Source organism: Streptomyces sp. SID10853, assembly GCF_010548145.1.
Lineage (GTDB): Bacteria > Actinomycetota > Actinomycetes > Streptomycetales > Streptomycetaceae > Streptomyces.
Window position 1 is genome coordinate 1 of sequence record NZ_JAAGLN010000001.1, and the last position, 113277, is coordinate 113277.

Here is a 113277-nt window from a genome sequence, read left to right on the forward strand (position 1 = left end):
GCCTCCGTCTCGCCGTCCAGCGCCGCCGTCGGCTCATCGAGCAGCAGCAGCGGCCGGTCGGCGAGGAACGCCCGCGCCAGCGCGAGCCGTTGCCGCTGCCCGGCCGAGAGCCCGGCGCCGCCCTCACCGAGGACCGTCTCGGCCCCGTCGGGCAGCGCGGCGACGAACTCGTACGCCCCGGCGTCCCGCAGCGCGCTGTGCACCGCGGACCCATCGGCTCCGGGACGCGCCAGCCGTACGTTCTCCGCGATCGTCCCCGCAAAGAGATACGGCTGCTGCGGCACCCAGGCGATCTGCTCGCGCCACCGCTCGGGGGAGAGCGAGGCCAGTTCGACAGCGGCGCCCCGGCCCTCTCCGGCCTGCCCGGCCGGCCCCGGTCCCGCCGGACCGACGAGAACCCGCCCCTCGTCCGGGGTCGCGAAGCCCAGCAGGACATGGAGCAGCGTCGACTTCCCGACGCCGCTCGGCCCGGTGACCGCGACCGTCTCGCCGGCCTCGACCACCAGCGAAGCCGACTCCAGCGAAGGCTCCGTACGGCCGGGATGGCGCACCGTCACCCGGTCCAGCTCCAGCCGGAGCGAGTCCGGCACCTCAGCCGTCCCTGCCGTCGGCAGCGGTGTCTCCAGCACCGCGAAGATCTCCTCGGCGGCCGAGAGCCCCTCGGCCGCGGCGTGGTACTGGGCGCCCACCTGCCGCAGCGGCAGATACGCCTCGGGTGCCAGCACCAGGATCACCAGACCCGTGTACAGGTCCAGCTCCCCCTTGACGAGCCGCAGCCCGATACCGACAGCGACCAGCGCCACCGACAGGGTCGCCAGCAACTCCAGCGCGAACGACGACAGAAAGGCGATCCGCAGCGTCCGCAGTGTCGCCTTCCGGTACTCGTCGGTGATGGTCCTGATCGACTCGGCCTGCGCCTTGGCCCGCCCGAACACCTTCAGCGTCGGCAGACCGGCCACCACATCGAGGAAGTGCCCCGACAGCCGGGAGAGCAGCCGCCACTGACGGTCCATACGCGCCTGGGTGGCCCAGCCGATCAGCATCATGAAGACCGGGATCAGCGGCAGAGTGCCGACGATGATGGCCGCCGACACCCAGTCCTCGGTGACGACCCTGGCCAGCACCGCCACCGGCACCACCACCGCGAGCCCCAGCTGCGGGAGATAGCGCGAGAAGTAGTCGTCCAGCGCGTCGACGCCCCGGGTGGCCAGAGCGACCAGCGAACCGGTCCGCCGGCCGGTCAGCCACTGCGGCCCCAGCTCGGCGGACCGCTCCAGCAGCCGCCGTCGCAGCTCGGACTTGACCGCAGCGCTGGCCCGGTGTGCGGCCAGCTCGGTCAGCCAGGCCACCAGTCCCCGGCCGAGCGCCACCGCCACGAGCAGCAGCAGCTCGGTCCGCAGCCCTGATCCGTCCAGACCGCGCTGGAACGCCCCCACCACGACCTCGGCGATCAGCATGGCCTGGGCCACGACCAGACCCGCGCCGGCCAGTCCGAGGACCACCACGGCGCCCAGGAAGAGGCGCGTGGCACCGGCGTACCGGAGCAGACGCGGGTCGATCGGTTTCACGTGAAACACCCTCTCCTGGTGGGCATCAGCTAGTGGGCATCGGCGATGTGCTGAGTGCCCAGCCGCTTGCGGAACACCCAGTACGTCCAGCCCTGGTAGAGCAGGACCAGCGGCGTCATGATGCCCGCGACCCAGGTCATGACCTTGAGCGTGTAAGGGCCGGATGCCGCGTTGTCGATCGTGAGACTCCAGGCGGCGTTGAGCGAGGACGGCATCACATCCGGCGCCAGCGAGAGGAACAGCGCGGCGACCGTCGCCGCGATGGCCACCCCCGTGAAGGCGAAGGCCCAGCCCTCCCGGGTCCTGGCGTTCATCACGAACGCCGCGACCAGCGCCGCGAGCGCCACACAGAGCGCCGTCAGTGTGGAGCTGTCGCCGCGGTCCGCCTGCAGCCAGATCAGGAAGCCCGCAGTGAGAGCCGCCGTGACGACAGCGGCCCTGGCCGCGAAGGACCTGGCCCGCACCCGGATGTCGCCCACCGTCTTGAGCGCGGTGAAAACAGCTCCGTGCAGGGTGCACAGCGCGGTGAAAGCGAACCCGCCGAGGACCCCGTAGCCGTTCAGCAGGTCCCCGAACGAACCGGCGTAGTCCTGGTGGCTGTTGACCGGCACCCCGTGGACCATGTTGGCGAAGATCAGCCCCCACAGGAACGGCAGCAGCAGCGAGGTGATGAAGAGCACCCACTCCCAGTTGCGCTGCCAGCTCTCCTCGGACCGCTTGTGGCGGTACTCGAAGGACAGCACCCGCACGATCAGCAGGACCAGGATCAGTACGAGCAGCAGATAGAAGCCGCTGAAGAAGGTGGCGTACCAGACCGGGAAGGCAGCGAACATCGCACCTGCCGCAGTGATCAGCCACACCTCGTTCCCGTCCCAGACAGGGCCGATGATGTTGATCAGCACCCGGCGCTCGCGCCGGTCCCTGGCCAGCAGCCGGGTGAGGATCCCGACCCCGAAGTCGAAGCCCTCGAGGAAGAAGTAGCCGGTCCACAGCACGGCGATCAGCAGAAACCAGAAGTCGTTGAGGCCCATGACGTCTCTCCTCTCAGTACGCGAAGGTCAGGGGTTTGTCGGCGTCTTCGTCCCCGGCTCCGGACCCGCCGGGCCCACCGGAGGGGCCGCGCAGCCGCGGGTCCTTGGCGGGTGGCTGCTCGTCGGTGTCGGGGCCCATCACCGCGTACTTCTTCATCAGCCGGACGTTGATCCAGCCGAGAATCGCGTAGAGGGTGACCAGGACGATCAGCGAGATCAGCATCTCCGTCTGGGAGACACCGGGGGAGACGGAGTCAGCGGTCTTGAACAGGCCGAAGACGGCCCAGGGCTGCCGGCCCATCTCGGTGAAGACCCAGCCGATGGAGTTGGCGATCAGCGGGAAGACCAGGGAGGCCATCCCCACCCGCCAGCCCCACTTGGTGAAGAACGGGTTCAGCTCCCGGCCCGCCGTGAGCATCAGCTTGGGCGCCTCGTCGTCGCCGGTCCGGTGCTCCGGCAGCAGCCATTTCTTCTTCCGGGTCAGCCAGAGTCCGGCGGCCGCGGCCACCGAGGCGGTGAGCCCGATCCCGATCATGAGCCGGAATCCCCAGAAGGTGACGAAGATGTTCGGCACATAGTCGTCGGGGCTGCCGCCGTACTTGGCCGCTTCGGCCTTGGCGGTCTCATGGATGCCTGGCACCGCGGTGTGGAAGTCGTCGTGGGCGAGGAAGGACAGTATCCCCGGGATCGACAGCTCGACGGAGTTGTGGCCGGCCGCCACATTGCCCACCGCGAACACGGAGAACGGGGCGGGCGCCTGGGTGTCCCACAGCGCCTCGGCGGCAGCCATCTTCATGGGCTGCTGCTCGAACATCACCTTGCCCAGCTGGTCGCCGGAGAGCGCGGTGAGGATTCCGGCGGTCACCGTCATCACCAGGCCCATACGCAGTGACGTACGCATCATGCGGGTGCGCTTGGTATCCGTCTTGGTGCCCGCGGCCCTGGCCCGCCTGATCTTCCACAGGTGGTAGCTGGCGATACCGACGACGAAGGCACCGCCGGTGAGGAACGCCGAGGTCATGGTGTGGGTGAAGACCACCAGCGCGGTCTTCTGCGTGAGCACCCCCCAGATGTCGTTGAGGTGCGCGACACCGGTGGCCCGGTCGATGGTGTACCCGACCGGGTGCTGCATCCAGGAGTTGGCCGCCAGGATGAAGTACGCCGAGAAGGTCGTACCGACGGCCACCATCCAGATACAGGCGCAGTGGAGCTTCTTGGGCAGCTTGTCCCAGCCGAAGATCCACAGTCCGATGAAGGTCGACTCGAAGAAGAAGGCGATCAGCGCCTCCATCGCCAGCGGCGCCCCGAAGACATCACCAACGAACTTCGAGTAGTCCGACCAGTTCATCCCGAACTGGAACTCCTGGACGAGGCCGGTGGCGACCCCGATGGCCAGGTTGATCAGCAGGAGCTTCCCCCAGAACTTCGTGGCGTGGAAGTACTTCTCCGCGCCCTTCCGCACCCAGGCGGTCTCGAAGCCCGCGGTGATCGCGGCGAGGGAGATCGTGAGGGGGACGAACAGGTAGTGGTAGACGGTGGTCAGCCCGAACTGCCAGCGCGCCAGGGTATCCGGCGACAGAGCTAGTTCCACGTCGTCACTCTCCTTACGTGGCCGGGGTCACAGCGGTTTTCTGTCCCTTTGGTCCCACACAGCCCGGAAGAAAAAGGACGCGCTTGTGAAAGCGTTCACATTCACAAGCAATAGTACGAAAGCACTTCGGGCATGACGAAGGCGGGGTACCCCCCGGGCACCCCGCCTGTCCGAACCCCGTACGGAAAGACCTCTCAGAGCTCCTTGCGGAAGGCCGCCGCCGCCTGGAGGAAGAGGTCGTTGCCCTCGGTCTCGCCGATGGTGATCCGTGCACCCTCGCCCGCGAAGGGGCGCACCATCACTCCGGCCTTCTCACAGGCCGCCGCGAAGTCGGCGGTGCGCTCGCCCAGCCGGAGCCATACGAAGTTGGCCTGCGTCTCCGGCACGGTCCAGCCCTGGCCGACCAGCCCCTCGTACACCCGGTTCCGCTCCGCGACCAGCGACCCGACCCGGCCCCACAGCTCGTCCTCGGCCCGCAGGGACGCGACCGCGGCGTCCTGCCCCAGCTGGCTCACCCCGAACGGCACCGCCGTCTTGCGCAGCGCGGCCGCGACCGGCTCATGGGCGATGGCGAAGCCGACCCGCAACCCGGCGAGCCCGTAGGCCTTGGAGAACGTCCGCAGCACCGCCACATTGGGCCGGTCCCGGTACAGCTCGACACCGTCGGGCACATCGGTGTCCCGGTTGAACTCCCGGTACGCCTCGTCCAGGACCACCAGGACGTCGGACGGCACCTGGTCGAGGAAGCGTTCCAGCGCGGCCCTGCGGACCACGGTCCCGGTCGGGTTGTTCGGGTTGCAGACGAAGATCAGCCGGGTGCGCTCGGTGATCGCGGCCGCCATCGCGTCCAGATCGTGCACATCGCCGGAGTCCAGCGGCACCTGCACCGGGGTCGCCCCGCTGATGCGCGTGATGATCGGGTACGCCTCGAACGACCGCCAGGCGTACATCACCTCGTCGCCTGGGCCGGAGGTGATCTGGATCAGCGACTGGGCGACGCCGCTCGACCCGGTGCCGGTCGCCAGGTGCGAGACCGGCACCCCGAAGCGCTCGGCCAGCTCGTTCATCAGGGCGGTGCACGCCAAGTCCGGGTACCGGTTGAAGGTCCCGGCAGCGGCGAGCGCGCTCTCCATCACACCCGGCAGCGGCGGATAGGGGTTCTCGTTGGAGGACAGCTTGTAGGCGACCGGGCCGCCCGCGGCGGCCGGCCTGCCCGGAACGTACGCGGGAATGCCGTCCAGCGCGGCGCGCAGCTTGGGGCTCTTCTGGCTCACAGCGGGTCCTCCTCGACTCGGATGCACCCACCCTATGAGGAGCGGCGCCCGGGACGAATGCCGGGCGCCGATGGGGGGCGTACTGGCGGACATGGCGTGCGCCCATGGCTCGCGCCGTGGCGCGCGTCGCCCGAAGAGGTGAGTTGAGACCTCATCGCAACATCGGCCATGGGCCAGGTACATGCCCGCCGACACCCGAGACTCCTTTGACAAGGCCCCCAAATCCCCTGTATTCAAAGGCGATTGATGTTAAATGATCATGCAGAAACGTGCCTGTCAACGCATGCATATGCGCCCCGCCCAACCACCCTTCATCGCCCTACTATCGGCTCGCCATGACAGCAGCAGGGAAGCACCAGGTGAGCCGGGCGGAGACTCCCCGCAGGGCCAACCGGCAAGGACGAGCGGGCATCCGGGACGTGGCCGCCGCAGCCGGTGTGTCCATCACGACCGTCTCCGACGCGCTCAACGGCAAGGGCAGGCTCCCGGACGCCACCCGCCGCCATGTCCGCGAGGTCGCCGACCGGCTGGGCTACCGCCCTTCCGCCGCGGCCCGAACCCTCCGTACCGGAAAGTCCGGCCTCATCGGCCTGACCGTCACCACGTACGGGGATGAACCTTTCACCTTCACCGAATTCGCGTACTTCGCCGAGATGGCCAGAGCCGCCACCTCCGCCGCGCTCGCACGCGGCTATGCCCTCGTCATCCTCCCCGCGACCTCGCGCCACAGCGCGGTCGACGTCTGGTCGAACGTCGCCCTCGACGGCACCGTAGTCATCGACCCCTCCGACCACGACCCCGTCGTCACCGAACTCGTACGCCAAGGGCTCCCCGTCGTGTCCGACGGCCGCCCCGCGAGCACCCTGCCCGTCACGGCCTGGGTCGACAACGACCACGAGGCCGCGGTCCTCGATCTGCTCGACCATCTCGCCGCCGCCGGGGCCCGCCGCATCGGGCTGCTGACCGGCACCACGACCGACACCTACACCCGGCTCTCCACCACCGCGTATCTGCGCTGGTGCGAGCGGGTCGGGCAGGACCCGGTGTACGAGTCCTACCCCGCCCACGACCCGTGCGCGGGCGCCGTCGCCGCGGACCGCCTGCTCGCCCGCCCGGACCGTCCGGACGCCGTCTACGGGCTCTTCGACCCCAACGGCACCGATCTGCTGGCGGCGGCACGGCGGTACGGCCTTCGGGTGCCGGAGGATCTGCTGCTGGTCTGCTGCAGCGAATCCACCGTGTACGCCAGCACCGAGCCGCCCATCACGACCCTCTCGCTCAAGCCCCGCCGGATCGGCACGGCCGTGATCCAGTTACTCATCGACGCCATCGAAGGCATCAACGAGGACCACCCGGTCGAGCAGGTGATACCGACCGAACTCATCGTCCGGACTTCATCGCAGCGGCGCCCGCCGCGCACCACGGTCAGCGCACCCCGCTCACCGGCACCGGACTGAACACCGCAATAGGCATGAAACGGGCGGCCGGGCGGCAGGCCGTCCGGATTCAGCACCCCTGGTGCGTCACAGAGTGCCAGTCGCATTCCTATGATGGGCGCACGACACCGCGGACCCCCCGACCAGGCAGGTCCGACCGGTGCACGGCGCGCGACGGTGGTGGAGGGGTCGATGACTCAGGGGGCCGGTCTGGAACCCGCGATGCGGACGGCGACAGTGCGGGACTTCCGCGTACCGCCTCTGCCCGCGCCCGCGCACGTCCACGATGCCGAGCCGGCGTCGCCGTACCCCCCGGGCGATGAGCCGGACGGCTACACGCCGACCCAGCGGGACCTGCCCGTCATCAGCCGTGCCGGCGGCCCCGGTGACACGGTCGTCGTACGGACCGTGCCCGACCCCCTTCCCGCGGACGGCGAGGGGGGGCTCGGCCCGCTCTATGTCGTGGGCGACGTCCATGGATACCTCGACGAACTCCTGGCCGCCCTGTGCGCCCAGGGGCTCATCGACGCCGAGGGCAGGTGGGCCGCGGGCAACGCCCGCCTCTGGTTCCTCGGTGACTTCACCGACCGTGGCCCCGACGGCATCGGCGTCATCGACCTCGTGATGCGGCTGTCCGCCGAGGCCGCGGCCGCGGGGGGCTACTGCAAGGCCCTCATGGGCAACCACGAGCTGCTGCTCATCGGCGCCAAACGCTTCGGCGACACTCCGGTCAACTCCGGCGCCGGCACCGCGACCTTCCAGGCTGCCTGGCTGCTCAACGGCGGCCAGAAGGCCGACATGGACCGGCTGCAGGACGTCCACCTCCAGTGGATGTCGCGGCTCGACGCCATGGAGCTGGAGGACGACCACCTCCTGGTGCACTCCGACACCACCGCCTATCTCGACTACGGCGACTCCCTAGAAGCGGTCAACGACACCGTCCGCGAGACCCTGACCCGTAACGACGCCGACGAGTGCTGGGACCTGTTCCGCAAGTTCACCAAGCGGTTCGCCTTCCGCGACGAGTCGGGGCCACAGGCCGTGCAGGAACTCCTCGGGGTCTTCGGCGGCCACCGGATCGTCCATGGTCACAGCCCCATCCCCTATCTGCTGGGCGAGGTCGGGGGCGAGGACGGCGATGACGGTCCGCGTACCGTCATCGAAGGCCCGCATGTGTACGCGGACGGGCTCGCCGTCGCCATGGACGGCGGTGTGACCATGGCCGGAAAGCTGCTCGTGGTGCAGCTGCCACTGGCCGACTGATCCAGCGCACGCGAAGGCGATTTCCGGAAACCCTCTGTTACCCCGTGCCATAACAGCTCTACCATCGGGTTATCCGTAGCAGGCTCTCCTCCGTTTACGCCGACTACCCGTCAGAACGCAGGTGGTACGGCCCGACGGAGCATCGGGGGATGCACATGAACAGCGCTTCGCACCTGCTGACAGAGGACCGCCCGGAGTTCGAGCGGCTCCTCGACGACGCACTGCGCACCGCACCCGACCGGCCGGATCTGGCCGACCTGGGGCAGCGGCTCAACAGCGAGCAGCTCCGCACCATGGTGCTCGACGCCGACAGCCTGGTCACCGCGGCCGCGGCTGCCGAGTACGAGCACTTCGTGAAGGTGCGCACCGAACTGCGCACGCCCGCACCGGATTCGGTGGACGCCTCGGTCCTCGCTCCCGTCAGAGGCGGCCCGCGCACGGGCGCGGGGCTGGCCGCCGTGCTGGCCGTACTGGCTCCGGTGCTGGCAGGCACCGCCGCCGTGATTTTTCTGCTGGTGGGCTACATACTCAAGGCGCTCAATCCGGCGCCCGCCTTCGGCAACACCATGGTCACCGCGGGCTGGTTCTTCGCGGCCCTCACCGCCGCGGCCATCCTGGCGGCGGCGATCGGCCTTCTCCTGACGGCGCTGCGCAACGGCTCGACCGAGGTGCATCCCGACACCGAGGAAGGTGACGGCGAACTCTCCGAAGAGGTCGCCCGCGCCCGGGACGCCTGGCGCCACGCCCTGGTGGAACGGGGCATCGTCCCGTTCCTGAGCGCCGCACTGGCCGATCCGAGCGTGGACCCGGCGGCCCCCGCCCCCTACCGCTCGGCGGGCCGTATCCCGAACCTCGGCTACAGCCGCCCCGACTTCGCCAGTCCTGACGAGAACGAGACGGCGGACCACGAGCGCCCCAGCTTCACCAGCCCGGACTTCAGCAGCCCGGACTTCGGCGGCCCCGACCACCCGCCGGAGTAGCTCCGGGACACCGGTGGAGGAGCAGGCAGCCCGGCGCGCGGACCGGCCGGTACGGGACCGGTCCGCGCGCCGGGGCTGGTCCCGGCGGCCCGGAACCAGCTCGCACCCCGGGGCATGCGCACCCCAGGACAGGTGGCGTGCTCAGTCGGCGATCGGCAGATACACCCTGTTGCCGCTCGCCGCGAACTCCTTCGACTTCGCTGCCATCCCCGACTCGATCTCCTCCTGGCTTCCGCCGTGTTCACGGCGGATGTCCTGGGAGATCTTCATCGAGCAGAACTTCGGCCCGCACATGGAACAGAAATGCGCGGTCTTGGCCGGCTCGGCCGGCAGCGTCTCGTCATGGAACTCCCTTGCCGTGTCGGGGTCGAGAGCGAGATTGAACTGGTCCTCCCAGCGGAACTCGAAGCGTGCGTCCGAGAGCGCGTCGTCCCACTTCTGCGCGTCCTGGTGCCCCTTGGCGAGATCCGCCGCATGCGCAGCGATCTTGTACGTGATCACGCCGGTCTTCACGTCGTCCCGGTTGGGCAGGCCCAGATGTTCCTTGGGCGTGACGTAGCAGAGCATGGCCGTACCCCACCATGCGATCATCGCCGCCCCGATGCCCGAGGTGATGTGGTCATACGCCGGGGCCACGTCCGTGGTGAGCGGGCCGAGCGTATAGAAGGGGGCCTCCTCGCAGATCTCCTGCTGGAGGTCGATGTTCTCCTTGATCTTGTGCATCGGGACGTGACCGGGACCTTCGATCATCGTCTGTACACCATGACGTTTGGCGATCGTGTTGAGTTCCCCGAGGGTGCGCAGCTCCGCGAACTGTGCCTCGTCGTTGGCGTCCGCGATCGACCCCGGCCGCAGCCCGTCACCCAGTGAGTAGGTCACGTCGTAGGAGGCCAGGATGTCCGAGAGCTCCTCGAAGTTCTCGTACAGGAACGACTCCTTGTGGTGCGCCAGGCACCAGGCGGCCATGATCGAGCCGCCGCGCGAGACGATCCCGGTCTTGCGGCGCGCGGTGAGCGGGACATACCTCAGCAGCACCCCGGCGTGCACCGTCATGTAGTCGACGCCCTGTTCCGCCTGCTCGATGACGGTGTCCTTGTAGATCTCCCAGGTCAGCTCCTCGGCCTGGCCGTCGACCTTCTCCAGGGCCTGGTAGAGCGGGACCGTGCCGATCGGGACGGGGGAGTTGCGCAGCACCCACTCGCGGGTGGTGTGGATATTGCGCCCGGTGGACAGGTCCATGACCGTGTCCGCGCCCCATTTGGTGGCCCAGGTCATCTTGTCCACCTCCTCCTCGATGGAGGAAGTGACCGCGGAGTTCCCGATGTTGGCGTTGACCTTCACCAGGAACCGCTTCCCGATGATCATCGGCTCGATCTCCGGGTGGTTCACGTTGGCCGGCAGGACCGCCCGGCCCGCGGCGATCTCCTCCCGTACGACCTCGGGAGAGACGTTCTCCCGGATCGCGACGTACTCCATCTCCGGGGTGATCTCCCCGCGCACGGCGTACGCGAGCTGGCTCACCGCACGCCCCTCACGCCCCCTTCTGGGCTGGCGGGGGCGGCCGGGGAAGACCGCGTCGAGGTTACGGAGCCCTCCGCGCGGTGAGGTGTGCTTGATCCCGTCGTCCTCGGGGCGGGCCGGGCGGCCCGCGTACTCCTCGGTGTCGCCGCGGCCGATGATCCAGTGCTCCCGGAGCGGGGCGAGCCCGCGCCGTACATCGGTCTCGACGGTGGGGTCGGTGTACGGGCCTGACGTGTCGTACAGCGTCACGTCCTGCCCATTGGTGAGGTGCACCTGCCTGACGGGCACCCGGAGATCGGCGCGCGAGCCCTCGGGGCCCGCGACATATCCCTTGTGCCAGCCCGGCTTGCGCTCGTCCTGGTCGGTGGCAGGCGTGCGTGCATCCACTGTGGTCATGAGACCTACTCCCTACGCCGGCATTACCCGGTAACAGGTTCGGCGGTCGGCGCAGCTCTCAGCAGATTGCTGGTCAGCGCCCTCTCAGCCCGGTGCTCCGAGCTCCCGCGTGTGCAAAGGTGCCCCCACGCTAACGCCAAGGACCGCGCACTGAACAGAGGGCCTCCCCCGTTCTTGCGATGATCTGGCGGTGACACCACTCCCGGAACCGCCTCCCGGCGGGCACAGCCATACGCACGGTCACGGCCCCGCCGCGCCCGTGTCCCGCCATCTGCGCAAGGTCATCGCATCGGTGCTGATTCCCTTCGCGGCGGCGGTTGTTGTCGGCCTGGCGGTCTTCTGGCCGGGTGGCGCGCCGCATCATGCCCGCAGTGGTGTCGGGTTCGACCGGCAGACGCAGCAGGGCGAAGTAGTGGCGATGACGGCGGTCGACTGCAAGGACGTGCAGGCCGGCCAGTCGTCGACGACCGGCGGGGGCGCGGATGGAGGCGCGGGTTCGAGCGGCGGTTCGGGCACGGCGGGGCAGCAGGCCGGTGCCGGTACGGCGGCCGCGCAGAACACCGGGTGCAAGAAGGCGAAGATCGAGGTGACCAGCGGCAAGGACAAGGGCCGCACCTTCACCGAGATCGTCCAGCCGGACTCCCCGCGCCAACTGCACCAGGGGCAGGGCGTGATCGTGGCGTACGCCCCGGACGCACCCCGTGATCTGCAGTACTCGGTGTCCGACGTGGACCGGAAGTTCCCGATGGCGCTGCTCGCCGGGATCTTCGCGCTGGTGGTCGTCGCCGTGGGCCGGCTGCGCGGGCTGATGGCACTGGTCGCGCTTGCCGTCAGCTTCGCGGTGCTGACGCTCTTCATTCTGCCCGCGATCCTGCACGGGTCGAATCCGCTGGTCGTGGCCGTGATCGGGGCCAGCGCCATCATGCTCATCGCGCTCTACACCTGCCACGGCCTGACGGCGCGGACGTCGGTCGCCGTCATCGGCACGCTGGTCTCACTGATGCTGATCGGGCTGCTCGGGTCCCTCTTCATCGGCTGGGCGAGCCTGACCGGGAACACCGATGACAGCACCGGGCTGATCCATGGCCTCTATCCGCACATCGACATGAGCGGGCTGCTGCTGGCGAGCGTCATCATCGGATCGCTCGGGGTGCTGGACGATGTGACGGTCACCCAGACATCGGCCGTCTGGGAACTGCACCAGGCGGACCCCACGATGGGGGCGCGCGGGCTCTACCGGGCCGGTATCCGGATCGGCCGCGACCACATCGCGTCCGTCGTCAACACGCTCGTTCTGGCCTACGCGGGTGCGGCGCTGCCCCTGCTGCTGCTCTTCTCCATCGCGCAGAGCAGCGTGGGGACGGTGGCCAACTCCGAGCTGGTCGCGGAGGAGATCGTACGGACCCTGGTGGGGTCGATCGGCCTGGTCGCATCGGTGCCGGTGACCACAGCGCTCGCCGCGCTCGTGGTCTCGGCCGACCGTACGGACCACGGGGCCGGCCGCCCGGCCCGTGGGACGGGGTGGGCGCTCCCCGGAGGGGGCATCGCGCGGGGCGGCGGGGGCCGCCGCCGCAAGCACTGAGAGGTCCGCTCTCCGCGTCCGCGCGGCTCATGGGCTCCGCGTCCGCGCGGCGCGTGGCACTCGACTCGTGGCCCGCAGCTCGTGGCCCGTATCTCGTGGCCCGTATCTCGCTTCGCGGCCCGTACCTCGCTCGTGGAGCGTACCTCGCGGGCCCTGCCCGCAGCCCGTGCGCGTGGCACCGGTTCGGCTCGGAGTCCTCAGCCCGCGTTCTCCTCCGCGAGGATCCGGCCGAGTGCCGCTTCCAGATGTCCGTCGAAGTCGCCCAGGCTGCGCTCCTCGCCGAGCGGGACGATCTTGTCGGTGCGGTCCAGGAAAGCGATCAGCGGGGCGCTGCCCGCCCGGAACAGCGCGCGGTCCGCCCCGACCTGGAGACGCAGATGGACATCGGCGAGACCCGACGGATCGCTGGGCGAGATGTGCACATCGCCGTCCCCCGTCGGGGCGTTGATCCCGTCGAGGAGCAGCTCGCGGCCGAACGTCCACGTCACCGGCTCGTCCCCGGGAAGGTGGAAGGTCATCCGCACCGCATACGGATCACCCACCTCGTAGCAGAGCTCCACCGGAATACGGAAGGAGAGCTCCTCGGAGACGAGGAAGCTCATCATGACCTCTGCCTGGACCGATTCGCGCATGTCCCTACCCCGCAGTAGACGCCGTGTTGGTTCCCAAGATGGCCGGGAATGTATCTCCAGGCCCTCTTGACGTAATCGTGCTGTAAGCGCAAACAGATCACAAGGAGTGATATTTCAGATACTGATAGAGAACGCAAGCGAATCGAGCAAAGCCCCAACCTCGGACCGTAACGTTTCAGCTGCAGAGAGCAACCGTACTTGCTGGTGGATGGGGCCGGAAACAGCCATCGCCGCGACCCCTGAGCCGGCCGTGATCGGGATGGCCGCGCAGACGGTGCCGAGCGCGTACTCCTGCCGCTCGACCACCGGTTGCATCCGTTCCGCCGCGGCCAGCCTTCGCAGCAGGACGCACCGGTCACGTACCGAATAGCGGGTCAGCGGGCGCACCGGATGGCGGTCCAGATGGTCGCTGCGGGAGGCTTCGTCGAGCTGGCTCAGCAGACACTGGCCGAGGGCGTGTGCATGACCGGTTTCCCGGAAGTCCGCCCATTCCTCGACGGCGGGCGCGGCGGGAGTGTCGGCGACCGCGACGAGCTCGATCTCGCCCTCGTGGTACGCCGCAAAATAAATCGGTACCCCGAGCGCGTCCCGCCAGGAGTTCAGCGATTCGAGCAGGGTGGCGCGCCGGTTCCGCACGGCGCAGCGGTCGGCCAGCCGCTCGGCGGCTGCTCCGGGGACGAACACGCCGTTCTCCCGGCGCACATAGCCCTCATGGGCGAGGGTGCGCAGCAGGTGGTAGGCGGTGGGGAGGGGGAGTCCCGCCTCCCTGGCGAGCTGCTTCGCGGGGGCTCCACCACTGTGGGAGCTGACCGCCTCCAGCAGCCTGAGCGCGCGCTGCACGGAGCCGATCAGTGTCGGCGCAGCGGTGTCAGGTGCTGTGGCCAAAGGGTCACCCCCAGCGTGCCGACGGCGGATCACATGCCCGCGAGGGCTTCTCCCTCATGGGTCCCGCCGCGCACAATCCGCTGGTCAGCGCCTTTTCAGACAGGTTTCCCAAGGAGGCGGCGGGGATTTCTCACTGTAGCCACAGCCTCCGTCCGGCCGTGCGGTTTTACCGGCCCCGTCCCTCAGCCGGGCTAACGACCGCACGTTCAGTCGCTCTGTTCAGCTTGCGGGTCGCTCTGTTCAGCCGGTCTGCTCAGCCGGTCTACTCAGCCGGTCTGCTCAGCCGGTCTACTCAGCCGGTCTGCTCAGCCGGTCTACTCAGCCGGTCTGCTCAGTCGCTCTGTTCAGTCGGTCTGCTCAGCTGCTCGCCGGGCAGTCTGTTCAGTCGGTCTGCCGGCCGTTCTACCAGTCGTTCCGCGAGGACGACGAAGAGGTGAACTTACGGACGACGTAGATCAGTCCGGCGACGAGCGCCACCAGCACCAGGGCCTTGAAGAGCAGCCCGATCACAAAGCCGATGACGGTCGCGATGAGACCGCCGAACACGATCAGCACGAGGACGGGCACCGCTACCCACTTCACCCACCACGGCATTCCCGCGAAAATCTCTCGGACCGCCATCGTCCCTACCTCTTCCTGGATGTTCCTGGACCACGCCGGCCACTCCGGGTGCTCTGCTGTCGATGCTAAAGGCGCCCGGGGGCCCGGCGGAGGCCGCGCAGCCCTTGGAATCCCCTGATCCGCCCCCTACGGGACAGCAGGGTTCCGGACCCCACGGGTCAGCTCCGGTCAGCTCCGGCCGGCCCCGGTCAGCTCTCCGGCGGTGAGAAGACCACAAGAACCCGCAGATCCTCGGAGATGTGGTGGAACTTGTGCGCCACCCCGGCCGGCACATAGACGACCCCGCCCCGTGCGACCTCGGTCGTCTCCGTACCGACGGTGATCGAGGCCCGGCCGCTCACCACGAAGTACACCTCGTCCTGCCCGTGCGGCTGCTGGCGGTCGGTCGCTCCCGCGTCCAGCGCGTAGAGCCCCACCGACATGTTCCGTTCGCGCAGGAACTGCAGGTATGCGCCGTCGTTGGCAGCACGCTCCGCCTCCAGTTCATCCAGCCGGAATGCCTTCATCGCTCGTCAGCCCCTGCACTCGTACCGATCGTGTCTGCCACGATCAGACACATGAAGAATTTTGTAGTCAAGACGGTTGCCAACGCGGCAGCACTCTTCGTAGCCATCTGGCTCCTCCAGGACATCACGCTCGGTGGCGACTCCACCGGCCGCAAGACGGTCACCCTGATCATCGTCGCGGTGGTTTTCGGCCTGGTGAACTTTGTCGTCAAGCCGGTTGTGAAGCTGATCGCCTTCCCTCTGTTCATCCTCACACTGGGGCTCATCACCCTGGTGATCAACGCCCTGATGCTGCTGCTGACGTCCTGGCTGTCCGGAAAGCTCGATCTCTCCTTCCATGTCCAGGGCTTCTGGACCGCTGTGCTCGGTGGCCTGATCATCTCGGTCGTCTCGTGGGCGATGAACGTCGTCCTGCCCGACGAGGACTGAGGCCCGGATGAGCACCTCTGCCATGGACACCCCCGCGAACACACCCACCACGGGCCCCGGAGACGGGACGCGAGCGGTACGGGCCGGGCTGCCCGAGCCGGTGAAGTACGAACCGACCCTGCCGGGACCGGTGTTCGCCGCCCATTACCACCTGCCGGGCGAGCCCACCGGGCCCTACACCTACGGCCGCGACACCAACCCGACCTGGACGCATCTCGAAGCGGCCATCAGCGAGCTGGAGTCGCCGGACAAGCCGGCCGAGACGGTCACTTTCGCGTCCGGCATGGCAGCCGTATCGGCCGTCCTGCTCTCCCAGGCGCGCGCCGGTGACACGGTGGTGCTCCCCGACGACGGATACCAGGCGCTGCCTCTCGTACGGGAACAGCTGGAGGCGTACGGCATCGAGGTGCGGACCGCGCCGACCGGGGGAGACGCCCAGCTGAACGCTCTGGCCGGCGCCCGGCTGCTGTGGATCGAGACCCCGTCCAATCCGGGGCTTGACGTCTGCGACGTACGGCGGCTCACCGCGGCCGCGCACGCGGGCGGCACACTGGTCGCCGTCGACAACACCCTGGCCACCCCGCTCGGGCAGCGGCCCCTCGATCTCGGCGCGGACTTCTCCGTGGCGAGCGGCACCAAGGGGCTGACCGGGCACGGCGACATCCTGCTCGGCTATGTCACCTGCCGGGACGCGGAACTCGCGGGGCGGGTACGGAAGTGGCGCAAGGTCGTCGGAGCCATCCCCGGGCCGATGGAGTCCTGGCTCGCGCACCGCTCGCTCGCCACGATCCAGCTGCGCGCCGACCGGCAGTCGGCGAACGCCCTGGCGCTCGCCGAGGCGCTCGCCGGGCGGGCGGAGGTCGAGGGTCTGCGCCATCCCGGGCTGCCGTCGGACCCCTCGCACACCACGGCGACGGGCCAGATGCGGCGCTTCGGCTGCGTGGTCTCCTTCGTGCTGCCCGGCCGCGATCACGCGGAGCGCTTCCTCGGCGCACTGCGGCTGGCCGACGACGCGACCAGTTTCGGCAGTGTCCGCTCCACCGCCGAACGGCGTGGCCGCTGGGGCGGTGACGCCGTGCCTGAGGGGTTCATCCGGTTCTCGGCCGGTGTCGAGGACACCCGGGACCTGGTGGCGGACGTCCTGAGGGCCCTGGACGAGGCGGCGCGGCCGTAGCAGCGCAGCAGTAGGGGCGCCGGAGCAACAGCCGCGGCGGTACCGCTGGTACCGCCGCGCACTGCGGACGGTCCGAGCCTCCCCCCTCATGGCTCGGACCGTCACCGGTTCCCCGTTCAACGCGCGAAGAACCGCCTCAACAAGGCTAGTTGACTCTGCGTCAGTGTCCAATCACAGTAGCGGCAGAGACCTATCGACTTATTTATAGTTCTGCCCGGGGGCCGGGACACCTTCGCCACAGTCAGAACGGGACGGTACGGACATGGATCTGGCCCTGCTCCGCACCTTCGTCACCGTGCACCGGGCCGGGTCCTTCACCCGCGCCGCCGCACTCCTCGGGCTCTCCCAGCCCGCGGTCACCAGCCAGATACGCACCCTGGAGCGGCAGCTGGGGCGTCCACTGTTCCTGCGCCGGGCCCGGGGCGTCACCCCGACCACCATCGGGGACGAGCTGGCGCACCGCGCGGCACCGCATCTGGACGCGCTCGTCGAGATCGCCGAGACCGGTCTCGACGAGGAGGCCGGGACGCGCACGCTGCATCTGGCGGGACCGCCCGAGTTCACCGCCGTTCGCGCGCTGCCCGCGCTCACCTCGCTGATACCGCAGGGCGTCGCGCTGCGCGCCTCGTTCGGCAACACCGAGGAAGCCCTGGACGGGCTCGGCGCCGGACACCACGACCTCGCCATCACGACGGCACGCCCGCGCGGTGAACTCCTGACCGCGACCGCGCTCTGCGACGAGGAACACGTCCTGGTCGCCTCGCCCCGCTGGGCTGCCCGGATCGGCCCGGGCACACTGCGGCGCCGGGGGCCGTCCGTACTGAAGGACCTGCCCGTGGTGGAGGTCCATGAGTCGCTGCCGTTCGTGTCCCGCTACTGGAGCGCCGTCTTCGACGCACGCCCCGCAGGCCCCGCCGGCACCGCATCGGTCATCGCGCCCGATCTGCGGGCCGTCCAGCAGGCGGTGGTGTCGGGCGCCGGGCTCGCCGTGCTGCCGCGCTATCTGTGCGAGGACGCCCTGGAGCGCGGCGAGGTGGTGGCGCTGCTGGATCCGCCGGTGCCACCGCTGCGCACCTACTTCCTCGCCGTACGCACCGGAACGCTGGCCCTCCCGCACATCGCACGGGCCCAGGAGTGGCTGCTGCGGGCGGCGGCCGACTGGTCCTGAGTGAGGGGCCCGGGGCAGCTGATGCGTTTCGGAACCCGTTTCCCGGGCCAATCTCCTTCCATGACCGAACGTCCAGTGGTCAAGCGCACCGCCCGCGCCGTGCTCCTCGACGGCGACCACCTGATCCTCATCAAGCGGACCAAGCCCGGCGTGGAACCGTACTGGGTCACCCCCGGCGGCGGAGTGGAGGCCGAGGACTCCACTGTGGTCGAAGCCCTGCACCGTGAGATCGACGAGGAACTCGGCGCCAAGATCACCGATGTGGTGCCCTGCTTCGTCGACACCGTCGAGCACATCCCCGAAGGCGGCGGGGTGGCGGGCGTGAAGGTGCAGCACTTCTTCGTCTGCCGGCTGGCGTCCATGGACCCTGCCCTGCGGCACGGGCCGGAGATCGAAGAGCCCTGCGGCGAGTACGAGATCGTCCGGGTGCCCTTCAGCCGGGTCGGGATCGCGGCCGTCCATCTGGTGCCGCTCTCGCTGCGGCACTATCTCGACGGGAACATCGAAGGAGTCAGGGCGCTCCAGGCCGCAGACCTGGGATGAGGCCCGAGCCGGTTCGTCGACCGGCTCCCGTCGGTCAGCCCACCCGGCCGGCTCCCGTCGGTCAGCCCGTCCGGTCGGCTCCCGTCGGTCAGCACGTCGGCCGGCTCCCCGTCGGTCAGTTCGTGTCGGTCGCGGCGACGAGTGCGTAGACCTCACGCAGATCGCCGCCCGCGTAGGTGTGTGTGGCCAGCCCGGCCAGATGGTTGTCCGCGTTCACGGCAACCGACCGCGTCACCGCGCCGAACAGTTCCACGTCCGACACCGAGTCGCCGTACGCGACACAGTCGGCCCGCCCGACACCGAACTCCGTGCAGAGCTGGTCCGCGATCCGGACCTTCGCAGCCGCACTGAGAATGCCCGCCGGGTCCACCGGCCGGTCGAACGGCACATCGGGGAAGCGCGAGCCGTGTGCCGCATGCGCGCCCCAGCCGAGGAGCCGCTCCACGAAGAACGACGGCGAGAGCGAGATGACCGCGCAGTAGTCGCCGCGCTCCCGGATGTCCCGCCAGACCTCCTTGATCCCGGCGAGCCACGGCGCCCCGGCGAAAGCGGCCGCCACATGGTCCGCGGTGAGTCCCGACCAGAGAGCGTGTACTTCCACCGCGTACTCGGGGGGACCGATCTGCCCCGAGACCAGAGCGCGCTCCAGCACACCGATCTCGTCCAGCAGGCCCAGCTGGCGGGATATCTCCACTGGCGCGGCCGAACCACGGATGAGGGTTCCGTCAAGGTCGAAGAGATGCAGGCGTGCCATGTACGCCGAGGTTAGTACAGCCACTTACTCCCCCTGTCAGACGCCCTGAGCCCGGATGCCCGGCACTGTGTTTCACGTGAAACCTCTGAGCCGCTCCGTACGCCGGGCTGTCCTCGTGGTCCATGTCGCCGTCTCGGTGGGCTGGCTGGGCCTGACCGTCGGGCTGCTCGCGCTGGGGATCACGGCGTACACCTGTGCCGACGCGTCCGTGACGGAGGCCGCGTACCGATCGATGAAGGTCTTCGGTGACTGGCTGGTCATCCCGATCGGCCTGCTCACTCTGATCAGCGGCGTGGTGCTCTCCCTCGGGACGCACTGGGGTCTGGCCCGCCACCGCTGGGTGTGGGTCAAGTTCTGGCTGACGCTCGTCACCCTCGCCGCGTCCGCCCTGGCGCTGCGGCCGCAGATCAACGGGGCTGCCGCATCCGGGCATCCCGATCTGAGCCTGGTCTCCGGCCCCACCGTCGCCTCCTCCGCGTACTTCTTCATGACAGCCATCTCGGTGCTGAAACCGTGGGGCCTGACGACACGCGGCCGGGAGTACCTGGACCAGCGGCGGACGGTGGACGGAGCACACACCCATCAGCGAGCCTGACCCTCATGCCCTCACCCCTCGACGAGCTGCCCATCCGCCGCCTGACCCACGGTGACCTCACCTCCTGTGCCGACCTTTCGGAGAACCGCGGCTGGCCGCGCGACGATCACAAGTGGGGGCTGCTGCTCGCCGCAGGGACGGGTTACGGAATCGACGACCCCGGGGGCAAGGGGCTGGCGACGGCCTGTGTGGTCACCGCGTACGGCTCGGGGCCGGCCGCCGTCGGCATGCTCCTGGTCGCCGACGCATACGCACGGCAAGGAGCCGGGCAGCGGATGATGCGCCATGTGATCGCCGAGTTCGACGGTGTCCCGCTCACCCTGTACGCGACCCCGCTCGGCCGGCCGCTCTACGAGAGGCTCGGCTTCCGGGACGTGGGCCGGGCCGAGATGGTCCGCGGCCACTTCGCTCCGCCGAGCCCGGCACCGGCTGTGGCCACCCGTCCGGCCACGGCCGGCGATCTGCCGGGGATCCTCCGTCTCGACCACGAGGTCTTCGGTGCGGACCGCACCCACCTGATCACGCGGCTGCCCGCCTTCGCCGACCAGCTGCGAGTAGCCGAGGACGTCGACGGCGTCACCGGCTACACGGCGGCCTGGCCCAGCACGGACAGCCAGGTGGTCGGCCCGCTGATCGCCCGCGACACCGCGACCGCGCAAGCGCTGATCGCCTCACTCACGGCTGGCACCGACCGTCCGTTGCGCGCCGACATCGACGTACGCCACACGGAACTCCTCGACTGGGTCAAGGCCGGCGGGATGGAGCCGGTCGCCTTCAACACCGTGATGGTGCGGGGCGTCCCGGATCTGCCGGGCGACTGGACCCGCCGCTTCACGCCCCTGACCGTCGCAGCGGGCTGACAGCTGGGCCGTGGGCGTCGCCAACGTTCAGCGATTCGCGGGTACTTCAGGGCCTGCCCCGAGTGACGGCGTCGATGCGGCTCCAGCTCCAGCTCCAGCCACGATCCGGCCTGCGGGTCCTGCCTGGCCCGCGGACCCGCTCCGCCGCTCCAGCGTGCTGGAGACAAGGGCGAGGACCAGCGCGGACGCGGCAAGCACGGCGCCCACCCAGTTGGGGGCGGTGTAGCCGAGACCCGCTGCGATGACGATCCCGCCGAGCCAGGCGGACAGCGCGTTACCCAGGTTGAAGGCGCCGATGTTGACGGCCGAAGCCAGCGTCGGCGCCCCCGACGCGTGGTCGAGCACCCGCTTCTGCAGAGGCGGAACGGTCGCGAACCCCAGTCCGCCGATCAGGAAGATCGTGACCGCCGAAGCGACCCGGTCGTGCGCGGTGAGGGTGAACAGCGCCAGGACCAGGGCCAGCCCGCCCAGCGACACGTACAGCATCGGCATCAGCGCACGGTCGGCGAAGCGGCCGCCGATCAGATTGCCGCTCACCATGCCGAGACCGAAGAGCACCAGCAGCCAGGTGACTCCGGCCTCGGAGAATCCGGCGACGGACGTCATCATCGGTGAGATGTAGGTGATCGCGGCAAAGACGCCGCCGAAGCCGAGAACCGTCATCGCCATCGCGAGCAGCACCTGCACATTGCGGAAGGCGGCGATCTCGTGCCGCAGCCGGACGCCCTCCGGCCTGGGCTGCTCCGGTACGAGCCGGGCGACGCCGAGGAGACCGAGGACGCCGAGCCCGGCGACGAGCAGGAACGTCAGCCGCCAGCCGATGTCCTGGCCGATGAGGGTGCCCAGGGGCACACCGATGACATTGGCCAGCGTCAGCCCGGTGAACATCATCGCGATGGCACCGGCCTTCTTCTGCGGTGCGACCAGACCCGCGGCCACGACCGACCCGATACCGAAGAACGCGCCGTGCGCGAACGAGGCGACGATGCGCCCGGCGAGCATCACGCCGAACACCGGGGCAGTCGCGGAGACCACGTTGCCGATGATGAACAGCCCCATCAGCAGCATCAGCATCGTCTTGCGGGGGACGCGGGTGCCGATGACGGTCATCAGCGGGGCCCCGGCGACCACCCCCAGCGCGTAACCCGTCACCAGATATCCGGCGGTGGGAATCGAGACCTGGAAGGAGTCCGCGACCTGCGGCAACAGCCCCATGATCACGAACTCGGTGGTGCCGATACCGAACGCCCCGATGGCTAGGGCGAGGAGCGCGAGTGGCATGGGGTTGCACCTTCCGGAACGGAGTACGAGGTTTGCTTGCACGAGCGCCTTACATGCACGGACAATACTTGCGTACGCCGATTAATTGCAAGCGCGGACTATTTCGGACCGTGCCCTACCCTGTTGCCAGGCGGCGGTGCAGGACGACGGAGGAGACCAGCCATGGCAGTGACAGCGACCGACCCGGCACTCACCGCGCTCTCCCAGGGCTGGTGCGCGCTGTCCCTGCTGCACGCCCGCATCGAGGCCCACCTCGAAAAAGCCCTGCAGCGCGGCCACGGGCTGAGCGTGCGTGAGTACTCACTGCTCGACATCCTCAGCCGTCAGCACGACGGCCCGGGCGGGCATCTCCAGATGAAGCAGGTCGCCGACGCCGTGGTCCTCAGCCAGAGCGCCACCACCCGCCTCGTCACGCGCCAGGAAGACCGGGGGCTGCTCACCCGCTACCTCTGTGTCACCGACCGCCGGGGCATCTACACCGATGTCACCGAAGCCGGCCGCTCGCTGCTCGACGAGGCCCGCCCCACCAACACCCGTGCGCTGCGCGAAGCTCTCGACGAAGCCGCGGCCCACCCGGAACTGGCCCCGCTGGTGCGCGCGGTCGAGGAGCTCAACCAGCCTTCCTGACCCGGCCGGTGGCCTGCCGCCACCCGTGTCCACGTACTCTGCGCACCATGAGCGACCTGGAGATCCGCCCCGCACAGGAGAACGACATCCCCGCGATCGTGGCGATGCTGGCCGACGACCCGCTCGGCGCCCAGCGCGAGTCCCCCGACGACCTCGCCCCGTACACCGCGGCGCACCGGCGGATCGCCGCCGACCCACAGCAGCACCTGGTCGTCGCGGTGCGCGAGGGCCGCGTCGTCGGCACCCTCCAGCTCACCGTGATCCCCGGGCTCTCCCGGCGCGGCGCCACCCGCTCCATCATCGAGGGCGTACGCATCCACGGCGACGAGCGCGGCAGCGGTCTCGGCACCCAGCTCATCGAGTGGGCCGTCGACACCTCACGCGACCAGGGCTGCCAGTTGGTCCAGCTGACATCGGACGCCACCCGGACCGACGCCCACCGCTTCTACGAGAGGCTCGGCTTCACCGCGAGCCACCTCGGCTTCAAGCTCCAGCTCTGACACCTCGGCCGCGCGCAACAGACCGCAGCCCACGACCCGAACGGGAAGGCACCGCCCATGCACCGCATCAGCGACGAGCAGCGCCGTATCCGGCTGGGCCGGCGCCACCGCCTCGCACCCTCCGCGCGGGCGGCCACCCCCGTCGAGGCGTCCGACGCCGTCGTCGCCCTGCACGCCACCGACGCGTCGACCGTCTATCTCTCCGTCTGCGCCCGGCTGGCCGAAGCGAGCACGGCCGCCGTCGAACACGCCCTGTACGAGGACGTCTCCCTGGTACGGCTGCTCTGCCTGCGCAACACGCTCTTCGCGATGTCCCGGGACGTGGCCCCCTGCGTCGACGCCTCCACGGCCCGCGCCATCGCGGCGAAGGAGCGCAGGACGTTCCTCAAACACCTCGATGAGGACGGCGGCGGCCTGGACGAACGCTGGCTGGCCGAGGCCGAATCGGCGACGCTGGCCGCGCTCGCCGACCGCGGCGCGGCCACCGGCAGCGAACTCTCCGCCGCGGTTCCCGCACTCCGCACGAAGATCACGGTGTTCCCCGGCAAGAAGTGGGAGGCCGTACAGGGCGTCGCCACCCGGGTCATCCGGCTGCTGGCCGCCGACGGCCGCATCCGCCGCGACCGGCCGCGCGGCTCGTGGACGTCGAGCCAGTTCCGCTGGACGGCCGGAACGTCCTGGCCGGCTCTCCCGGTCCCCGAGGCCAAGGCCGCGCTGGCCCGCCGCTGGCTGCTCTCCTACGGGCCCGCCACCGAGGCCGACCTCAAGTGGTGGACGGGGTGGACCCTGACGGACGCCCGCAGGGCGCTCATGGCGATCGGCGCGGAGGAGGTCGAACTGGACGACGGGGCGCGCGGATTCGTCGCACCGGGCGACACCGCCCCCGAGCCGCCCACCGAGCCGTGGGCGGCGCTGTTGCCCGGCCTCGACCCCAGCGCCATGGGCTGGGCCGACCGCACCTTCCACCTCGATGCCGGACACCGCCCGGCCCTCTTCGACCGCGCGGGCAACATCGGCCCGACCGTGTGGTGGAACGGCAGGATCATCGGCGGCTGGGCGCAGCGCGCGGACGGCGAAGTGGTGTGGCGGCTGCTGGCCGACGCCGGGCAGGCAGCCGCCGACGCGGTCGAGGCGGAGGCCGCCCGGCTCGCGGACTGGGTGGGGGACGCCCGGATCACACCGCGGTTCCGGACGCCCCTGGAGCGGGAACTGTCGAACTGACGCGGACGGCCGAGCTGACGCCGACTGCCGGGCCGGCACGAACCGCCGAGCGGATGCCAACTGCCGAGCGGACACGGACGGCCGAGCTGACGCCGGCTACCAGGCCGACGCGGACAGCCGACTGACACCGGCTACCGGGCCGACGCCGGCTGCCGGGGCCGGCGCGAAATATCGGGTCGGCCGAACCGCCGCGGCGGGAGGGCCGCCGCCGCAGTGGGAGGGCCGGTCAGTGGACTCGCGCAGGTGGGTCCGTACCGCTCCGCCCGCCCCCTGGGGCAGCCCCGCTACGGCAGCCCCCGCCAGCCGTCCTCGTCCACTCCGCCCGGAACCGGTGCCGCCGGGTCGTACGGCTGCCGGGTGAAGACAAACGAACCCAGATTCAGGTGGTTCACTTCGCCGTCACGCCGGACGGGCCGCAGCGTCTCGCCCGCGAAGTAGCCGTCCAGCCCGGTCCAGCTGCCGTCCGGCTCCGCGCGGAACCGGGAACTCCGCCCGCCGCCGGCCAGCGGGCCGAACTCCATCCCGCCGTCCGCCGTCAGCCGCAGGGCACTCACCGATGTACCCCAGTACCAGGGGCCGGCCAGTTCGAGCAGGCCGGGAGCGACCTCCGGCAGCGGGCGCCACGGCTTCGGAATGGCTGGTTCCGAGTCCGCCACGATCCGGATCAGATCGGCGGCGACCTGCGGCCCGACCCCCGACGTGCTGTTCGAGAGCGCCACAGCGGCCACTCCGTCCGCCGCGCTCACCCACAGCCCGGCCACGAACCCCGGCAGCGAACCGGTGTGCCCGGCCAGCGTCCGGCCGTCACGCTGGGCGAGCTGTACGCCGAGCCCGTACCCGCCGTCCCACTGGCCCGCCTCCGGCGGGGCCGCGGGCGCGCGCATCTCCCGAACGGTCTCCGCACCCAGCACCCGGTCATCGCCCTCCGCCAGGAAGGCGGCGAAACGGCAGAGGTCGGCGGCCGTCGACCACAGTTGCCCCGCGGGCGCCATCAGCCCCAGGTCCTCGGCCGGTTCCGGAAGCAGCGCGTCAGCCCACGGGTGCACCGCCCACGCCCCGGCATGGGGCTCCTGCGGCTGGGCGCTCGTACGGTCCATGCCCAGCGGTACGCAGATCTCGCGCCGCACCACCTCCGCCCATGGCGCGTCGCGCAGCGCCTCCACCACCGCGCCGAGCAGGGCGTATCCCGGGTTCGAGTAGTGGTGGCGCCGGCCGGCCGGATGCACCTGCGGCCGTTCACCGAGCAGATCCGCGAGCGTGGGACGCAGCGCTGCCGACGACCGCTCCCACCACTCGCCCGGCGTCTCCGCGGCCAGACCCGCTGTGTGGCTGAGCAGTTGAGCGATCGTCACTGCGCCGACCCCGGTGCCCGGAAGGTGCTTCTCCAGCGGGTCCGCCAGGTCGAGCAGGCCCTCGTCACGCAGGCGCATCACGGCGACCGCGGTGAAGGGCTTGGTGATCGAACCGATCCGGTACTGCGTGTCCGCGTCCGGAGCGTGACCGTCCACGCAGCTGCGCGCCCCGGACCACACCATCTGCCCGTCCCGCATCACCGCCGCCACCAGGGACGGCACTCGCCCCTCGGACTGTGCGACAGCGATGCGGTGCAGTAGCGCCCGCCGGGTGGTGGGGAGGAGTTCAGCGGAGGGGTCCGGTTGCACGGAGTCTGAAGAGGTCATGGCCCGAGACCTACCAGACGGGCTGCGGCCCGTCGACGGCCCGCAGCCGGCGCCTGGAACGGCAGGAGCAGTGGGGACGACAGGAACGGCGGGAGTCGATGGCATACGGCGGGCCGCCGCCCGGCCCGGAAAGCCTGTTACAGGACGGTGACACACCGCCAACAACGCATGCGGGCCACACATCGTCTTTTCATGTGAGACCCACACCAACAGTATTTGTCTCACCTTTGCGTGAAATCAGAGCTCCTCACCGAAAGGGACACTCATGATCGTCACCAAGCGGCACTCTCTGCGCATCGCTGCCGTCGGCGCGCTCGCCGCCGCAACCGTCGCTCTGGCCGGAACCGCCGCCATGGCCGACACCGCCGCGCCCGCACCCAGCGCGCCCGTCGCACAGACCGTCGCCGCCAAGGCCGCCATCACGGCGAAGCCGTCGGTGAACTCCGTGAAGGCGTGGCAGCTCTTCCGGGTCACCGGCACCACGACCGGCCTCAAGGCGGGTGCCAAGGTGACCCTCCAGCAGAAGCAGGGCAGCAAGTGGGTCACGCTGCCCGCATCCTCGCCCATCACCCACAGCGGCTCGTACTCGCTGGGCGTCAAGCTCGGCATCAAGGGCAAGAACCAGTTGCGCATCGTCAGCGGGAGCACGGCGTCCCCGGTCTTCAACGTCACCGTGCGCTGATCACCGGACCTCCCCGTCCGACAGTGCCCCGGCGCCCACGGCTCCGGGGCACTGCCATGCGCACGGGGCGCACCGGACTCACAGGACCCATGGGCTCCAGATGTCAGGGGCGCACTTCCGCAGCCGGGGGCACCGCCACAGTCCCCTCATGCCGGATCACCGGGGCGCCGGATCACCGGTTCTCGCCGGATAACCGAGCAGCCACAGCCCACAAGAAAAGCCCCTCCGCCTGGCGTTTGCACAGGTCAGAGGGGCTTCTGGTGTGGAGCCTAGGGGAGTCGAACCCGAAATTGTTACCTTTCTGACCTGCGGAAACGCCGGAGAATCGGACATTAGGCCCTGTTTCCGTCCTCCTGCGTCCCGCTCTATCCGCCTCGATCAGGTCCCCGTGCTGACACGTCAGCACGGAAAAGTGACATTGCCCGCGCAAATCGAAACGACCGGATCACTCCACTTCACCCAGCGGTGACGCCGTAGCACAAAGAACCTCGAGCCAGCCGTTGCAGTGCTCCTGTCGGTCCGCAGGATTACTTCCTTGCCTGGCTCACCCAAGGCGAATGACGTTGACAGCGATTCATTTCTGCGAAGAGCTGTCCTCCACGCCTCTGGCATCCTTATACGGGTCGTTCAGGAAGAGGCTGTCGAGTTGGTCGAGAATCCGTACGCCACAGGGGAGCGTGATGCCGCCGATCGTCCCCGGGTGGACAAGCATCTCTGTGGCGCCGATCACGGCAAGGAGGGCCTCCTTCGCACCGATGACCGGAGCGAGCCGCTTGTGAAGGCGATGAAGTTGGCCAGCTCCACGGGCCAGGTCTTGCCCTCGTGATGCCACTCAGGGGATTCCTCCCGCCTCTGCGAGGACCCTGAGACCTGCCGCGACGAGGTGGATCCCAAACTTCGGGGTGAGCACTCAGCCAATCGATCGTGGCAGTCAGCTCATCTCCGTAGTCAACGGAAGCGGGATCTTCGACTCGCGACTCGGCGACGGGCTTGGGCAGCGCCTCCCTCGCCTGCGGGAGACTCACCTCCATCGGGTTGCCGTCGAGGATGTTGTAGAACAGCGCCCGGGTCATGGCCGCGGGCCCCTGGCCCTGGATCGCGGTGAACGGCTTGAGTGTCCAGGCAGTGTCGGCGGCTGCCCGCTGAGCATCCGTTTCGAACCGGTTGAGGTCAAGTACCGAGATGCTCGACGAAGAGGCCGATCAGAATCCGACCGCCCTGTTCCGGGATAGGCAGGGAGAAGTGCACACGATCATGACTCCACAGCCGCTTACCATGCCACTCGCAGCGGTACGGCACATCCTTGTACGTGACCAGCCGCTGCGCCCAGGCTTTGCCATTTTTCTTCGTAGATGGGCTTTCGGGCGAGACGTTCAGACCTAGGGCGGAGAACCGCGCTATGACCTGGTTTTGATCGCCTGCATGCTCTGACAAGGCATCGGCGAAATGGTCGTTGATGGCACCAAGTAGCTGCACGAGCCAGGGCATGACCTCGGCGTAGGAACCCTTGAATCGGTGGAAACCCAAAGAACGCTCAAAGATCAGTTCAGGGAAGGCCGAGCCCGACAGTGTGAAGAACTGACCCTCAAGAATGTTTTCACGGGTGTACACCTCTCGCCAGAACCCTGTCGCATCCGCCGGGTCGCTCATGATGTGGATCTCTACCTGGTCCGTATCACGGTCGACTGTGGTCCATCCCGAGGGGCCCGGGACAACCGGCACAACGAGACACGACATCGCCCGACCGACAGCCGCGCGGGCCAAAGCATGGGACATGCCCCATGACACCTCCGTATGAGCGCCACCGCTCACCCGTACAGCCTGGGGAAGGTCTTCCTCCTGCGGCTCAAGAACACGGCACTTGTCCAGTAGCTTTGCCAGCCGAACGCGTTCGTCGCGGGGAACCGCAGGATGAGGCGTGCAGGCGAGTGCGAAGAGAGTGAGCTGTGACCAGCACTCGGTCTCATAGGCGACGTCCATGAACGCCGCCTGCCTGCCATCAGCCACCCCCTCCAGCAGTTCCAAGAAGGTGCCAAGAATGTCTCGTAGACCGGCATCTGTCAGATGACTCCAGCCGAGGCTGCCTTCATCCAGGACGACGCGGTAGTCGTCATCGGGCTCGCCGGGCACGGGCCAGCCTCCCGAGGTCACTCTCGATCTGATCGAAGAACCCAGCGGGCCAATGGTCCAGCTCGCCCTTGTCATTGACCTGGATCGGTAGGGCCTGGTCGTGGTCGAAGTAGTGCACGACCATGTCAGTTGCAGGCAGAGAGCGGTCCTGGGCGACAGCCAGCCGGGCACCGTTGAGTACGTGATCGCTGTGGGTCTCCACCACGACTTGGACCCCACTGCCCGCCACTTGGGCCAGGAACCGCCCGAGTTTGGACTGCCCTGCCGGGTGCAAGTGGGCCTCGGGGTTCTCCACGAGCAGCAAATCTCCAGGCTCAGTCAGCAGCCCCGCGACGATGATCGGCAAGGCGTAGGAGACACCAAAGCCGGTGTTCGTCGGTCTGACCTGCTCTCCACCTTGCTCGGCCTCTTCGAACCGAATCGTGCTTGCCATGATCCCCACGGCCAGCTGAGCAGTAATGCGGATGGGACGAATGATGTCCGATGCCCATGCCTGAGCCTGAAATCGGGGCTGTGGGCTGCTGGCCCTCGGGTGGTGGAGTGCCTCACGGACCACTCTGCGGGAGCTCACTGCCCGCGTTTCACGCAAAGCCAGCACCTGGGCCGTGTATTCACCTTGCACCCCCACTCCAATCTCGTCCGGTTCCTGTGCGGAGACCGACAGAGTGTCGCGAGGGCCAAGACGTTCGGCGCAGAGATACGTAAAGCCGGCGCCTGAGTTATCGATACCTGGCACCGAGCCGGACGGAGCCTGCTTCACTCCCAGGTGCAGTGCGTGCTCCTCTTCAGGCAGGCTGAACTGGTACTCCCATACCTGGCCTTCCGGACCGCTGAGCCGCAAACCGATCTCTCGTTCCGGTGCGGCCCAATGCAGCACGTCGCGGGCCTCACCGAGGGCTAGCCCCAGCGGCCCATTCAACCGAACCGCACGTCCTTGTGTAACGGCTGCCAACCGAGCCAGCAACAGGGACTGGAGCATGGTGCTCTTTCCACCACCGTTCACTCCGGTCAGAACAGTGAGTGGACGCATCGCGAACGACGCTGACTTGAAGCACTTGAAATGCGTGACTTCCAGGGACCGAATCACAGTCCGGCCCTCGCGTCATGGGCAGCTGCATCAAACCGATAGGCGACCCGCCGTCGGTCAGCTGTGGAGGAAGTGATGGCGTTGAGGTACTCAACATCAGTGGTCATCCGCGTACGTGCGGCCTCCACGATGCTCGCGCGACGCCGTTTGAGGTCATCTGCGTCGTAATCCGCCACCGCGATCGACCACGTCTCGAACAGCGCCCGGTTGATGGGACTCCGTCCACTGGCATCGATGGGCCACTTACGGAAGGTGTGCTCACCGAAGAGCAGGTACGCATTGGCCATCGCCCCTTCAAAGGACCGTTCCAGCTCGCGCACCCGTACGTCCGGCACCCCCTCCGGGTCGTCCAGCAGCCGAGTGGCCTCCATCAGGAAGGTCTCCATGACCGGATGCTCAAGGTAGGCGTCCATGCCAAGCAGCCAGAACGCCGCGAAGCGCAACGCCATCTCACGATCATTCATCCTGATGTGACCGGTCAGCCCGTTCGTTGCCTCGCTGAACGCCCCCGTGTGCGTCATGCGCTTGAGGATGTCGCGGCTCCGCGGCCGACTCATGCAGTGCCGGATCTCCTGCGCATTGAGCGGTGTGCCACCCGTATTGATCCGCTTGAAGATGTCGTACATGACACCTGCCGGCGTCGTCGGATCGATCACGTTGACCACCAGCTGCGTGTTGTTGATCCGACGCTGCAGCTGCACAGGCAGGTCCTGGAAGCGGGCCCCTTCTGCGTCTTCGAGGTACTCCACGCCCTTGAGGGGGAACCCGGTATCCGTCCCCCTCACGAAGGCATGCAAAGTGGAGAGCCGCTGAAGCCCGTCGACGACGTGGAACGCGCCATCACTGTCCTCGGCGAAGTAGAACGCCGGGAGCGGGATCTGCAAAAGCACGGACTCGATGAGCAGAGACTTCTGCTCCGTGCGCCAGACCCGGCCACGCTGGAAGTCCGGCGCGAGCTCGAGGGAGCCTTCGTCGATCTGGTCGAGGATGTTGCGCAAAGAGAACGCGCTCGTCGTCACACGGATCTGCTCGGGATTCCACGGCCTTTGGATCACCCCCGCGACGCTGCCGGAGTCCTCCACTTCGACGCCGGTGGCCTGGCCGTCGAATACATCCTCCACCACATCCGGTGCCGTCTGCGTTGCCTCCGTAGTCATGCAGTCATCCTATTTGGCTGGTACCCACTGCCACCGATCAGCGAGTACCAGAGTCACCGAGCCGCAGGAGACTCGAAGTGCCCCAGCGCCCCGGGCGTGCACGGCCTCGGTCTACCGAAACTTGATGACCATGACTGGACCTCAGCCGATTCGGCCTTCTGAGTTCGGCTCGATCCTGGGCGTGTGCTGACATGTCAGCACACGCCTCAGTTGCACGCGGAATACAAGCAGGTCAGGCGGGCGAGGCAGCTAGTCCAGGTCGAGTGTGTAGGTCCGCCCGGTGGCCAGCTCGATGAGAAACCTGTCGGAAGTGCACCTCTTACCCGGTGTCGCTCAGCATTCGAGCTGAGGGCGGGCAGCAGGCAGCTCCGCGGAACAGCGACGGCAGCTCCTCCCGTCAGCCCTCCTCCTACCTCCAAGGACAATGCCCAGCTGAGACAGGAAAGGCTGCCCCCGCGCGGACTGTCTCAAGACTCATTCGGCCAGGCACGAGGTGACGACCAGGGTCGTCCCCTCCAGCGGGCTCCCCACAGTCGTCTGAGCCCACTCCGTGAGTACTCCTGGCTCCGCAGAGACCCTGGACAACAACTGGGCGACATCTTCGGCACTCGGAGTCGCGGGCAGCACACACCGGAGTAGGTGTTCACCGGTGGCGCTGCTGTACTCCTCCTCCCCCTTCTCCTCAGGGTCATCGGGCTCCCACCGGCACACATCGACGTGCCAGGCGTCCACGCCCTCACCACCAGGATCCGGGACGGAGACCGTCAGGAAGTGGTGATCCGCGTCGTACGGCTCGGCAAAGATCTCGGGGTACTCAAGCGAGAACATCCCGTCGTCCGCCTGCGCGGCCGACCACTGGTCGAAGGCGGTGACCAGCAGTCGCAAGTCCGAAACTGCCGCCTCCCGCTTCTCGCGGGTGATGCCTTCCTCAAGACGGTCCAATTCCTTCCGCGCTTCACGCGTCAGGAGGTGCATACCGCCCTTGTACGGAACGAACGGGAACCCGGAATCCCAGGAACGCTGGTTCCCCTCAGGCACAGGGACTGCCTCCGAGTACTCGGCGAGCGCATCGCGCAGCTCACGTTCCTCTGTCTCCAGCTCCGCCTCGATCGCGATCCGGATCGGAGCGGGTGCGGCCGCGACCGCCTCGTCCAGGTCCACCAGCGCCTGGTGAAGATCCCAGCAGACCCACTCGTACCAGAGGCTGTGCGCTCCGCTAAGGAGCCCAGCACGCGCAGCCCGGTCGGTGAGCGCTGCCAGATGCTCAGTGGGATAACGTTCCACCCGCCTACCCCGCTCGTCAAAGAGGCCCAGGGGTACTGTGGCAAGGGCGGAGATCCGATTGAGTGCCTCAACGATCGGTGCCGCAAGCTCTGCAGAACCGAGGCTCGTCACGGTGGACGACACGGCATCGTCCTCACGCCGGTAGACCGCCAGAATCTGCGTCTTCCCACGGTTCGCGTGTTGACAGTAGATAGTCATGCAGACGCCTTTCGGCCGCCGGAGCGCTGACATCCCGGCGGCAACGGAAGAGAACACGGGAAGAGGCGGTAGCGAAGGCGCGTTCCGACGCTCCATGCCTCGAAGAGATCAGCGGTGGTTCAGGTCCTGTCCCGAACTCCTTACTCCCGGGCAGGCTATCCACGCCACCCCGCCCCCGACAACCCCCGATGCAGCAGAAACCCACGTCCTGAAGAGCGCCGCGGAGTCTCAAAGATCCGCAAGAGCGCCGGACGACTAGCCATCGTCCACGATCCATGACAAGCCGGCCTGTGCCCGGACTGCCATCGATCACCAGGTCCAGAGTCGCCAGCAGGAGACGCAAAGCGTCCTACTCACCTAGGAGCGCACCGCCTCGGTCGGCTGAGCATGATGACCACGATCAGGGCCGGACCCCAGTCCACCCATCGGTTCTAGGAGATCAGCAGGAGGGCACGGACACTGCCCACGCCCAAGGCAGCAGCCTGCCGAAGCCAAACGTCAGCACAGCCGTGCTGACACGTCAGCACGGGAAAACGGGACAAAAAGACCCCCCTTTCTGCATTCATGCAGGTCAGGGGGTCTGTCGATGTGGAGCCTAGGGGAGTCGAACCCAAAATTGTTACCGTCCTGACCTGCGGAAACGCCGAAGAATCAGACATTAGAGCCCGTTTCCACCCTCCTGCGCCCTGCTCGCCCCTCCTCGATCCAGCCCCCGTGCTGACACGTCAACACGGCGTCAAGGTGCGTTGCTGAAGAAAATTCAGAGGTCCAGTCGGCTTCTACTTACCCTGCCAGACCGCAGATAAGACGTCTCCGCACCGTACTCGCATGAGCAAAGGCATCGAAGACTCCGCAGACGAGGGTCGACTGCCGCGCCAGCCCGGTCCCCACCACGCGTGACCTGGAGGCTCGATCGGCGAAACAGCGTACCCAGTCCAGTCGGCTCCGTACGCCAAGCCATGTCGGCCTACCGGACCTGACTCGCCCGACTCGGGCCCCGCACCTGTACCGCCTACCCCTGACCGGACGCTTGAGTCGGCCATGAAGGGCCCAGGGCTGTGCCGATGCCTGCGATCCAGAGAGACGGATCTTCCTCAGTGTGGGGCGCGGGGTGGGGCAACAACTGGGTAAGGTGAGGCGTGAGTTGAGGGTTTTAAAAAAACCCTCGCGCAAGTTGATATTACTCCGTATCGCACCAGTTACTGTCCGTTAGGCACTCTGCCCACAGTCAGTAGTCGAGGGTCACCCACTCAACTTGGGGTCGGCACGAGACGTACGGCCGGCCCCTGAACCCAAAGGGCCTCGGTGAACCTGCATATCGCCCCCGAGAACGGGCTGATCTTCGTAATCGGCTGCCTCGTCGGCCTCCTCGTATATCGCCAAACCCGGCGCGCCTCTGGGAACACCCAGATGGGCGGAGACCTAGCCATGGCCATCACCGTCGTGGCAGCAGTCGTCGCAACGCTGGCGCTGGTTCTTGGCATTGGCGGAGACCATGACCCGCGTGGAGACAAGTCGCCGACCTCCCCGACATCGACCCCGTGAACTATGCCGCAGGGACTTGGGCCTCTCAGGGCCCGAGCCCCCGCGCGCACGATGCGGCTACGCCAAAGCACTTGAGGTCACGGGACGCGCCGAGAGCCTGGCCCATCGCTCGCTCCACCCGGATCAGAGTGACGACACAGATGGCCCAGGTAGGCCCGTATCGCTCTCCGCAGGGGGCAACTTCCCAATCTCGAAGTCAAGTCCTGAAGGCTGGTCCAGAGTCTCCGATTCGGCCTGAGAGGGCCCCTGCTGCGGTTGCGGGCCTTGAAGGGTTGCCACAGGGTGAATTCGAACCGGCTCCGCACCAGCGGGGTCACCGTTGTGGAATCAGGTGAATCTCATGGCGAACGAGGAATCGGCCAGGGCCCGAACCCAAGGCGTCAAGAATCCGGGCAACTTCGCGAATGACCGGGAAAGGGCAACTGGAGCAGGACGCAAGGGAGCGCAGTCAAGCACGGGAGCGCAGTCAAGCACGGGAGAGGCCGCGAGCGGCCGGAAGAGGGCGTCCGCATCTGACCAGCAGAAGGAACAGGCCGACGAGACGCAGGAAGGCTGATTCCTCTCGGTCGACCGCTGCATCAAGGGGCTGGGCTGGTCTGGAAGGGCATGTGGTCGCGGATCATCGCCCAGAGCACGTTGACAGGCGCCGCGTGAGGGCGATGACGGCTTGCTTGTGCCCCTTGCCTTCCTTCCGCTTCCGCGTAGTACGCCTTCGAGATCGGACACCAGAACACACTGACCTGGAAGGCGGACAGACGCGTTACAGGCCGCGGTGATACCGCCGCGGCCTGTGCAGGTTCCCGCTGACCTTCCCTGAGCCCCACAGGGCCGGGGCCAGGCCGGCGAACCCGGCGAGGCGGTCGGGGCCGGCGAAGGCGGCGAGGTCGCCGCCGGCCGTGAACTCGGCACCATCGACTTGAAACGCCGCAGTTCGGGGCCGCGAGAACGTTAGCGACATTCACGCTGGTTTGCTCGTGGCAACTTATGCCATTTCCTATATGGCATCGGCAGCCACACACACAAGCCGACCGTCACGACGCAGCATGCCAATACTCACTAACAGTGTCTGCATAATAGCTAAAAGTAGTCAACTATGGGCTCAATGTTCCGCTCGGCGTGACCCAAAAGCGTAGCTGCGAAGTTTGTCTGAAATGCCTTAGATAGCCATGATGACCCTTGCTGCAAGTAGGCAGCGTTGCCCCTTTTCTAATCCTTGTCGCCTCACAATCGAAGCCCAAAGTCACGAATTCATAACAGAGTCACCATTGGTAATTGCAATTTGAAGCGTTCACGACATGCGGCAAACTTGCAGCTCAGAGCATGATCAGGCGCCCAGTTAGGCGATTTGGTGCCTTTTTAGACGTTGCGGGGAGCGCTGGGCGAGACGGGACGATCATGGTTTTTAGGCCATGTCTTGTCCGAGGCGTCACGTACTGTCCAAGAAGGTTCCCGGAGGCTCTACTGACGCAGCTTGCGGGTGATTCACCGCGACTTCGCGTTAGCGAAATCAGCGTGCGAAAGCCATCAGGAGGCCCGGCATCAAAGTCTCCTGATGGGGACCTCGCAGGTCCCAGAGCTCTCCCGCCTGCCGTCGTGGAACGTCGTCGACACAGGGCGGTGTCGAGCAGCCGGGAGCCGTCACCGCCGGTTGAAGGAGTTACCCAATGTGGCCAGGAAAGAGCGGTCGCACCGTGGCTGAGTCAAGGGCTCCCGCCCTAGGCGCCGCGAACCGCGGGCGCCTCGGGCGCTGGCGCATAGCCACGAACCGAACGGTGGAGCGTGACTTGCATCGCCTGATCCGCCGCGAGCTGCGAGATCTCGGGATCAACCCACCGCTCGATGTCGACGTACTCTGCCGGGCTCTGAGCAGCAGGCGTGGACGGCCGTTGTACCTGCGGCCGGCGCCCCTGAAGAAGCCGGGCCACTCCGGGGCCTGGTGCGAGTACGAGAATTTTGACGTCATCCTGTACCAGCAGGAAACGACCCGCCTCCACCAGGAGCACATCATCCTTCATGAGGTGGGTCACATCCTCCTGGCCGACAGGGAAGAGGCCGCAGCAGAACCAGCGGCCGTGGGCGCTGAGGTCGCCTTTGATCCGGAACGGCAGGCTGCGGAGATCGCCGACTGGGCCAGCGTGCTTCCGCTGTTCGCCCCAGAGATGATCAAGCGCATGGCGCGGCGCTGTTCTTACGACGACGGCGAGGAGTGTGCAGCCGAACTGGCGGCGACCATCATTCTCGAATGGTCATCAGTGCTGGATACTGCGGCTCCGATGTCGGAGGATCCGTCGCTCCGACGCGTGCAGTCTGCTCTCGGTGACCGGCGGGGATGGCTGTAGGTCATGGCCCTGCTACTCCTGGGACTTTCGGCTGCGGCTGTCTGGAAGCTCATCCAGCTGAAGCGATCCCCACATGACGCCCCCTTGCGTTCCGTCGCCTTGTGTCTCCTCTGCGCGGCGGTGTCCAACCTCTTGGCGATGCCGGGGGGCGAGGCCGGTGTTGAGTCAGTCGCCGGAAGCGGGACCGCAAGGCTCATTCAGAATCTTCTTCTGCTCCTCACGGTCTACTTCCTGATGTGCTTCTACCTGTATTCGGCCGACGGGCAGGCAGGACGCCGCAGGGCCAGGATCGAGGCCGTCGTCGTGGCGGTTGTCGGCGTCGCGATCACCGTTTGCGCTGAAACGGTCCCGGCGCGGGAACTCGCAGGAACCTTCACGTCGGGGGACATGACGGTTTCGCAGGTCGCCCTCTTCTTCAACGTGGCAGGCCTCTACCTCATGTACGCCCTGGGCATGGCCGCGTACTGGACCCGCCGCTATGCCCGTATGTCGCGGCGCCCACACTCGACAGGTCTGTGGATGGCCGCCGCGGGCCTGAGCTTGATGGCCCTGGAGTGCGCGATACGCGCCGTCATTGTCACCGTCCGATGGGCGGGCGCAACGGTCCCGGAGCCGATCATCATCGCGGTGGCGTTCATGCTGATGGCCTCGATCTTGGTCTTCGTCGCGGGTATCACCTACTCAGGCGCGCGTGCCAGGATCGCTTCGCTACAGCTCTGGCTCCGGCACCGGCGGGACCACCGTCGGCTTTACCCGTTGTGGGCCTTGTTGTCGCAGGCGTATCCGCAGCATGTCCTGCCGCCGGCCTCTCAGGCAGCTCTCGACCGGTGGCGGGCCCGGAGCGTGCACAGGCGGTATCACCGCAGGATCGTGGAATGCCGCGACGGCCTGGTGGATATCAGCCCTTACCTGATCAACGAGGAAGACGACGCCACCGCAGTTCTCGACCTCGACTCCGTCCAGCTGGCGGCTCGGCTCCGCCGGGCCTCCACACTGGTGGGGCAAGGCACCTCCGCTCCCCGCACGGTTGTACCTCTCGCTATGGCGGCCGGGGGCGATCACCGGTCGGATGTGAGACAACTGATCGCGGTGTCAGACGCGTTGCGCGCGGAGCGCGGCCTGCAGTGAGCAAGGAGACGAGATGCTGATCAGTGGGCGGGTGCTGGTTGGATCCGGCGTATACCTGGAGGACGGCGCGGTTCTCATTACGGGCGACTCGATCACCGCCGTTGGGCCCCGGGCGCAGATCATCGAGCAGGCTGGCGCTGACACACCCCACGTCGAATTCTCGGGAGCCATCCTGCCGGGGCTGATCGACGCGCACGTGCACTTGGTCTTCGACGGCGGGGCCGAGCCTGTCTCCGGGCTTCAGGCGTCCACCGACGAAACCTTGCTCCGCGACATGCGCGATCGTGCCGAGCAGCTGCTGCTCAGCGGCGTCACCACGGCCCGGGATCTAGGTGACCGCGATGGCCTGGTGCTTCGCCTGGCCTCGGAGATCGCGGGAGGGCGTACTCCGGGACCACATATCGTGTCCGCGGGTACTCCCCTGACCACCGTGGGGGGTCATACCCACTTCCTCGGTGGCGAGGTCTCCGGGGAAGCCGAGATTCGCGAATTGGTCCGGCGTAACGTCTCGGCAGGCGCTGGAGTGATCAAGGCCATGGTCACCGGTGGCGGACTGACGAAGGGCGGCCCGAAGAGCTACGAGAGTCAGTTCTCTCCCGCCGAACTCGCGGCGATCGTGGACGAGGCTCACAAGGCGGGCGTGCCGGTAGCCGCCCACGCGCACGGAACCGACGGCATCGCCGCATCCGTCGAAGCAGGCGTCGATACGATCGAGCACTGCACGTGGATGACCAGCACCGGCCTGGATCTTCGGCAGGACGTGCTCATGCGGATCGTGGAGCAAGGAATCACGGTCTGTCCGGCAGTAAGCCCTCACTGGCGGATGCTTCCCCAATTTTTCGGTGAGGAACGAGCTGCGGCGATGTTCGGCCTCGTTCAGCAGATGGCCGAAGCCGGCGTTCATCTCGTCGCCGGCACCGACGCGGGAGTCCAGCGCGCTGGCTTCGACGGCTTGGTTCCGGCCTTGTCGTTCTACTCCCACCTGGGCCTGCCGACCAGCACGATCATCGACATGGCAACGACCCAAGCGGCAGCTGCACTTGGTCTCTCGGGTACGACGGGCCGGATCGCTCCCGGCTACCGAGCCGACCTCCTCCTGGTCGAGGGCGATCCGCTCAACGACCTCGGGACACTGGGCGCTATCAGGGCGGTCTACGCCGCGGGTGTACGCCACAACCCGGGCACTGTGAACGGTGAGGTTGTCCAATAGAGCCTGATCCCGGGCCACTTCGCAGCAGGCACACTATTCCCCGGTGTCGGGATCAGCTTCTTCGAGTTCAATAGCCAGGTCGTTCAACAGCGCCAAGACATCGGGCGACAGCCCTTCTGGGCCACTGCCCCGACCTCTGACCCGGCGCACCTGCCCCGTCCGCGCAGCCGACATGAGGCGAAGCCCCTCATAGACCTGGCGCGCCACGGCATCGTTCGGCTCGAAGTACAGAGCGGAGACGCCGAAGGTCTCAGCAAGACCTTGCAGGACAACCGGGGCGGGATCTTCCTCCATGCCGGTCCGAATGCGCTCAATGTCCTCCGCAGTGGCGACCTGTGCCCCCGCGTAGGCATTCACTGCGTCCGCGATCTCCCCATCCCCTGGTGCGGTCCCCTCGGGGTACGACCGCTCCAGGATCAGAGTGATCTTCTGGGAGAGCGTTTGAGGCGGTTCTCCGGTGGCCGCGTTGTCGGCAGCCTCCGCCATGGTTCCTTCGCCCTGGGCCTTCGCGAAAGAGCGCTCCTGCGCCTGCTTCAGCTCGTCTTCGGTGACGCTGTAGGCGCCGGCCAGGGAGCGGATGTACTTCTCCTTGAGCCGGCGTATCCCTTGTTCCGCACCGGCTACTGGGCCGTCGCTCTTGGTTCCGATGACCTTCGCGACCTCGTATCGGTAGAGGCCGGCGTCGCAGCGTAGATCGGTGAGATCGGGCAGGCCCCGTCGAGGGAAGAGCTTGTCCAGGTCCTGCTTGAGGACCCGCGCGAGGGCGGGCAGCTTTTCCTGGTCCGGCACCGAGGAGCCGAGTTCCCAACCTGCCACTGTCGAATCCGCGGCGGCGACGCCTGAAGCCACGTCGGCCTGCGGGATGTCGGCAGCTCGCCGCACAGAGCGCATACGGGCTCTATCGAAGCGTCGGGCTGGCATCAGACCTCGTTTTTTGTGCGAACCGAAGAAACATCGGACTGTTGACTTTTCGTACGAGCCAAGATAGCTTCAGTTTAGCGAAAAAAGAGGGAGTTCGCACCCCCTCAGCCTTCGCTCACGCGCCGAGCCCTCCCAGGCTCAGCCGCTGGTGGACAGGAGAAGCCGCGCACTGAGCGTGCGCATCACTTGCCCCCTCAAAATGCCATCGGCGTCCGAGAGTTCGCACCTCCCGGACGCCAGACAGCTCGTGATCAGCGGACCCCGACAGGGGGCACAAAGATCACTCACAAGCCGCCCCGTGTCCTGCACGGCACTACCGGAGCGGCGTACCACATAGAGGAGTGTCGCATGTCCCCCATTGCGGACTGCAACCCGAAGCAAGACATCGCTTCGGGGCCGGCTGAGCGGCTGGCCGCGCAGCTCACGTCCATGCTGCCCGGGGCCGCTGTAGTCCAGGTTCGCCTACAAGGCCCGCGGACCCTTTGGCCCCACCTGGGTCTCACGGCCCTCAATGAGCGTGGCCGTAAGCTTCGCGTCCCTCGGGCCAAGGCCCTGACCATCGCGCGGTGGATCATCCGTTCATTCCCTCACGCCGGGTGGGCAGCCACAGACGTTCATGCCTTCGACCTGCGAACCGCGGAGTTGCATACGGCACATGGGCTGGAAGCGTGATGTCCGCCGTGACGCCAGCGAGCCCGACCGCCCCCGGCCTCACAGAACTGCAAGGTCTCGCCGCCGTGATGAGCGCGCTCGCGCGGGTCAGCGACATCGATGCGCTCCTGAGCACCCGCCCGTCAGAACCGCGCAGTACACGTCTACACGTCGGATACGACGAAGCGGCCGAGCGCCTCAACATTCCGGAAAAATGGCTGCGCGAGCGAATCTCTAAGCTCCCTCACCGGAAATTCGGAAAGTTCGTGCAATTCGCGGAGGAAGATCTTCGCGCGATTTCCGACATGCACTTCGTGAATCCTGGTGTGGCGAACGACAAGGAGCACGAGTCGGCAGTCATGCCACTCCAGCCATCCAAACACGCACGCAAGCGTTTCTGACTCTCCTCTTGCGCTCAGGCGCGCAACCGCGCTCAGCGCCGTGAACATCGTGAGACGAAATGAGCACTGGTATAACCAGCCTTACCGAGGCTGCCTATCAAGGGGATTGGGCTCCTCTCCTCGCGGAGTCGAGGAAAGCCCCAGGGAAGCACTGGGCAGAAGAGGCCAGGTGCACCAACCAAGACATAAACATCTTCGTACCACTTTGCGATGGTCCGCACGAAGATCCCGAGATCGTGAAACAAAAGCTGGGCGCCTCCCTAAACCGGCCAAGGAATCTCTGTGCATCATGTCCTTTGGCTGTGGCGGCCCGGTGCCTGGTCGAATCGCTCAGGGACGACGACAAGTGGGGGATACGGGCTGGCCTCCTCGCCTCGGAGCGGTCCGCGTTGCGTACCGCCTGGCAAAAGCGTGTGAGTGAAGAAGTCGTCCAAGCGGCCTTGCGTGGCGCTACAGGGGCGCTCGGCAAGGACGAGCGAGACGCGGTGATCGCTCGATTCGCGGCAGACCCATCGCTGGATCCTGGCGCCGTAGCGCGGGGACTCGGTGTTACACACGAATACGTCTTGAAGCTCGCTAGGCGACACCGGCAGAAGTATCGGCCGACGTCGGCTCCCCAACCGTCTACTCACAGTGCTGACGCTGCCTGACGCACCTCAAAGAGGAAACGATTCTTCCGCAAGCCAGTACTTGCGTTTCAGGAGTTTCCCCAATGATTTCAAACGACCCCGCCGCTTCACGACGCATGAATATCAGTGACGCGATTCGGGAAATGGCCCCGACGGCAATTTTGGTCCGCGTCTACCCAAAGCGTCAAGGCGTTACCCTCCTCTTCGAATCGGACTTCTATCAAATGCTCATTGATCACCAGGTCGAGGAAAGAGTGGCGTGCCTGATCCGGCAGGAGTTCGGTGCCGCCGCTGACTGGCGCCGTGCGCATGATTTCTATCTGCCTTCAGGAGCGCTGTACCTGACGCCAGAGCCCTATCAGAACGGGTACGTGCCGGAGGACGATCGCTCCTTTGGTATTGCCCTCGCGCGACGTATAGCGATATCCGACGGGACAGAATGATGAGTGACATAGCCACCGAACTGGTCTGGTCAGATTCCAAGTCGTGTAGGGGCTCACGTCTCGTCATGCTCGCACTCGCCCGTGAGGCCGATGAGATGGGGAAAGCCACGCTGACTCTGGAAGAGATTTCCCGCCTGACGCGGCTTACTGCCCGCTCGATAACGAAGTGCTTGAGTGAGCTGGCGATGCTCGGTGAACTCACCCATGAGCGCGGTGGGGGTGCTTCCAACCCCAACAGCTACTCGATACTCCTCTTCAAGGGGACCACCAAAACTTCCGCTGATTCGCGGGCAGAACTTCCTACTTCACCTGAGGAAGTCCCGGAAGAGGGAATAAGTTTCCAGGAAGTCTCTTCTCGGAAGACTCCTTCGGCAGTCACAAGCGGGAACTTTCTACATAACGAGTCGGAAGTTTCTTCCTCGCATACGCGTGGTGGTAATACTCCCTTCGGGAGTATTACCACCATCAATAAGCAAGCTAGCTTGCTTGGGTCGAGCCCACAGAGCAATCCGGCCAGCCAGGATTCAGTCAAGGTTCCGAATGGTGCTAGAGAGCTGGTAACAGCGATAACCGATGCTGGGATGCTCGTCGGCTGGCGGCTTACGGAATCGGAGTGGGATCGGGTAACAGTTCTTGCGGCTCGCTGGGGACATGAACGACTGGTCGAGATGGTCGCGCGTCGGTGGAATGCCGACCGACCGCCCCAGTCGGCCCGTTACCTGCTCCGCATCTGGGCAGACCTCCCATCGCACACCCCGGCAGCAGCAGGCAACGTCGTTCCTCTGCGGCCTCATTCCGGGGGTTGGGTTCCATTTCAAGTCAGGGCCGAGCCCAGTGCTTACCAGAACGGATTTTGATCATGGCACAGCCGGAACGCGCGGGCGGCGCCGGATCGATGGGCGCCCTGGAACGGATACTCGCTGCGAAAAGGATTCAGGTCATGCCCGAAAACCTAGATGCCGAGTCGACGGGCGATAATCCCGGTGACCAGGAGTGGCACCGCCGCGCACGGGCCGAGTACGCCCTAAACCGCTGGAAGACGGCCACCCCGCCGAGGTTCCGTGACGCCGAGGCAACGATTCCTGAGGTGGCGGCTTGGGCCGACCATGCCCTGTCGGATAACGCGTCCGCTGGGGCTCTACTCCTCACCGGCCATACGGGGACGGGAAAGACCCATCAGGGATACGGAGCGCTGCGGAGGATCGCGGCCGGCGGTCCAGACCGATTCGAGTTGATCGCCGTGAACTCGGCGGACATGTACGGAAGCCTGCGACCTTCCCAGGTCATGGGTGCTGGGGAGCGTGAGTTGCGACGGCTCAGTGAGGTGCAGTACCTGCTGCTCGATGATCTCGGTACGGCGAAGGCGTCGGAGTGGACCGAGGAGGTGACGTATCGGCTGATCAATTACAGGTACAACCACTGCCTGCCGATGATCATCACGTCCAATCTTCCCGCCCGCAATGAGAACGGGCCGGATCTGAGCGGCTTCGTAGGCGCTCGGGTGGCCAGTCGGCTTGCCGAGATGGTGACCGGCCTCGTACCGATGGTCGGTGCTGACCGGCGGCGCAGCGGGAGGGCGGCCTGATGCCCGTCCGTCTTCGAGGAGCGCCCCAGGACGCCGCGGCCTTGTCCACAGCCTGTGTATATGTGGGGCCCCGCAGCCGGTACACGAATCTGTTCAGGGTAGGAGACCGCGGTCCGACCCCGCTCGGCACACCGATGGACGCGGCCGAGGCAGTAGACCTTTTCGTCGCCACGCTCCGGGGCCCGGTGGGCAGCTGCTACTCCGACCAGTTCGCCCGCGCGCTACGCGGCTTCGACCTGATGTGCACATGCCCTCTCGACGTGCCGTGCCACGCGGACGCTCTTCTTCACCTCGCCAACGAGTCGGGCGACGACACCCCGACCTGCACCCAATACTTCCCGAAAGGCCCCCGATGAGTCACCCGATCATGGTCGCTGCGGCCAAGCACCTCATGGTGGCTGAGGAGCGGCGCGCTGCCGCTCGGGAGACCGCCTTCCGAACCTGGGGGCCGAGGTCCATCACCGCAGCATCAAAGTACGCGCGCCACCTCCTGGGCGCCGACGCGGCCACGCTCGATTGGGAGATCTTGGGGCTGCTCTCCTTCGAGGAACATCTCCAGGCGTACGCATCGCTCGGTACCCGCGGGGGCCAGCACTTGGAGCTGTACTACACAGATCAAGGCGGGACTGAACGCCTCCTGCTGCGGGTGTCGTGCGTGACCTGCCCCAGTCAGCACGTGCACGAGGTGACGTCTATGGACCAGCTCGGCCAGATGCTTGCCCGAACACCGGCATGGCAGTCCATCGACCCGCACGCCGGAGGAATTCTCTGATGTCTCGTGCCGACATAGGCCCGGCGTCGACGGAAGCGCAGAGTGCATTCGGGCTTCGCGGAATGACTGCCTGGGACCGCACAGCGATCATCCTGCTCGGTGCGGCCGGCTTTGCATTCTCCTATGACGCACTGCGTCAGATCGCCACCGCGATCCACGCGCGGGAGTCACTCTCCTACCTCTTTCCGGTGTTCGTTGACGGGTTCATTGCGTACGGCGTGCGAGCGATCGTGCTCCTTCGTCACAGGCCCTTCGGCGCTCGGCTGTACGCCTGGTTTCTCTTCCTCTCAGCCACAACCGCGAGCCTCGGGGCGAACGCCCTGCACGCCATCACGCTGAACGACGATCCGCAGGCCGGACGGTCCGCGCTGCACCTGACCGACGGAGTCGTCGGGGCCCTGTCAACGCTCGCACCGCTGGCTCTGGCGGGCTCCGTGCACCTGTACATCCTGATGGCGCGGAGTGCCGAGCTTTCGGTCCGGGACCGTGAGGACATCCGTCCCGGACCGGTCCGCCGACCCATTCCAGGGCATAGCGGAAACGTACCTGTCGCGCCGATGTGCAGTTCGCACAGCTCCGCGACAGAGGCCGGAGAGCAAGTGATCGCGGCCGGTCCGTCCGCTGAGAATGACCCTATCGGCGGCTTTGTTGACCTGCGGAAACCCGGAACCTTCAAGGCCAGTCGGACTCAATCGGCTGCGCCGGACGGACCGATGGCCGGTCCGTCCGCACAATCGGAACCGCCGGACGGACCGGTCCCCGACCCCTCGGACTGCCGCGAAGGAACAGGGACCCACACGGCCGCCGGATGGAGGGATCCGGGGACGGTCCCCGACCCCACGGACGGGAAGAAATCGTCCGTCCTGGACGACGTTGACTCCCCGCAGGACCGGGAGGCCGATGAAGAGTGGCTGGACGAGCTGCTGCCGATCGCGCGCGCAGCCTCCGAACGAGCCGGACGGATCAGCCGTGAGGCGGTGAAGAATGCCGTTCGCGCCCGCCAGCCCATCGGCAACGACCGTCTGGGGGTCCTGCTCGTCCGACTCAAAGAGGAAGAGGAGGCGGCGGCCCAAAAGGCTCCCGCCGGCCCCTCCAGCTGCCTCTGGTGATCTCATCTTTTAAGTACCTCTGGGCTGCTTCCTGCACTCCGGCGAAGCGGCCCAGAGGCAGACGCTCGTCAGGAAGGAATGACCATGTGGCAAGGGCGACAGACCCGGACGGCAATTGCCGCCCAGCACGGTGCAGAGCAGGCAGCTTCCGCGCTCGTGCTCCACCTCCAGGGCGGCGGAGACCTTGCGCCGGTCCCGGTGACGGACCTCCCCCTGGCCGATGAGGAGAGCGCCTACGCCGATGTGCTGTGCTCAACTGCCCGGTTTTACGGAAGCGAGACTGTCTTGCCTCCGTCCCGCGCCGGGTATTACGAGAACCACCCGACGTTCGGGCGGCGCTGGGTGCCTAATCGCCGTCTCGACGCACGACGGCGCGAAGAGGCAGCGGCTGCCGCTGCGGAGCGCTGGCGCGACCAGACTCCTGCTCGTGTCGTTTTGACCTCAACTGGGCTGAGGCTCATGCCAGCAGGGTCGCCGAAGACCTGGTTGCCGTTCGACCACACGCTGCTTACTGGGGTGACCACAGGCAGCCTCGAAGTCGTGCTCACGTACAGCGTGTGCGCCCCGTTGCTTCTCGCCGGACCAGCTGCCCCGTGGCTCGGGGTGGCAATCGACTACCTGCACCGGATCGCTCTCTAGAAGGATCGGAAGGGTCCGGAACCGGTCGATCGCGTGGACGTAAGGCGGGCCCCCAGCAGACTGCCGAGGGCTTGCGGCTCACGCTCACCCAAACAGGGCAAACAGGGCCTTCATGCACATAGTGCGCCGAGTTAATATCGAATACATGAGCGAATTTTCGGCGGCCTCGGAGGTCGAGCTGCTTGAGTTCCATCGCCGAGTTCAGATGCAGGATCTGGCTCGGACGGACCAATGGCTAGCCGAGGCGCGGCAGCGACAGGCGGAGGAAGAGCTGCGCCGCGAGCGTGCGGCACAGCCCCCGCCAGAATGGGTCGCCGCTCGCGACCGGGCTCAAGGCGCGGTCACCGTTCACACGACGCTCGGAGACCGCGCGGACATCTGCTGGGGGATTAAGGTCGACCACCTGCGCACCAAGGCCATCAACCGTGCGCAGGCCCTTCAGGCGCTGACAACCGATGGCGCGACGCCTTGCGATAAGTGCCGGCCGGACACCGTCCTCGGGGTGCTGGAATGACAGAGTCAGAGCACGCTGGAGGCATGGCACCGCAGGTCACCGTGTATCCGCCGGACCCGTGTGGCGGCCGCCGTGTACGTGTCGGCGCCGAGGACCTCGGGGTTGCCCACAATCGGAAGGACGTCTCCGAGTTCTTGCGCCGGGCGGGCCTGGAGGACGTAGACGAAGATCTCGTTGCGACGAGCCCACTGATCAGATGGCATGGTGGCGGTCCGGATGCCTGGCCAGCGCCCCAGTGACCCGCACCCGGGCAGGATCGCTCCGATGCTCGCGAGTGCCAGCCCGGTTCCCGTCGATCTCAGCGGCTGGGCGGCGGAGGTGAAGTGGGACGGAATGCGTGCGCTCACATACCTCGACGCGCACGGCGGGGTGACCGCGTACAGCCGCTCCGGAAGAGACGCCACGGCCCGGTATCCGGAGCTGGGGGCGGCGGCCGACCTTGTATCTGACGCGCCCCTGATCCTGGATGGCGAAGTCGTAGCACTGGACGACCGCGGCCTGCCGTCCTTCGGCCTTCTCCAACAGCGGATGATGCTCGCCCGGCAGGGCAGCATCCGGGCCGCACGCGTGCAGACCCCGGTGGTCCTCATGGCCTTCGACGTCTTGGAGCACCGCGGCATCCCGGTGGCTGGCCGCCCGTACATGGAGAGGCGCCAGCTGCTGGAACAGCTACGGCTCCCCGACGACGCACCGATCACGGTACCGCCCGCGTGGATCGAAGACGCGTCTGCCGGAATCCAGTGGACCCGTGACCGGCAGATGGAGGGAGCCATCCTCAAGCGCCTGACGTCCCGCTACCAACCCGACCGCCGATCCCCGGACTGGATAAAGATCAAGTTCCGCCCCTCGGCCGACGTCGTGATCGGCGGCTGGTCTGCCGACGCCCGCGGTGAGCCCCGGTCCCTGCTCGTCGGCATCCCCGACGCCAACGGGCTCCGCTACGTCGGCGCTGTCGGCTCCGGCCTGTCTGGCGTCCAACGGCGCGTGCTGCGTCCTCTCCTCAACGCCGCCGCCGCTGAAACGCCCCCCTTCACAGGGCAGGTGCCCCGGACTCCGGCGGCGCATTGGGTGCTGCCGCTGCTGCAGGGCGAAGTGGAATATGCCGAGCTGACCCGCGACGGGATCCTCCGGCAGCCGTCCTGGAAGGGGCTGCGAGGGCTCGCCGGGGAATAGCGAGGGGGGAATACCGCCAACTCGGGCGGGGCCTTAAGGGAGATGTCAGCTGGTGCCGTTCACTTCTGACCTGCCCTCGGCCGCAGAGCCCTCAGCGGGGCAAAGGCGCCTCACGCCGGGGCGCGTTCGGATTTCGGTGTGCGAGACATCAGCTGAGTAGCGGCCTCAGCGACGCTGATCCGGCCTCGGACAACCTCGACCACGACCTCGGTAATGGGCATGTCCACTCCGTGCCGGCGGGCAAGCTCCAGGATGGATTCGGACGATTTGACGCCTTCGGCGGTCTGGCGGGTGGCGGCGGTGGCCTGTTCGAGGGTCAGGCCCCGGCCGAGGTGTTCGCCGAAGGTGCGGTTGCGGGACTGCGGTGAGGAGCAGGTGGCCGCGAGGTCGCCCAGACCAGCGAGGCCGGCCAGAGTCTGTGGATCGGCGCCCAGCGCCTGACCGAGGCGGATTGTCTCGGCGAGGCCACGGGTCATCAGCAGCGCGCTGGCGTTGTCGCCCAGTTCCATGCCGGAGGCGAGACCGATGGACAGGGCGATGACGTTCTTGACCGCGCCGCCGAGTTCGCACCCCACGATGTCGGTGTTGGTGTAGGGGCGGAAGGACGGCGTCATGCACGCGGCCTGGAAGGCAGCAGCGGTGTTTTCATCGCGGCTAGCGATGACGGAGGCAGCGGGCTGGCGGGCGGCTACTTCCTTGGCCAGGTTCGGGCCGGACACCACCACGATCCGCTCGGAGGGGACGCCGGTGACTTCGGTCATCACCTCGCTCATGCGCTGGCCGCTGCCGACTTCGATTCCCTTCATCAGGCTGACGACCACGGTCTGGGGTCCGATCAGCGGGGCCCATTGGGTGAGATTGGCGCGGAGCGACTGCGCGGGAATCGAGATGACCGCGTAGTCGGCACCCGCCATCGCGTCTTCCGCAGCAGTGGTCGCCGTCACCGAATCAGCCAGCCGGACGCCGGGCAAGTAGTCCGGATTCTCGTGGCACACGTTGATCGCGTCGGCGACTTCAGCCCTGCGAGCATGCAGAACGACCTCGTTGCCTGCATCGGCAAGGACCGTGGCGAAGGCTGTGCCCCACGAGCCGGCAGAGAGCACAGCCACCCGGTGCACAGGCTCAGACCCACGGTGGTGGTTCGTGGGGTGGTGGTGTTCGGCCATCATCGTCCCGCATCTCCCAAGCCCCCGTCCGGAGCGACGAGGCGCCCCGGCAGCCTACCGAGCATCCAGACACCGTCCGGGACAGTCCGTTGGGCGTCTCAAGGTGAGGGCGACGGCCCGACGGCCGGCCAGTGTGGGGAGCTTCCTGCGGGCCTCGGCCAGCATCCGGTCCGCAGCCTGATCGCCCAGCTCGCGCCGCAGGTCGGTTTCACGGGTGATCCAAAGACGGTACAGGCGGCCCCACATGAGGGGCTCGGTAGGGCGTTCATCGACGGCCTCGACCAGGAGGCCCGCCTGCTCGGCCTGCTCGGTCCACGGAGCGCGGGCGCCGTGGCGCAGGGCCTGGGTGAGGACAGCGCGTGCTCCGGGGCGCAGGATGCGCTGCATCTCGCGCAGCGTGGCAGCGCGATCGGGCGCACACCCGGCGGCGTCCACGCAGATGATCCCGTCAACGCTCTGATCCGCCAGGCCGGTGTTCGCCAGCGTGCCGACACGGAAGTCCGCCTGGCCGCGGGGAATGAAGCGAGTTCGGCGTGCGGTGGCCAGCTTCACTGCTGCCGGGGAGATGTCCACGCCGACGAGGTGGACCGCGAGTGCGCGAGCGACCCACAGTCCGACTCCGCCGCTGCCGCAGCCGAGGTCGGCCAGCGCGTGGCCGGGCGTCATGCGCAGCCGGGCGGACAGGATGGCGAGCAGCGGCCAGTCGCAGGAGCTGGATGCCCCGACTTCCACGGGGTGGTCGTCGCCCATGGCCTGTCCGTACAGCTGGGTGACGAGGCTGGTGCGGGAGCGTGCGGTGTGGAAGGCGTCGAAGCCGCTCTGAAGCTGTTGCTCGGTGGGTGACAGATGGTCTGTGTCGGTGGGGGTGTTCATCGCAGGATGGACCTCCGGACGCGGGAGCGGGTGCCGGGGCAGATCATCTTCACTGCCGCGTACGGCATGTCGGGTTTCGAGAGGTCTACGCAGATCGGCTGGTAGCCGGTGACGTGCTCGATGCGTGCCGCGACGGCCTGAGTCTGGTCGGCGAATGTGCCCTGCCACGGGGCATACGGAGCGACCTCGGTACTCCAGGGCCGCGCACCGGGAGTGTTTGTGGGCCGGGCTGGGGTGGTGTCGAAGACCTGCTCGTGTGAGGGGAGGTCGTCCCGGGTGCCCGCGATACGAGTCAGCCGGGACTGCGCCGCCTCCGTCAGAGCGCGCGAGAGAGCGATGTGAGGATCGGTGTGGCATCCGGCCCCGGCGAAGGTCACGGGGTAGTCCTCGGACCAGATGTACGCCACGCACGTGGGTAGCCGGTAGGCGTTGGCGACGATCGCCAGATCCAGATACATGCCGGCCGAGAGCAGCATGTCCACGAGCGTGCGGCAGTACGGGTCATCGACGGTTCCCGGATCGATGCGGGTACGCCGCTGCCCCACCATGTCCTCGTCGGTTGCCAGAGCATCGCGCTCTACGATCTCGTACATGCCGTGGAGCATCGCTTCGTCGCGGGTGTTGCCACAGGCCAGCCCGTTACTGGACGCGCGCAGGATGTCCGGCTGCCACGCAGGTCGTGCGCTCCGGCGGACCAGATCCAGCGGCACGGGCACCTCACGACCGCCGAGAGTCCGCCCCACACACCACTCCAAGGCCACCGAGGCGAACGCTTCCGCGTGCTGGGGGGTTTTGAGCGGGAGCGCGGAGAGCGGGTACGGGGTCTCGATCTGCGCTGCGGGCCCGTACTGGACGGCGTACATCGGCTGCTCGGTGTGCCACAGCTCGATGCCCTCCATGACCGCGGACAGGCGGGCGAGGAGGTCGGTGGCGCCCTTGCCCTGCGAGGCCGAGAGCGTGCGTGCGGCCGGCCGGATCGCGGTGAAGACCGGCAGGCCCAGGTAGTCCAGATCGGTCAGCCGGGCGACCCGTGTGATACCGAAGTGCGGCAGCAGCGGGACAAGAGCGGCCCAGGTGGTCTCCGGGCTGCGGGTGCGGACGGTCCCGTCGAGGATCACGTGGTCAGTGGGCATGGGCTCCCAGCTCCTCGGCGTTGGCGGACGGCTCGGTGAGGAACCCGACCATGAACGTCTTCATCTGCTCGACCGCTGCCTCCGCACCATTCAGCCCACGCGACCAGGCGGCATCATCCAGGCCGGCGGCCGGACAGCCCCAGATGGTGCGCAGGGTGTGACGGGTGTACTCGTCGCTGACCGCCGCCGGGGTGAAGCCCGGCTGGGCCTGGGCCATGATCTTGTTCTCGGCCGTGTAGCGCAGGACTGCGGCCCGATCAGCTGCGCTCTCGCGTCCGAGCAGCTGTCGGACGGTGGCCGCATCGCGCAGGTCCGGCACGGGATGGAACAGGGCGTACGCGGGCACCTCGCACCGTCCGGCCGTGAGCGCGGTGATCCGCTCGTCCAGCGGGGCCGGCCCCGATCGATGCTGGAGGTAGGCGAGCCACACGGCGGGGAAGTCGGGGTCGAAGAGCTGCTGGTAGGCCAGGCGTACCGCTGGCTGTTCCGGTTCACCGACGAAGGAGTTCGCCCACTTGAGAAGGTAACCGGAGGTGCTGCGTGCCCCGCTGGCGGTTCTGGCCGGTTCCGCAGGACGGCCGAGGGCGATGCGGAGAGCGTCCTGGGCATCACGCCGCTTGAGGTCTCCGAAGTGAGGATCCCGTTCGCGCTTGGCCTTCAGCCATTCCCAGAGCGCGCTGGCGTCGTGCTCGCGGCATACGGCCCGGACGGCGACCGCCGAGCGTTGCGAGTAGTGGACCGCGCTGAGCGCATAGAGCAGTGAGTCTCCCTGGCCGGTTTCCACCACGCTCTCGTTCTGGGCGAGTTCGATGATGTGCCGCAGGTTCACCATCGGCCAGGACAACGCCCGCAAGTCGCCGGTGGGCGCTTGAGCAACGGCCACTTCGCCGTCACCATCGAGGTCGCCGTTCGCGTACGCGCTGTAGATGCTGCCGACTCCGAGCATCCCGAAGACGCTGAGTTCGGCCGCACGCAGGGCTCCAATGCTCGCGGCGCCGATGACGCGCACGCCCCGGTCCAGGGCGTGCAGGATCTCCTTGTGCCGCAGCGCCGGAGCCTGGTGATAGACACCGTCGATGATGAGCAGCGTGTCCCGCTCACCGATCGCGGTGTCGAAGAGGGCGCCGTGGCGCACCGGCGGCAGCACCCGGATCTTCGGGTGCTGGAGCTGCGGGTCGTCGCGGTTCAGGGTCGGTCCGACGAAGACGTGGATCACTGCACACCTGCCTGCCGTGAGTGTCGGAGCGGAGAGTGCCCGCACCCAGGTCAGGTGCGGGCACTTCCGGTCAGGGTCCTGGGGAGGTCAGGACCGTCAGACGTCGCCCTCGTTCTCGACGTCCTCGATGTGGACCACGGTCGACGGGTCGATCAGGGCGGCGGGGTCAGCCGCATCGACGCGCTGTGCGGCGATCTGGGACTTGGCCTTCTGCTCCATGGGAGTTCACCAATCTCTCTCGTGACTCGACAAGGTGTGCCGCTCTGCGCGGCCACCGCCTGCACCCACATCACAGTGCGTACGAGGGGGAGCCCGGAAGAGGCCAGGCGTTGCCTCCGGTTGCCTCAGGTTGCCTCGGTTGCCTTCCGCGCTGTTCTCGCTCCGGGCCGGGCGCGGTGAGGACAGACTGAGGTGGGCCCCGGCGGGAGGACACGACATGGGCAGCAGCACCCTTCTTCAAGAACGCCACCCCCTCGGGCAGGTGCTGATGCTGTACGGCTGGACGTCGCCGGACTTCCTGCGGCGGGTCGCAGCCAAGCACCGCGCGCTGGGCTTCGGGTCGCTCGCCGCACGCAAGGAGCAGGTCAGCCGCTGGACCCGCCCGGTGAAGCCGCCGGTCCCGGACGAACACACCCAGCTGGCCATCGCCGCGGTACTGGGCATCCCCGCACGCATGGTCATCGCTCTGGGCTGGCCGCACTGGCTCCTTCTCGCCCTGCGAGACGACAGCGTCGTCTGGGAGTCGCCCTGGACCGCACAGGGCACCATCTATGCACTCGACGATGTCGGAGGACCTGTGGTCGATCGCCGCGGTTTCCTGGCCGCTACGACCAGCACGGTCGCCGCGGTACTCGCCCAGTGGGCCGCCGCCCACCCCGCCCCCGCCGCAACCACCGGACGCCGCATCGACATGGGCGTCCCCGACCGGCTCGACTCCCGCCTCCACGACCTGCGTCACCTGGACGACGAGCTGGGCGCCGACCACGTCTACGACGCGGCCCGTGCGGAGCTGCAACTCATCACCCGTCTCCTGCGCGAGAGGTCATACAGCGAGGAGACCGGCCGACGGCTGTTCGCCAGTGCCTCCGAGGCCGCGCGACTGGCCGGCTGGTGCTCGTACGACAGCGGCGACCTGGCCGCATCGGAGAAGTACTTCGCCACCTCCATGCGGGCGGCAGCCAGCTCCGGGACCAAGACCGCCGGCGTCATCGCGGCCGCATTCTGGGCCAACGCCCGATACGGCTCCCCGGCCTCGCCGGATCCCCGCGGGGCCCTGGACCTCCTCGACGTTGCACTGGCCCAACGAGCCGAGATTCCCTCTCCACGCGTGCTGACCATGCTGTACATCAGAACAGCCCGTGCCCACTCCATCGCCGGAGAACCAGCTGCGGCCTACCGAGCGATCGACACCGCGCTCGACGCTTACGGCAGCGGCGTCCCGGCGGGCGAGGACCTGCCGCAGATGTACTGGATCAACACGGGTGAAATCCTCCAGGCCGCAGGATCATCTGCACTCAGCCTCGGCGACCCGGCCCGGGCCTTGCGGTATTTCACCGAGGCCGCCACCCACAACGACCCGTACGACTCGACAAAGGAACCGCGGGGAACGGCCATCTACCTCGCGCGGAAGGCGGCAGCCTACCGGGAGTTGGGCGACCTCGACGGTGCCGTGCACACGGCCGAGGAGGCAGTGGCCCTGATGGGCGGTGTCAGTTCAGCGAGGGGCAACAGCACCCTGGGCGACCTCCGAGACGGTCTCGACCGGCACCGCACCGTCCCCGCAGTGGCAGCCTTCCTGGAAGCCACGGGCTGACCGAAACTGCGATAGAGGCCAAAGTCGGAACCTAATTCCAGGAATTAGGTTCCGATTTCTCTGTTGATTCGAGTTGTCCGCGAACCCCTGCGAAGGTTTAGGCACGGCCAACGCCACAAGGCATCCCTTGGTCGCGCGGATTCCGTTGGCTTGGATTCCGCCCTGTCCTGGAGGGGGTTGATCGACCTTGATATGAAGCAACGCATCCGTCGCGAGCATCCAGTTCAAGCGCGCAATGCCATGAACTGGAGAGGAGTACGGAAAGACAACCGCCATACGTCGCTGTGGAAGTTCGCCGAGTGACTCCCACTCAAGCATTAATCCGGCGAACGGGCCAAGCGACTAGGACTCCCTTCCTCGAATTATCCGGTAGTCGCCGGTAACAGCCCGCAGGAGAATCCCCCACTCCTGCGAAGGGGTGTTGCGGTCCCCGCCCCGCGGGACCGCAACACCCGCTCTCTCACAAGCTCTCCTGTGCCAAGGTTGTGGTTCCTGCATGCCTCGCTCCAGCCGCTTTCCACCCATATCTTCAGCAATATGCATTGCTGGCTCGCTTGCAGCGCTGACGGCCGGTTGTTCAAGCTCCGCCAGCAGTCCGTCAGACGCGGCGTCCACACGGCGGCCCCACTCCGTCTCATCCGGTATCACCGAGACGGCTGTGCCGAGCGCCGACGTTTCTTCCGCTGGGCCAAACACCCTGCCCCCAAAGAACGTTGACCGTATTGCGCGCCGCTTCACGACCGCATACGCACAACACGATGCCCGCGACGGCGCAGACAGGTCGTACGCGGATGCCGGCGCCCGAGCGGCCAAGCTGGCGTCGGGTGAGCTGGTGGGCATCCTCGCCCAGAAGCGGCCGAGCCAGGATGCGCCGTGGGCGACCCTTCGCGCCGAGGGGGCCCGGCAGACGGCGAAGATCACATCTGCCGTACTCCCCGACGGCGCTCCACCCGTAAGCAGGTCCTCCGCGCTGGTCCGGGTCGGCTACGTCCTCACGACAACACCGACGTCCGGTCAGCAGCGCCACAGCGACGAGCAGCTTGTCTTGCGTATGGAGCACACCGCCCAAGGCTGGCGTGTCACTGCCCTCCCCTGGGCGTGAGGTCGACGTGAACAGAGGTACACAGCTCGGCTTGGGGTTGTTCGCGGCCGTGGTCATTGCAGGTGTCGGCCTGCTGGTGACGTTCGGCGGTGCTGACAGCGCCTCTGCCCAAGAGGCCGGTCCTGGCGGCGGCATCACCACAGATGCACCTGTCCCCGGGTGGGTCCGCGGGCTCATCAACAAGCACGCAGGGGAGTGCCCGCAGGTCACAGCTTCACTTCTCGCCGCACAGCTCTACACGGAGTCGAACTTCAACCCCAAGGCGAAGTCCCCTGCGGGCGCCCTCGGCATCGCGCAGTTCATGCCGGCGACCTGGGCGGAGCGGGGTGTGGACGGCGACGGTGACGGGATCAAGGACATCCGCAACCCGGCGGATGCCATCGCCGCTCAGGCCAAGTACGACTGCACATTGGCCGAGGAGGTCAAGGCCGTTCCCGGGGATTCCACCGACAACATGCTCGCGGCGTACAACGCGGGCGGCGGTGTGGTGATCAAGTTCGGCGGCATTCCGCCCTACCCCGAAACCCGGAACTACGTGCGGAACATCCGCCAGTTGGCGTCGACGTGGGCCGATGCGGTCAATCCCGACGCCCCCGCTGGCAAGGGCCCCGCTCGCGCGATCTCCGCCGCGAAGACAGCTCTGGGCACCTGGTACCGGTGGGGCGGCGACTGCGTCTCGCCCTACAAAGGCCAGGGCGGGTGCGATTGCTCGTCCCTCACCAAGATGGCCTGGGCCGCCGCAGGCGTGAATTTGCCCCGGGTCACCTACGACCAGGTCCATGCGGGAACGGCGGTCAAAAGCGTCTCCCAACTGAGGCCGGGCGATCTCCTGTTCGCCATCCCCGGTAGCGCCGGCCCTGAACACGTCGGGATGTACATCGGTGACGACCAAGTCATCGAGGCTCCGCACACAGGCGCCCAAGTGCGGATCAAGCCACTCAGCTTCTGGACACCGCAGATCATCGCGATGCGACACGTCGGCTAATCCTGACAAAAAACCCATTCTACGCATTAAGCACTAAAGGACTTTCGATGTACGACCTCCTCTCTGCCGCGGCCGATCCATCCCTCCACACCACTCTCGCCTCAGGGGCTGACGTCGTGACCGGCGTCAAGCCGGACTGGGGCCCCTTCGGGAAGCTGGGAGGGACGGCGAAAGTACTCCTCGGGGTTCTGGCAGCCGTCGTGCTCGCCATCGGACTCGGCGCCTTCATCGCGGGGATCGGCAAATCCAAAGGGTGGTTCGGGGAGGGGCGATCCACGATGGAAAGCTCACACGGCAAGGGCCTGATGGTCGGCGGACTGGTGGTCATCTTCCTCGTGGCATCCCTCGGGACGATCACCACCATCACCTACGGCATGGGCGTGTGACCTGTGCGTACTGGAAAACGTTGCTCTGCAAGAGACGCCAGGTCGAGCAGATCGTCGGCGAGGCTCTGGGGCGTCGCGGCCGGCGCGGTGGCTGTCGTCACCGCTGCCGGGGTGATCGTCAGTCTCTCCACCGGTAGTACGTCTGCTCCCTCCCCCACCACTACTTCGCCCTCGCACGCGGCATCGGTACCGAGCAAGATGCGCGTACGCGTCCTGCACGGCGTGCCTGTGGGCTACCCGCACACCCAGGCCGGCGCGAAGGCGGCAGCCTCGAACTACACCACCGTCAGTGGCAGTGCCAAGTTCCTCACTGACAAGGGGGCGCGCCACCGCGCCGTGTCGGTGATGGCTGCTGACGGCACCACGGGCACGGCCATCGAGAAGGCCGACCACACTGCTGGTCAGGAAGTCGGCACGCTCCGCGGCGACAACACCAAAGTCCTTCCGAAGCAGGCCATCTCCCGTACCGGTGTGCTCTCTGCCCACGTACTGGGCTTCGACGCACATGACGCCATGGTCCGGCTGTGGACAACGACAGTCCGGGGCAGCACAGCCGGACACAAGACACCGAGAGACACCTTTCAGTCGGTAACAGTCACGCTCACCTGGCAGTCCAATGACTGGAAACTGAAAGACAGCTCGATCACGAGTGGGCTGGTCGCGCCGATCGACGAGCGACAGGCTTCGAACGTCACCGGCGACTTCTCCGACTACACACCTGCGGCTGCAGCAGATCCGGTCCTCAGTGGCACGGCAGGGAAGGACGGGTTCCCTGCCGCCTACGCACGGAGCAAGAGCGGCGCCTTCGCCGCCGCGACCAGCGCCACGATGCTTTACGGCGACCCGCGATTCTTCACGGATAGCAACTGGCGGCACCGGATGCTGGCCGCTACCGCCGCCCCGGGGATCCTCGACACCGCCTCGTCCGATGCGGATTCGACGGCGCATCTGGTCACGGAGAACCGCGGGGTCGGAGCCGATGGCAAGACCGCAGACGGCAGCGAGCTGATCACGCGGACGACAGCACTTGGGGTGCGGTCTGTGTCCTATTCGGACCAAGCCGCCAGCGTGGAGCTGTGGACCGCGTCCGTAGGCGGAATTGCCGGTAAGGACGAGACGCAGCGCCCACAGATCGCCTTCCTCCGTATGACCGTTGACCTCACCTGGGCCGACGGCACCTGGAAGACCACCGCAGTAGCGCCTTCCGAACCGCTCGTGCCCTCGCCGCCGAACGCGGAGGAGGCAGCCTCGGCTGGCAGCTTCGCGGAAGTGGGAGGTGTCAGCAATGCGCCTTCGTTTGCGTGAAGATGCCCCGGGGCTCCTGGTTGTCGAGCGGGGTACGCCAGGCCGCTGGGGGCGGCGTATCCAGGCCGTGGCGTGGGTCAACGTGATCATCGGCTTCATCCTCGTGCCGTCCGCGGTGGCCAACCCGTTCTGCTACATCCCGATGGTCTGTAAGGCGAAAGCGGCGATCGACTTCGTCAACGACCCCTTGGGCTTCCTGCTCCAGAAGCTCACCGAGGCCAACATCTGGTTTCTCCGCAAGATGCTGGACCTCATCCAGAACACGAGCAAGATCGACCTGACGAGCACTGGCTTCCTCAAGCAATACGCGATCATCTTCGCGGCCTCCAGCCTGCTCACGGTGGCCTTGTGGCTCATCGCTGTGGCTAAGCGCGCGGTCCGCGGCGTCGCGCTGACGACTGCCGTCTCCGAGGCTGTCGGGTTCCTGGTCCTCCAGTTCGTCGTCAACGCCTTGACCCCCGGAGCAATTGCTCTTCTCATGAGGGCAATTGACGAAGTCACGGCCATATTCGAGCCGTATGCGATCCGGAACTTCAAGCCCTTCCTGGAGAACCTCCTCAAGATCATGGCGGGGGACCCCACGCAGGGCGTGGGGCAGCTGCTGGTCGTCAACCTGATCATGCTGTTCGGTGCTCTGCTGATGTGGATCGAGCTTCTGATCCGCAGTGCCGCCATCTACGTGGCCGTTGCGCTCGGCCCCCTCGTGAACGGGGGCCTCGTGGATAGGGACTTGTGGGGCAAGAGCAAGAAGTGGGCCGGAGCGATCTTCGCGATCGGCTTGAGCAAACCAGTACTCTTCGCACTGCTCGGCCTGGGCGGGGCGGTTCTCAGCGACTCGTCGGGGAAGATGTCCGACTCGGTCTCCAAGACGCTGGTGGGCGCGCTGATCCTGCTCCTGGCGGTGTTCGCGTCCGGCACCCTCTACCGGTGGGTGCCAGCTTTCGGCGACGAAATGGCCCGGCTCCACCACGACCGCAAGAACGCACAGTCCTCGGGTCCTGCCTCGGTTATTGACGGCCCCGGCCAGCACGCGAACCGGGCGATCAACTCCCGTGTACAGGACTCGTTGGTCGGCGGCACCTCGAAGGCGACAGCGTCGAAGATGGGCGGCGGCACAGCCGCGGCCGGTCCGATCGGTGTGGCAGCGGCTGTGACGAAGGCCGGCGTCGACATGGCGAAGAACAAGGCCATGAACTCCCCCGGCATGCAGGGCGCTGACTCCGCCCAGGGCGGCTCCGGGCAGAGCCAGGACCAGCAAGGCGGCGACGATGCAGGGTCCTCCGGTGCGCCGGCAGCTGCCCGCCCAGAAGGGGCGACCTCCGACCCGGTCGCCAGCTCGCCTCCGGACTGGTCCTCAGCGGGCAGCCACGCAGCTTCAGGACGTTCCCCGGCCACCAACGGGACACCGAGTACGGCACAGCCGCTCTCGCCGCAGGCTCCCACCCCGGCGACGCCGCCTCCGGCACCAGCCCCTCCTGCCTCCACATCAGGAACCACTTCGGGCTCCGGGCCCTCGATCACGCCCACGCCGCCGCCGCGGCCGTCGGGCGGCCAGGCTCCCGACAAGCAGACCCCCAGCAAGGATCAGTGACGCATGTCGACTCGTACGTATCAGTTCGGAAAGCACCGCCCGACGGGCCTGGTAGGACACCGCGACCTCGGCGAGCAGGTGGTACTGGGCGGCGGAGCGGCCACCGGCATCCTGCTCGGCTACCTCTTCAGCGGCGCTACCGCGGTTGCCGCGATCGGACTGGTGCTCCCGATCCTGATTGCCCTCGTCATCGTCTACGCCCCGTATCGGCCGACGGGCACCTCTCAGCGGCGCACGCTCTACCGCTGGTGGAGGATCAACCGTTATCACCGTAAGGCGATCCGCCGAACGGGCGGTGTGTGGACGTCGCCGGCCTTCGAGGCCGGTGTGGGTCGCGACGGCACTCCTCCAGATGCTGCTCTGGCCGAGCCGGAAGGCGTTGCGGGCATGACGTGGGTGCCGGTCACGGTCCGTGGCCAGAAGGCAGTCGTTGTTCTCCAACCGGAGGCCGGCTGTGTGACGGCCACACTGGAGGTTGCCTCCCCTGGCCTGGGTGGCAAGGAGGTCGCGGAACAGGTCGTCGCCTTGGAGCGCTGGGGTGAACTCCTCGACGCCTTCGGCAACGTGGAGGAGCACCCGGTCAAGAGGATTCAGGTCCTCGCCCGGCAGATGAAGTCGGACCCCTACGCCCACCAGCGGTTCATCGCACAGCGCGACGAGTCGGCGGCGACGGCCGACGCTCCGCAGTGGCTGAAGGACTCGTACGACGTGCTGGCCAATGCCGTATCCACCTCGGCGGAGGAACATCGGTATTACATCACCATCCACGCGCGGTTCACCCGCGATCTGGCAGCCGAAGGAGCCGCCCGCGGATCCGGTGACGAGGGGGTCGCTGCTGCGCTGGCCTCGTACTTGGAAGAACTGTGGTCTCGCGCGGAGGACGCCGACCTCTCGGTGATCGCGCCTCTGGACGAAGGCCGGATGACCGCGTTCATCCGCAATTCCTACGACCCGGACCACGCCATTTGGGACACGGACCTCCCGCAGGCACACGCCTTCCCCCGCAATGTCGACGTCCGTAACGGCGCGCACGTCGCCACCCGCGCCGCAGGGTCCACCGACACCTGGGTCCACGCCACAGCGGCTGTCGTCGGATGGCCCACTACCCCAGTCGGCCCGGACTTCCTGTCGCCCCTGCTGATTGGGATGCCCGACGTGATCCGCACCATCTCGATCACTCAGCAGCTGGAGCCGAACGACAAGGCCGTGGAACGCATGCTCGCGGAAGACACGAACAACCAGGCGGAGATGCACCGCGACCGCCAGCGAGGCAAGAACATCGACCCCCGCGACCAGATCGCAGCGAACGCCACAGGTTCGCGGGGCATGTCCCTGGCCTCGTCGGGCGCGGCCGGGTCCGCCACCGTCGGGTACATCACCATCTCCGCGCGTAGCGCCGAAGAGCTAGAGCGCACGAAGCGCACGACCCGCTCCCGTGCCCGCAACGCCCACCTCCAGATCGAGTGGCTCGACCTCGAACACGCTCGCGCCTTCGCGACCACACTCCCCCTCGCGGGAGGCATCAAGTGACTGCCCTGCTCGACCTCGCCCCGCTGTCCCCGATGCACGAGACGGTGCGCCGCCCGCTCTACACGGAGACGACCACCAGCCAAGCCCTGTACCTTCCGATCGCCCCGCCGACCCTCGGGACCTCGGGAGCGATCATCGGCCGGGAGCTGTACTCGGGCAAGGCATTCATCTACTGCCCCTTCTCGGCGTTCGGTGACGGCTTGCCCGGCGGGAACATGATGATTATGGGCGAATCCGGCCGGGGGAAATCGACGCTCGCCAAGACCTACACCGCCCGCCAGATCCGCCTCGGCCGCCAGGTGGTCGTACTCGACACCAAGGAACAGAAGGAGCGTGAGGAAGGCGAGTGGGCGGCGCTCGGCCGCTCGCTGACCGGCAAGGCCCCGGTGAAGTTCGCTCCGGGCGGCGGCTCCGGCGCCTCCTGCATCAACCCGATGGACCCCGCCATCGCGGGCAAACGGCAGATCGAGCTGGTCCGCACGATCGTCGAACTCGGCCTGGGAAAGCCGCTGGACGAGTTCGCCGGCTCCGCACTGCGTATCGCGATCCGCCGGGCCCACCAGCGGACAGGCAGCCTCGGGCGCACGCCGGTCCTGACTGACGTCGCCGCCGCGCTCCGGTCCCCGGAGGAAGCCGACGCCACGGCCAAGCAACGGAGCTGGGACGAACTCCTGGGTGACGGCCTGGAAGTGTCCTATGTGCTGGACCGGCTCTGCGGGAGCGAACAGGACGCGACCGGCGACCTCACCGGCATGCTCGACGGCCCGACCAGCCTTGGCGTGGACCTCGACGCCAACATGATCGTCTTCGACCTGACGAAGGTCCCCAGCGGCGGCGTGGCCATGACGATCCTCGTCGCCGTGATCTCGGTCTTCCTCGAAGAGGTCTGGCTGCGTCCGCTGTGCGAGTGCGGAACGGAGCCGAATCAGCACGAGCGCGTCGTGGTCGACGCTAACTCGGGTGCCTGGGAACTCGGCTCGAACACGGAATCAGGCTGCCGCCGCTACACCCAGCGCAAGCGCATCCTTGTCTGCGAAGAAGCGTGGCACATCCTCGGAACGCCTCAACTGGCCTCGCTCTTGGAAAAGTTCCTCAAATTCGCGAGGGGCTACGGACTTTCCTGCATCTTCATCGTCCACCACCTCTCTGACATTGACGACAGCCCGGAGACCCAAGCCGCTCTGAAAATGGCGGACACCGTCGTCATCTACTCGCAGAAGAAATCCGAGGCCGAGGCGACGATGTCCCGGCTGGGCCTGCCGTCCTGGACGGCGGAGCACATCATGCGCCTGCGCCGCGGTATCGCGCTGTGGAAGGTCGGAGAGGTCATCTACCCCGGCGTCCAACACCTCTTGGTCGAAGCCGAACAGCACCTGTGCTTCTCCTCAGGCGCGATGACCGACCTCACCAGCACCTCCCCGGACGCCGAATGAACAGGTACCACTACCTCCCCGCCACTGACCCTTTCCACACTGATTCGGAGCGCGCACCCTCCATGACTATCGCCGCCACCGAGACCACGTTTCCGGCTGACGAGCACGCGGTACGCCAGGACATCGACCAGCTGCACGCCGATGCCCTCCAACTCGCTCGCCGCACGAAGGCACTGGCCACGGCACTCGACCACGGCGACTACTCCGCCGCCGGTGGCCGCGTCCGTACGGCCGTCGCCCACTTCTGGCGAGCGGCGGAAGATCTCCACAGCGCCTTCCACACCGCTCCACCGCGCTGTGCTGGCCCTGAAGCTTCGCTGTCCCGGCTCTGCGGCCGACGGATGCGCTACCTCGCCACCCGGGCCGCTAGGAGGACCGAGTAGTGGGGTTCATACCGAGCGCGATTCCCCTGGCCCTCTACGCCATGACCGCCGTATGCGCGGTGGCTCTGGTGACGCTCTGGCTCCTGACGAACCGCCGTCGACGCAACGCCGGATTCGCGGACAGGGGGCGGCTCAAACGTCAGATGTCGGCGAAGGCGATCTTGAAAGCCACGGAGATCCGCCCCTCCCTTACGCGCGGCCATGCCGCCCCAACATCCGCTGTGAGCCTCGCGAAGAGCCCATCCGCCGGTTCTTGACCCATCCCCTTCAGCACCCCTCGCTCCGGAGCACGTTATGCGCCACACCCTCGATCCTCACGACTTCGGCTACTCGCTCGGCACCTCGCAGCGCCCGAAGGGCGTCGATCTCTGGTCCCGCGCCGACAAGGCATGCCGGGTCATCGGCCCGATGGGCAGCGGAAAGACGCTGAGGTTCTTCGCCCCGCTGATCCGCAAGTGGGCCGGGCCGGTCCTGGCCACCTCGACCAAGCCCGATCTGGTCGAACTGACCCTCGACGCCCGGCGGCAGGGCGGCCGCCCCGTCGCGGTCTTCGACCCGCAGAACATCGCTCCGAGCCTCCCGCGCTTCCGGTGGACGCCTATTAATGGGGCAGCCGACACGGAGGTGGCGATGATGCGCGGGAAGTCGTTCGTCGCGGGCTCGCGCACCCCCAACAGCGCAGCACAATCCAGCGAGGGCAGCACCTTCTACAAAGGGCAGGCTGCCAAGATCCTGGCTGCCTTCCTCCACGCCGCAGCCCTCGACGGCGCCTCCCTCGAATGGGTACTGCGGTGGGCCCGCAAGCTCACCGACCCGGCGCCCCTCGGCATCCTCGACGCTCACCCCGGCGCCGGCCCCGGATGGGCGGACATGCTTCGCACGGCCACTACCGGTGACAGCCGCACCGTCGGCAACACCGCCACGTCCCTCGATGCGGCTCTCGAACCCTTCATGCACCAGTCGGTGATCGACTCCCTCCAGGGAGACGGCGAGGACCCCACGGACTTCGACGCCTTCCTCGACGCCGGAGGCACTCTCTACCTTCTAGGCAAGGACTCGGAGGTGAACAGCGTCGCACCGCTGACCACCGCGATAGCCGAAGATCTTCTGGACCTCGCGGAGGAACACGCCCTCGTCTCCCCGGCCGGGCGGCTGGACCCCCCTCTCCTCGCAGCCCTGGACGAGGCACCAAACATCGCGCCCATCCCCAGCCTCCGTCAGCGCGTGGCCGACGGCCGGGGCCGTGGCATCACGGTCATCTACGGCCTCCAGGCATGGGCGTCTGCTCGTGCCCGCTTCGGTGAGGACACCGCCAAGGAGCTGGCAGCCTTCACCAACAACGTCATCGTCCTGCCCGGGGACAAGGATCCTGACTTCCTCAAGGACATGTCCGACCTGTGCGGTCAGGTCGAACGAGAGCGCACGACGAAGACAACGTCCGGCGGGGACAGGGGCGGTCACTCGACAGCCACGCATATGGCGCTCGAACCCGTCCTTCGAGGAGACGAGATCAGGGGCCTGCCCGAGGGAAACGCCCTTGTCCTCGCGGACAACCTCCCGTCGATCGTCACCCGGCTTGACGGCATGTGGACCTGGGATTCCTGGTCCGAGATCGAGGGTCACGTCCGAGACCTGCGAGCTGCCAACGAAGCCGAGCGGACCCGGCGGGCCACGGAGAAGATGAACCAGGCCAATGCCCACGCGACAGCGTGGGCCAGCCGTCAAGGAGCGGCTGCCGCATGACCGAGACCTTGACCCAGTTCGAGCCCTTCCCTGAGCTTCCTGCACTGATCTTGGACTACATCGCCGAGCGGAGCACAGAGGACTCCGTGGTGGAGGGCCCCGCTCCCTGGGACCTCGGAGCCCTGCCAGCGGAATTGCTTGATCAGATGCCCACATGGCTCGACTCCGTGTGCCGCTGGCTGAACGGGCGGTACGCCTGGCAACCCCAGGACGTCATCCCGCCTTGCTGGACGGAGCATGAGGGCCTTGGGTATGAGATCGCGGCCCTGGCCTTCGCCAGAACCGAGGCGTACGCGGTCGCTGGATCGTCGGTTGTCTGGCACGAGCAGTACGACCGATTCCTCACCAGGATGAACAAGGCCCTCGGACAGGCCGGAGACGAATGCAGAGTCGGGCGACACGTAGACAGGCCGGCGCGCTTTCAGCTCGCGGCCTGGCCTCCACGAGCCGGTAATGAGTCCGAGGAGTCGCAGGTCCCCGAGCGCCGTGGGGAGACCGGTCGATGATGACGGACCCCGCCGTGGTCTTCTCGACAGAGCATGATCACGCCCTGGTCGCACAAAGCGGTTGGGAGCAGGAGGAAGCCCGATCCGTTCTCCGCGATCTCGGCTGGGAGTGGGCAGAAGAACTGCATGCTCTCGTTCCCCCGGACGACGTGTCGGACGTTGACGCTGGTGTTCAAGCGGTGGAGGAACTACACCTGCACGGGCATCGCATCGGATACACCGTGGGGCCGTACGGCGCGACGCGCCTGACCCCGGGAAGTGCGGAGCAGGTCATCACGAAGTTGCTGGCAGGGCCCAGGTCCCAGCCACCGAAAGGCGAGGGCGACGGTGCTCACGCAACTCCGATCCAACGGCCCGCAGCCTACGGTGAAATCACCACGGCAGAAGGCCCCTTCTCTACAGAGCCCTTCGACGGCCCTGCGATTTAGCGGCCGTTCGCATGCTCTGTGCCGGGGGCGCCGGCGGCTGCTGCTGCTGAAAACTGGCTCCGGACGCCTGAAACAGCTCGATGAGGGAGCTGCTCGATGAGCAGTCCCAAGTGACCTACTCACGTGAGTAGGTGGCCTGGACGGCGCGTTGGGACGCCCCCGTATACGTGGCTAAGTTGAGGCAGCGACAGGTTTCTACGGCTATGCTCGAAGTTGCCAAGAGGCCAGCGACAAGATCGCAGGCAGTGCGAGATACGGGCACCGACCGCCGAAGATGGCCATCCCAACGGCCGGCGCCCTGTCGGCTACTGGCTGCCGAAGCGGTCGCTCATCCAGATCACAATCTGGATGAGTAACCAGATTCGGCGGCCGGTCAGCCGCTTGGTCCGCGGCTTTCCGTGTGCTCCCATCTCACCCTCCCCTCACCGTCGTAGGACGCGCCCGAACAAATGAACGGGCAGGCGAGGTGGGTGCCGGTAGCCGTGGCATTCTCACTCTATGTGCCGAAGAACCCTGCCATGACGGGTTCAGGCAACCAGCGAGGCATATCGGTCGTGATCCACCCCGTTGGTTGCCTCAGGCGCATTCGACAATGCCCAATCGGCTCGTGATTTGGCACTGCGCGGAAGAAGTATCGTCGCGCACCACGGATTTAGTGATCAGTGGCGTCAAGAGATTCAAAACCGGAGACGGTCTCGGAGCTCTGCCAGCAGCGGCCGCAGCCCGGATTCTCCCGCGTGGCCGACGCGGTACGTGCTGGCGTCGGGATTGTCTGGATCGGGCTCGGGATACTCAAGGGACAGGGCGCGCCAGCGGACCATGACCGGGTCGTCTGGGTCGTCCATCCGATGCCCGAGCGCTTCGAGTCGGCGAGTCCACCGGTCCTGCATCCGGGGCTGGCTGAAGTCCGTCCAGTTCCCAGCCAGTTCCTCCACGTCATCGCGCGTCAGGGCTGCGACGGGGGCTTTGCGCTCACACGCCAGGAGGTAAAAAGCGATGGCCAGCGCACTGCTGCCGTCCACGTCCGAGGCCCCATTGTGGGGGATCTCCTGGGACCCAAGACCTGGCGTGACGATGGCACAGACCCTTTCCCACGCGGCTTGCCACCGCTCGTCGCCCTCTCTGCTGGCTTGGGCTGCCAACTCGGCGAGTCGTTCGCCGACCGTGAGCTTCGGCGTGCCACACAGCGTGAGCGCCGCAAGGTGATTCCAGGTGTAGTAACCGCGGTCGACATCCTGACGCATGTACACGGCGTGTAGGCGATCGATCGTAATCTCGAAGCGGTCGGGGCGACTGTCACGAACTTGCCGGTTAAACGCGGCATCGTGTACGTCCTCGGAGCGGTAATACGCCACGGTGGAGTGCGGCCAGGCCCGCGGTCCAGCTGGCCGGAGCCTGATGCCTTCCACTGCCGATACCGCCGTGCGGACCCTCGCGGTGAGCGCGGCCAGCTTGTTCTCCGGGTACATAGCTACCGTCAGCGCGCTCGGCCCCGGCCATACTGGGCCCATCTGCACGGTCGCAGAAGTGCCGTTCCAGGCCAGGTCCTTTCGGACGCTCTCGACTACCCGTTCCACTTGGTCCCGGGTAAGGCCGTGGTGGACCCCCTGCACGGTCCAATGCAGCCACTTGGGCGGGACCGTACCGACCCGCTCTCCGTACGTCGACAACAGCCCCTCGTACGCCTTCGCGAACTCCACGTACTTCGGATCATCCAGTTGCGCGATGAAGTGTAGATATGAGCCGCCGCCCGACCATGTCCTCTTCGAGGAGAAGAACCTCTCCACGCCCCCGCCCTTCAGCTGCCGGGCCACCTCATGTGACCGTCTCCGCCCTCCACCGTAAGGGCTAGGTCGGACATAGTAAGCGCCCCTCAGGGGCGTGCAGTTGCTCCGGCATGGAACCCGCCCCCGGCATGTACCAGGGGCGGTTCGCGGCGGGTGCGCCCCGTGGGTCAGTCCGTGGCGTCCAGCATTGCTGCTGCGATGTGGTCGGCTGCATTTCGGTGGCCGCGGACGTTGGGGTGCACGAGGGCCGGTTGGTCGGGGAAGCGGGTGAAGATGCCATCCACCCACCTGCCGGCGTCGCAGACGCTGTGGCTGTGAGAGGAGCCGTAGAGGTCGACGAAGCGGGCCGCGTCATGAGTGCCAGCCGATTTCCCGATGGCCTTGTTGAGGGGTTCCAGCACGTCGGTGCGCAGCCAGTCCAGGTCGCCCTGGGTGATGGAGCCGAACTGTTCCAGGTCGTTGTAGCGGCACTTGGAGGTGTCCTGGGGGATGACCGTGGGGTAGCCGACGGCCAGGACCTTCGCGTGCGGGGCACGCTCATGGAGCACGGTGAGCATCTCGTTGTACTGGCGGCTCACCTTGTTCAGCCGGGCGGCGATGCCTCCGGCCAGATCATCCTTGCACGGGGTGCCCACACCGCCGCTGCCCGAGCCCAGCTCCTGGCACTTGAGGAGGATGTCGGCAAAACCGAGGGTGTTGCCGCCCACGCCGACGGTGACCACGTCGGTGCCGGGACCCACGGCCTCGGACTGGGGCGGCACCGCGGGGAAGGGGTAGTCCGGGTCCGAGGAGATGGGCGGCAGATGACGGCCGACCGGCTCCTGGGGCTGGGACGTGACGTTCTCGATGGTGGCGGCCCCGCAGCTGACATTGGTCAGGTCGAAGAGTGAGCCGAGTTCACGTTCGATGACCTGGGGGTATGACTGGTCGGTGCGGTCGCAGCCGTCGCGGGGGTATTCGAAGGTGTCCCCGGCGGCTTGGATGACCCCGGCGGTGTAGGAGTCACCCAGGGCGACCCACTGATATCCCGCCGCAGCGGCGGGTTGCGCCCCGGCAAGTTGAACGGGCGCCAAGGCGGCTGCGGTGAAAGCCGCAGCCGAGCAGAGCAGGGCCAGACGAGCGCGGAAAAGTGCCACGAAATCTCCAAGGAGCGGGAGTTGATCTCCCGTCGACCATAGAAGATTGATCACAAAGGGCACTGCATTGCATACGTACAGTAACTTGTGGCGCTCGGTCATACACCTGTTGGGGGACGCGATATCGGCGCACTCGCAGGTCGGACTGATTCCCGAACGCCTCGGCGCCACATCTGGTCATTGCGGGATACATCTTTGACTGGCCGAGCGGCCCAAAGGCGGAGCGCGGGTCCGGGCTGGTTGTCTTGTTCTCGATCTTCACCTATAGGCCAGCGCACTGCCACGGCAACCCAGTTGCTGCATGCGGTGCTGGAGCAGTGGCGGCTCAGGCACGCGGTGCGGGTCGCAGAACCAACTCACCCTATGAGAAAGCACGCCTAGGGGGAGTTCCAGCCACATAACCGAAAGCAGTACCCCAGTGCCGTGACCGGTCGATACCGTTCCCCAGGAAGCCGTTCGAGTTGGAGGCTGGGCGACCAGCCCTGGCGGAGCGGGACTCCCCTGCACTGGTAGGCCGCAGTGGATTGGAGCGACCCCGGCACCAGCCACTCGCGGCCGTCAACAGTCCTGTTAGGAGACCCAAAGTGACCACGATCAGAGTCGTCACATTCAACACGCTGTTCGGCGGTCACGATGACTTCGGACTCGGCGCCGACGACCGATGGCACGGACAGGTCGAGTACCTCAGAGGGCTTGAGGCGGACATCCTCGCGTTGCAGGAGTGCAATTTCTGGGACCTTCTCGGCAAGCGGCGCATGTACCAAACCCTCAACGCCCTCGGCATGGGCAGCGCCCATCTCGCGTATGCCAACGAGACCACCAGCGGTCACCGGTTCCACACCGTGATCATGCTGAGCCGCCGCGTGCAGGTCGCCGCGCAGGACGCTGACCGGAATCGGTATCACCACGTCATGGGCTGGGCGAACCTGATCCTGCCGGGCTTGGAAGGTCTGCTGGAGTTGCGAAACCTGCATCTGGACCCCTTCGACCCGCGTAACAGGGCGCGCGAGGTGTCGCCCCTCGGGGTCCTTGCCGCTCCCGGCCGCCGATCGTTGATCGTCGGTGACGTCAACTGCATCGGCCTCGAATTTCCGGAGCCTGACTGGGGCCAGCTACCAGCGCATGCCGTTAACGGACAGCTGCGCCTGCCCCGCGAGGAGGAGGTCTCCGATCGGGACGCGACCGAACTCCTCGCCCGCGCCGGCTTCAAGGACGCCAGCCATCCCTTCAAACAGGAAATGGCCGCGACGGCAGCGTTCGGCGACGGCGACGTCCCCCGGCGCCAGGACCTCATCCTCATGAGTCCCGACCTGGCCCCGGCTCTTGACGACTACCGGGTGGACCTGGAGCCAGTGGACAAGGAGCTGTCAGATCACGGCGCCGTGAGCGCTGACTTCGACCTGAGCCGCCTCCCCTGAGCCGCAGCCGGTCAGCGGGGGCGGGCGGAGAAGCCCCTGACCCGCCTCGTGATCCGCTCGACAATCCCGGTTCGCATGCCGACGCTCGTCCGGTTCACCGCTGCCCGCAGGAACACATTGGTCTCCGCCGGGTCGAGGTGCCGGGGCAGGTCCGGCGTCGCAATCAGCAGCTCTCCAAGTTGGTGCGTCCCCGGGGCAGAGGGGCGGGAGCCCGTAGCCCGGGCGACAGCCATCCGTACGTGTGCAGCGTCCAGCCGCGCCCGGAGTGGATGGACGTGCCCCTTGCTGCATTCCAGGGTGGCCACCGGACCGTCGACGTGCACCTCAAGCACATCGTCACCGTATATACAGCGCAGTGGAACGATGCTGTCGGTGCTCACAAGCTTGAACTGGTGGGCCTTGATGACGAGAGGGCTAGAAGCGACCCGTGGTGCGACGGCCCGCTCACGGTCCTCCGCGTACTCAGCGAAGAGCTGGCCCAGGCGATCGGTAGCGCCCCTCATAGGGGAAGGGCCCGGGCTGGGAGGTTCGATGTCGTCAGCCAGTCCACTCGCGTTGAGGCGGCCAGCGTACTGATCACGGGCCGAATTGAACAAGCTCCACAGAGCAGTATCCGGATCTGTAATGGTGGTTCTCTGCCCAGTCTCGGCCAGAGCCTGAGTCATCTCGTCGATGATCTTTGGCTCACAGTCCGCCGGCCCGGCCAGGGCCTCGCGCAGCTCGGCGACTGGGACATCGTGGGGCACGCGGTCGCCGGAGTACGTGCGGGCGAACAGAAGTAGGCTCAACGTGAGCAGATCGGTGGGCGACGAATCACCCCGCTCCCAGGGCTGGCCAGCGAGCAGACGAGCCGCCTCATGGACTGCAGGGCTCCAAGAAGCCGGTGCCGAGGAGGGAAGCAGCAGGCTCATCTCCAGGCCGAGAACTCGCGCGCTCGGGTCGACGGCCTCCGTAGCAGGAGTGACAGACATGCGGCCATCCTTCCGGACCAACGCCCAGGACGAGGGCGAATGCTCAATTTCGACTGCGGTACGGCAGGCAGAGCAGGAACCCCGTCGGCAGCCGGTAGGTGGTGAGGTGACTTGATAGCGAGGACAGCCGGGAGTCGTCGCCAAGGTCGTGCTGTCGCTCCGCCGGGCCGTCGCGGATCGCGTCTTCGAGGAGCGACGCCACGCCCACGTCAGCCCGGTGAGGGGCGAGCGCCGTCATGATGTCTTCCGCCAGCGCGCGCTGCAGGGCATCGACCAGGGGCCGCGTTCAGGAACCGTGCGATGCTCGGCAGAGGGAAGGCGACCCCGAACTTAGGGGCGCCGAACTGCCATGTCCTCACCTTCCAAAACTCCTCGAAGGCTGCCCTCATCCCTCTTTCGCAGCCCAGGGTGTCGCCTTCCCACTGTCGATCACGCAGGGGTACGCTCCACTGACCCATGGGTACGGCTGTACGACAGCGGCCCGTTTCCCCCCGCATCTGCCGTGGGGGGAAACGGACCGCTCTTGCAGCAATCAGATGTCGAAGCGCCCAGCGGCTGCGCCGTCCACGAAACCGACGAACGCCGAGGGGTCGAAGGTGAGGACCGGTCCGTTAGGGTCCTTAGAGTCCCGGACAGCGACCCGGTTTCGGGTATGCCGGAGGTCAGCGACCTCAAGGCAAGCGCCTCCCTGGTCGTTGCTGTACGAGGACTTGAACCAGGCTGCTTCGGTCAGGGCAGGGGCCGTGCTCTTGATATTGATGGCTACTTCCACTCTCTTGCTAGTCGGTGCAGGAACCCGGCAGTCTCTGCCGGAGCCAGGGCGCTTTCACGCATAGCGTCAAAGCGGCGGATGTAGTTCTGAACAGTATTCGCCGAGTCGGTGACACTGATCGTGTCGGGCATGTCCACCTGCGCGATCGGATCCAGAGCATCAGGGAAGTCAAGAAGGATGAAGTTGCTCTGCGCTCGGTAGCTGACCACTGAGTTTTGAAGGATCTGGATGATCACGTTGTCGAGTTGATTCAGCTCCGCGATCAAGTCGTACTGTGCCCGCATCACATCTGGCCCGGCCACCATGCGCCGTACGGAAGCCTCATCCATGATGACGCGCAGCTGCAGCGGGTTGTCATCGCGAGTGATCAGCTCCCGGCGTTCCATCCGGAGCCGAACGTTCGTCTCGACGAACTCGGTCCTCGTCTCGTCCACAGGCTTCGCCAGCAAGAACAGGGCTCGTGCGTAGGCTTCGGTCTGCAGAAGGCCGAAGACAACCGCCGGCTCGAAGGCGCGCATCGCCTTCGCATCCTGCTCCAGCCCGCGGTAGGTCGGCATCTTGGACGGCATGACGTGGCGGTAGGGAGTCCAGGGTTCCTTGCTCAACGACTCTCGGTGAAGCTGCAGAAGCGTCTCCCTGTCGTCCTTGCTGTCCAGCTCGTACAGGACCATGAGGGCTTCCAGGTCCGCTACCCGGGGCAGATCGTTCTCTCCGAGCTCGACACGTGCGAGCTTCGTGTGGGAGAACTTCAAGCTCTTACCCACGTCCTGGAGCGTGAGGTCCTTCTTCTCGCGGAGCTTCCGTAGCTCCTTTCCCAGTTCCCTGCGTCGGAACGTCGCTCCCCGTTTCGCTGCCATTGCGTAGCCCTCCCCAGCCCTGTCGGTGCCCAACGTGCCCTATGAATGCTGCCGTTGCGGGTCGTGCCCACGAGTCTGCCACCCCCTGTGCCCCCTTGAACAACCCCTTGCCTGTGCTTGGGCATTTGCCAATTTCTGAATCACCGCGAATGCCCTTGCACAGTAAATCGCACATGCAGCACGGTAGTTGTGCGGCTGATCGTGAACCTCGTTCGCTCCAGCCCATGGTGGCGTGCGCCCCCGAAGCCCGCGCGGCCCAGCTCCTGCGAGGCCCGCCAGGGAACTTCGGGGGCCGGGCTGCGCGACCAAGTCCTTCACCCCGACGAGCCGAGGCCAGCAATGCGCCAGAGCACCGCCCGCACAAACCAGTCCTGGATGGAACAGGAGCGCGCGTTCGATGCGCTCTGCCACCCCGAGACGGTCCGCGTTGAGCCCGACTCGTACGCGCAGCTTGCGGCGGCACGGCGCGGCCACCTCGGGCGTATAGTCGCGCAGCTCCACGCCAGGAGTCGGGTGCCGCGGGTATGCCTGTACTCGCTGTCCGTTGGCGGGCACGAGCCGCGGCACTCCTTGGACGCGACCGGGGCCTTCGCCGCCCGTCAGTCCTGGAAGGTCGGGGCCGGGCAGTCCTACACCGATCACCACGGTGCGACGGACCCGGAGGGGCGGCCGGGGTGGTGCCGTGTGCGCCGGCAGATCCGGGGCGGGTACGCGGACGGGGTCGTGGTGGTCACGCACTCCGTCATCAGCCCGCGCCCTGATGAGTACAGGCGGCAACTCGACTGGTTCCAGGAGCACTCGGCGTTCGTCGCCGTGGTCGTGCCAGAAGTCCAAGAGGTGCAGAGGTGAGCACCCGGGCTACCGAGTCCAGGTGTGCCGGCACCGGGTCAGGGTGGGCTGACGCAGCGGAATCCGGTGTCGTTGTCCAGCATGCCGACGCTCGCCGCATTTTCCATGGACGGCGCTGCGCGCTGGAAGGGGCTGCTGAATGCACTGCCCTTCAACTGGAACCGGTTCGTTCCGTCCGTTCCGGGTGTGGAGCACCACTCCCACACGTTGCCGCACAGGTCCTGGACGCCGTACGGGCTGACGCCGGACTGGTAGCGGGTGACGGGTGTGGTGGAGCCGATCCCGGACTCGGCTGTGTTGCACTTCGCGGCCGTGGGCGAGCTGCCCCACGGGTACGCGTGCCCCTTTGGGCCTCGGGCGGCCTTCTCCCACTGACGGGCGGTGGGCAGCTGCTTGCCGCACCACCGGGCGTAGGCGGTGGCGTCGCTCCAGGTCACCCACACCACGGGGTGGTCGTAGAGGGAGTTCGGGCAACTGCCGCCGAGCCAGTGTTGTGGTGCCCGGTGTCCGGTGGAGCGCACGAACCGGTCGTAGTCGACATTGGTCGTGGGGTACACGTCGATACGGAACGCATCGAGCCACACGGCCGCGTCTTTGGGGCCGGAGAGGTAGATGCCCTCCTCGACGAGGGTCATGATCTTGCCGTCGACGGGGTGGCGGAGGGTGTGGGGGTCGCGGCGCAGCAGTTCCTCGGCGCGCTCGTCGGATCCTGCGGCGGCCCGCTCGGTGAGGAGCTGTGCGAAGCGCTGCTGGACGGGCTCGGGGGATCTGGAGAGCAGGGTGTCCAGCGCGGCCTGGTTGCCGGGGTGAGGCTTGATCGATTCACCCCGGCCCTCCCAGTTGACGAGCTGGCGGTGGCTGATGCCGACTGTCGCGGCGAAGTCCTTGCCGTTCATGCGCATCGCCTCGCGGAGCAGGGCGACTTCTCGGCCGGTCCACCGTGTGACCCCCGTTGTCACGTGCTTCGCCTGCCGTTACAGGGTCTCGCCGGGGATGGACAGGTACGCCTCGCGCAGCTCGGTCAGCACCGGGTGGTCGGTGGGCAGGTCGGTCTCATCGATGGCTGCCAGCGCCCTTACGCCGATGGAGGTGTTCGTGGCGAATGCGGCCACCATGGTCTTGGCCTGGTCGAGGGTGACGGTGGCCGTGCGGTGTGCGGTGCCGGCGTGCTGCTGGACCAGGGCCATGGTCACGCCGGGCAGCACCGGGGCCTTCGGCCATACCACGGTCCCGGTGCTTTCGATGAAGCCGACGTTCCAGGTGCCGCCCTCGCTCACGAAGCCGTCGCGGCCGACGAACAGCGCGTCGTCAAATCCGTTCAGCTGCGCCGTACGCCGGGCATGCAAAGCACCGAACAGGCCCGAATGCTTCACCTGCGGAAGGTCCCGTTCGTACTCAACGCTCTGCGCGCGGAGCGGTGGCGGGGGCATGGCCCCGCTCGGGCGGACGGTGACCAGGACTCCGGGCTGGTTCGCGTCGGCCGGGTGTGCCATCTCCACGGTGGGGTCGTAGACGGTGACGCGGACGACGCACGGGCCGTCGCGGCCCTCCAGCGCGGCGCGTACGTGGTCGCGGACACGTCCGGTGTCCAGCTGGGCTCCCCAGACGATCTTGCAGTCCCGCACCAGGCGCTCCATGTGCAGGGAGAGGCCGCGAATCGTGCGGTCGGCGTCCACACGCATGGACGTGAAATGCCCCAGGCCGGTCAGCGCCAGGGGGAGCAAGTCATCGCTGGTTACGGGTTTTTCATCGAGTGTGGCCATGCCGCTCAGCATGGCAGGACGGCCTGTCTCCCCGACACCCCGACCAGTGTTACTGACGGGTCAACTTCGTTGATACTTCCTTCCCTCTTCCTCACCTTCACGTGTTCGCTAGTTACCGTCCGGACACGTCTGGTGATCACCGAGACGAGGTGTGCCCGGAGATGCCGCGCCACACCCCGACGTCTTTCGTGCACCGTCCACCTGGGAGGCTCCCGATGACCCCCGCCGCAGCCGTCACCCCGCTCACAGCGCGGGCGTCGGCACCGGCCGCCCGATCGTTCTCGGTGGCCTTCGTCCCGGAGCATTCCAGCGTGGCCCGCATGCGTCGGGTCACCAGAGCTTGCATGCGCCACTGGCGGGTGGACGAGTGCCTGGCGGGAGACGTGGTGCTCGCCGTCTCGGAACTGGTCACCAATTCTGTCCAGCACGGTCACGGTGACGTCGGACTGCGAGTGCGGTACGACGGTGACGAACTATGCGTTGAGGTCACTGACGGGAACCCGGCTCCGGCCGAACTTCGCTCTGCTGGCGACGATGACGTGTCAGGCCGCGGTCTCTTCCTCGTGGCCGTTCTCGCGAAGGACTGGGGCGTCAGCAACGACGGCAAAACCACCTGGTGCACGTTCCGCGTCCCCACGGGGAGGTCCTGATGGTCGCCGTCGACCACGCCACCGCCACAGGACTGCTGCGCCGGCCGTTCTCCTCCGACCACAAGGCGATGCGCATGCTCGCCGCAGCCCTGTCCCGCTCGCTCGCCACCGAAGGGATCCCTGGCGATCTGATCGACGCCCTGGAGGACGCGCTTCGCGTCGACCCCGACCCCAGGCCAGCGCCTGCTCGCAAACTCGACGGTCTGTTACACCGCCTCGGCCTCCCGCTTCCCCGGCCGCGTCGGCCCCCGAGGCCCGCCCTTCCGTTGACCCAGGAGGAGACAGCTCGGATCACCGCCAGATTCCACAGGGCAACAGGCCAGCTCATTCACGTCGTTCAGTGGCGCACCGAGGTCTATCCGACCGAGGAGCTACGTCTCCTGCGGCTCCTGCGCAATGAACAACCGGCCCAGGAGGAATCCCGCGCGTACCTGCGCCGGTACGCCCTCGCCATCCTCGCCATCCTTGACCTGATGGGAGACGACGCGTGACGCGCACTCTCACCCCCGACGTCGGGCCTGCTTTCTGGAATGTGACGCCACAGCAGCAGTCCCGACCCGCCCGGCGCCGAGAAAACGAGACCTCACACACTCTGGGAGGCCGCCGCGCCTCGGCGCCGGGCACCTACCTCTACATGGTGGTCCCCGCACTTCTCACCGCGCTGGCCCTCGCCCACATACGCAGGACGCGCTGCCGCAGGCCAACACCCGTTATGCACCGCCTCGTAGATGAAGAGGCGCGACGTTTCGCCGATTTGTGCAGCCTGTTGATCAACACTTCCGCAGAGGGTCCTCCATGATCTGCCGGGCGCTCTTCGAGTTCGGCGTCCTGCCAGCATTCCTTTGCGCCCTCGCACGGCACGTCCTCGCGAGGCACCGAGCTCTCAGCGGCGCCGCTCCGCCGAAGCCACAGCGCGAACCCAGCTTCACGCGGGCGTACTTGCTCGGATGCGCCGCCTTTCCACTGGCCTGCCTTGCCCTGCTTTCTCTGGCCATACTGCCCGGCCGTATTCCCTAGGCCCCCATACACGCCCACTCACTAACAACGGAGAACTCGTGCTTTTGCTACTCGCACTGACCCTGTGTACAGCCCCGAAGCCCATCCCCACCCCCGGCTCCGCGCTGCTGCCATTTGATCCCACCCGACAGACAACTCGCCGCCCGGCCGGGCACGTCGTTCCCGCCACCATGTCCGACGTAGGTGGGTCCCCGAACGAAACGGATAACTCCGGTCGCTTGTGGTAATCAACTCCGCCCGCTCATCGCATTTCTGCGTCCCGTTTCCGTTGGGAGGTTTTGTGTCCCTGCCCCTGGCTCTGACACTGTGCACCGCCCCGAAGCCCTTTCCTGTCCGGGAATCGAGACCGGAGTTCGACCCGGTCCGTCAGATCACTTCCCGCACGGCCGAAGCCCGGCCGGTCACGATGATTCCGGGCGAGAAGGACGACGGGTCCAGCGGCCTGTGGTGATGGCCAGCCAGCTTCTGTTGATCTCGTTGATGTACGGAGACCTTTCATGTCTTTATCACCAGAGGGACCCAGACCCACCTGCGTCATCGTCACCACCCAGGAAGACGTCACGGCAGACCTCGTCATCCCTGAGATCGAGCGCCTCGGCACACGGGTGGTCCGTCTGGACCTCGCTGACTTCCCACACGACGTCCGGCTGAGCGCTGTCGGCCCGTCCGACTGGACCGGCATGCTCAGCGTGCGCGATCACCATGTCCGGCTGAATGAGATCCGAACGGTGTGGTGGTGGCACCCGCAGCCTGCTCGCTTCGCTAAGGGCGACGGCATGACAGAGGAGGAGGTCCAGTGGGCCGGCCGTGAGGCGACCGCAGGAGTGGCCGGTGTCCTGGCCGCTCTGCCGGACTGCCTGCACGTGAACCACCCCACGGCCACGCACGCCGCGCAGTCGAAGGCCGACGTCCTGGTGCAGGGGCCTCGCCACGGCCTCGCGGTCCCGCCCACCTGGATCGGTAACCATCTGGATGGCGCCCTCCGGTTCTCGCGCCAGCAGGACGGGTTGATGTGCAAATCGATCTCCAGGCCCGCCATTCAGTATGCGAATTCGATGGCTGTCTTCTACACAACCCCGTTGGACTCAGATGACCTTGACGAGAGCATCGCGGGATGCGCTCACCAGCTCCAGCGGAGGGTGCCCAAAGCGTTTGAGGTGAGGGTGACCTCGGTCGAAGGCAGGCTTTTCGCTGCACGGATCGACGCCCATTCCGCAGCGGCGAAGGCTGATTTCCGCGCTGATTATGGGGCCCTGACCTATACCCCGATCGCGGTTCCCTGCGCGGTGCGTTCTGGTGTATCGCGTTTGCTGACCCACTACCGCCTTCACTATGCAGCCCTCGATTTCCTGGTCGATGCGGAAGGCTGTTGGTGGTTCGTGGATCTCAACCCGGCCGGTCAGTACGGCTGGATTGAGCGGGCGCTGCCCGAATTGAAGATCACCGCGGAACTCGCCGGGCTTCTCGCCTCGTCGGGGGAGGCCGCGTGAACACCACCACCAGGGCCCTCAACCAGGCAGAGATCCTGGTGCTTATCGACGCAGTGCTTGGCTGGGACCTGAACGGACCGGGCCTGCCGGAACCCGAGATCGCGTTGGGCATGGTCGAGGACCTGACCGCCTACGGACGGATCGCGGCCGGCACGCTGTGCACCCTGTGTCTCAGTATCCCTGCCCACTCCGCCGCCGGACACGGAGCGCAGGCCACGCTCAGCGAGGCCAGCCGGCGCCTGTACCTGCCACCCCCGCACGTCACCCGGCGGGCAGTCGCGCACCGCGCCCAGAACCTTGCCCGCCTCTGCCGAGCCCTGTTCCGGGCGACCGCGCAGGTCGAGGAGCAGGCGCGCATCGCGCGCCACACATCACAGCACGTAGCTCAGGAAGGCACCCCAGGATGAAGACATCGCACGCCGTACTCGCCGCCACCGGGGCCGCAGCTGTCGGGCTCGTGATGTGCGAGAGACACCACCGGCAGCGCCTGGCTCTGCACGCTGCTGAGATCCACCAGACATGGATCACCGAGCTGATTACGAACGCCGAGCTGCGAGCCGTCTGGACACCGTCAGGGGGAGGGGTGACGGATGAGGAGCACCTGCACGCCATCGTGGTCAACCGGATGATCAGCATGCTCTCCGTGCGATACCGCGTGGGGCTGCTCACCAAGCGGGCGTTGCGCATTCAGGCAGAGCGGCTGATGGACGCCGAAGTCGGCCGTCAGTACTGGAAACGGTACGGCAGTACGCGCGAGGCGGAGGCACCCGACCGGATCGACCGACAGGTCCTCGATGTGCTTGCCGACGCGTACGAGGACACCTTGGACATGGCAGTGTCCGTCGGCTGACCCACCCCGGGCTGGGGCCTCCTTCCAGCTTGAGCGGCGTGGGAGGAGGAGGCGCCTCGCGCCCGGTCACGCTCTCCGTACGGCGGAGTCAACGGCCGGCCCCCTGCTCGTCCGCCGCCCGGTGCGAGAGTCCCGTCCGGCGGACGAGTGCATGACCCGGTGCAGGGCCTGCAACAGGGCTCCGCAGCGGAAGAGCCGTGTGGGGAAGAGACCCCTCCCACCCCCGGAACCTCTTCCCCACACACGCTACCGCTCAGAGCAAAGCGGCTCTGTAATCCGCCGAGGCCGCCCCTTCCACAATGACATGAGAGAGGACGATCGAAATGTGTGGGCACGAATCCCCCTGCCCCGCGGCAATGTCCCCCGACCGGGAACGCGCCGAGGTTCTTGGCCGGGACAGCCTCTTGGGCTGGGCGCTGCTCTGCAACGGTGTGATCGTTTTCGATGACACAGGCTGCCTCCTGGCCACCGGCCAGATCATCGCGCCGCACCGGCCCGCGCTTGCGGGAGCACCGTCATGACCACGGCCGCGGTGGCACCTGAGCAGTTCTACCAGGCAGGTCTCCACGTCCCGTTCATTGCCCCTTGGAGCAACGAGACGCCGCTCCCGGGCGAGATCGTCAAGATCACGGGGCGAGGTGGCTCGGGCATCGGGTACGCCGACGAGCTCAGCCAGGCTGACCGCCGGCGTGGCACCCTCTGGGTCCGGCAGGCGGTCCAGCGCGGCAGGGGAACCTCCAACCTGGCCGCCGTGCACCCTTTGCGTCAGCGGCAGGCCATGTCGCACATGTTGTGCCAGGTCTGCGGCAGGACCACGTATGACGACTCATTCGCGCGCTGGGGCGAACGCCACCTGGTGATCACCCGTGCGGTGGGCGGTCGGCCGATCAGCGACGGAGAGAAGACCACCTCACCCCCGGTATGCGAGCCGTGCGCCGTCGAGTCCATTGGCGCCTGCCCGCACCTGCGGAAGGGGTATGCGGCTGCCCTGGTGGAGTGGACACAGTTCTGGGGAGTCGCGGGCATCGTCTACGACCCGACGACCCTCCAGCCGATCGACCCCGGTGGGACTGGCGCTGAGGCCGAGGACGGTCTTGCCATGGTGCCATACGAGAGCCCCCTGATCCGGTGGACGCTCGCGGCCCGCGATGTCTCAACCCTGCACGGCTGCACCCCTATTGACCTGGCCGACCTCGCAACCTACAGCGTCGCGAACCAGAACCCCCGTCCGGCAGGTGCTCCTGGCCATGGATGCCGGCGCCCTGTGAGAGGAGAAGAACATGTCTCACGCTGACACCAGCCCCCTCGCCCCGCCGCCCATCCGCATCGGCGGCCTCGGACTCATCCAGGACCCCGTGGGGCGGATCCTGATGGTCCGGCCCACCTACACGAATCCGAAGGGCCTCTTCCAGCTTCCTGGTGGTGGGGCAGGCGAAGGCGAGCCGGACTGGGAGGCCGCGGTTCGGGAGGTCCGTGAGGAGACCGGCTTGCTGGTCACCCCGCGGCGCCTCCTGGTCAAGGACTGGATGCCGCCACGGCTCCATCGTGCTGCCGGGCTGAACTTCGTCTACGACTGCGGCACGGCGCCAGCCGGCACCCCGATCACCCTGCCGCCCGGGGAACCGCCCGAGCTGGACAAATACCGGTGGATCGCACCCGCCGATCTCGACCTGCACTGCGCCGGCTACCAGGCCCTGCGTGTCCGCGCCGCACTCCATGCCCGAGAGACCGGGACCCTGGCCGAGCTGAAACGCGGCCTCCCCATCTACACCGCGGCCTAGAACCACAGGACTCCATCGCCCTGAGCAGGACCCGGAACAAAGCTCGATGCCAGACGAACGACGGTGGAGTCGGCCCGGCCGCCCTTCTCGCCCGCGCTACCGCTCAGCCCCGCAGCACAGCGCATTGCCCACCAGCCGCGCTCGCGGCGTGCACCGACTTGGAGGAGCCATGCTCACTGCCCCGACCTATCGCAGTGTTGAAGGCGCATACCTTGCGTTGCTTCAACTGGTCTCGAACAACGCAGAGCAGCACATCGACGCCCGTGGAAACGAAGCCCGCGAAGTGATCGGCGTTGGCTTCCGACTGCCCGACCCCCGCCAGAGGCTCCCTTACCTGGCGACGCGGAAGGCCAACCCGATCTTCCAGTTCGCCGAAGCGCTCTGGTACCTGGGCGGCCGCCGAGATCTGGAGATGATCGGCTACTACGCGCCGTCCATGCGCTCCAGCTCCGCCGACGGAATCAACCTCGGCGGATCCGCCTACGGCTACACCCTCTTCAACCCGGCCGATGGCGACACGGTCTCACCGTTCGACCGGGTTCTGGAGCTGCTGCGCACGGAGTCCGACAGCAAGCGCGGGTACCTTCCGGTCTTCTCCGCAGCCGAGCTGGCCGTCGACGACAACGTCGACATGGCTTGTCTGGCCGGGCTGCACCTGCTCGTGCGTGGAGGACGGTTACACATGGTGTGCCAGATGCGGGCCAACGACCTGGACTGTGGCCTGCTCAGCGACGTCTTCAGCTTCACGATGATCCAGGAGTACGCGGCTGTGCAGCTCGGTCTGGAGCTGGGGACGTACACGCACGTCATCGGCTCGGCACACGTGAACGACTGCAACACGGACCGGGTAAGGAAGGTGCTGGCCGAAGCGGATGTACGGCGCAGCCCGCAGCACTTCCCGTTCCCGGCCATGTCACCGGAGACCGCCCCGGCCACCATCATGCGGGTCCTCGGCCATGAGGAGCTGCTGCGGACGAACAAGGTGCAGTACAGCGCGGACGATGTCGTGGGCCTCGACGTGGATGCGTACTGGCAGCAGGCCATCCTGCTGTTCGAGATCTACCGGCAGCTCGTGCACGACCCGAGCGACACCGTGAGCCGCGATGTACTGGACGCCCTCCACCCGGGTCTGCGCTGGCTCGTCGGACACAAATGGGTCGCCTGCGCGACCGCCGGCGGCCAGCTGTGAGCCGGAAGCCGCCGAGCGGCACCGTCGTGGAGGGGATCGACTTCGACCGGTGGGCGGTGGTCTTGTGCAAGCCGGACGCCGTGGCGAGGGGCCTGGTGGACACGGTGCTGCAGCGGATCGCTGCCACGGGAGTTGTCATCACCGGCCGCCGCGACGTCACCGCACAGGCATGGCAGGCCCACGTCGCCTATCACGATCTCCTCACCGACCCCCGCAGGGTTTCCCACCCGCTGCTGCCCGAGCGGATCGACGCCACGTACGTGGGCCGGCCCGTCGTCGTTGCCCTCGCGCACGGTGAACCTGGCGTGCACGCTCGCCTGCGGCAGCTGATCGGCCGTACCGATCCCGCGCACGCAGTACCCGGGACGATCCGCCGGGATCTTGGCGACGACAGCATCACCGCTGCGAACGCGGAGAAGCGCCTCGTCCGCAACCTCGTGCACACCAGCGACGATCCGGGCGCCGCACGAAGGGAGTTCGGTACGTGGTTCGGCTCCTGCCACGCACCCGGCACCCCTGACTTCGAGCGCTGCTCAGTGATCCTGTGCAAGCCGGACGCCGTGGAACGGAACATGGTGGATGCGGTCCTGGGACGGATCGCGGCCGCCGGGATCGCCGTCACGGGCCGCCGCGACATCACGGTGGAGGCGTGGCAGGCCCACGTCCACTACTGGGACCTGCTCGTAGACGCGGACTGGTTCCCCGACCGGGACATCCCCGCCTGCCTGGACGCCATGTACGCGGACCAGACCGTCGTCGTCGCCCTGGCCCACGGTGAGCCGGGGTTCCATGAACGGCTGAGGCAGCTCCTCGGGCATTTCGACCCGACGCACGCCGCCGCCGGCACGATCCGCGGCGACCTCGGTGACGACAGCCTCGACGCCGCGCTCGCTCAGAAGCGCCTCGTCCGCAACCTCGTGCACACCTCGGACGACCCCGGTGCAGCCCGACGCGACTTCGGCACCTGGTTCGGCGCCGGCCACCGCGAACTCCTCGTGCCTCAAGGGCCGTTCGAACCCGCATCCGCTGATGCCTGATCCCTTTCCCTGCGTCCGGAGGTCCCCATGAACGTGCCCACAGCCGCTCCGCGCCGCGCTCTGCCGATTCTGTCGGCCGAGAAGATCGGCGGTCTGAAGCCGGAGCTGGCCGACGTGATCGAGTACCGCAAATCGGGCCTGTCGCTGAACTGGATCGTGGGCTGCCCGCTGGAGTGCGGGTACTGCGTCCGCCACCTCTTCGACAACTTCGAGATGAAGGTCCCACGGCGTCTGATGAGCGACGAGGAGGCCGTCACCCGGCTGGTCGGCCACCCGTACTTCCGGGCGCACAGGACGCCCATTCAGCTCCTGAACCGGGCCACGGATCCCATGCTGCCCATCGTCAAGCCGCATGTGTTCAACGTACTGCGGCGCCTGGACGAGCAGGGCCTGACGAACCACGTCCTGATCATTACCCGCTGGAGGGTGAATCCCGAGGACTGCGCGGTCCTCAACTCCTTCAAGCACCTGCGCCTGACCGTGCTGGTCACGCACTCCAACATTGCGAACCCTGCCATCGAGCCCGTGGACTCCACCATCGCCGCGCAGAGCCTGCGCACCCTGTACGAGCACGCCGAGCGGTACCGGACGGTTCTGTACTGGCGGCCGATCGTGCCGGGCCTCAACGACTCCGACACCGATATCGAGCAGGCCCGCGAGCTGTCCCAGCACGCGCACGCCACCGTCTTCACCGGACTGTTCTTCCGTGAGGAGATCGCCTCCTACTACGAGGCACACGGCCTGCCCATGCCGTACGGGGAGACGGCCCGGCGGAAGATCATGCCCGAGGCCGCCGAGGAGCGGATACTCGCCGCCTTCCAACAAGGCTCCTGGGGAGCCCTGTTCCGCAAGACGAGCTGCGGCGTCGCCTACGCGCACGGTGAGGCCGACTACAACGGCCACTACGGGGTCCGCGAACTGTGCGACATCTGCCCCGAGGAGCAGATAGCGCGCTGTCACGCAGCCTGGGTCAAGCCGGAACTCACGGCCGTCACCCAAGAAGCCCGTGTTCTCGGCGCGACCGGCGAGGTCGAGGTCAACGACCGTGCCATCGTCGTGGAGGGACTGGACGAGCCGCCGCGCTACTACCTCCAGCACGGCTTCGGCTACCAGTGCCACGACCGAGCCAAGCCGCACCACCACCGCCAGCACGGCCGAGCCCCCATCGGCTGGAAGGCGGGGAACGGAACCCGATCCGCATGAACTTCGCCTCCTGGCCCCCGCTCCTCGTTGTCGACGTCGAGGGCAACGGCGCCAACCCGCCCGACCTGGTCGAGGTCGCCGCCCTCCCCGTCGGCGGCGGACAGCCCGACACGAGCACAGCGGGAGCATGGCTGACCAAACCCCTGCACCCCGTCACCCCGTTCGCTGCCCGCGTCCACGGCCTGACCAACGAGCGGCTGGCTGCCGAGCCGAGCTGGGAGGAGATCGCCGACCAGGTCCACACGCTCCTGGGCGCCTCGTGGATCTGCGCCCACAACGCACACGTCGACTACCGGGTCCTGAAGGCGCACCTGCCGAAGTGGGAGCCGGCCGGCGTCCTCGACACGCTCCGCCTCGCCAAGGCCACCTACTCCGGCCTGGCGAAATATTCCCTCGACGCCCTGATCAAGCACGTACAGCCGGACCTGAGCGCGGCCCCAGCACAGCGGCACCGCGCCACGTACGACGCCTACGCCACGGCGCAGATCCTCATCGCCATGGCCGCCCACTACGACACATGGGACCAGCTCGTCGCGGCGGCCGTACCGCCCGGCCTGCCCGGCGCCCCCATTCCAGAAGAGGACCCAACCCTGTGGTGACGAAGACTCCGCCCGTTCGTATCGGCGTACTCGGTGCTCACTCCACCGGCAAGACCATGCTGCTCAAGCGCATAGAGATGGAGCTGCGCGCCAACGGCGCCACCCCGGTACGCACCGGACGCATCGGGAAGCGCGCCGCCCTCAACGGGCTGCCCAAGATGCAGCACCACACCGCCGCGTCCACCGAGTGGATCATCGCCCAGGGCATCGCGGACGAGATCGCTGCCGCTGCCCAGGGCGCGGATGTCGTCCTCGCGGACCGCGCCCCCCATGACGCCATCGCCTACCTCAACGCCGCCCTGGAATTCCGCGGCGAGCAGATCCACCGCCTGGAGCGGAACCGGCTGCTGTTGCTCGCCTCGACGCAGCTGCCGAAGTACGACCTGCTCCTGGCGACGGTTCTCGATGCGACGGTGCCGGTCGAGAAGAAGCACGACTACGACCCCCGCTACCGGGCGCTGGTCGACCAGCACACCCACGCGCTCCTCACCGGTGAAGCGATTCCCCACCTGCGCGTCACCAACGACCCCGACAGCCAGGCGCACGCCGTCGCCCAGGCACTGGAACTGTGCCTGCGGGAGGCCGCCGTATGAGTACCGCACGGCCTGCGGGCCCGATCGAAATCGCCGGAAAGACCGTCTCCCGCCTCGGGTTCGGCACGATGCGCCTGACCGGCCCCGGCACCTGGGGCGACCCCGTCGACCGCGACACCGCGCTCAGCGTGCTCCGGCAAGCCGTCCACACCCACGGCATCACCCACATCGACACCGCGGACGCCTACGGCCCCCACACCGTCGAGCACCTGATCCGCGAAGCCCTGTACCCGTACCCCGAAGACGTACTGATCGCGACAAAGGTCGGCATGCTCCGCCCGGCCCCCGACGTCTGGGCCCCGCACGGCCACCCGGCATACCTCCGGGCCTGCGTCGAAGCGAGCCTGCGCCGTCTCGGTGTCGAACGGCTGGACCTCTGCTACCTCCACCGCATCGACCCCGAGGTTCCCCTGACCGACCAGATCGCCGTGCTGAAGGCGCTGCAGGACGAGGGCAAGATCGGGCACATCGGCCTGTCCAAGGCCACTCCCGAAGACATCCGCCTGGTGGGCAAAGAGATCACCGTCGCGGCCGTGCAGAACGTCCTCAACATGAGCGACCGACATGATCCCGCCCTGGAACTCTGCCGGTCCCAGGGAATCCCGTACATCCCATACCGCCCGCTCGATGCCGGCACGCTTGCCCGTGAGAGCGGAGTCGCCTCCCCGCTGCACTGGCTGCTCGGCCTCGGCGATTACGTCGCCCCCATTCCCAGCACCAGCCGGCCGCAGCACCTCCATCAGATCGTGGCCGCCGTGGCGGACGACTCCTGATGCCCATGACGATGGCGCCCGTGATTCCCACCGGGCGCGGATCAGCTCCGTACGAGAACTGGCGCCCCCCGATCACCGGGGTCTCTCTACTCGTCCCTGTGGGAGCGGATGCGCTGGTGGTCGCCAGCCTTCTCGGCGTCGTCATGATGCCCAGCGGGCCCGTGGACGAGGGACAGACGCCAGAGCAAGCCGCCCGCAATGTCCTTCGCGCCGCTCCGGACGGCCTGCCCAGCCTGCGCCGTGTAGCCCTGGCCTGGACCCAGACGCGCCGTAGGAAGGTCTTCACACACGTGCTGGCGACGGCCCCGATTCCCCGAGACGCCGTCGGCCACCTGAACTACCGCGACCCCCGAGCACACCTTCGCGTACTGCCGACGATGCGCGTCATCAACGACCTTCCGGTCAACGGGCGGCTGCGAGTCGTAGTCGGACTCCAAGCCCTCGCCACCGGCGAGACCACAGTCATCGAAGGAGGTGTCATACGCTCCTCCGCTCCTCCAGGACTGGTTCAAGGATGACGGGCAGAGGTCCTTGGCCCGCACCCGCCGGCCCCGGACCTCTACCACCGCTCCGCTCAGCAACCGGCCTGTCACGACACGCACGCGTCCAAGACTGGCCGATCCGGCCCACCGAAAACTCACACGCCACATGCGGCGCAGGCACCGGCGTTTCGGCCAACCACCAGCACCTCACGACGGCTCCAGCGCGGCGATTACATGTTCGACCCCTTGCGGCTCAAGGGGCCAAGCACGTCCGGAATCGAGCACGTTCGAATCCGTCGCAGCGTCGTTATGCCGTGCACTGCCGAGCCCTCCAGGTTCGGCACCGACCCCCAGGAGGGATGCAGGGTGACTGTGAATGACGCCTCGACTGCACACACGGAGATGCCGCCCCCTCCGCCCCCGGCCGACCTCTCCTTCGAGGGGCAGTACGCCAAGAACCCCCTGGCAGAAGCCAGTTTCACGAAAATGTGCGGCAGGCTCCCCACCGTACTGAGGCACACCGCACGCCTGGCATGGGCCGTGGACCGGACCGCCGTCGTACTGCTGCTCGCCTGCCAAGCACTCACCGGAGCCTCGGCCACTCTGCTCCTCGCGTACACCGCGAAAGCCATGACGCACCTCCTCGGAACCGGACCGGTATCCGAACGCCTGCACGCCGCTCTGCCCGCGCTCATCGTCGTCACGGCTGCCGCGGGCGTAGGCCGCATCAGCAGCGCCCTGTCCTCCTACGCCGACGGGCGGATCACACCGCTCCTGATGACGGAGGCCGACGTCGCCCTCGTCTCCGCGGTGTGCCGGGTCGAAGCCTCCACGTACGGAGAGGACGGGTTCTCCGACCGGCAGGAGGCCGCGGAGGTCGGCGTCACCCGGACGCGGATGCTGGTCCAGGACGCTCAGCGGTTCATGGCCTCCCTGGTGCGCATGATCGCCGCGGGCGGTGTCATCACGGCGCTGCACTGGATGATGCTGCCCCTCCTGCTGCTCGCGGTACTGCCGGCCGGCATGGGTGCCGTCCTGTCCGCGCGCGTCGACTACGAGACGCATTACGCCAACGTCGGCGACCGTAACGTCCGCGGCACCATGCGCTGGTGGGCCACCTACTCCCGATACGGCGACGAGGTCCGCGCCAACGGGATGACCGGTTACCTCATCTACTGGTACCGCGCCCTGTCCGAGCGCATCGACGAGCGCACCCTGACCGCGGCCCCGCGCATGCTCCGTATCGTGCTTGCGACCAGCGCGCTGGGCGGTGTGTTCCTCCTCGGCACCTGGGCCACCCTCGCCTGGCTGGCCGCCACCGGCCGCGTCGCACTCCCGATCGCGGCCACCGCCGTGGTCGCCGTCCAGACCACGCTGGCCGCGCTGTCGCAGTTCGTCATCTACGGCGCCGCCCTGTTCCACACCTCGCTGTACCTCGCCGACATGCAGTCCTTCCTCGACACAGCCACCGAACGCGCCCCCAAACGCGGGAAGCTGACCATCCCCGGGCAGGTGGAGGAGATCCGCCTCGACGAGGTCGTGTATCAGTACCCCGGCAAAGACCAACCCGCCGTCAACGGCGTCTCGCTCACCCTGCGCCGGGGCGAGATCGTGGCCATCGTGGGCGAGAACGGCTCCGGCAAATCGACCCTGGCCAAACTGATCACCGGAATCCTGCTCGCTGACAAGGGCCGAGTCCGGTGGGACGGCGCGGACCTGGCCGACGCCGATCCCGACTCCGTATGGTCACGGACCTCACTCGTCCCGCAGAACTTCGCCTGCTGGCCGCTGCGCGTCCGCGAGAACGTCACCCTCGGGCAGCCCAAGACCTTCGATGACGATCTGGTGTGGGCAGCGGTCGACGCGGTCGGGATGCGAGAAGAAGTCGAGAAGCTGCCCAAGCAGCTCAACACTCTGCTCGCCCGCGAGCTGTTCGGCGGCGCCGAACTGTCCGGAGGGCAGTGGCAGCGCCTCGTGTGCGCCAGAGCCCTGTACCGCAAGACCCCGCTATTGATCTTGGATGAGCCGACGTCGCAGATGGATCCGCGGGGTGAGCATCAGATCTTCCTGGAGATCAAGCGCATCGCAGCAGAGCGTATGACGATCGTCGTCACACACCAGCTGGAGAACGCCCGCCTCGCGGACCGAATCCTCGTCATGCGTGACGGCCGAGTGATCGAACAGGGCGGATACGAAGACCTGGCCCACGCCGGCGGACTGTTCGCCGAACTCGTGGCCCTGGCGAAGGACCGGTAGACAGCCGTCGCTACTGCCCCCGCCGCGGGGAAACCCCGCTCCCTGCCCGCTTGAAATCCACCCGTACAAGATGAATCGAGACACACATGACCGAGACCTGGCAGACCATTGCCCACCTTGCCGGCCGCCTGGAAGACCACTCCACACTCCCTCGCGACCAGCGCATTCTCCTGCAACTGCTGAAGATCCAAGAGGAGGCCGGTGAGGTAGCGGAGGCCGTCATCGGTGCCACGGGGCAGAACCCCCGCAAAGGCCACTCCCACAGCTGGGCGGACGTTGAAGCCGAGGTCTGCGACGTAATCGTCACGGGCATGGTCGCCCTTCTCCGGATGAACCCCCAAGCCGAGTCGGTCTTCGCAACTCATATGGAGGGCATCGTCGCCCGGGACCTGAGTACGGTTGAGGGCACCGCCGCTCAGTGACGAGTACGCCTGTAGAAGGAGGCGCACGGCTCATGCTCTGAGGTCGTGCGCCCTCCTGCATCCCAGCGTGGGACAGACAGGGGGCGACGTCCAAGGCAGCTACAGCAGCGGCTCGGCCGGCGGTGAGCCCGGGTCGTCATACGGCTGCTGGGAGTCCGGGTGGGTATTGACCGCGTACGGGGACACAGGCCAAAGCGAAACAGAGGTGGGTTCTTCGTCATCGGGACGTTGTGCGTTCGGCCGGGTCCGCGCGGACATCTCGTCTCGAAGACCAGCCTCTCGGTATGCAGAGCCTCGGGCAGTACTGCGAGCACCGACCGCCTCAGCGCGTAGCTGCTGAGCACGTTGGTTGTCCCGTTCCTGGGCAAGACGCAGGAGGGAGCGCAATTCCTGCTCAGGTAGTTCCGCGAAGGTGAGCACATCCTCGTATTCAGCGACTGGTCCGGCCTGCTGGACAACCTGGTGGAGCCTCGTGTTCATTACCTCCAATCCCCTCCCGGCCTCCTGGCACGTACGCAGCAGTTCCTCACGATCGGTCTCGGCCGCAGCCCGCTCGTCCCCACGGAGTACCGGACGCCCGAAGAGGCCCGTCGCGGCCAGCTGCTGTTCGAGTCCTTGGATACGTGCCTCAGCGTCATGCAGTTGGGCAGTGCGTCCGGCGATCGTGGTTTCCAGCCCTCGGAGTTCACGGATTGCCCCGACACGGTCGGCAGCGTCCTGGTGCCGGCGGTTGAGCGCGAGGGCATTCGGCCCTGTTCCGGCGGCGACCTGCTGTTCGGCGCGGTCGGCGGCGGCCTCCGCCTTCACTGCCGCCGTCCTGGTGGCACGGGCCGCCGTGGCTGCTCTGCTCGCGGCGTTGCGTAGAGCCGCATTACTGAGGTGAGTGTAGGGACGATCAGCCGTCGACGCGGATCCCGAGGGCGTGGCCGCGGTGCGCCGGTGCTCAGACTCCGGCGTGTCCTCGGGGCCGTCCGTCTCGTACGGTTCCCCGGCGGCGGGAGCGCGCGGGATCGGCAGATCTGCTACGGCCTGACGAACGTGGGCAGGCACCGCGTTCTTCGGAAGCTCGGTGAGGATCATGCGTTCCTCGGTGCCGTTCTCGATCTCGCGGATGAGGCCCGCGACGGCGCGGTCAAGCTGTTCCTGGTCGGTGAGTGCGTCGCCGTGGCGGGCGCGGTCGGCGTCGGTCTCGTAGACGGAGAGCGGCAGGAAAAGGTGGGACTCAGCCTTGTCCCTCGACATCATGGTGTAGAGGGCGTTCGCCTGGGCGCCGGGTCCGTAGACCAGAGCCTCTTGGACGGTCAGGCCCTGGGACTTGTGGCCGGTGATCGCGTATCCGAGGCTGAGTCCGCCCTGTGCGATGTAGTCGGCGTCGACCCATTCGGCAACGTCACGGGGGCCGTCGGCGGTCTTCTCTCGCCACTCGACCAGCACTCGGCGTTCCTCGTCCACAGCGCGCACGATTCCGCGGTAGCCGTTCAGGACGTCTTCGTTCTGCCCTCGGCTCTTTTTGCCCCGGTAGTCGTTGACCCGAAGGAGCACCTGGTCACCGACGGACAGGGTCAGCTCGCCGCCGCCGGGCAGCGCGTATGCGTGCTCAGGGCCGGTGAGGTCGCCATTCTCCTTGCGCAGTGCGCGGGCGCCGGTGTTCAGCTCCTCCACGATCTCGTTGGTGGCCGCGAGCATGAGGAGCTGCTGCACGGCGGTGTGGTCGTCGGTGTGCGCGGCCCGCTTGTCGGCCCAGACGGTGAGCATCGCGGCGAGGGTGGTGTCCTTGTCCGCGAGAGCGTGCACGCGGCCGGTCCCGGCGAAGGCACGGAGCGATTCCACGCGGTTGTCGTCGCGCCACAGCTCCAGTGCCCGGCGCTCGACCAAGTCCTTCTGGCGGAAATTCTGGCTGAGGGTAAGCCCGCCCACGAGGTGGTGCACGGCAGCGAAGCTGCCACCGATGCCGGGCGAGTGGAGCTGCTTGGGGTCACCGATACCGACAACCTTCGTGCCGGTTTCCGCGGCGTGGGTGAGGAGTTCGGCGACGTCGCGGTCATCGCACATCGCGGCTTCGTCTACGACCAACACGTCCACGCCGGTGAGGCCGGAGCCTCCGTTGCGGATGCCGGTCAACCAGGACGCGAGGGTGCGGGACTCGATGCCCGCCTCGGCCTTCAGGTTCGCGGCGGCGACGGCGGCCGTACTCGTGCCGGCAATGACGAGACCGTGCGCCTCCCATGCCTGGCGTGCGGTGTCCATGATCGTGGTCTTGCCCGATCCGGCGATGCCCACGACGGCGTCGATTCCGTGCCCGGCCGTGAGCAGCCGTTCGAGGACGGCACGCTGTTCGTCGGAGAACGTGAAGCTGCCGCCGTGCTGGGCCTCGACGGTGGACAGCGTCATGTCGACCGTGTCGCTGCTGACGACGGCGGCCTGAGTCCCGAGCCGGTTCGTGGCCTCGGAGACGATCAGCGCTTCGGCTGCCACGACATCAGCCGTGGTGTACCGGTCGGCGTGTGCGAAGTGCTGGGCGCCCTTCGGGTTGAGCCGGACCGCGTATCCGGCGTGCCGCAGTACGGAGTTGGTGAGCTGTTCGGCCTCGGCGGCGTCCGCGACGCCGTACGGGAGGGCGTCCAGCACGGCGGCGATGGCGGCGGCGTGGGTGAACTCCTTGGCGTGCGCAGTTAGGCCGGTCTTGGGGTCGAAAACCTGGGCGCACAGCTCGCCCAGAGTGGGGTTCTGGTCTGCTCGGGCCTGTTCCATCGCGCTGGCAGCGATGGCGTCGGGGTCGTCACCGGCCGCGCGGCCTTCGGCCTGCCAGTAGGCGCGGAGGACATCGTCCCCGACCCCGGCAGCCTCACCGTTCTTCGCGGCCTTGGACGCGGTGGAGGCGGCGGTGCGCTCGCGGGTCGTGGCGCTGTCGTAGTCGATGCCGAGTTTCGTCAGCAGGTCCCGGACCTGGCTGTCGCGCTTGCTGAACAGCCGGATCGTAGCCTCGGGGATCGCTGCGATCTCCCAGGCGCCGGTCCGTTCCTCTCGGCGGAAGCTGATGCCGAAGGTGTCGGTCAGCTCACGGCGGATGCGGGCGTTCATGAGGGACTGGGTCGCGCGGGTGTGACGGTGGAGGTCGCGGCCCCCGCTGGCCATCGTGGACCACTTGCCGTCGGTGCCCTTGACCATGTTGGCGAGGGTGAAGTGCAGGTGGAAGTGGGGGTCACCGTACGGGGCGCCGTCCACGGGGCGGGCGGCGCGGTGGACCATCATCCAGCCGGAGAACCCGCTCGTCTTCACGGTCTCGGCTTCGTCGCCGTCGCCGTGGTGGCCGCGCATAGCGTACGCGGTCCACCGTTCCAAGGCGCCGATGGACTCGCGGCCGGCAGCGGTGTAGATGCCCTCGACCTGAGCGGCGATCTCCTCGGGCGCGTACGCGAGGAACGCGGACTTCGACTTCGCCAAGTCCAAGGTGACGTCCGCGCCGAAGTTGCCGACTTGCACGCGGCCTTCGAGGAGGGCGGCCTTGATGTCCTCGGCGTCCCACACGTCCTCCGGCGCGAGTCCTGCCGCCTTGGCCAACGCGACGGCTTCCCGCACGTCCATCGGCAAATCCCGGAGACGGCGCCCGCCTTCGCCTTGGGTCTGGGCGTATCGGCGCTTCATCGACGTGGCGTCGAACAGGTCGGCGGGCTCCTGGCCGGTCTCGGTGGCGCGGACTTCGACCGCGCGCAGAAGTGCACGGGCGTCCAGGTGGCCGCCCGCCTCGACGGTGACAGCCTTCTCCACCGTGTCCTCACCGTAGAGGTCGACGGCGTCGATGCTGACGGCGTCGGCGAGCTTCAGCACCGTCGAGACAGGGACGCGGTGCGACTCCCCGAACCGCTTGAGCTGGCTCTCCATCCGGCGGAAGGCGTCCTGCTTGCGCTTGGAGTCGAGCAGGGAGGTCGGGTTCACGCTGCGTTCGGCGGCGGCGCGGCGGATGGCGCGGGCCAGTGGGGCGGCGGGCAGCTTAGCGGCCGGCGCGATGGCCAGCTTGGGTTCCACGAGGGTCTGCCCGGTCCGCGGGTCTTCCCCGAGCATGAGGCGCCGGGCGGCCGGGAACTGCTCGGGGGAGAGGACGCTGCCGGGCGTGATGTCGAACTCGGCGAGCCCGCCGCCGATCCAGACCAGGGGCCGTTCGCTGGCATCCAGGTGGTAGTCCACCTGTCCGTCGGCGGTACGTGGGGGAAGGGCGTGTTCACCGTAGAGGTCGCGGGCGTCGAGCCCGGCTGCGGCGGCGACTTCGACGGCGTCGAACCCGCTGATGCGCGCCGTGCCCGTGCTGCGGATAACCCCGCGGGCGCGAAAGAAGGCGCGCTTGGCCTCGCGGGAGCCGAGTAGGGACGCGACGGGGGCACCGGCCGCTTCGGCTTTGGCCTCGATGGCGGCGACGAGGGGGGCGGCGTCGACGGCGGCGGACTTCCCGCAGCCGTGCCCGCCGGTTAGGCGGTACTCAACTTGTTCGTCGGACGGGCCGATCATGGTCACCCATCCCACCGGCCCGCTCACCCCCCTTGCTGCTACATCCAGTTCCAGCCATCTTGGCCGATTGTATCGTCACGGAGTGACGATACCTTGGTCCTCTAAATTCAGGATGGCTGCTTGATCATCGGCTTGTTGCTCGGGAACAGCGGGATGGTCGTCCTGGTTCCGGAGGCTGTTACCTCCGCGTGTACTTGGGTGCGGACATCTGCCGAGTCGTTCGACTCTGAGCTGTGGGCGGCCAGCTGGTGAGGGTGGGGCACCGTCTCGCTGCCCCGAAATCCCGTTGTCAGAGGGGGTGCCTACGGTGGGTGCAACCAATGCAACGGAGGCGACCGTGACGATGATCCGCTACATACGTGCCGTCGAGCGCTTGCCGACTCCGCAGCGAGCCGTTGTGGGAGGAGCCGTTTTCCTGGCTGGCACGGTGGCCCTGTCCTCGGCGATGGTCCACGGCGGCATCTGGCCTCCGCTCGCTCTGGCTCTGGTCGTGGCGCCGGTCCTGTGGGGCGGATGGCTGATGAACGGCTGGTTCCGGTCGCTCCCGCCGCTCTGGCAGAAGAGGGGCACCGCGGTCCCTCTCCTCCTGTACACGCTGTGGGTGGTTGCCATGAGCGTCTACGCCGTGGCGTCCACCAACACGGACCGAACTTCGGCCAGCTTGGTGCTCCTCATCCTGTGGGGCACGCACTCCGTGTACGCCGCGAGCTTCGAGCCGGAGGAGTTCCCCTGGGAGCGCTTGCGATGGCGTTTGGGGAGAGCTATCCACCTGCGCGTGTTGATGTTGTGGTTCGGCATCGTGGGGCTGACTCTTCTGGTCCGCACGACGTTCGACGCGGATACGTACCGAGTGTTCGTCAACGGGACCACCTTCACCCTGCTTGTAGGCGGGGTGGCTGCTTCGTTGAAGACCTACGCCCGCTTCCGGAAGGTCTGCACAGGGGTCAACCGGCACACTCAGGGCATGGTTCGCTCCCTGGAAGAACTCCGTGAAGCGACAGATGCCGAGGCAAAGAAGCTCCAGCAGGCAGCCCGCAGGGCATGGGATGCACTGGCAGAAAACCTCGTGACGCGGGTGGACACCGGCTTCAGCGTCCCTGGGGTGTCCGTGCTGCCAACAGCAGCAATAGCCGCGCTTGAGGATTTGATGGAAAGGGCGCTGTCGGCTGGCCCGGCTGCCAGTGACTCAGCAGAGGCGGTTGGGGTCCGTCTCACTCAGCTCAAGGCAGCTGTCCAGGGCCGAATCGATACAGCAGCATGATGAAGCCCCGATGGTGATCAGCTGATGGTGACTGTTACCCGGAGGGGACGGAGGTTCACGTCGGCCCCGGTCTCCTGCCCCAGGTACGCCTGACGGTATCCGCCCAATTTCGCGGCACCGCCGCCCAGGACGATGGTGTACTCACCGGGTAGCAAGTCGATCCAGCTGGAGCCGTGCGAGCTGGTCCAGTCATCAGTACGTGTGCTGTCGAAGTCGGAGACTCGTGAGGCTCCGTCCTCCTGCACCAAATGGAGTGCACCGCGGACACGGAAGTCAGTGTCCGGCAACCAGACGGAATGCAAGGCGTAAGAGGCAGTTCCTGACCACACGGCGCGGATGCTGTGCTGGCCCTTGTCGTTCGTGCAGATCTGCGCGCCGAGCAGATGCTCGACTCGGCTCCACCCGTCGTTGCTGAAGTCGGTACCACCGACGAATACGCGCTCTCCATCGGGGCGGCCGACCTCGAAGGCGGCGCGGTACGCGTCCGCCGCTGCTCCCGCTCTTCCTTCGGCTTCGGCCACAGCACTTTCCCATTCATCCACCGGGATGGTGGTGGCGCGTTCCACTTCCACGGCGTGGGAGAGACCGGTCCAGGTCAGCAGGAGCCGCTTCTGCGGCGACCGATTGGGAGCGAAGCTGATGTAGGTAGCCAAGCTGGGGAGCATCGGTGACCAAGGGTCACCTCGGAAGATGAGGTCCGAGCGCTCCGTCCAGGACGCCTGCGGGGCGGTTCCCGGCCCCATTGGGGCGAGCGTTCCGTCATGAGTGGCGATCCGCACGAGGGGAGTGTCTTCGTCGGTGAAGACGATGGAGAAGGCGATGTGCAACTCGCCGTCGTAGACCGCCGTAGCCACGCGCTCCCCCCGCACAACATCGAGAAGAGGCGAACTGACCTGCCGCCCGGAGGCGTCGAACTCCAGACCATCAACTGCCCGGTAGTGCATCACAGCGCCGTCGTTGACGAACAGGTGGAGCACGTCTCCGTAGGAGACGAGGGAAAGGGTTCGTCCGAGTTCCTGAGGAAGATGGGGTGCGTCTGTCCAGCCCGACCCGTCGAATAGACGGTGCACGCCGATCTCTCCGCTTGCGGCTTCTGCATCGGTGGGCTTGTCCTGGTAGACGGCGTGCAGCCGGTCCTTATGCACCGCGAGGGCAGGGGTGGACACTCCCCTGCCCAGCCCGTGGCCGGCAGGTGTCCAGGTCTCTGCTTCCTCGTCGAGGATCACGAGCCCGAGTTCACGGCGGCCGTACTCGTCTTCTACCGCGTTGGCGTCGGCCTGGTATGCGAGGAACAGCTGCCCGCGAAACGAGGCAAGGGAGGGCAGCTGTGCCACCTCCACACCATCGACCTGCCGCTTGGGCGCCCAGTCGGCGCCAGCACCGGTTCCGTCACCGCCGACGGGGTCGAAGACCGTCCACCAGAGGGTGGGACGCTCCTCCTCTGATCCGGCATCGGCCATGCTCTGGCGGCCTACTTGCACGCAGTACAGCTTGCCGTCGTGTTCGGCGACCACTGCGGCATCTGCGGCCAGCTCAGTCAGGGAGGCCACATCGGCGCTCCAGTCCGCCGCGGTGCTGAACGATGCCCACCGGAGCTGGGTCCTACCGGCTTGTGCGGCCACGGGAAATTCCTCTCACATACGGCTGGGCCGGGCAGGGCGCTCAGAGCGTCCTGCCCGGCCCTGATGATTCACCGTACCGAATTCGCCGCTTCCGGTTCGAAAGAGGAGCGGTCTCTCAATCAGCGCTGTTACCCGGCTTCCACTGCGGGTCCCTTTTATTGCTGAGCAGAGTGTGACTCTGACGATGTCGGTCCGCGACGCAGGAAGTACTGCGTGATGTGAAGGAGGGGAGTGACACGATCCGGCCCGATGGTGGTCCTGCCCGCTTCATTGACTATTTCATCGGCCAGTCGCCGAATGGGACCGGTGGCTGGTGAGTAGCTTCTCGCACGGCTTCGTCCGTCCCGCACGTAGTGCAGATCCGTACGTCACGGTCGGCCGTGAGACGAGTCCGGGCCGGGCTTTCACCGATCGGCCCTCCACAGCGCGGGCAGCAGTTTTCGAGCACGGGTCACTCCTCGGGATGCTCGCGGGCGGACTTGAGGATCAGGTTCCAGACAGGCCGAGAGTAGGTCTTCTCTGTCTGCTGCTGAAGTCGAGGGATCAGGGTCGCGTTCGTGGCGCCGGGGTTCGCCGCGATGGCCTCTCGTGCGAGAGCGAGCCGCTCGTCCCCCTGGTACGGGTAGGCCAGGCCCCGGCGGCCCTTGGGCCGCCCGCCGGCGTGGCCACGACCTTTCCGGTTCGCGAGGTACTGCCACAGCCTCCAGCGCTTCCACTTCGGACGCCGCCGGGTCGGGAGCTCGTCCCAGTCGTCCGGTGCCGGCCACCCGTCGGGCGGGTTCTTGACGTAGTGGGAGACGGTGGCGGAGTCGGCGAACCCGCAGACTTTCGCCGCTTCGGCCGGGCCGACCATCTCTTCGGGGTCGCCGTCGAGCTTCGGCGAGTTCGTGGTGTTCGCGGCTGCGCGCTGTCGCTGAAGCTCATGGTGCCACGATGCCCAGACGTCGTCGTCCCAGTGCATGACGCCGTCGATGGTCTCCGCGACAGGCGGGTGACCGTTGTTCTCCCGGTCGGTCCAGAGGTTCTGAAGCGTGGACTCGCTGAGGCCGTGAGCTTGGCGCAGGTCCGCTCGTGAGTAGAGCGTGCGGCTGGTTTTTCTGGGCACGGTCGTCTCCTGTGTACTCGGGGTCGTGACCGCTCGGTGGGGGTCACTGGGTGTCGTCCGGATCCGGGGCCGGCGCCCATGTACGGCTGCCCGCCTTGTCGAGCCGGGTGAGGGTGGCGATGTCGGCCAGGGGAACGGCCGCGGCCCAGTCGGCGCGGCCGAGGTGACCGGTGGGGAGGTTGAGCACGACGTGCCGTCCGGTCGGGGGGAAGTCCTCAACAACCACGAAGCTGTCAGTGTGATCAGCACCGATGCTGTTACCCCTCTTGAGCTGGGCGATGTCGCCAGGCTGGGGACAGTCTGGGTGTCGGTCGCATATCATGATGTGGTCTTTCTGGTGAGAGAGACACCGACGGCCAGCGCCTTGTTGCCCTTGTGCGCTGGCCGTCATCTGTTGTCTGGGATGGTGCGGCGTCCGTGGGACGCGCTGCCGCCCGGAGGTTGCCCGCTCCGCTAACGGCGGAGTAATTAAACCACCTTTGCGTTGAGTGGGGGTGGGGCCCTGATCCGGAGGACCGCGGTCATCAGAAGAGGGCCCCCTGATCCGGGGGGCGGCGGCTCCTGCCGCTCGGTGGCCGGGCGACGTGAAGTTCATAGCGGGGGTGTCCCGCGTTCGGTGGAGCGTGAGCTTCGCGGCGGTACCGGCTCCAAGCCAGGACTGGGGCGCCCTGGTCGATCCAGCCTTCCGGGTACTGGGAGGTGAGCTGAGCCCAGCGGCTCCGGCTCTGCTTAACGGCCCATCGGTCCTCGACGATGGTGATCGGTGGCAGCGTCCGCCAGCCGGGGAATGCGTGGTCGTGGGCGTCCTCCACTGCCTCGTTGTCGCCGTCGCCGTATCCGCTACCGCGGTGAACGGGGCCTTCCCAGTCGCAGGCGAGACACCCGCCCCGGAACTGCTGCTCTTCCCGGCGGCCGGTCCATCGGCTGCGGGAGATCAGGGTCGGGGTGTGGTGTGCGGGCGGGTCCAGCTCGTGACCGAGGTCGCAGTAGGCGCCGCCGGGGTGTCCGGGCTGGATGTGCCACGCCTGCGCCGCGGTCTCGGGCCGGTGGCGGGTCCGCGCGTTGCGCACTCGCCAGTAGTACGTCTGCCGCGCCCGTGCCCCGCTCGGCTCGGCGACGGTGGCCGTCACGGTGTCCTGCTTCCGGCGGCGAGCACTTCGCGGAGGGGGTCCGCGAGCACGGCCTGTTCGTCGGGGGCATCGAGGAATCGCGGCCCGTACGCACGGCGCACGGCTCGGCGGGCGTCCTGGTGGCGATCAAGCTCCGGGTAGTACGGCGACCGGTCGAGCACTCCATAGCCGTGCTGGGTGAGCACATCGGCGATCACCGAGCGGACCCGTACGGGGTCGAGGGTGGAGAGGTCGGTTTCCCCGGGGGCCGCGAGGAGTACGCGGATCAGCTCGGTCGCGCTGAGCCGGGGGTGGAGGGGAACGCTGAGCCGGTGGACGCCGTCCCTGCTGGGGGTGGCAGCTCCTCGGCGGCTCGGCGTCCTGGTGGTGCTGCGGTCTTCTGTCGTCTCATCCATCGTGCTGGCCTTCGATGACTCGGGATGCTGGCGGGCGGTGAGGGTCAGAACGGGGCGCGTTCGGCGCGGGTGGCGGCGGTGCGGAACGCGCGGGCGGCGTCGGCGGCAGTATGTCCGGGCTCGGCGCTCCACCGGTCGAGGACCCGGCGGTGCAGGACCTTGGCGGCTGCCGGGTCGTCGGCGTCCACGGGGTGACCGGTGAGGGCTTCCGCGAGGAGGGCGAACGCCTCATCGCGTGCGCGGTCGATGCGGTCCCAGTCGTACGTCCGGCCGGCGGCTCCCCGCCCGTGTCCGGCGGCGACTTGGAGGGCGCCGCGCGGCCAGCACGGCAACGTGGCGGTGCGGCCGGGACCGTCGAACAGGCGCGGGCCCTGGTGGATGCCGACGTGTTCGATGTGGCGGGCGGCCCATTCCAGGATCGCGGTGGGGGCGTCAGCGATGACGATGCTCTCGGGGGTGTGGCGGGTCGGCACGGTGCTGTCCTTCGGGAGAGCCGGGGGCGGCGGCACGCTGCCGCCGCCTCCGGTCGGGCTGCTAGTGGTAGGCGGGGATCAGTCGGCGGACCTTGTCCTCCCCGATGCACCCGCCCTTGTGGCGGCGCGCGCTCGGCGGCTCCCCGTTGCGCCCGCGCAAGTGCGACCAGAACTTCAGGCCCTCCCAGCCACACAATTCACAGTGCAGGTACCAGTGGTTATCGCTGCCAGGGAACCCGGTGAGGACCGCCCGCCAGAAGTGGTCCCCCAGTCCCGCGAACGCGATCTCGGCGCCCTCGGTATTGCGGTAATTGACCGGCATCCGCGGGTGCAGGAGGGGCACCGGCCCGACCAGCGGCGTGGGGGCCTCGGCGAGGACCTGTCCCATAGGGACCGCGCCGATCCGACCGGCGGCGTACTCCTCGGCGAGATGCGCGGCGGCCATCTCGGTGCCCGGGGTCCCCTTGGCCGGGCGGCGAAGGTTGTGTTCGCCTGCGGTGGTGAGGACGAGCCAATCCCGGTGCCACCGGAAGGCGCGGCCGATGACCTGGTCTTCGCCGACGATCACGGGGTATCGGCACTGGATGTCGGGGGTGCCGACGCGGTACGTCGGGACGGTGGTGCCGCCGCCGGTCGCGGGGACGATGAGCCTGCCCATTTCGGTGTCGGGGACGGTGATGGTCGCGGGTCGTTCGAGGAGTTGCGTAGTCATGGTGGGGCCCTGTTCTGGTGAGAGAGGGGCCCGCCCCGGCGTGCTCGGCCGCCGGGGCGGGCGGGAGCGCGATTACGCGGCCTCGGCGTCCTGGGCCTGCGGGGCGGCGGTCCACTTACGGCGCGGGGTAATGCCCAACTCGGCGAGGAGGGGGGCGTGGCTGCCGTTGTCCGCCACCCATTCCCAGTCGGCGCCCTCGGTGCCCGGCCGGTCGGTCCAGGTGAGCATGTAGGAGCGGCCGGAGGTGCGGGGGTCGCCACACACGGCCTGCGCTTCGCGGCGGGTCATCGCCCACAAGGCGCGCTTGCGACGGCGCGGGGAGTTCTTCGAGGCAATCAGCACCAGCGCCATGCCGTCCAACCAGCTCGCCCCCACGGCGGGGGCCGCTGCTGCGGTCGGCTCCCCGACCGGTACAGGTTCCTCGACCGCCGGGGACTGCTCGGCGATCTCCTGCGGTTCGGCGCCCGGGGCCTGGGGCGGCTGCTGCATCTCGTCGGCGCTCTTACGCCCGGATACGTCGTCGTAGGCGGCGGTCCATGTCCAGTCGTCGTACTGGTTGCCGGTGGCGCGGACGATGCTCCTGCCGGGGCTGTTGTGGATGTGCGGGATGGTCACGGACTTCGGGTTGACCCGCAGGACCTCGTACCAGGTTCCGCGGTAGAGAACGAAGTCCCCGCGCTTGAAGTCGGCCCGCGACCAGATCTTGAAGCCCTCGGCTTCGGCGTCCTTGATGACCTTCTCCCAGTGGGCGATCTCCTCAGTCAGCTCCTGGTGCTCGATCTCCAGCTCCGGGTCTGCCGGGTTCCGGGAGAACCCCTTGGCGGACTGGCCGCGCTGCCACTTCTCGACCGCGCGGAGGTCGGCCCGCAGCTTGTCGAGACGGCGGAGCGTGCGGCCTGGGTCCTTCCTGAACTGCTGGTAGTTCGCGGCGGCCTGCGCCCGGCCGGTCCAGTGGGAGGCGCGGTCGCTGCCGCTGATGCTCTTGTGCATCGCGTCGTCCATCCGTGCGTGATCGCGGCGGGCGCGGCCCTCGGAATGGTGACCGACGAGGATCGGCTGACCGAAGGCGAACCGCTCGGATATGTCGTGGCTCTGCTTCCACGCAGCCTCGGAGGACTGGGCGGCGTTGGCGGCGTACTCCCCGAACCGTTCGGCGCGGCCTTCGGCCTCCTCCTTTCGCTCCTGTTCGGCCTCGCTGAAGCTCCGGCGGTCGGAGTTGTCGATGGTCAACGTGACCTCGAAGCCTGCGTCTCGGAGTCGCTGGGCGAGGCGTTCGAGCGAGGGGGTGTAGGTGGCGTGGTCGCGGCTGTGGGGGAGGTACCAGCAGTCGAGGTTCCTGCTCCAGCGGAAGGGCTGGCGCTGGGTGCGGCCGTACTCACGGAGTCGCAGGATCTCGGCCGATCCGTCGCCTCGGCTGGTCCCCTCGATCAGGGTTCCTTCTCGGCGGGTGTGGGTGATCTCGATAGTCATTGAACTGGTCTTTTCTGGTGAGAGTTTGTGGTCCGCAGGGCGGACCGTGCGTTGGCAGCGGTGCTGCACCACCGGCGTGGGCCGTGAGGGACGATCGGCTCGCGGGTCGTCGCGCCTGCGCGGCGACAGGGGCAGTCGCGCCCCCGCGGGGCGCGTCCGCTGCGGTCCGGTGCCCGTCGTCGGTCGGCGGAGCCGCCTGCGGCGGAGTCGGCCGGCGGCGGTGAACGCACCGGACCTGTCCTGCCGCCCCGAAGGGGTGTCCGCTGGGGGTGCTCGGGGGCCTGCCGGTCCGGAGGGTTGCCCTCCCCCGGACCGGCGGGCCTGGTTGTCAGCTGCGGTGGAGCGTGTGGCGGGCGGCCGGGTCGGCGTCGGCAAGGCCGGTCCGCTCGCGCCATGCCTGGCGGACGGCGGTGCGGAGCGCGTCCCCGTCGTCGTAGGCGAACCGGCCCCGGCGCAGACCGCACACGATGTCGCGGAAGACGTCCGGGTTCATCGTGGTGAGCGTGTCGTCCAGCGGGGTCAGCTCGTGCGGGTGCATCGCCTGGACGCTGTCGCCGGGCTCCGGGGCACCGAGGGTGAAGAACCAGACCACGGACATGGTGGCCTCGTCCGCGAACTCCGGACCGCCGAAGGGACCGACGACGACGGCGGGGCGGGTGTCCTGCTGGTGGCCCCGGTGCCACGGTCCGGCGATCACGAGCGTGGCGGTGGGGAAGTCGCGGACGGTGGGCTTCTGGTCGGTGGTGAGCATGTCGAATCCCTGTCTGGTGAGAGGTTCCGCCGGGGCCGGTCGGCCCCGGCGGGGGGGTCGGTCGGGGGGTTGCCCTCCCCCTTCCGACACCATTAATTAAACCATGTTCTTGGGTTCGGGTCAACCGGTCACGGCAAGTTCGCGGCGGCGCTCGGCGGCGGCCCGGACTGTGCTTGCGATGGCGCGGCCGGTCTCGATGGCCCGTACGGCGGCCTCATGAACCGGGGGCTTCTTGCCATCAGTGATGATGCCCGCGAGCGGCGGCATGACGGCGGGGCCGGGAGCGATTCCGAGGATGAGCGCGGCGACGTGGGCGGCGGACGCAACTTCCGCTTCGCGCTGCCCGTACACGGGTGCGTCAAGTTCGCTGATGCGCCGAAGCGCGGAGTTGTAGAGGTGGAGGCGGACGGCGTAGTCGCACTCCCCGTCGGCGTCGGGCACGCCGTCGGCTCCGGAGATGGCGGCCCAGACTTCTTCGACGGTGAACCGCGCGGGCGTGGGCGGCTCGTAGTCGTCCCCGTCGGTCTGGCTGATGTCGAAAACCGGTCCGGCCTTAAAGCCGGACACCTTGCGCGACTCGCCCTCGGCGGTCTCGGCGGCGGTCTCCCGATGCCCGCCGTCGGCGGGTGCGGCCGTGGCCTCCTGGCCACCCTCGGGCCGCCGCTTGATGGGCGTCCAGATGCGGAGCGAGGTGGAGCCCTTGGTCGGGAAGCGTCCGACCTTCCGCCAGTCGCCGGAGCTGAGTATGTGGGTGGCGTTGGGATGCTGAGCGGCGACGGCAATGCAGTTGGTGGGGCTGCGGTCGTCGCGGTCAGTGTGGGTGAGGTTCGCGGCCGTGCGCATGACGGCGGCCCAGAAGTCTTCGCTGCTGACCATCGCGCCGTACGCACGATCCATGACGGCTTCTAGTTCGCCGCGCATCTTGACGGAGTAGGCCCGGCGCTCTTCGTCGGTCATCTTCGGCTTACGGGGCATGTCGCGGTCCTCCTGGTGAGATGGACGTCCGGGGCCGGCTGGCCCTCGGGGCGTCGATCGGGGGGTTGCCCTCCCCCTTCCGACACCATTAATTAAACCATGTTCTAGGGTGATCGGCAACCCCCTAAATCCAGTACAACCCTGCTTCGTTGCTCACGGCGCGGTATGCGGCTATGACCTCGTCCTCTATTCGCGTCCAGCGTTCGAGGATATCGGGGGCGGTCTTCTTGTCGCTGGCCGCGCGCGTGGCCCTGCGCCATTCAATGGCGATTTTGAGCGTGCGGAGTTGGGAGCGGGTGAGTTCCCATCGGCCGGAATCTGGCAGCTCGTTACCGTAGGCCATCCCAACGGCGTTGTTGATGTGCTCGGTACCGGACCACACAATGTGTGTGGACTGGAGCGCAAGGGCGCGCTTAAGGGTGCACCTGAGGTGCGGGGCCTGCACGATCCATTGCGGTTCGATGACGAATATGTCGGCGCTCATCCTGGGCCTTTCTGGGGAGGGCAGCGCGCTGGGTCGCGCGCCGCCGTAACGCACGGGGAGTTAGAGGGCGTATCCGTCGACGTATTGGCCGCGCTCCCCCTCGGGGGTCTGGACGTGGGGAAGGAATCGGCTCACCGCGAATACGACGGCGTCGGCAATGATTCGGGGTGCGTCGTTGAGTACGAGACTCACGGTGTCGCCGTCGAGCCCGATACGGACTTCGCCCGGTTCAAGATTCATGTAGACATGGGCGGTTGTGCCGTCGATTCGGGTTCGCGCTCCGGGGAGTCGGGCGGAGAGTTCGCGGGCGGCTTCCTCGACGTCCCGGCGCATTGCGGCCTGCGCGCGGTTGTGTTCCTTCACGCGCTCGTGAACGTCACGGTGCACGGGGATGAGATCGGCGGCGATCTGGGCCGCGATGTCCGCCGGGTCCTCGGTCATGGCGACTCGGACCGTGTCGCGCTCGCCCCTGCGGAAACCGTAGTCGGTGGCGGGGAATGCGCCCCGGATGTGCAGGTGTCCGGGGTCATCGAACCGCTCGGAGAGGTGGAGCTGTCGGCCGTCCAGGTGCGTGAACGTGGCGGCGTGGTCCAGCTCCTGGAGGCCGTGGCGCGCGGGCTGCGGTCGCCAGTTCCCGCCGAGTTCGAGGGCGATCGGGTGGGACAGTTCTGCGACGGTGAGAGGCATATTCATTGGTCGTTCTCCTGGCGGAAGAGTTGGCGGCGGCCGGTCGGCCTGCCTGGTAGATGACGGGGCGTTGCCCTCCCCGCCCGACTATTCTGATTCGACCGTTACTGAGCACTGGTGCCCGAAAATGACCTTGAGCATGGAATCGACGTAGGGCACATCGCCACTTATTCGGGCCTTCAGCCCACATCGACCGCACTCGTAATTGACACTCAGAGCGTTAGGCCGGATCGCGTCAGCGAACCGAGTAAAAGCTGCTTTAACCGTCTTCATTTCCAACACCTTCTGGTGAGAGTGAGTGTCGGCGGCCGGTCGGCCTGCCGTGTGCCGGTCGGGGGTTGCCCTCCCCTTCCGACATCACTAATTAAACCACGTTCTAGCGGGTGGCGCAACCCGGACATGGGCCCTGACCTGCTCTTTCCTCGTTCCGCCGACCCGCACTCACCCGGCCGGGCCGCGCCCACCACGAGCCTGGGCGGGGTTCCCTCCTCGGTCGGACAGCTCCGCCGTATCAGGGTTCCGGGCGCGGTGTCCTGGCTCGCGCAGCGACCGCGAAGCGGCTCGGCCTGGACTCCGCGCCCGGGTTCCTGATACGCCCCCCGGGTGTCCGGCCGAGGAGGGAACCCCGCCTCCACCACCCGCACCACAACGAACCCGCACCCAACCAACCAGCCCCCACCCCCTCCGAGTAGGACCCGCCGGAGGCAGCCCTTCCACCCCGCCGGCACCCACCGAATCGGCGGGCATCAACTCCGAGCGGATCAGGAGGCGGTTCGCCCTGGCCGTCCACCATGCAGAGCAGCCCAGCCCGCGGACCGCTGACCTTGCCAGTGGGAGTGGAACACCACGGTCGCCGACAGGTGAATGAGCCTTCTGCGGAGCGCGGTGGACGGATGCACGGCGAGCTGCCGGTAGGTGGCGTGCCAGTCGTCTCGGGCACGGTCGAGATCAGGAGGAGTCGTCCGTTGCATGGCCCTAATTCCATCATGTGTTCGATTTAGTGGGCACGTCGATCTTGCTGAGTGTCCGGGAGGTCGAGCAGCATGCGCCCGGATCGGTCACCACGCCCGTCGTCACCACAAGGCGGGCTGCACGGCGGTGTGCCGGTGCAGGGGCAGGATGAGCCGGACGGGCGGGCTCGTGACGGAGTTCACCGCGGGGTGCGCGCCGGGGCAGTGGCCGCCCTCGTCCTCCCATCGGTCGACGGTGTCGCGCTCGGCGCGGGCCCGCTGTTCGGTGAGCGTGACCGGCTTTCGGTACAGGTTCCGGGCGCTGGAGTCGAGCGGCGGGAGCGCGCGGGCTGCTGCCTTCTGGTCGTCACGGCGCTTGTGGCGCCGCCGTACCCGGGCGAACCGCGACTCGTAGGCGGCCTGTTCGCTGTCGTGGAGTCCGGCGGGGTGGAGCCGGGCCAGCTCAAGGGCGACCTGCCCCATCGGGCTGGGGGTCAGTACGCGAGTGCCGTCGTCCTGGCGGACGGCGACGAGGAACCGCGCGGCGAACAGGGCCTCGGTCCGGTCGCGGCTGACCCGCCGGCCACCGGACCACAGGCCGCGCCGGGCCGCCTGCCGGGCCGCCCCCTCTCGCCAGTACAGGCGCCCGGACTCGGCGGCCTCCAGCACACGGACGTGCCCCGCCGTCCAACCGAGTTCGGCAACGTGGCCTTCGGCGAGATACCGGTTCCTCACCGCCCGGTCCCGGTTGTCCGCGTCCATGCCGGTGGCCGCGCGCTCCTCGGCCTCCCGCTCGGCCTCTTCCCGGCGCCGTTCGGTCTCCCGCTCGGCGTACTCGCCCGCCGTCAGCTTCCGCTCCAGCTCGGCCCGCAGATCCGCGGCCGTCGTCGCGGCTCCGGCGGCCGACTGCGCCCGAACAGCGTGGCCGACGGCCTCACGGGCGCAGTACGAGGGGGCACTGCTCGGCATGGTGGGGTCGTCGGCGTACTGCTCGGCGCGGTCGGCCCACCTCTCGGCTTCGACGGCTTCCTTGTGGGCCGCGTGCATGGCCGCCTCCAGCCTGGCGGCGGCTCCGGATCGGCTGCGGCACATGGCGGTCATGGCGTCGTCGGCTGCGGTGACGGCGAGGATCGCGGCCTGCCGGGCGACCTGGATGCAGGTCTGCGGAGACGGGTCTCCGGGGTGGGCGACCTCATGTTGGACGACGGGTACGTTCGCGGGCACGGGGGTGTTCCTCGGGATCGGTGGTGCGGTCGGCGGCGTGCCGTACCGATGTCGGGGAGGTGCCGCCCGTCATCGTGCGGAGCGCGATGGACAGTGCCGTCGTGCCCGAAGGGCACGCCCTTGGGCCCGGCGTCCGGACGGGACGGGAGGGCCGCCCGCGGCCCGGACGTTCCGGCCGGCTGCGAGCCGGGCCGGGCTGAGCCGTCCCGCAGGGACGCCCTTTGTACGGGGCCCGATGTCCGGTACCCGGCCGCCGACGCGGCGGTTCCGGACGACGGTGGGCGCTGCGTGGGGTGGGCGGCTCGATGCCGCCCACCCCACGGCCCGGCGGCCGGGCTCCTGCTACGCGGCGACCGGTTCGCGTGCGGCAACCCGGCACCGGGTGAGCACGGTCTGTGCGGTCTCGCCGTAGATGGAGTGGTCCTTGACCGTGCCGGTCAGCTCGACCTCGTCGCCCTGGTCGGGGACCGTCCCGGCGCTGCTGAACCACACGAACACGTTGCCGCTCGGGTCCTGGAACTTCACCAACCTGCGGCGCTGGGTGTGGTAGCCGTACGTCCGGCCCTCCAGCTCGATCACAGTGGTGACGGTGGCGGTGGTGTTGATCCGCTCGCCCACCGTGCCCTGCGGCTTGCTGTTCTGGGCGGCCCGCTCGGCGGCTTCCTTCTCTTGGTCGCGGTACCAACCCGCGATGGCGGACACGAGCGTCGGGAGGTGGCGCGGATCGACGGTCTCACCCTTGGCGAGTTGCCCCACCTTGTGGCGGTAGTCGGAGAGGCTGCCGTATCCCTGGACGGCCCATGCCCGGACGGCGGCGGCGGTGGTCGGCGCGTCGGGGTCGGTGTCGATGGCGTCCTTCCACTCCTGCGGGGCCTTGCGGTCGAAGAAGTACCCTTCGACGCCGTCGGCGGTCGGAGACGCGTCCTTCCACTGCTCGGACCGGCTGTAGAACCGGCCCTCCTCCTTGACGATGGCGGCGGTCACCCGCAGGACCTCGATCACCGGGACGCGGAGGTCGGCCGGGATGCCGCCCCCCTCGCCGTCCCAATCGGAGTCCTTCAGCGTGCCGAACCGCCACAGGGCCTCAAGTCCCTTGATCGGCAGACCGGTGTACGGCTCGACGCACGTCGTGCCCAACTGCCGCATCTCGCCGTTCTCGTGGCGGGCAAGGTAGGTGGCGGTGCGGTGCCGGGCGACGGCGCACCCGTGGCAGAAGTTCTCGATGGCGCGGTACTGGCGCGCGGCCTCGGCGTCCTGCTCGGGCAGACCGGGGAACAGGCTGGTGATCGTCTCGCCCTCCTCGTCGTGGTCCAGGCGGGCGATGACGGTCCAGCCGTGGTGACGGGGGATGTCGCCGGAGATCGTCACGGTGACGGTGGGGCGCTTGCCGATCACGCGGCCGTCAAGGTCGCGGTAGTCGGCAAGGAACGGCTCGGAGATGTCGAGCGCGTACGCGCTGAGGTGGTGGACAGCGGCGCGGGCGTTGGTGGCCTCGACAAGCTGACGGACGCGGGACTGAGCGGTCGCGGGGATGGAAAACCGCATGGCTGCGCTGGTCATCGTGGGTACTCCTGCTGGTGAGAGAGGAATCGCGGGCCCGGCCGGGCGGGTTGCCCTCCGCGTTCGGCCGGTCTCGGGCCGACTGGCGGCCCGTCGTGTCGGAGGAGGGTTGCCCTCCCCCTCCGACACCATTAATTAAACCATGTCTTGGGGTGTGGGGCAAGCATCCCGGCCGGGGATGGCGAGTGCGGCGCGGTCACGCAGGAACGCGGCGAACAGGGCGGCGGTGTAGCTGTCGGCGGTGCCGTACGTGCGGCGGCAGTCCAGTGCGCCGATGCGCTCGCCCCGGTGGTGGACGGGGAACGCTGCGCCGGGGGCGGGGATGGCGAGCGCGTACAATCCGCGCGGCGTGTCCACGCGCAGGACGACGGCAGCGGCCTGGTGGTCGTAGGCGGCGGACCAGCGGCGGGGCCCGATGCCGAACTCTGCGAGTCCACCCGCGATGGCGCGGACCTGCATGATGTCGGCGGCGGTACCGGGGTCGGGCTCGGCGGGGGCGGGAACGCATCCGCAACCGTGGTCGTCGGCGTGGGTCTCGGGCAGAGCTGTACGGGTCACTGTGGGGCTCCTGGGGTGACCGGGGGCGGGAGGGTTCCCGCCCCCGGCATCGGGCGGCTGAGGTGGTTAGGCGGCGGCTTCGTCGTCGCTGTCGCTGGCCGGGTCGTCGACCTCCTCGGCCTCCGGCTCGCCCGTCTCCTCGTCGGTGCCGGGCTCCTGCTCGGCCTCCGGCTCACCGCCCGCCGTGATCGCGCGGGGCTTCTTCTTCGACGGGTCGTAGGGCTCCCCGTCCACGACCGACTGCTCAATGGGCGTGAGCGGGTACCCGAGGGACGCGAGCACCTGGAACCACCTGCCGGTGGGCTTCCGGGTCCACGGGGCGTGCTGGCTGTCCGTCCTCCACGCGGAACGGTTCGCACACTTCTCCCGGACGGCGGCGATGGCGGCGAACTGGAGCTGCGGGGCCCTGCGGGGGTCCTTGGCAACGTGCCCGGCGAAGCTGCCCCGGTCCTTGGCCTGCTCGGTGCTCAGCCCCAGGAAGGCGGCCAGGATCTCGGTCGTCGGCTCCTTGACCAGCTCGTCAAGTCCCCAACTGCCGTTCAACAGGGCATTGTTCACGTGCCCGATCAGAGTGTTGGTGGTGGCCTTCGGGAGGTTGCGCCGCTTGATCAGGTCAGTGATCCACTTCCGGCGCAGGGCTTCGGCCGCGTCCCAGTCGATGTTCCCCTTCTTGACGGCGGCGCGGGCGGCGCGCTCGGCCTCCACCTCGGCGGCGGTCTTCGTGCCGCTGCTGCCGCTGCTGCCCTCGGGCACCGTGTGCCCGTACAGGCCGGGGGCTGAGCAGTAGGGCTCGTACCGGTCTGCCCGCCGCTCATCGAACACCCACACCAGACCCTTGCACTCGGCGTGCTCCTCGGTGCTGATGCCGCGCAGTCGCCATACGGGCATGGCGCGCTCGGACAGTTCGTCGGCGTCCCTGATCTTCTGCCCGGCCGCCTCCAGCTCGGCGCGGTGGGCCTCGGCCTTCGTCCGCTTGTCGCGCTTGGTCCGCTCGACGGCGATGGCCCAGTCAACGTCTCCCTCGTCGGCGTCGTCGTCGGCGGCGGCCTCGGTGATCGCGGCGAGCGCTTCGGCGTCGTCCGCGAACTCCGACAGCGCGGCCAAGTGCTCGAACGTCCACTCGTAGCTGCTCGCGCCGCTGACGGCGGCCGACAGCTTCTCGTCGGACCGGACCTTGACCAGCGTCTTGACGTCCTTCTGCCGCACGCCTGCGGCCTTGGCGATGCGGCCCACCTGCGCGCCCGCTTCGGCCGCGCTGAACATCGCCTGGTTCATCTCGGAAGTGCTCAGGCTCTTGCGGTGCTGAGCGGTCGTGATCATGTCGAGGAACTGGCCCGCCGCGTCGCGGTCGTCGTCCTCCCACTCGTACGGCAGGTGGGTAAGACCCGCGTCCGTCGCGGCGTGGTAGCGGCGGTTTCCGTCGTTGACCTGGAGGACTCCGCCGTCGAGTCGCTGGATCTTGACGGGGATGCGGCACCCCTCGGTGCGGAGCGAATCCACGAACGGCGCACTGATATCCAGGTCTTCGCGGGCGTTCTTCGGGTGCGGGGTGAGCGCGTCGATCCGGATCACGGGGCGCGGGGTGACCGGCACGGTCTCCAGTCCTGCGGCGACGGCGGCGGCCAGCCGCTGGAACCCGTCGATGACCTGCGGCACGTCGCCGTGGGTGCGCACGACGTAAAGCGGCTCCTCGACGCCGTTGTCCTTCACGTCGGCCAGCAGATCGGCCGGGGCCTCGATGTCGCGGACGTTGCCGGGGTGCGCGGCCAGCTCGGCGACGGTGAGCGTCGGCCACGGGGCAGGGGCGGCCTGGACGCCGGCCTGGGTCTTGGTGTTCGTCATCGGTCCTTCTTCTTCCTGGTGAGAGTTGGTCGGGCCGTCCGGCCCGGTGGGGTGTCGGTCGGGGGGTTGCCCTCCCCCTTCCGACACCATTAATTAAACCATCTTCTTACGGGTGGGGCAACCGGGGGTGCTGTGATCGCCGTCACTCGGGTGCAGCGCTGCGGCGGCGCGGATCATCGCGGCGGCCTCGGCGGTGGTCCGCTCGGGTTCGTCCCCCCAGCACCACAGGAGAGTGCGCCGGTAGGCGTCCTCCGTGAGCTTGAGCTTTCGCCACCGGACGCCGGACACGGGGCGGCCGTTGGCGTGGTTGCTGAGCACCACAAGGGAGTCGGACAGGGCGCGTTGGAAGATGTCCCACGGTTCACCGCGTACGGACCAGCGGGGCCGGACGGAGCGCACGCCGCGTTCCCATGCGTGCAGCACGGTGCACGGGGCGCTGTCGCCCATACGGCCGGGCTGCCAGCGGTGGTCTCCCTGGTAGAGCCCGACCCGTGCGATGTGGTCGGCGGCGGCGGTGAGGATGCGGGCGGGGGTGGCCGGGGGCTTTCGTGTCGCCACGGTCATGCCTCCTGAGTTGGTCGCGGACTCGGCAGTCGGGGGGGCGGACGACCGCCCCCCGACCCTGGCGGGGCTACGCGGCTATGGACCCGGCCGAGGTGCGGCCGATCCGCTTACCGCCGATGTCGGCCCGGCTTCCCGCGACCCATCCGGCCCCGTACCCGTTGCCGGTCATGGTCGTGGTGCCACCCTTCCGTGAACGCGGGTATGCCTGCTGGTAGTTGCGGGAGACGACGGCCTTGCGGTCCGCGAGCACAAGGGCCGCGCTGCGGCCGGTGGCGCTGGTCTCACCCCTAGCCTCTTCGCGTGCGCCGCGCTCGGCCTCCTCGATGCGGTCGCCAACCCGATTGATGAAGCCGAGGAGCCAGGATCGACGCCAGGCACGCGCGCCCTGGCCCGGCGGGACCGCCTGAGCGGCAAGTCCGCTGTTCATCTGGAGCAGTAGAGAGGTGTAGAGCAGCTCGACGCGCTGAAGGTCGCTCGCGTACCCGAAGACGTGCACCCGGCGGGCCGGACCGCTGCCGTCCCGGCCAAGGTGAATGAGCTGGCATCCGAGAGCAAGCGCAATGCGGTTGATGAGGCGGACCCGCTCCATTGCCCAGGGGTTATCCAGAACGATCTTTCGATCCGCCGGGGCGTCACTGGCAGGGTTGGCGTCGTTGAGCATGGCCTGTTCGACGCCGTACTTCGCCATCATCTCGAACGCCCGCTTCCGGGCAAGCTCCGCCTCCGACTCCGGCGTACGGGGGTCCTCCGCCTTGGCGAGAAGGGCGCGGATGGTTTCGAGCTTCGCGGGGGCCTTCGTGGTGCTCACGTTCGTTCTCCTAGTGAGAGAGGTTGTCGGCGGCCGGTCGGCCTACCGGTGTCGGCCGGGGTGTTGCCCTCCCCTTCCGGCATCATTAATTAAACCACGTTCTAAGGATTGAGTCAACCCGGATATAGGCCCTGACCTGCTATTTTCCCGCACCACCGGCCCGCACCCGCTCGGCCGGGCCCGGCCACAACGGGCCTCGGCGGGGTTCCCTCCTCGGTCGGACAGCTCCGCCGTATCAGGGTTCCGGGCGCGGTGTCCTGGCTCGCGTAGCGACCGCGAAGCGGCTTGGCCTGGACGCCGTGTCCGGGTTCCTGGTACGCCCCTTGGGGTGTCCGGCCGAGGAGGGAACCCCGCCTTCACCACCCGCACCACGACGGCGCAGCACCTGACCGACCAGCCCCCACCCCCTCCGAGGAGGACCCGCCGGAGGCAGCCCTTCCGCCCCCGCTGGCACCCAATGAGCTGGGTTCGAGATGTCCGCGGACCTATGCCTACGGTGCGCGCGACGAGCAGTAGTTTCGAACAGAACTGGGGACACGTGTGAGCACCAATTCGGCAGGACCGATGAGCGCGTCGGAGCTACGGCGGCGGGTTCGCGCTGCTGAAGCGGTGAAGGCGAAGACGCGGGAGATGGCCGCCGAGAACGCGCTGACCGCGCGGGAGACTGCGGTGAAGGCGGCCAAGGCGAAGGAGGAGGCCGACGTCACGGCGCGGGAGGCTGCTGCGGTAGTCCTGCGGCTGTTCGACAACAACGCCGAGTTGGTCTCGGAACTGCTCGGCGTCCCGGCGGAGGAGCTGGAACGCGAGGCGAAGCCTGTTACCGCCGCTCGGGCGAAGGAGATCATCGAATCGCTGCGAGCCCGCGCCGAGCGACCCCGCTCCGCCCGACCCCGGAAGCCTCGGCCGGCTGGGGCAGAGACGTCTTCTCCAGCCTCGGGCACCCCGGCCCCGATCGTCGCGGCGGACAGCAGCCGGGCTGATGCCGCCTGAGAACGGCCTCG

108 protein-coding genes, 1 pseudogene and 1 riboswitch are annotated in these 113277 nt (G+C 67.7%); of the genes and pseudogenes, 57 read left to right on the top strand and 52 right to left on the bottom strand.

All coding sequences use genetic code 11. From position 1 onward, the window contains the following. The 4 genes from cydD to hisC form a co-directional block, all read right to left on the bottom strand. A partial coding sequence (cydD, locus tag G3I19_RS00005) for a thiol reductant ABC exporter subunit CydD (protein WP_164258011.1) occupies nucleotides 1-1568 on the bottom strand: 1568 nt, incomplete at its 3' end. A gap of 29 nt (nucleotides 1569-1597) precedes the next feature. Further along, complete coding sequence (cydB, locus tag G3I19_RS00010) at nucleotides 1598-2599, bottom strand: cytochrome d ubiquinol oxidase subunit II (protein WP_164258013.1); 1002 nt, start codon at nucleotides 2597-2599, stop codon at nucleotides 1598-1600. Nucleotides 2600-2612: 13 nt separating this feature from the next. Beyond that, entirely contained in the window at nucleotides 2613-4190 is a 1578-nt protein-coding gene (locus G3I19_RS00015) for a cytochrome ubiquinol oxidase subunit I (protein ID WP_164258014.1), read from the bottom strand. A 194-nt stretch (nucleotides 4191-4384) separates the two neighbouring features. Further along, nucleotides 4385-5464, bottom strand: coding sequence for a histidinol-phosphate transaminase (gene hisC, locus G3I19_RS00020; protein WP_164258016.1), 1080 nt, complete (start codon nucleotides 5462-5464; stop codon nucleotides 4385-4387). A 335-nt stretch (nucleotides 5465-5799) separates the two neighbouring features. Between hisC and G3I19_RS00025 the strand changes: the two genes are divergently transcribed. The 3 genes from G3I19_RS00025 (at nucleotide 5800) to G3I19_RS00035 (ending at nucleotide 9143) form a co-directional block, all read left to right on the top strand. Further along, nucleotides 5800-6921 carry a LacI family DNA-binding transcriptional regulator gene (locus tag G3I19_RS00025; RefSeq protein WP_164258018.1) on the top strand — a complete coding sequence of 374 codons (1122 nt, stop codon included), beginning with the start codon at nucleotides 5800-5802 and terminating at the stop codon, nucleotides 6919-6921. Between the two features lie 171 nt (nucleotides 6922-7092). Next, nucleotides 7093-8163: a metallophosphoesterase gene (locus G3I19_RS00030; protein WP_164258020.1), complete on the top strand. Its 1071-nt coding sequence runs from the start codon at nucleotides 7093-7095 to the stop codon at nucleotides 8161-8163. A 149-nt stretch (nucleotides 8164-8312) separates the two neighbouring features. Beyond that, on the top strand, nucleotides 8313-9143 hold the full coding sequence (locus G3I19_RS00035) for a hypothetical protein (RefSeq protein WP_164258022.1): 831 nt from the start codon (nucleotides 8313-8315) through the stop codon (nucleotides 9141-9143). Between the two features lie 141 nt (nucleotides 9144-9284). On the opposite strand, the gene thiC is transcribed toward G3I19_RS00035, so the two are convergent. Beyond that, nucleotides 9285-11060 carry a phosphomethylpyrimidine synthase ThiC gene (thiC, locus tag G3I19_RS00040; RefSeq protein ID WP_164258024.1) on the bottom strand — a complete coding sequence of 592 codons (1776 nt, stop codon included), beginning with the start codon at nucleotides 11058-11060 and terminating at the stop codon, nucleotides 9285-9287. Then, nucleotides 11053-11179, bottom strand: a riboswitch (TPP riboswitch). (Overlaps the previous gene by 8 nt.) Before the next feature lie 71 nt (nucleotides 11180-11250). On the opposite strand from thiC, the gene G3I19_RS00045 reads away from it, so the two are divergent. Then, entirely contained in the window at nucleotides 11251-12642 is a 1392-nt protein-coding gene (locus G3I19_RS00045; RefSeq protein ID WP_164258026.1) for a YibE/F family protein, read from the top strand. 197 nt (nucleotides 12643-12839) lie between these two features. On the opposite strand, the gene G3I19_RS00050 is transcribed toward G3I19_RS00045, so the two are convergent. From G3I19_RS00050 to G3I19_RS00065, 4 genes are all read right to left on the bottom strand, one after another. After that, nucleotides 12840-13274 carry an SsgA family sporulation/cell division regulator gene (locus tag G3I19_RS00050; protein WP_164258028.1) on the bottom strand — a complete coding sequence of 145 codons (435 nt, stop codon included), beginning with the start codon at nucleotides 13272-13274 and terminating at the stop codon, nucleotides 12840-12842. 114 nt (nucleotides 13275-13388) lie between these two features. Beyond that, on the bottom strand, nucleotides 13389-14159 hold the full coding sequence (locus tag G3I19_RS00055) for a helix-turn-helix domain-containing protein (RefSeq protein WP_164258030.1): 771 nt from the start codon (nucleotides 14157-14159) through the stop codon (nucleotides 13389-13391). 402 nt (nucleotides 14160-14561) lie between these two features. Then, nucleotides 14562-14780, bottom strand: a complete 219-nt coding sequence (locus G3I19_RS00060) for a DUF5326 family protein (RefSeq protein WP_164258033.1) — start codon at nucleotides 14778-14780, stop codon at nucleotides 14562-14564. 188 nt (nucleotides 14781-14968) lie between these two features. After that, nucleotides 14969-15286, bottom strand: coding sequence for a cupin domain-containing protein (locus tag G3I19_RS00065; protein WP_164258035.1), 318 nt, complete (start codon nucleotides 15284-15286; stop codon nucleotides 14969-14971). A gap of 51 nt (nucleotides 15287-15337) precedes the next feature. Here G3I19_RS00065 and G3I19_RS00070 point away from each other — a divergent pair, with 51 nt between their 5' ends. The 4 genes from G3I19_RS00070 to G3I19_RS00085 all read left to right on the top strand — a co-directional run bounded on the left by G3I19_RS00070 (nucleotide 15338) and on the right by G3I19_RS00085 (nucleotide 18600). Then, nucleotides 15338-15715, top strand: a complete 378-nt coding sequence (locus G3I19_RS00070) for a phage holin family protein (RefSeq protein ID WP_164258037.1) — start codon at nucleotides 15338-15340, stop codon at nucleotides 15713-15715. 7 nt (nucleotides 15716-15722) lie between these two features. Beyond that, nucleotides 15723-16889: a cystathionine gamma-lyase gene (locus tag G3I19_RS00075; protein ID WP_239073840.1), complete on the top strand. Its 1167-nt coding sequence runs from the start codon at nucleotides 15723-15725 to the stop codon at nucleotides 16887-16889. Between the two features lie 262 nt (nucleotides 16890-17151). After that, nucleotides 17152-18057 (top strand): LysR family transcriptional regulator, encoded by a 906-nt coding sequence (locus G3I19_RS00080; protein WP_164258039.1) that lies wholly within the window; start codon nucleotides 17152-17154, stop codon nucleotides 18055-18057. Between the two features lie 60 nt (nucleotides 18058-18117). Next, a complete protein-coding gene (locus G3I19_RS00085; RefSeq protein ID WP_164258041.1) occupies nucleotides 18118-18600 on the top strand; it encodes an NUDIX hydrolase in 483 nt (160 codons plus the stop codon). A gap of 115 nt (nucleotides 18601-18715) precedes the next feature. On the opposite strand, the gene G3I19_RS00090 is transcribed toward G3I19_RS00085, so the two are convergent. Further along, nucleotides 18716-19354 carry an HAD-IB family phosphatase gene (locus G3I19_RS00090; protein ID WP_164258043.1) on the bottom strand — a complete coding sequence of 213 codons (639 nt, stop codon included), beginning with the start codon at nucleotides 19352-19354 and terminating at the stop codon, nucleotides 18716-18718. A 76-nt stretch (nucleotides 19355-19430) separates the two neighbouring features. On the opposite strand from G3I19_RS00090, the gene G3I19_RS00095 reads away from it, so the two are divergent. After that, nucleotides 19431-19949 (top strand): DUF2269 domain-containing protein, encoded by a 519-nt coding sequence (locus tag G3I19_RS00095; RefSeq protein ID WP_164258045.1) that lies wholly within the window; start codon nucleotides 19431-19433, stop codon nucleotides 19947-19949. A gap of 5 nt (nucleotides 19950-19954) precedes the next feature. Next, nucleotides 19955-20809, top strand: coding sequence for a GNAT family N-acetyltransferase (locus G3I19_RS00100; protein WP_164258047.1), 855 nt, complete (start codon nucleotides 19955-19957; stop codon nucleotides 20807-20809). A gap of 27 nt (nucleotides 20810-20836) precedes the next feature. Here the strand turns inward: G3I19_RS00100 and G3I19_RS00105 are convergent, their stop codons facing one another. After that, nucleotides 20837-22090 (bottom strand): MFS transporter, encoded by a 1254-nt coding sequence (locus G3I19_RS00105; RefSeq protein WP_164258049.1) that lies wholly within the window; start codon nucleotides 22088-22090, stop codon nucleotides 20837-20839. 168 nt (nucleotides 22091-22258) lie between these two features. On the opposite strand from G3I19_RS00105, the gene G3I19_RS00110 reads away from it, so the two are divergent. Genes G3I19_RS00110 through G3I19_RS00120 form a run of 3 tightly spaced genes read left to right on the top strand, consistent with a single transcriptional unit; the run spans nucleotide 22259 to nucleotide 24438 of the window. Beyond that, on the top strand, nucleotides 22259-22717 hold the full coding sequence (locus G3I19_RS00110) for a MarR family transcriptional regulator (protein WP_164258334.1): 459 nt from the start codon (nucleotides 22259-22261) through the stop codon (nucleotides 22715-22717). 47 nt (nucleotides 22718-22764) lie between these two features. Beyond that, nucleotides 22765-23217, top strand: a complete 453-nt coding sequence (locus tag G3I19_RS00115; RefSeq protein ID WP_164258051.1) for a GNAT family N-acetyltransferase — start codon at nucleotides 22765-22767, stop codon at nucleotides 23215-23217. Nucleotides 23218-23274: 57 nt separating this feature from the next. Continuing rightward, on the top strand, nucleotides 23275-24438 hold the full coding sequence (locus G3I19_RS00120) for a winged helix DNA-binding domain-containing protein (RefSeq protein WP_164258053.1): 1164 nt from the start codon (nucleotides 23275-23277) through the stop codon (nucleotides 24436-24438). A gap of 284 nt (nucleotides 24439-24722) precedes the next feature. Here the strand turns inward: G3I19_RS00120 and G3I19_RS00125 are convergent, their stop codons facing one another. Then, entirely contained in the window at nucleotides 24723-26117 is a 1395-nt protein-coding gene (locus tag G3I19_RS00125; RefSeq protein ID WP_164258055.1) for a serine hydrolase domain-containing protein, read from the bottom strand. A gap of 265 nt (nucleotides 26118-26382) precedes the next feature. Here G3I19_RS00125 and G3I19_RS00130 point away from each other — a divergent pair, with 265 nt between their 5' ends. Continuing rightward, the gene (locus G3I19_RS00130; protein WP_164258057.1) at nucleotides 26383-26799 is read left to right on the top strand and encodes a hypothetical protein; all 417 of its coding nucleotides are present in this window, start codon (nucleotides 26383-26385) and stop codon (nucleotides 26797-26799) included. A 574-nt stretch (nucleotides 26800-27373) separates the two neighbouring features. On the opposite strand, the gene G3I19_RS00135 is transcribed toward G3I19_RS00130, so the two are convergent. The 5 genes from G3I19_RS00135 to G3I19_RS00155 all read right to left on the bottom strand — a co-directional run bounded on the left by G3I19_RS00135 (nucleotide 27374) and on the right by G3I19_RS00155 (nucleotide 32655). After that, entirely contained in the window at nucleotides 27374-27529 is a 156-nt protein-coding gene (locus G3I19_RS00135) for a hypothetical protein (protein ID WP_164258059.1), read from the bottom strand. 440 nt (nucleotides 27530-27969) lie between these two features. After that, a complete protein-coding gene (locus tag G3I19_RS00140) occupies nucleotides 27970-28929 on the bottom strand; it encodes a hypothetical protein (protein WP_164258061.1) in 960 nt (319 codons plus the stop codon). Continuing rightward, nucleotides 28910-29908 carry a DUF3696 domain-containing protein gene (locus tag G3I19_RS00145; protein WP_239073841.1) on the bottom strand — a complete coding sequence of 333 codons (999 nt, stop codon included), beginning with the start codon at nucleotides 29906-29908 and terminating at the stop codon, nucleotides 28910-28912. The genes G3I19_RS00140 and G3I19_RS00145 overlap by 20 nt, the downstream gene beginning before the upstream one ends. Nucleotides 29909-30012: 104 nt before the next feature. Beyond that, the gene (locus G3I19_RS00150) at nucleotides 30013-31173 is read right to left on the bottom strand and encodes a DUF262 domain-containing protein (protein WP_164258066.1); all 1161 of its coding nucleotides are present in this window, start codon (nucleotides 31171-31173) and stop codon (nucleotides 30013-30015) included. Nucleotides 31174-31647: 474 nt separating this feature from the next. Next, the gene (locus G3I19_RS00155) at nucleotides 31648-32655 is read right to left on the bottom strand and encodes a hypothetical protein (RefSeq protein ID WP_164258068.1); all 1008 of its coding nucleotides are present in this window, start codon (nucleotides 32653-32655) and stop codon (nucleotides 31648-31650) included. A 1305-nt stretch (nucleotides 32656-33960) separates the two neighbouring features. On the opposite strand from G3I19_RS00155, the gene G3I19_RS00160 reads away from it, so the two are divergent. Beyond that, nucleotides 33961-34200: a hypothetical protein gene (locus tag G3I19_RS00160; RefSeq protein WP_164258070.1), complete on the top strand. Its 240-nt coding sequence runs from the start codon at nucleotides 33961-33963 to the stop codon at nucleotides 34198-34200. A gap of 578 nt (nucleotides 34201-34778) precedes the next feature. Here G3I19_RS00160 and G3I19_RS37145 read toward each other — a convergent pair. After that, nucleotides 34779-35116 (bottom strand): annotated as a pseudogene (locus G3I19_RS37145) (IS110 family transposase); the annotation flags it as partial. Between the two features lie 856 nt (nucleotides 35117-35972). Between G3I19_RS37145 and G3I19_RS00170 the strand changes: the two are divergent. Genes G3I19_RS00170 through G3I19_RS00180 form a run of 3 tightly spaced genes read left to right on the top strand, consistent with a single transcriptional unit; the run spans nucleotide 35973 to nucleotide 38877 of the window. Further along, nucleotides 35973-36539 carry a hypothetical protein gene (locus G3I19_RS00170; RefSeq protein WP_164258075.1) on the top strand — a complete coding sequence of 189 codons (567 nt, stop codon included), beginning with the start codon at nucleotides 35973-35975 and terminating at the stop codon, nucleotides 36537-36539. A 3-nt stretch (nucleotides 36540-36542) separates the two neighbouring features. Beyond that, nucleotides 36543-37667 (top strand): MAB_1171c family putative transporter, encoded by a 1125-nt coding sequence (locus G3I19_RS00175; protein WP_164258077.1) that lies wholly within the window; start codon nucleotides 36543-36545, stop codon nucleotides 37665-37667. A 13-nt stretch (nucleotides 37668-37680) separates the two neighbouring features. Next, nucleotides 37681-38877, top strand: coding sequence for an amidohydrolase family protein (locus tag G3I19_RS00180; protein WP_164258085.1), 1197 nt, complete (start codon nucleotides 37681-37683; stop codon nucleotides 38875-38877). A 33-nt stretch (nucleotides 38878-38910) separates the two neighbouring features. On the opposite strand, the gene G3I19_RS00185 is transcribed toward G3I19_RS00180, so the two are convergent. Further along, nucleotides 38911-39768, bottom strand: coding sequence for a helix-turn-helix transcriptional regulator (locus G3I19_RS00185; RefSeq protein WP_239073842.1), 858 nt, complete (start codon nucleotides 39766-39768; stop codon nucleotides 38911-38913). Between the two features lie 701 nt (nucleotides 39769-40469). On the opposite strand from G3I19_RS00185, the gene G3I19_RS00190 reads away from it, so the two are divergent. The 8 genes from G3I19_RS00190 (at nucleotide 40470) to G3I19_RS00230 (ending at nucleotide 46541) form a co-directional block, all read left to right on the top strand. After that, nucleotides 40470-40850, top strand: a complete 381-nt coding sequence (locus tag G3I19_RS00190) for a helix-turn-helix domain-containing protein (RefSeq protein WP_164258089.1) — start codon at nucleotides 40470-40472, stop codon at nucleotides 40848-40850. Between the two features lie 712 nt (nucleotides 40851-41562). Then, complete coding sequence (locus tag G3I19_RS00200) at nucleotides 41563-41922, top strand: hypothetical protein (RefSeq protein ID WP_164258093.1); 360 nt, start codon at nucleotides 41563-41565, stop codon at nucleotides 41920-41922. A gap of 859 nt (nucleotides 41923-42781) precedes the next feature. Continuing rightward, nucleotides 42782-43507 (top strand): ATP-binding protein, encoded by a 726-nt coding sequence (locus G3I19_RS00205; RefSeq protein WP_343234934.1) that lies wholly within the window; start codon nucleotides 42782-42784, stop codon nucleotides 43505-43507. Beyond that, nucleotides 43507-43863: a DUF4326 domain-containing protein gene (locus tag G3I19_RS00210; RefSeq protein ID WP_164258095.1), complete on the top strand. Its 357-nt coding sequence runs from the start codon at nucleotides 43507-43509 to the stop codon at nucleotides 43861-43863. The genes G3I19_RS00205 and G3I19_RS00210 overlap by 1 nt, the downstream gene beginning before the upstream one ends. Beyond that, a complete protein-coding gene (locus G3I19_RS00215; protein ID WP_164258097.1) occupies nucleotides 43860-44279 on the top strand; it encodes a DUF6195 family protein in 420 nt (139 codons plus the stop codon). The genes G3I19_RS00210 and G3I19_RS00215 overlap by 4 nt, the downstream gene beginning before the upstream one ends. Further along, nucleotides 44279-45388 (top strand): DUF2637 domain-containing protein, encoded by a 1110-nt coding sequence (locus G3I19_RS00220; RefSeq protein ID WP_164258099.1) that lies wholly within the window; start codon nucleotides 44279-44281, stop codon nucleotides 45386-45388. The genes G3I19_RS00215 and G3I19_RS00220 overlap by 1 nt, the downstream gene beginning before the upstream one ends. Nucleotides 45389-45847: 459 nt before the next feature. Next, nucleotides 45848-46027 (top strand): hypothetical protein, encoded by a 180-nt coding sequence (locus G3I19_RS37150; RefSeq protein WP_239073843.1) that lies wholly within the window; start codon nucleotides 45848-45850, stop codon nucleotides 46025-46027. A 145-nt stretch (nucleotides 46028-46172) separates the two neighbouring features. Further along, nucleotides 46173-46541: a DUF6233 domain-containing protein gene (locus tag G3I19_RS00230; RefSeq protein ID WP_164258101.1), complete on the top strand. Its 369-nt coding sequence runs from the start codon at nucleotides 46173-46175 to the stop codon at nucleotides 46539-46541. 5 nt (nucleotides 46542-46546) lie between these two features. Here the strand turns inward: G3I19_RS00230 and G3I19_RS38180 are convergent, their stop codons facing one another. Further along, complete coding sequence (locus G3I19_RS38180) at nucleotides 46547-46744, bottom strand: hypothetical protein (RefSeq protein WP_164258103.1); 198 nt, start codon at nucleotides 46742-46744, stop codon at nucleotides 46547-46549. A gap of 61 nt (nucleotides 46745-46805) precedes the next feature. Here G3I19_RS38180 and ligD point away from each other — a divergent pair, with 61 nt between their 5' ends. Next, complete coding sequence (gene ligD / locus G3I19_RS00240; RefSeq protein ID WP_164258105.1) at nucleotides 46806-47714, top strand: non-homologous end-joining DNA ligase; 909 nt, start codon at nucleotides 46806-46808, stop codon at nucleotides 47712-47714. A gap of 110 nt (nucleotides 47715-47824) precedes the next feature. Here the strand turns inward: ligD and G3I19_RS00245 are convergent, their stop codons facing one another. From G3I19_RS00245 to G3I19_RS37935, 5 genes are all read right to left on the bottom strand, one after another. After that, nucleotides 47825-48880, bottom strand: coding sequence for an NAD(P)H-dependent glycerol-3-phosphate dehydrogenase (locus G3I19_RS00245; protein WP_164258340.1), 1056 nt, complete (start codon nucleotides 48878-48880; stop codon nucleotides 47825-47827). A gap of 54 nt (nucleotides 48881-48934) precedes the next feature. Next, on the bottom strand, nucleotides 48935-49753 hold the full coding sequence (locus tag G3I19_RS00250; protein WP_239073845.1) for a class I SAM-dependent methyltransferase: 819 nt from the start codon (nucleotides 49751-49753) through the stop codon (nucleotides 48935-48937). Continuing rightward, complete coding sequence (locus tag G3I19_RS00255) at nucleotides 49750-50886, bottom strand: YcaO-like family protein (protein WP_164258107.1); 1137 nt, start codon at nucleotides 50884-50886, stop codon at nucleotides 49750-49752. Before G3I19_RS00255 ends, G3I19_RS00250 begins: the two co-directional genes overlap by 4 nt. After that, entirely contained in the window at nucleotides 50876-52102 is a 1227-nt protein-coding gene (locus G3I19_RS00260; protein WP_164258109.1) for a TfuA-like protein, read from the bottom strand. The genes G3I19_RS00255 and G3I19_RS00260 overlap by 11 nt, the downstream gene beginning before the upstream one ends. Nucleotides 52103-52198: 96 nt before the next feature. Next, nucleotides 52199-52321, bottom strand: coding sequence for a hypothetical protein (locus G3I19_RS37935; protein ID WP_275402672.1), 123 nt, complete (start codon nucleotides 52319-52321; stop codon nucleotides 52199-52201). 217 nt (nucleotides 52322-52538) lie between these two features. Between G3I19_RS37935 and G3I19_RS00265 the strand changes: the two genes are divergently transcribed. The 10 genes from G3I19_RS00265 to G3I19_RS00310 all read left to right on the top strand — a co-directional run bounded on the left by G3I19_RS00265 (nucleotide 52539) and on the right by G3I19_RS00310 (nucleotide 64879). Next, the gene (locus tag G3I19_RS00265; RefSeq protein WP_239073846.1) at nucleotides 52539-53915 is read left to right on the top strand and encodes a transcriptional regulator; all 1377 of its coding nucleotides are present in this window, start codon (nucleotides 52539-52541) and stop codon (nucleotides 53913-53915) included. Nucleotides 53916-55048: 1133 nt separating this feature from the next. Continuing rightward, nucleotides 55049-56002 (top strand): bifunctional lytic transglycosylase/C40 family peptidase, encoded by a 954-nt coding sequence (locus G3I19_RS00270; protein WP_239073847.1) that lies wholly within the window; start codon nucleotides 55049-55051, stop codon nucleotides 56000-56002. A gap of 47 nt (nucleotides 56003-56049) precedes the next feature. Then, nucleotides 56050-56388: a hypothetical protein gene (locus G3I19_RS00275; RefSeq protein ID WP_164258113.1), complete on the top strand. Its 339-nt coding sequence runs from the start codon at nucleotides 56050-56052 to the stop codon at nucleotides 56386-56388. A 198-nt stretch (nucleotides 56389-56586) separates the two neighbouring features. Continuing rightward, nucleotides 56587-57693 (top strand): hypothetical protein, encoded by a 1107-nt coding sequence (locus tag G3I19_RS00280; RefSeq protein ID WP_164258115.1) that lies wholly within the window; start codon nucleotides 56587-56589, stop codon nucleotides 57691-57693. Beyond that, on the top strand, nucleotides 57674-59284 hold the full coding sequence (locus G3I19_RS00285) for a hypothetical protein (RefSeq protein ID WP_239073848.1): 1611 nt from the start codon (nucleotides 57674-57676) through the stop codon (nucleotides 59282-59284). Before G3I19_RS00280 ends, G3I19_RS00285 begins: the two co-directional genes overlap by 20 nt. 3 nt (nucleotides 59285-59287) lie before the next feature. Further along, nucleotides 59288-60814, top strand: a complete 1527-nt coding sequence (locus G3I19_RS00290; protein ID WP_164258117.1) for an SCO6880 family protein — start codon at nucleotides 59288-59290, stop codon at nucleotides 60812-60814. Further along, nucleotides 60811-62247 carry an ATP/GTP-binding protein gene (locus G3I19_RS00295; protein WP_164258119.1) on the top strand — a complete coding sequence of 479 codons (1437 nt, stop codon included), beginning with the start codon at nucleotides 60811-60813 and terminating at the stop codon, nucleotides 62245-62247. The genes G3I19_RS00290 and G3I19_RS00295 overlap by 4 nt, the downstream gene beginning before the upstream one ends. Before the next feature lie 62 nt (nucleotides 62248-62309). After that, a complete protein-coding gene (locus G3I19_RS00300) occupies nucleotides 62310-62630 on the top strand; it encodes a DUF6238 family protein (protein WP_239073849.1) in 321 nt (106 codons plus the stop codon). A gap of 294 nt (nucleotides 62631-62924) precedes the next feature. Beyond that, complete coding sequence (locus G3I19_RS00305; RefSeq protein WP_164258123.1) at nucleotides 62925-64373, top strand: TraM recognition domain-containing protein; 1449 nt, start codon at nucleotides 62925-62927, stop codon at nucleotides 64371-64373. Continuing rightward, nucleotides 64370-64879, top strand: a complete 510-nt coding sequence (locus G3I19_RS00310; RefSeq protein WP_239073850.1) for a hypothetical protein — start codon at nucleotides 64370-64372, stop codon at nucleotides 64877-64879. Before G3I19_RS00305 ends, G3I19_RS00310 begins: the two co-directional genes overlap by 4 nt. Before the next feature lie 1105 nt (nucleotides 64880-65984). Here G3I19_RS00310 and G3I19_RS00315 read toward each other — a convergent pair. Further along, entirely contained in the window at nucleotides 65985-67121 is a 1137-nt protein-coding gene (locus tag G3I19_RS00315; RefSeq protein WP_164258125.1) for a hypothetical protein, read from the bottom strand. 140 nt (nucleotides 67122-67261) lie between these two features. After that, nucleotides 67262-68230: an SGNH/GDSL hydrolase family protein gene (locus G3I19_RS00320; RefSeq protein ID WP_343234935.1), complete on the bottom strand. Its 969-nt coding sequence runs from the start codon at nucleotides 68228-68230 to the stop codon at nucleotides 67262-67264. A gap of 584 nt (nucleotides 68231-68814) precedes the next feature. Here G3I19_RS00320 and G3I19_RS00325 point away from each other — a divergent pair. Continuing rightward, a complete protein-coding gene (locus tag G3I19_RS00325; protein ID WP_164258127.1) occupies nucleotides 68815-69648 on the top strand; it encodes an endonuclease/exonuclease/phosphatase family protein in 834 nt (277 codons plus the stop codon). An 11-nt stretch (nucleotides 69649-69659) separates the two neighbouring features. On the opposite strand, the gene G3I19_RS00330 is transcribed toward G3I19_RS00325, so the two are convergent. The 4 genes from G3I19_RS00330 to G3I19_RS00345 form a co-directional block, all read right to left on the bottom strand. Beyond that, nucleotides 69660-70619, bottom strand: coding sequence for a hypothetical protein (locus G3I19_RS00330; RefSeq protein ID WP_164258129.1), 960 nt, complete (start codon nucleotides 70617-70619; stop codon nucleotides 69660-69662). Between the two features lie 43 nt (nucleotides 70620-70662). Further along, nucleotides 70663-70857, bottom strand: coding sequence for a hypothetical protein (locus G3I19_RS00335; RefSeq protein WP_164258131.1), 195 nt, complete (start codon nucleotides 70855-70857; stop codon nucleotides 70663-70665). Nucleotides 70858-71151: 294 nt separating this feature from the next. After that, nucleotides 71152-71373, bottom strand: coding sequence for a DUF397 domain-containing protein (locus G3I19_RS00340; protein WP_164258349.1), 222 nt, complete (start codon nucleotides 71371-71373; stop codon nucleotides 71152-71154). Between the two features lie 8 nt (nucleotides 71374-71381). Beyond that, nucleotides 71382-72281, bottom strand: coding sequence for a helix-turn-helix transcriptional regulator (locus tag G3I19_RS00345; RefSeq protein ID WP_239073851.1), 900 nt, complete (start codon nucleotides 72279-72281; stop codon nucleotides 71382-71384). Between the two features lie 342 nt (nucleotides 72282-72623). Here G3I19_RS00345 and G3I19_RS00350 point away from each other — a divergent pair, with 342 nt between their 5' ends. After that, nucleotides 72624-73097, top strand: a complete 474-nt coding sequence (locus G3I19_RS00350) for a hypothetical protein (protein ID WP_239073852.1) — start codon at nucleotides 72624-72626, stop codon at nucleotides 73095-73097. 38 nt (nucleotides 73098-73135) lie between these two features. On the opposite strand, the gene G3I19_RS00355 is transcribed toward G3I19_RS00350, so the two are convergent. After that, a complete protein-coding gene (locus G3I19_RS00355) occupies nucleotides 73136-74056 on the bottom strand; it encodes an SUMF1/EgtB/PvdO family nonheme iron enzyme (protein ID WP_343234936.1) in 921 nt (306 codons plus the stop codon). A gap of 15 nt (nucleotides 74057-74071) precedes the next feature. Next, nucleotides 74072-74860 (bottom strand): aminotransferase class IV family protein, encoded by a 789-nt coding sequence (locus tag G3I19_RS00360; protein ID WP_164258135.1) that lies wholly within the window; start codon nucleotides 74858-74860, stop codon nucleotides 74072-74074. Between the two features lie 215 nt (nucleotides 74861-75075). Between G3I19_RS00360 and G3I19_RS00365 the strand changes: the two genes are divergently transcribed. The 16 genes from G3I19_RS00365 (at nucleotide 75076) to G3I19_RS00435 (ending at nucleotide 89202) form a co-directional block, all read left to right on the top strand. Beyond that, nucleotides 75076-75510 carry an ATP-binding protein gene (locus G3I19_RS00365; RefSeq protein ID WP_164258137.1) on the top strand — a complete coding sequence of 145 codons (435 nt, stop codon included), beginning with the start codon at nucleotides 75076-75078 and terminating at the stop codon, nucleotides 75508-75510. Next, on the top strand, nucleotides 75510-76001 hold the full coding sequence (locus G3I19_RS00370) for a hypothetical protein (protein WP_164258143.1): 492 nt from the start codon (nucleotides 75510-75512) through the stop codon (nucleotides 75999-76001). Before G3I19_RS00365 ends, G3I19_RS00370 begins: the two co-directional genes overlap by 1 nt. Nucleotides 76002-77024: 1023 nt before the next feature. Further along, the gene (locus tag G3I19_RS00375; RefSeq protein WP_164258145.1) at nucleotides 77025-78017 is read left to right on the top strand and encodes an MvdC/MvdD family ATP grasp protein; all 993 of its coding nucleotides are present in this window, start codon (nucleotides 77025-77027) and stop codon (nucleotides 78015-78017) included. After that, complete coding sequence (locus G3I19_RS00380; RefSeq protein ID WP_164258147.1) at nucleotides 78014-78424, top strand: DUF6415 family natural product biosynthesis protein; 411 nt, start codon at nucleotides 78014-78016, stop codon at nucleotides 78422-78424. Before G3I19_RS00375 ends, G3I19_RS00380 begins: the two co-directional genes overlap by 4 nt. Continuing rightward, nucleotides 78421-78867 (top strand): DUF6082 family protein, encoded by a 447-nt coding sequence (locus G3I19_RS00385; protein WP_164258149.1) that lies wholly within the window; start codon nucleotides 78421-78423, stop codon nucleotides 78865-78867. The genes G3I19_RS00380 and G3I19_RS00385 overlap by 4 nt, the downstream gene beginning before the upstream one ends. Before the next feature lie 323 nt (nucleotides 78868-79190). Continuing rightward, nucleotides 79191-79388: a DUF5999 family protein gene (locus tag G3I19_RS37160; protein ID WP_239073854.1), complete on the top strand. Its 198-nt coding sequence runs from the start codon at nucleotides 79191-79193 to the stop codon at nucleotides 79386-79388. Then, a complete protein-coding gene (locus G3I19_RS00390; protein WP_164258151.1) occupies nucleotides 79385-80161 on the top strand; it encodes a hypothetical protein in 777 nt (258 codons plus the stop codon). The genes G3I19_RS37160 and G3I19_RS00390 overlap by 4 nt, the downstream gene beginning before the upstream one ends. Then, nucleotides 80148-80648 (top strand): NUDIX hydrolase, encoded by a 501-nt coding sequence (locus G3I19_RS00395; RefSeq protein WP_164258154.1) that lies wholly within the window; start codon nucleotides 80148-80150, stop codon nucleotides 80646-80648. Before G3I19_RS00390 ends, G3I19_RS00395 begins: the two co-directional genes overlap by 14 nt. A gap of 217 nt (nucleotides 80649-80865) precedes the next feature. After that, nucleotides 80866-81837 carry a thymidylate synthase gene (locus tag G3I19_RS00400; protein WP_239073855.1) on the top strand — a complete coding sequence of 324 codons (972 nt, stop codon included), beginning with the start codon at nucleotides 80866-80868 and terminating at the stop codon, nucleotides 81835-81837. Beyond that, nucleotides 81834-82874: a nucleoside-diphosphate kinase gene (locus G3I19_RS00405; protein WP_164258157.1), complete on the top strand. Its 1041-nt coding sequence runs from the start codon at nucleotides 81834-81836 to the stop codon at nucleotides 82872-82874. The genes G3I19_RS00400 and G3I19_RS00405 overlap by 4 nt, the downstream gene beginning before the upstream one ends. 27 nt (nucleotides 82875-82901) lie before the next feature. Beyond that, nucleotides 82902-84077 (top strand): radical SAM protein, encoded by a 1176-nt coding sequence (locus G3I19_RS00410; protein WP_164258159.1) that lies wholly within the window; start codon nucleotides 82902-82904, stop codon nucleotides 84075-84077. Beyond that, nucleotides 84074-84676 (top strand): 3'-5' exonuclease, encoded by a 603-nt coding sequence (locus tag G3I19_RS00415; RefSeq protein WP_164258161.1) that lies wholly within the window; start codon nucleotides 84074-84076, stop codon nucleotides 84674-84676. Before G3I19_RS00410 ends, G3I19_RS00415 begins: the two co-directional genes overlap by 4 nt. Continuing rightward, nucleotides 84673-85269, top strand: a complete 597-nt coding sequence (locus tag G3I19_RS00420; RefSeq protein ID WP_343234937.1) for an AAA family ATPase — start codon at nucleotides 84673-84675, stop codon at nucleotides 85267-85269. The genes G3I19_RS00415 and G3I19_RS00420 overlap by 4 nt, the downstream gene beginning before the upstream one ends. Beyond that, nucleotides 85266-86042: an aldo/keto reductase gene (locus G3I19_RS00425; RefSeq protein ID WP_164258166.1), complete on the top strand. Its 777-nt coding sequence runs from the start codon at nucleotides 85266-85268 to the stop codon at nucleotides 86040-86042. Before G3I19_RS00420 ends, G3I19_RS00425 begins: the two co-directional genes overlap by 4 nt. Before the next feature lie 884 nt (nucleotides 86043-86926). Next, complete coding sequence (locus G3I19_RS00430) at nucleotides 86927-88780, top strand: ATP-binding cassette domain-containing protein (RefSeq protein WP_164258356.1); 1854 nt, start codon at nucleotides 86927-86929, stop codon at nucleotides 88778-88780. Between the two features lie 86 nt (nucleotides 88781-88866). Beyond that, on the top strand, nucleotides 88867-89202 hold the full coding sequence (locus G3I19_RS00435; protein ID WP_164258168.1) for a MazG-like family protein: 336 nt from the start codon (nucleotides 88867-88869) through the stop codon (nucleotides 89200-89202). A 99-nt stretch (nucleotides 89203-89301) separates the two neighbouring features. On the opposite strand, the gene mobF is transcribed toward G3I19_RS00435, so the two are convergent. Continuing rightward, nucleotides 89302-93705 carry a MobF family relaxase gene (gene mobF / locus G3I19_RS00440; protein WP_203598966.1) on the bottom strand — a complete coding sequence of 1468 codons (4404 nt, stop codon included), beginning with the start codon at nucleotides 93703-93705 and terminating at the stop codon, nucleotides 89302-89304. Nucleotides 93706-94042: 337 nt separating this feature from the next. Between mobF and G3I19_RS00445 the strand changes: the two genes are divergently transcribed. Then, on the top strand, nucleotides 94043-94966 hold the full coding sequence (locus G3I19_RS00445; RefSeq protein ID WP_164258172.1) for a hypothetical protein: 924 nt from the start codon (nucleotides 94043-94045) through the stop codon (nucleotides 94964-94966). A gap of 17 nt (nucleotides 94967-94983) precedes the next feature. On the opposite strand, the gene G3I19_RS00450 is transcribed toward G3I19_RS00445, so the two are convergent. From G3I19_RS00450 to G3I19_RS00535, 18 genes are all read right to left on the bottom strand, one after another. Further along, on the bottom strand, nucleotides 94984-96516 hold the full coding sequence (locus tag G3I19_RS00450) for a hypothetical protein (RefSeq protein ID WP_164258173.1): 1533 nt from the start codon (nucleotides 96514-96516) through the stop codon (nucleotides 94984-94986). Between the two features lie 523 nt (nucleotides 96517-97039). Next, complete coding sequence (locus G3I19_RS00455) at nucleotides 97040-97693, bottom strand: hypothetical protein (RefSeq protein ID WP_203598947.1); 654 nt, start codon at nucleotides 97691-97693, stop codon at nucleotides 97040-97042. Between the two features lie 43 nt (nucleotides 97694-97736). After that, nucleotides 97737-98288, bottom strand: a complete 552-nt coding sequence (locus G3I19_RS38185; protein ID WP_343234938.1) for a DUF6211 family protein — start codon at nucleotides 98286-98288, stop codon at nucleotides 97737-97739. Then, a complete protein-coding gene (locus G3I19_RS00465; protein WP_164258175.1) occupies nucleotides 98218-98823 on the bottom strand; it encodes a DUF6349 family protein in 606 nt (201 codons plus the stop codon). Before G3I19_RS00465 ends, G3I19_RS38185 begins: the two co-directional genes overlap by 71 nt. Then, a complete protein-coding gene (locus tag G3I19_RS00470; protein WP_164258176.1) occupies nucleotides 98820-99218 on the bottom strand; it encodes a DUF6181 family protein in 399 nt (132 codons plus the stop codon). Before G3I19_RS00470 ends, G3I19_RS00465 begins: the two co-directional genes overlap by 4 nt. Nucleotides 99219-99262: 44 nt before the next feature. After that, the gene (locus G3I19_RS00475; RefSeq protein ID WP_164258178.1) at nucleotides 99263-99691 is read right to left on the bottom strand and encodes a DUF6197 family protein; all 429 of its coding nucleotides are present in this window, start codon (nucleotides 99689-99691) and stop codon (nucleotides 99263-99265) included. A 61-nt stretch (nucleotides 99692-99752) separates the two neighbouring features. Next, complete coding sequence (locus G3I19_RS00480) at nucleotides 99753-100403, bottom strand: hypothetical protein (protein ID WP_164258180.1); 651 nt, start codon at nucleotides 100401-100403, stop codon at nucleotides 99753-99755. 72 nt (nucleotides 100404-100475) lie between these two features. After that, on the bottom strand, nucleotides 100476-101873 hold the full coding sequence (locus G3I19_RS00485) for a DUF3560 domain-containing protein (RefSeq protein WP_164258182.1): 1398 nt from the start codon (nucleotides 101871-101873) through the stop codon (nucleotides 100476-100478). 328 nt (nucleotides 101874-102201) lie between these two features. Further along, a complete protein-coding gene (locus G3I19_RS00490) occupies nucleotides 102202-102624 on the bottom strand; it encodes a DUF6409 family protein (protein ID WP_164258184.1) in 423 nt (140 codons plus the stop codon). Between the two features lie 120 nt (nucleotides 102625-102744). Continuing rightward, on the bottom strand, nucleotides 102745-103599 hold the full coding sequence (locus tag G3I19_RS00495) for a hypothetical protein (protein ID WP_164258186.1): 855 nt from the start codon (nucleotides 103597-103599) through the stop codon (nucleotides 102745-102747). Between the two features lie 124 nt (nucleotides 103600-103723). Then, nucleotides 103724-104083, bottom strand: a complete 360-nt coding sequence (locus tag G3I19_RS00500; protein ID WP_164258189.1) for a hypothetical protein — start codon at nucleotides 104081-104083, stop codon at nucleotides 103724-103726. Between the two features lie 60 nt (nucleotides 104084-104143). Beyond that, the gene (locus G3I19_RS00505) at nucleotides 104144-104776 is read right to left on the bottom strand and encodes a hypothetical protein (protein ID WP_164258191.1); all 633 of its coding nucleotides are present in this window, start codon (nucleotides 104774-104776) and stop codon (nucleotides 104144-104146) included. Nucleotides 104777-105843: 1067 nt separating this feature from the next. Continuing rightward, on the bottom strand, nucleotides 105844-106944 hold the full coding sequence (locus tag G3I19_RS00510) for a hypothetical protein (protein WP_164258193.1): 1101 nt from the start codon (nucleotides 106942-106944) through the stop codon (nucleotides 105844-105846). Nucleotides 106945-107286: 342 nt separating this feature from the next. Continuing rightward, nucleotides 107287-108504, bottom strand: a complete 1218-nt coding sequence (locus G3I19_RS00515; protein WP_239073857.1) for a hypothetical protein — start codon at nucleotides 108502-108504, stop codon at nucleotides 107287-107289. A gap of 135 nt (nucleotides 108505-108639) precedes the next feature. Then, nucleotides 108640-109062, bottom strand: coding sequence for a hypothetical protein (locus tag G3I19_RS00520; protein ID WP_164258195.1), 423 nt, complete (start codon nucleotides 109060-109062; stop codon nucleotides 108640-108642). 66 nt (nucleotides 109063-109128) lie between these two features. Continuing rightward, complete coding sequence (locus G3I19_RS00525) at nucleotides 109129-110904, bottom strand: ParB N-terminal domain-containing protein (RefSeq protein WP_164258196.1); 1776 nt, start codon at nucleotides 110902-110904, stop codon at nucleotides 109129-109131. Between the two features lie 93 nt (nucleotides 110905-110997). Next, on the bottom strand, nucleotides 110998-111462 hold the full coding sequence (locus G3I19_RS00530) for a DUF6197 family protein (protein WP_164258199.1): 465 nt from the start codon (nucleotides 111460-111462) through the stop codon (nucleotides 110998-111000). 73 nt (nucleotides 111463-111535) lie between these two features. Next, nucleotides 111536-112276: a DUF2786 domain-containing protein gene (locus tag G3I19_RS00535; RefSeq protein WP_164258201.1), complete on the bottom strand. Its 741-nt coding sequence runs from the start codon at nucleotides 112274-112276 to the stop codon at nucleotides 111536-111538. 540 nt (nucleotides 112277-112816) lie between these two features. On the opposite strand from G3I19_RS00535, the gene G3I19_RS00540 reads away from it, so the two are divergent. Further along, the gene (locus tag G3I19_RS00540) at nucleotides 112817-113266 is read left to right on the top strand and encodes a hypothetical protein (protein ID WP_164258203.1); all 450 of its coding nucleotides are present in this window, start codon (nucleotides 112817-112819) and stop codon (nucleotides 113264-113266) included. The last annotated feature ends 11 nt before the right edge of the window (nucleotides 113267-113277 follow it).

Excerpts from the sequence above, each read along its gene's own strand:
- G3I19_RS00080 (WP_164258039.1), top strand. The coding sequence starts at position 17,152 with ATGGATCTGGCCCTGCTCCGCACCTTCGTCACCGTGCACCGGGCCGGG.
- G3I19_RS00395 (WP_164258154.1), top strand. The coding sequence starts at position 80,148 with ATGTCTCACGCTGACACCAGCCCCCTCGCCCCGCCGCCCATCCGCATC.
- thiC (WP_164258024.1), bottom strand. The coding sequence starts at position 11,060 with ATGACCACAGTGGATGCACGCACGCCTGCCACCGACCAGGACGAGCGC.
- G3I19_RS00200 (WP_164258093.1), top strand. The coding sequence starts at position 41,563 with ATGATTTCAAACGACCCCGCCGCTTCACGACGCATGAATATCAGTGAC.
- G3I19_RS00185 (WP_239073842.1), bottom strand. The coding sequence starts at position 39,768 with ATGCGCTCTGTGCGGCGAGCTGCCGACATCCCGCAGGCCGACGTGGCT.
- G3I19_RS00215 (WP_164258097.1), top strand. The coding sequence starts at position 43,860 with ATGAGTCACCCGATCATGGTCGCTGCGGCCAAGCACCTCATGGTGGCT.
- G3I19_RS00430 (WP_164258356.1), top strand. The coding sequence starts at position 86,927 with ATGCCGCCCCCTCCGCCCCCGGCCGACCTCTCCTTCGAGGGGCAGTAC.
- G3I19_RS00375 (WP_164258145.1), top strand. The coding sequence starts at position 77,025 with ATGTCTTTATCACCAGAGGGACCCAGACCCACCTGCGTCATCGTCACC.
- G3I19_RS00480 (WP_164258180.1), bottom strand. The coding sequence starts at position 100,403 with ATGACTACGCAACTCCTCGAACGACCCGCGACCATCACCGTCCCCGAC.
- G3I19_RS00275 (WP_164258113.1), top strand. The coding sequence starts at position 56,050 with ATGTACGACCTCCTCTCTGCCGCGGCCGATCCATCCCTCCACACCACT.
- G3I19_RS00065 (WP_164258035.1), bottom strand. The coding sequence starts at position 15,286 with ATGAAGGCATTCCGGCTGGATGAACTGGAGGCGGAGCGTGCTGCCAAC.
- G3I19_RS00390 (WP_164258151.1), top strand. The coding sequence starts at position 79,385 with ATGACCACGGCCGCGGTGGCACCTGAGCAGTTCTACCAGGCAGGTCTC.
- G3I19_RS00245 (WP_164258340.1), bottom strand. The coding sequence starts at position 48,880 with ATGGCCGAACACCACCACCCCACGAACCACCACCGTGGGTCTGAGCCT.
- G3I19_RS00100 (WP_164258047.1), top strand. The coding sequence starts at position 19,955 with ATGCCCTCACCCCTCGACGAGCTGCCCATCCGCCGCCTGACCCACGGT.
- G3I19_RS00470 (WP_164258176.1), bottom strand. The coding sequence starts at position 99,218 with ATGGATGAGACGACAGAAGACCGCAGCACCACCAGGACGCCGAGCCGC.
- G3I19_RS00035 (WP_164258022.1), top strand. The coding sequence starts at position 8,313 with ATGCACATGAACAGCGCTTCGCACCTGCTGACAGAGGACCGCCCGGAG.
- G3I19_RS00490 (WP_164258184.1), bottom strand. The coding sequence starts at position 102,624 with ATGCTCACCACCGACCAGAAGCCCACCGTCCGCGACTTCCCCACCGCC.
- G3I19_RS38180 (WP_164258103.1), bottom strand. The coding sequence starts at position 46,744 with ATGCCATCTGATCAGTGGGCTCGTCGCAACGAGATCTTCGTCTACGTC.
- G3I19_RS00130 (WP_164258057.1), top strand. The coding sequence starts at position 26,383 with ATGATCGTCACCAAGCGGCACTCTCTGCGCATCGCTGCCGTCGGCGCG.
- G3I19_RS00205 (WP_343234934.1), top strand. The coding sequence starts at position 42,782 with ATGGCACAGCCGGAACGCGCGGGCGGCGCCGGATCGATGGGCGCCCTG.
- G3I19_RS00300 (WP_239073849.1), top strand. The coding sequence starts at position 62,310 with ATGACTATCGCCGCCACCGAGACCACGTTTCCGGCTGACGAGCACGCG.
- G3I19_RS00365 (WP_164258137.1), top strand. The coding sequence starts at position 75,076 with ATGACCCCCGCCGCAGCCGTCACCCCGCTCACAGCGCGGGCGTCGGCA.
- G3I19_RS00230 (WP_164258101.1), top strand. The coding sequence starts at position 46,173 with ATGAGCGAATTTTCGGCGGCCTCGGAGGTCGAGCTGCTTGAGTTCCAT.
- G3I19_RS00485 (WP_164258182.1), bottom strand. The coding sequence starts at position 101,873 with ATGACTATCGAGATCACCCACACCCGCCGAGAAGGAACCCTGATCGAG.
- cydB (WP_164258013.1), bottom strand. The coding sequence starts at position 2,599 with ATGGGCCTCAACGACTTCTGGTTTCTGCTGATCGCCGTGCTGTGGACC.
- ligD (WP_164258105.1), top strand. The coding sequence starts at position 46,806 with ATGCTCGCGAGTGCCAGCCCGGTTCCCGTCGATCTCAGCGGCTGGGCG.
- G3I19_RS00425 (WP_164258166.1), top strand. The coding sequence starts at position 85,266 with ATGAGTACCGCACGGCCTGCGGGCCCGATCGAAATCGCCGGAAAGACC.
- G3I19_RS00280 (WP_164258115.1), top strand. The coding sequence starts at position 56,587 with ATGCGCGTACGCGTCCTGCACGGCGTGCCTGTGGGCTACCCGCACACC.
- G3I19_RS00370 (WP_164258143.1), top strand. The coding sequence starts at position 75,510 with ATGGTCGCCGTCGACCACGCCACCGCCACAGGACTGCTGCGCCGGCCG.
- G3I19_RS00285 (WP_239073848.1), top strand. The coding sequence starts at position 57,674 with ATGCGCCTTCGTTTGCGTGAAGATGCCCCGGGGCTCCTGGTTGTCGAG.
- G3I19_RS00410 (WP_164258159.1), top strand. The coding sequence starts at position 82,902 with ATGAACGTGCCCACAGCCGCTCCGCGCCGCGCTCTGCCGATTCTGTCG.
- G3I19_RS37150 (WP_239073843.1), top strand. The coding sequence starts at position 45,848 with ATGCCAGCAGGGTCGCCGAAGACCTGGTTGCCGTTCGACCACACGCTG.
- G3I19_RS00515 (WP_239073857.1), bottom strand. The coding sequence starts at position 108,504 with ATGACCAGCGCAGCCATGCGGTTTTCCATCCCCGCGACCGCTCAGTCC.
- G3I19_RS00435 (WP_164258168.1), top strand. The coding sequence starts at position 88,867 with ATGACCGAGACCTGGCAGACCATTGCCCACCTTGCCGGCCGCCTGGAA.
- G3I19_RS00190 (WP_164258089.1), top strand. The coding sequence starts at position 40,470 with ATGTCCGCCGTGACGCCAGCGAGCCCGACCGCCCCCGGCCTCACAGAA.
- G3I19_RS00330 (WP_164258129.1), bottom strand. The coding sequence starts at position 70,619 with ATGTCTGTCACTCCTGCTACGGAGGCCGTCGACCCGAGCGCGCGAGTT.
- G3I19_RS00105 (WP_164258049.1), bottom strand. The coding sequence starts at position 22,090 with ATGCCACTCGCGCTCCTCGCCCTAGCCATCGGGGCGTTCGGTATCGGC.
- G3I19_RS00250 (WP_239073845.1), bottom strand. The coding sequence starts at position 49,753 with ATGAACACCCCCACCGACACAGACCATCTGTCACCCACCGAGCAACAG.
- G3I19_RS00220 (WP_164258099.1), top strand. The coding sequence starts at position 44,279 with ATGTCTCGTGCCGACATAGGCCCGGCGTCGACGGAAGCGCAGAGTGCA.
- G3I19_RS00505 (WP_164258191.1), bottom strand. The coding sequence starts at position 104,776 with ATGAATATGCCTCTCACCGTCGCAGAACTGTCCCACCCGATCGCCCTC.
- G3I19_RS00120 (WP_164258053.1), top strand. The coding sequence starts at position 23,275 with ATGCACCGCATCAGCGACGAGCAGCGCCGTATCCGGCTGGGCCGGCGC.
- G3I19_RS00150 (WP_164258066.1), bottom strand. The coding sequence starts at position 31,173 with ATGACTACGGAGGCAACGCAGACGGCACCGGATGTGGTGGAGGATGTA.
- G3I19_RS00070 (WP_164258037.1), top strand. The coding sequence starts at position 15,338 with ATGAAGAATTTTGTAGTCAAGACGGTTGCCAACGCGGCAGCACTCTTC.
- G3I19_RS37935 (WP_275402672.1), bottom strand. The coding sequence starts at position 52,321 with ATGGAGCAGAAGGCCAAGTCCCAGATCGCCGCACAGCGCGTCGATGCG.
- G3I19_RS00360 (WP_164258135.1), bottom strand. The coding sequence starts at position 74,860 with ATGGCCACACTCGATGAAAAACCCGTAACCAGCGATGACTTGCTCCCC.
- G3I19_RS00290 (WP_164258117.1), top strand. The coding sequence starts at position 59,288 with ATGTCGACTCGTACGTATCAGTTCGGAAAGCACCGCCCGACGGGCCTG.
- G3I19_RS00175 (WP_164258077.1), top strand. The coding sequence starts at position 36,543 with ATGGCCCTGCTACTCCTGGGACTTTCGGCTGCGGCTGTCTGGAAGCTC.
- G3I19_RS00030 (WP_164258020.1), top strand. The coding sequence starts at position 7,093 with ATGACTCAGGGGGCCGGTCTGGAACCCGCGATGCGGACGGCGACAGTG.
- G3I19_RS00155 (WP_164258068.1), bottom strand. The coding sequence starts at position 32,655 with ATGACTATCTACTGTCAACACGCGAACCGTGGGAAGACGCAGATTCTG.
- G3I19_RS00145 (WP_239073841.1), bottom strand. The coding sequence starts at position 29,908 with ATGCTCCAGTCCCTGTTGCTGGCTCGGTTGGCAGCCGTTACACAAGGA.
- G3I19_RS37160 (WP_239073854.1), top strand. The coding sequence starts at position 79,191 with ATGTGTGGGCACGAATCCCCCTGCCCCGCGGCAATGTCCCCCGACCGG.
- G3I19_RS00085 (WP_164258041.1), top strand. The coding sequence starts at position 18,118 with ATGACCGAACGTCCAGTGGTCAAGCGCACCGCCCGCGCCGTGCTCCTC.
- G3I19_RS00495 (WP_164258186.1), bottom strand. The coding sequence starts at position 103,599 with ATGCCCCGTAAGCCGAAGATGACCGACGAAGAGCGCCGGGCCTACTCC.
- G3I19_RS00305 (WP_164258123.1), top strand. The coding sequence starts at position 62,925 with ATGCGCCACACCCTCGATCCTCACGACTTCGGCTACTCGCTCGGCACC.
- G3I19_RS00025 (WP_164258018.1), top strand. The coding sequence starts at position 5,800 with ATGACAGCAGCAGGGAAGCACCAGGTGAGCCGGGCGGAGACTCCCCGC.
- G3I19_RS00125 (WP_164258055.1), bottom strand. The coding sequence starts at position 26,117 with ATGACCTCTTCAGACTCCGTGCAACCGGACCCCTCCGCTGAACTCCTC.
- G3I19_RS00090 (WP_164258043.1), bottom strand. The coding sequence starts at position 19,354 with ATGGCACGCCTGCATCTCTTCGACCTTGACGGAACCCTCATCCGTGGT.
- G3I19_RS00210 (WP_164258095.1), top strand. The coding sequence starts at position 43,507 with ATGCCCGTCCGTCTTCGAGGAGCGCCCCAGGACGCCGCGGCCTTGTCC.
- G3I19_RS00255 (WP_164258107.1), bottom strand. The coding sequence starts at position 50,886 with ATGCCCACTGACCACGTGATCCTCGACGGGACCGTCCGCACCCGCAGC.
- G3I19_RS00180 (WP_164258085.1), top strand. The coding sequence starts at position 37,681 with ATGCTGATCAGTGGGCGGGTGCTGGTTGGATCCGGCGTATACCTGGAG.
- G3I19_RS00115 (WP_164258051.1), top strand. The coding sequence starts at position 22,765 with ATGAGCGACCTGGAGATCCGCCCCGCACAGGAGAACGACATCCCCGCG.
- G3I19_RS00525 (WP_164258196.1), bottom strand. The coding sequence starts at position 110,904 with ATGACGAACACCAAGACCCAGGCCGGCGTCCAGGCCGCCCCTGCCCCG.
- G3I19_RS00415 (WP_164258161.1), top strand. The coding sequence starts at position 84,074 with ATGAACTTCGCCTCCTGGCCCCCGCTCCTCGTTGTCGACGTCGAGGGC.
- G3I19_RS00075 (WP_239073840.1), top strand. The coding sequence starts at position 15,723 with ATGAGCACCTCTGCCATGGACACCCCCGCGAACACACCCACCACGGGC.
- mobF (WP_203598966.1), bottom strand. The coding sequence starts at position 93,705 with ATGATCGGCCCGTCCGACGAACAAGTTGAGTACCGCCTAACCGGCGGG.
- G3I19_RS00385 (WP_164258149.1), top strand. The coding sequence starts at position 78,421 with ATGAAGACATCGCACGCCGTACTCGCCGCCACCGGGGCCGCAGCTGTC.
- G3I19_RS38185 (WP_343234938.1), bottom strand. The coding sequence starts at position 98,288 with ATGAACTTCACGTCGCCCGGCCACCGAGCGGCAGGAGCCGCCGCCCCC.
- G3I19_RS00310 (WP_239073850.1), top strand. The coding sequence starts at position 64,370 with ATGACCGAGACCTTGACCCAGTTCGAGCCCTTCCCTGAGCTTCCTGCA.
- G3I19_RS00500 (WP_164258189.1), bottom strand. The coding sequence starts at position 104,083 with ATGAGCGCCGACATATTCGTCATCGAACCGCAATGGATCGTGCAGGCC.
- G3I19_RS00350 (WP_239073852.1), top strand. The coding sequence starts at position 72,624 with ATGGAACAGGAGCGCGCGTTCGATGCGCTCTGCCACCCCGAGACGGTC.
- G3I19_RS00335 (WP_164258131.1), bottom strand. The coding sequence starts at position 70,857 with ATGACGGCGCTCGCCCCTCACCGGGCTGACGTGGGCGTGGCGTCGCTC.
- G3I19_RS00050 (WP_164258028.1), bottom strand. The coding sequence starts at position 13,274 with ATGCGCGAATCGGTCCAGGCAGAGGTCATGATGAGCTTCCTCGTCTCC.
- G3I19_RS00060 (WP_164258033.1), bottom strand. The coding sequence starts at position 14,780 with ATGGCGGTCCGAGAGATTTTCGCGGGAATGCCGTGGTGGGTGAAGTGG.
- G3I19_RS00265 (WP_239073846.1), top strand. The coding sequence starts at position 52,539 with ATGGGCAGCAGCACCCTTCTTCAAGAACGCCACCCCCTCGGGCAGGTG.